Here is a 113819-nt window from a genome sequence, read left to right on the forward strand (position 1 = left end):
CCGCCCCACACCATGGTCGGGACGCCGGGCGTGGTCATCGGCGGTTCGTAGTCCATCGGCTGACCCATCCCGACCAGGTAACGCACCGAATCCGGCTGGTCGTAGGTGGAGTAGTCGAAGATCTCCTGACAGCGGATCGTGTCCACCCGGTGCCCCAGCCCGCTCACGAGCAACGGCAGTACGTCGTTACCCCACCCGGGGTCGATACCGGAGACGAACAGCGAACCGCCGCCCGCCGCGATCGCCGCCCGCACCGGCTCGCGTACTTCGGCGGGGGCGTTGCGGGGATCGTAGAGCGCGTACAGCGCGGGCGTGACGACCACCGCGCCGGCCCGGATCGCGGTGACGATATCGCGCAGTGCGTCGTCGGGCCGGATATCGCCGGACGCGGCGTACACGACCGCTCGGGGATGGCGCGCCAGCAGGGCGTCGACATCGGCCGAGGCCGTGACGCCGAGGTCGTGGTCGAGTCCGGCCAGCCGGCCCGCATCGCGCCCGACCTTGGCCGGATCGTGCACCAGCACCCCGGACAATTCCAGTTCGGGGTGTGCGTGCACGGCGCGGATCGCGGCACGGCCGACATTGCCCGTACCCCAGACGATCGTCGAGATCATCCCACCGACACTAGCAAGCGCTTGGTTCGCTGTGGGCGTTTTGCGTGGGTCGGTCCGCGGGTCACGCATCCGGACATGAGGTCGTCGGCTGAGCTCGGCGGGCGTGGACGTTCGGTACCCTGATCGGCATGGTGATGAGGATCCGTTCGACGGCGCTGATGCTGTGCGCCGTCATGCTGTCCATCGTCGCCGCCACGGTTGTGCCTGCGGGCGAACCGAATTCGCTGCTGGCGGTCGGAGCCGCGGCGATCCTCGCATTGGCGGTGGTCGCGGCCTGTTCCGGCCGGATGCGGCCGGCGCCGGTCGCGGTCCACAGCGGACCTCCCGGCTCCGCGCAGCAGCGGCGACGGGGATCCTTTCTCCGACAGAGCAATCCGGATACGGCGGGCCGGGTGCGGCCCAGGGCACCGGGTCACGGGAGCTGATCGCGCGTCGCCACGCCGGTGCTTTCGCCGGCCGAAGTGAACGCGCGGCCGCTCGGCCGGCCCTGTTCACTCGCCCGTACCTCCACGGGTGCCTCGAAGTGAGGTGATATCCCATGCTCGATTTCGTGTACTACCCGGTCGCCGCCGTTCTCTGGTTGTGGCACACCGGATTCGCCGTTCCGTTCGGCGCCGCGAGCGGCCTGTCCTGGGCCCTGGCGATCGTCATGCTGGTGGTGACGCTGCGCGCCGTCCTGTACAGGCCGTTCCTGCTCAGGTCCGCTTCTCACGCACCATGGCCGTGCTGCAACCGAAGATGCGGCAGTTGCGCGCCGAATGCGGCGACGACCGCGAGCGGCTGGCCGTCGAGACCCGGAAACTGCAGCAGCAGCACAACTTCAACGTGCTCAGCGGTTGCCTGCCGGTGCTCGTGCAGTTGCTGATGTTCCTGGGACTGCTGCACGTGCTGCATTCCTTCGACCGCACCGCGGTCTCGCACGTGCCGTTCCTCGGCAGTTCCACCGCGATGACGGCGGCACAGAACGCCGACACCGCGAATTACGTGTTCGCACCGGAACAGGTGCGCTCGTTCCTGCACGCCGATCTGTTCGGCGCGCCGCTGTCGGCCACGCTCACCTCCACCGATTCGGTCGCCTCGGTGGCCGTGGTGGCGGTCCCGCTGGTGCTGATCGCGGCCGTCGCGACCCACTGCACCGCACGGGCGTCGATCGCCCGCCAGCTCGAGACGACGCCGCAGATGCGGCTGATCAACGCGATGACGCTGTGGCTGTTCCCGCTCGGCACACTGGTCGCCGGACTGGTGATGCCGATCGGCATTCTGGTCTACTTCGCGACCAGCAACACCTGGACCTTCGTGCAGCAGCATGTGGTCCATCGCAGGCTCGGCCCTATGGAACCCCTACCGCCACCGGCGGTCCCGATGATCTAGGTCCGTTCCGGCTCGGCCGCCGCGGTCTCGTGCACGTCCGTATGCGGGGCGCCCCAGCCGATATGCGATTCGGCGCGCAGGCGATCGATCATGTGCGGATAGTGCAACTCGAATGCCGGTCGCTCCGAACGGATCCGGGGTAGTTCGTAGAAGTTGTGCCGCGGCGGCGGGCAGGTCGTGGCCCATTCCAGCGAATTGCCGTACCCCCACGGATCGTCCACCGTGACCACCTCGCCGTAGCGGTAGCTGCGGAACACATTCCAGACGAAGGTGACCATCGAGAAGCCGAGGATGAACGCGCCGATGGTGGAAATGGTGTTGAGCGTGGTGAATCCGTCGGAGGGCAGATAGTCGGCGTAGCGGCGCGGCATCCCCTCCGCCCCCAGCCAGTGCTGTACCAGGAAGGTGGTGTGGAAGCCCAGGAAGGTGGTCCAGAAGTGGATCTTGCCGAGCCGCTCGTCGAGCAGCCGGCCCGTCATCTTCGGGAACCAGAAGTAGATGCCGCCGAACGTCGCGAACACGATGGTTCCGAACAGCACGTAATGGAAGTGCGCGACAACGAAATACGAGTCGGTGACATGGAAGTCCAGCGGCGGGCTGGCCAGGATGACACCCGAGAGGCCACCGAACAGGAAGGTGACCAGGAATCCGAGCGCCCAGAGCATCGGGGTTTCGAAGGTCAGCTGCCCCTTCCACATCGTGCCGATCCAGTTGAAGAACTTCACACCGGTCGGCACGGCGATCATGAAGGTCATGAACGAGAAGTACGGCAGCAGTACCGCTCCGGTGGCGAACATGTGGTGCGCCCACACCGCCACCGACAGCGCCCCGATACTCATCGTCGCGTAGACCAGCGCGGTGTAGCCGAAGACCGGCTTGCGGCTGAACACCGGGAAGATCTCGGTGACGATGCCGAAGAACGGCAGCGCGATGATGTACACCTCGGGATGGCCGAAGTACCAGAACAGATGCTGGTAGAGCAGGTTACCGCCGGTGGCCGGGTCGTAGATGTGGCCACCGAGGTGCCGGTCGACCATCAGGGCCATGAGCGCCGCGGTGAGGATCGGGAAGGCCAGCAGGACCAGCACGCTGGTGACCACGATGTTCCAGGTGAACAGGGGCATCCGGAACAGGGTCATCCCCGGTGCGCGCAGGACGACGACGGTGGTGAGCATGTTGACCCCGCCGAGGATGGTGCCCAGACCGGAGACGGCCAGGCCCATGATCCACAGATCGCAGCCCACCCCGGGGGAGTGCACGATATCCGACAGCGGGGTGTAGGCGGTCCACCCGAAGTCGGCGGCGCCGCCGGGGGTGATGAATCCGGCGGTGGCCATGGAGGCGCCGAGGAGATAGAGCCAGTAGCTGAGCGCGTTCAGCCGCGGGAAGGCCACATCGGGTGCGCCGATCTGCAGCGGCAGGATGCAGTTGGCGAAACCGAACACGATGGGGGTGGCGTAGAACAGCAGCATCAGCGTGCCGTGCATGGTGAACAGCTGGTTGAACTGCTCCGGCGAGAGGAACTGCAGACCCGGGCGCGCGAGCTCGGCGCGCATCAGCAGCGCCATCAGCCCCCCGATGAGGAAGAACGCCATCGAGCTGACGATGTACATGATCCCGAGCAACTTCGGATCGGTCGTCGTGACGATCGACCAGATCTGAGAACCCTTCGGGGCTATCCGCCGGGGATAAGGCCTTACGGCTTCGATCTCGGCGGCGCCGCGAGACGGTGCTGTGGTCACAGTTCCTCCTCGAGCCCAACCATCTTCGAGTGTGGCACCGCGGCAAGATCAACGTGTTCGAATCCCGCCGGACATCGGTGTGCGATCGGTGGTGATCTTCGAGACGCGCCCATGCTCCCATCGATACCCACTGGGCGGCGGAGGGATCGCCGGAAACGTACACGTGGATCGCTGGAAAGTAACGGATGCGTCGGCGGCCTCCACCGAAGGGTGGTCGAGGGTACGGTGGGACCCGACCGTTTCGGAGTGGTTCTGCGAGTGAGTGCGGCGATGCGGACCGTAGCTGTCCGTTCGCTCGCCGCTGCGACGACGAGATTCCGAGATACGAGGTGTGGACATGACCGCTGCTTGGCCCAGTTCGTTCAATTCCTTCGACGACCTCTTCAACCGCTTCTTCGGCCCCGGTATGGCCGCGCAGCCGCCGGTGCAGCGCATCGATCTGGGGCGGCTGCTCAGCGACAGCGCCAAGGAGCTGATCGCGATCGCCCGGTCGGCCGCGCAGGATTGGGGCAATCCGGAGGTCACCGCCGAACATCTGCTCTACGCCGCCACGCAGGTCGAGCCGTCGCGCGGGATCATCGGCCAGCTGGGCCTGGATCCGGACAAGGTCGCCGCGCAGATGCGGGGTGCGGCCGGCAGCGGAGAGGCCACCGCGACCGCGGGCGGTCAGGTGGTGCTCGGGCCCGGCGCCAAACTGGCCCTGCGCACCGCGCAACGCAACGCCGCCGAGGCGGGATCCAGCTACATCGGCCCGGAACATATCCTGCTCGGCATCGCCGACAGTCCGGAAAATCCTGCCGCACAGTCTCTTTCGGGTGCGAAACTGCCGGCCGCCGAGGGGCAGAAGAAGCCCACCGACACTCCGACGCTCGACGAATACGGCCGGGACCTGACCGCCGAGGCCCGCGCGGGCAAGGTCGACCCGGTCGTCGGCCGCGCCGAGGAGATCGAGCAGACTGTGGAAATCCTGTCCCGGCGGCGGAAGAACAATCCGGTGCTCATCGGCGATCCCGGAGTCGGCAAGACCGCGATCGTCGAGGGTCTGGCGCAGCGCATCGTCAACGGCGATGTGCCCAGCACGCTGGCCGATCGGCGGGTGGTGGCCCTCGATGTGGGCTCGCTGGTGGCGGGCAGCAAATATCGCGGCGAATTCGAGGAGCGGCTGACGAAGATTCTCGACGAGGTCCGCGAGCACTCCGACGAACTGGTGTTGTTCATCGACGAGTTGCACACCATCGTGGGCGCCGGTACCGGCGGCGAGGGTTCGATGGACGCCGGCAACCTGCTCAAGCCCGCGCTCGCCCGCGGCGAACTCCATGCCATCGGCGCCACCACCGTCGACGAATACCGGCGCTACATCGAGAAGGACGCCGCCCTGGAGCGCCGCTTCCAGCCGGTGCTGGTTCCCGAACCGTCGGTCGCCGACACCATCGAAATCCTGCGCGGACTCAGCGACGTCTACGAGGAACACCATCAGGTGCGCTACGACGACGAGGCGTTGGTCGCCGCGGCGGAGCTCTCGGACCGCTACATCACCGACCGCTTCATGCCCGACAAGGCGATCGATCTGGTCGACCAGGCCGGTGCCCGGGTCCGATTGCGCACCCGCATGCCGGGCCCGGATCTGCGTGCGGCGCGGGAGGAATTGTCGCGCCTCGAACGGGAGAAGGATGCGGCGGTCGCGGGCGAGGACTACGCCCGCGCGGACGAACTCAAGGGCGAGATCTCCGTCGCCGAGGAGCGGATCGGCCACATCACCGCCGACGAGGTGCCGACGGTCACCCTCGACGACATCGCCGAGGTGGTGTCCAAGCAGACCGGAATTCCGGTGTCGGAGTTGACCGTCGAGGAACGGCAGCGCTTGCTTCGGCTGGAGGACGTGCTGCACAAGCGGGTGATCGGGCAGGACGAGGCGATCGTGGCGGTCGCCGAGGCGGTGCGCCGCGCCCGGGCGGGGATGAAGGATCCGAACCGCCCGATCGGCTCGTTCCTGTTCCTCGGCCCGACGGGTGTGGGCAAGACCGAATTGGCGAAGGCCTTGGCGGAGGCGGTATTCGGCGACGAGGACCGGCTGATCCGATTCGACATGAGCGAATTCCAGGAGAAGCACACGGTGTCCCGGCTGGTCGGCGCACCGCCCGGATATGTGGGCTACGAGGATGCCGCACAGCTCACCGACAAGGTTCGCCGCCAGCCGTATTCGGTGATCCTGTTCGACGAGGTGGAGAAGGCTCATCCGGACGTGTTCAACGTGCTGCTGCAGTTGCTCGACGACGGCCGCGTCACCGACGCCAAGGGCCGCACGGTCGACTTCAAGAACACCATCGTGATCATGACCAGCAATATCGGTTCGGATCTGATTCTGAAGGCCACCTCGGCGGAGCTCGACGCGATCACCCCGCGGCTGATGGAACGGCTGCAACAGCACTTCCGGCCGGAATTCCTCAACCGCATCGACGAGACCATCGTGTTCCACCGGCTCGACCAGGAACAGTTGCGCCGCATCGTCGATCTGGTTCTCGACGGCCCCCGCCGTCGCCTGCGCGCTCAGGGCATCGAGCTCGACGTCACCGACGCGGCACGGGATTGGCTGTCCGAGAACGGATATCAACCCGAATTCGGTGCCCGCCCGCTACGCCGGACGGTACAGAAGCAGCTGGAGAATCAGGTGTCCCGGTTGGTGCTCGGTGGTGAACTGAACCCGGGCGACACCGTGCGCGTGGACGCCGACGAGTCCGGACTGATCGTCGCCGCGGTGGCCGGCTCCGGAGCCGAACGTTCCCTCGACGCCGCCGCGAACGGCCAGAAGCCGAAGGGAAAGAAGGCGAACGGCAAGGCGGAAGCCAAGTCGGAGAACAAATCCGAGAAGAAGTCCGGAGCGAAATCCGGGAAGAGCTGATCCGGGAGAGGCCGGTGGTGAGCTACGGGGCCGACCCGCGCGTCGACGCCTACATCGACGCGCTACCGGCCTGGCAGCGCGACATCTGCCGCGAGGTGCGCGAACTCGTCCACGCCGCCGACCCGCAGGTGACGGAGACCGTAAAGCGCAGGGTACGACCGTATTTCGTGCTCGACGGCAACATCTGCGCGCTGCTGGCGACGAAGACGCACGTCGACGTCTTCCTCTACGACGGTGCGATCGTGCCCGATCCGGCGAGCATCATCACCGGCGGTCACGACAACACGACGGCACGTACCGTGGCGATTCGCGAGGGCGAGAAGGTCAACGCCCCCGCACTGTCGGCGATGCTGCGGCAGATCATCGCGAACAATCGCGCGGGCGGTTGGCGCACGCTGAAACGCGATGCGGCACCGGCAGATTGACCGGGCGGACTGCGGCAGAAGGCGGTCAGTCCGGTACGCGTTCGGCGATCGTGAGCCGGAAGCGGAAGTCGCTCATCGCGCCGTCGACCACGACCACCCAGCCCTCGGCGGTGCGGTAGCGCGTCCGTCGGCGCGGGCTGAGCGGGTGGTGGGGGCGGTAGGTGCGCGAGAGCTCCTCGGCGAGCCGCTCGGCATCGGCCCGATCCGTCCCCGCCGGGTGGATCGAGGACAGCTCCCACTGCCGGTAATCCTTCGAGGCGCCGACTTGTTCTTCCACCAGCACATGCCAATTCCCGGTGTTCATGGACCCATCATGCGGCAGTTCGGTGTGGCCCCGCGGCGACTGTCAGCCCGCCGCGGTCGTGTCCGCCGGGACTTGCGCGTAGACGCCGGCGGTGAGTTCGCGCATACATCTGACCACGAGGGGAGCCGGTCCGCCCGATCGTGTCGCGGTCGGGGATATTTCATCGATTTCGCCGGCCTGTGCCGACGGGTGTGCCGGGCCGTCGTCGTCGGCCCATTGCTCCAGTCCGATCCGGATCGCGCCGGCGGCCGCGGCGGCCAGTGTGCGCAGGCGCAGTGGATCGGTGTCCGGGGACAGTGTCGTCAGCAGGTCCAGCAGGGCGTGCTCGCCGGTGAGGTTGACCCGGAACCAGACCGCGCGCAGGGCCGTATCGCCGGCCATCGCGCGCAACAGGCCGCGGGTGATGTCGAGTTCGTCGCGGTCCACCACGGTCAGGGCGCGGATCGCGGCGGCCTCCAGTTCCGCGACGGTAGGCAACCCGTCCGGTCCGTCGCCGAGGATGTCCAGCCAGCGAGACGCGCCGGCCGACAGCATCGGTTCCACGGCATCCTCTTTGGTACGGCAATAGCGATAGAAGGTGCGCAGGCCGACGCCGGAGGCGGCGGCGATCTGCTCGGCGGTGACCGCCGCGGTGCCACGTTCGGCGAACAGGCGGGCGGCGGTGTGGGCGATCTCCATCCGGGTCGCCGACTTGCGCCGCTGGGCCAGGTTCGGCCGCGTCGACGCGGGGGCGGACGGGACGGTTCTCGACTCGGGCATGAGTCACCTCCTGTCCGCACAGTCTAAGCGCGATTTGTCAGTCTGGCACAACGTGCCACTCAGGCGTAGTGTGTCAATCGAACGAGAAAATCGCAGTTGAGGAGAGTTTCGCAATGGAGCGTTTCGCAGATCGCCGGGTTCTGATCACCGGCGCCGGATCCGGTATCGGCCGCGCCACCGTGCATCGCATCCTGTCCGAGGGCGGCACCGTGGTGGCCGCCGACGTCAGCGAGGCGGGCCTGGCCGAAACCGCGAAACAGGCGGCCGAGAAGGGCAGCGCCGATCGGCTGACCACCGTCACGATCGACATCTCCGACGAGTCCTCGGTGCAGGCCGGGGTCGCCAAGGCCGTGGAAACCCTGGGCGGGCTGGACGCGCTGGTCAACGCCGCCGGCATTCTCCGCTCGGCGCACACCCACGAGATGCCGCTGGCCGACTGGAACCGCATCATCACCACCAACCTCACGGGCACCTTCCTGATGATTCGCGAATCGCTGCCGGCGCTGCTGGACAGCGGCCGCGGCGTCATCGTGAACTTCGCCTCCACCTCCACCTACTTCGCGCACCCGTACATGGCCGCCTATGCCGCGTCGAAGGGCGGCATCATGTCCATGACCCACGCGCTGGCCTCGGAATATTCCAAGCAGAACCTGCGCGCGGTGGCCGTGGCGCCCGGCTCGATCTCGAGCGATATGACCGACGGCCGCGGCCCGGGCCTGCCCGAGGATGCCGATTTCTCGCTGTTCGGCAAGCTGATGCCGATGCTCGGCCAGGGCTTCGCCTCGCCCGACACGGTCGCCGGCGTGGTGGCCATGCTCGCCTCCGACGACGGCGCCTTCATCACCGGCACCGAGGTGCGCATCGACGGCGGCACCCACGCCTGACCCGCCCGAATCGGTCCGGGCCGTCCCGGTCAACGGGAAAGCCCGGACCGAAACAGAAACCTGTTCTATTGTGCTGGCGGGGCCGATACCAGGAGGTGACCGCGATGGATCTGGTTGCGTTGGAAGAGATTCGTGCGTTGAAATACCGCTATCTGCGGACGCTGGATCTGCGGGAGTGGGACGAGTTCGCCGACACCCTCGCCGCGGACGCGGTGGCCGACTACGGCTCGCCCTCGGGCGGTAAACCGCTGCAGTTCGAGGGACGCGACGCCATCGTCGGTTATCTCAGCGGCGCGATGACCGGGACCATGATCACCTCGCACGTCTGCAGTCACCCCGAGATCGCGGTGGACGGCGATTCCGCCTCCGGCAGTTGGTGTCTGGAGGATACGGTCATCGTTCCCGAGCACGGGATCATGATTCGCGGCGCCGCGTACTACCGCGACACCTATCGCCGTGAATCCGACGGCCGCTGGCGCATCACGAAGACCGGCTATCAGCGCAACTACGAGGCGATGATGCCGCTGTCCTCGATCCAGGGATTCACGATCACCGCCAGCCGCTGGGACCCCAGCGTCACGCACTGATCCGGCCGGCCGCTCAGGCCCGGGCGGTGCGCCGGATCGCGGTGGGAGTGCTGTCCCACCAGCGGCGCGCACAGCGGGTCAGGGTCGCCTGTTCCGCGAGGCCGAGCAGTGAGGCGATCTGGCTCATCGGCAGATCCGTCGTGGTCAGATAACGCCGCGCCTCACTGCGGCGCACATCGTCGACGATGGCGGCGAACGTCGTGTGCTCGGCCGCCAGGCGGCGCTGCAGGGTGCGCGGATGGATCGTCAGAAGTCTTGCCACCGAATCGATCTGCGGGGCGGTCGTACCCAGCAGTTGCTGCACGGCCGCCCGCACCCCCGGCACCGTGGAGGCGCCGGTGTCGCCGGCCTGTTCGGCCAGGAACGCCACCGCCAGCCGGCGCAGATTCGCATCGCCGCCCGCGATGGCCCGGCTCGTGAGGTTGCTCGGCAGCCGCAGCATGGCCGCCGGTCGCTCGAAGCGCACCGGGACGCCGAAGAAGCTCTCATAGGTCGCGCGCGAACCCGGCGGGCGGTACGGCAGCTCCACCGAGCGCAACCCGTACGGGCCTTCCACCAGCCGGATCAGTGTGCGGTGCAGGAATCCCAGGCCCAGGTCGGTGCCCTGGACGGGTTGCGGAAATCCTGGTTCGACGCCGTAGCGCAGGGCCGTCACGCCGCGGTCGCCGTAGGGATCCGGTTCGATGGTCAGGCTCAGAGAGCGGGCGTGCACGAACAAGTAGCGCGAGGTGCATTCCAGCGCATCGGCCAGGGTGGGGGAGCTGCGGATGGCCAGCGCGAGCGGTCCCAGCATGCCGAGGTCCTGCCGGGCGGCGATCCGCAGGCCCAGATCGGGACACCGCAGCCGGTCGGCGGCGATCTCCAGCACCAGTGCCATCGCCTCGTCGGAGACCAGCAGGTCGTCGGCGTCGAGGGCGGCGATCGGGTATCCGGCGGCCGCCGCGTATTCCTCCGCATTTCCTCCGAGTTCGGCCACGGTCGCGCGGAAACCGCGTAAACCGGCCGAGCGGATCACCGACATGTCGTCCAGAATCAAATACTTGTCGTGCAAAGTCAAGAATGCAGAGGAAGGAACCAGCACACTGGAACCATGACCGCAGCTGGTGAATATGTCGATGTCGTCATCGTGGGCGCCGGTCTGTCCGGAATCGGCGCCGGTTACCGCGTGCAGACGGAATTGCCCGGGAAGTCCTACGCGATTCTCGAGGCGCGCGAGACGCTCGGCGGCACCTGGGACCTGTTCCGCTACCCCGGCATCCGTTCCGATTCGGATATGTTCACCCTCGGCTACCCGTTCGAGCCCTGGCGCGACGCGAAATCGATCGCCGACGGTCCCTCGATTCTGCGCTACATCACCGAGACCGCCCGCCGCTACGGGATCGACAAGCACATTCGCTACGGCACCAAAGTCGTTGCGGCACATTGGTCGAGCGCCGAATCACGCTGGACGCTGACGCTGCGGCAGGGCGACGCGGAGCGCACCCTGAGCTGCCGCTTCCTTTACTCGTGCTCCGGCTACTACGACTACGACCAGGGGCACGCGCCCGAATTCCCGGGCGTGGAAACGTTTTCCGGCACCATGGTGCATCCGCAGTTCTGGCCGGAGGATCTCGACTACGCCGGAAAGAAGGTGGTGGTCATCGGCAGCGGCGCCACCGCCGTGACGCTGGTTCCGGCGATGGCCGAACAGGCCGAGCTGGTGACCATGCTGCAGCGTTCGCCGACCTGGATCTCCGCGGTCCCCGGCCGGGACAAGCAGGCCGACAAGATTCGGGAACTGCTGCCGGCGGGCTTGGCGCACCGGGTGATCCGCACCAAGAACATCCTGTTCAACGTCGGTTTCTATCAGTACTGCCGGCGTCGCCCGCAGTCCGCGCGCAAGCTGCTGACCGGGCTGACCACTCGCATTCTCAAGGACGAGAAACTGGTCGCCGAACACTTCACCCCGGAGTACAACCCGTGGGATCAGCGGCTGTGCGCGGTACCGGACGCCGACTTCTTCAAGGCGATGCGCAAGGGCAAGGCCGAGGTGGTCACCGATCACATCGACACCTTCGTGCCCGAGGGGATCCGCCTGAAGTCGGGCCGGGTGCTGCCCGCCGACATCGTCATCTCGGCGACCGGTCTGAAGCTGCTCGCCTTCGGCGGCATCACGCTGGAGGTCGACGGTGAGCCGGTTAACCTGTCCGACCGGTTCGTCTGGCAGGGAACGATGCTCACCGGCGTCCCCAACTTCGCGGTCTGTATCGGCTACACGAACGCGTCCTGGACGCTGCGCGCCGACCTGACCTCACGGCTGGTGTGCAGGGTGATCGCCCATATGGACCGGCGCGGATACGAGGCGGTGGTGCCACAGCCGCAGGCCGAGCTTACCGAACATCCGCTGCTCGACCTCGCCTCGGGCTATATCCAGCGGTCCATCGGCGACTTCCCGCGGCAGGGCGACCGGCATCCGTGGAAGGTGCGCCAGAACTACCTGCTGGATTCGGCCACCACCATGCGCACGAATCTGGACAAGACCCTGCAGCCGGTCCGGCGCACAGCGGTGCTGTCGAACGCCTGAACGCAGCGCCGGCCCGTGCGCGCCGCCGGCCCGGGCAGGCGCGCTGATCCGCTCAGTTCGTCCAGGGACCGATCCCGCCGATCCGGTCGATCCGGATGCGGGTCAGCAGGCCCGGCGGTGCGTCGGCGGGCGGGAATTTCGATGTGGGCGAGGACAATACCGCGGCCAATTCCCGCAACAACTCCGGCGCGCCGCCCTCGACGATGCGCGCGGTGCCGGTGACCGAGAGGTACGGCCGCATGAGTTCACTGGGCTGGTCGGACACGATGGTCAGCGCCACCCGCGGGTCGCGGCGCACGTTGCGCACCTTCAGATACTCGCCGAGGTGTGCGCTGACCAGCTCGTCGCCGTCGGGTGTGGACTGCAACGCCACCCACACGACGGAGACCTGCGGGCTGCCGTCGGCGTTCAGGGTGACCAGGGTCGCGTTGGCGCCGGCGCCGACGAATTCGCGCGCGGAATCGGGAAGTCGCATCTCCGCTCCGACGCCTGCGCGAACCGTTTCATTCCCGCCATACCCGCAGGCGCCGCGCGGCCGGGACGCGATGTCTGATTTCCGCCGGTATTCGCTCCGGGGCTCCGGCAGATTGGGGAGCGTACGGATCGAATACCGAAAGGATCAGCAATGACGGTCTACACGACGACGGCGAGTCCGCTCGGTGAGCTGATGCTCGTCGGCGAGCCGCGCCCGGGTGGTGTCGCCCTCACCGCCCTGTCCATCGCGGGCGGGAAAGGTGGTGTAGCGCAACCTGATCGGATCGAGGATCGCGCACCGTTCGCCTCGGTGATCGACCAGCTCGACGGCTACTTCGCCGGGCAGCGCACTCGTTTCGAACTCGACTACGCAGTCGAGGGCAGTGAGTTCCGGCGTCGGGTGTGGCAGGCGCTCGACGACATCCCCTACGGCCGCACGGTGACCTACGGCGACATCGCCGCCCGGGTCGGTGCGCCGCGGGCGGCGGTGCGGGCCGTCGGGGCCGCGATCGGCGCCAATCCGGTTCTGATCGTGCGGCCCTGCCATCGGGTGATCGGCGCGAACGGCCGCCTGACCGGCTATGCGGGCGGGATCGACCGCAAGCGGCAACTGCTGGAGCTCGAACATGCCGCGTGAAACGTGCCCGGCGCCGACCGGTGCGGAGCTCACCGCGACGCCGTTCGGCGCCCGGGTGCAGGCGCAGGACTGGACGCGGATAGCGGACGAACTCGACGAGCACGGATACGCGCTCAGCGGATGCCTGCTGAGCGCCGAGGAGTGCCGTGCGCTCGCGAAGCTGTACACCGAGGACGACCGCTTCCGCTCCACCATCGAGATGTCGCGCCACCGTTTCGGGTCCGGCGAGTACCGGTACTTCACCCACGATCTGCCCGCGGTGGTGTCCGAGTTGCGTGCCGCGCTGTATCCGAAACTGTTACCCATCGCGCGGAACTGGGCGCAACGACTGGGCCGTCCCGGTTCGTGGCCGGACCGCCTCGACGACTGGATCTCCCAGTGTCACCGGGCCGGGCAGAATCGCTCGGCGCAGATCCTGCTGCGTTACGGACCCGGCGATTGGAACGCGCTCCATCGAGACCTCTTCGGTGACATGATCTTTCCGCTGCAGGTGGTGATCGGACTGGATGCCGCCGGCTCGGATTACACCGGCGGCGAATTCCTGATGGTCGAACAACGCCCGCGCGCCCAATCCCGCGGCGCGGCAGTCGCTCTGCCGCAGGGGCACGGGCTGGTCTTCACCACCCGGGAACGCCCCGTACGGTCCACGCGCGGCTGGTCGGCCGCGCCCATGCGTCACGGCGTGAGCGTGGTGCGCAGCGGGCATCGCCATACTCTGGGCCTGGTTTTCCACGATGCGTGAGGACCGCGGCGATGGGTGGTGAGGACGGTATCGCGGCGCGGGATTACGTACTGCTCGACTCGGACGCCGTGCCGTACCGCAGCCCGACCGCGGGCACAGTCGGCGGTCATCGGCGTCAGCGCATCTACGGACGGCTGGACTGCCCGGCGGCACTGCGCGCCCTGCGTCGCGGCAATTACGCCGCATACCGGGTGTTCTTCGCCGACGAGGCCACCGCCGTCGCCGCCGGATACCGACCGTGCGCGCGGTGTCTGCCGGAGGCGTACCGGCGCTGGAAGTCCGGCCGTTCAGATGCTGCGCTGCCGCCGCCGGATCGGCGGCCGGGGCGGACCGATGTGCCGGTGCACCAACTGCAGGGCGGCCAGCAGGATCAGCGAGAATCCGGTGGACAGATAGTCCTCGGTCAGCACGCCGAGGACCGCCAGGCCGCCGAAGACCGGTAGTTCCAGCCACGAGCACCAGGCCAGTAGTCGTAGCCGGGAGGCGTGGGAATCGAGCCAGGCCAGTCCGTCGTCGACGATGTCGGCGGCCGTGTCGAACTCGACCAACCCGTCGCCCACCTGCACGAACCGATGTACCGCCTGCTCGCGACTGATCCGCCCCAGCCACACCTCGTCGATGAGCCGCTTACCTTCGACCGCAACTTCCGTGACGACCGCGTCCATTCTGCGCCAGTCCCTTTCCAGTTGGTCTCACAAAGTGTAAGCGGCGAGAGCCGCAATCACCCCGCAATCCGGCCCTCCCAACGCTGGATGGCGCGACACGGGCGGGACGGGACCGTGCGGGTGCCATGGCCGATCGACGCGAATCGGACAGTGCGGCAGCTCACATCGGTCTCGGGCGACGGCGGTACCGAAAGTCTTGGCGACGAACGGAATTCGGTACCGCCGACGTCGATCGAGTGAGCGTTCCCGCTTTTCGAAATAAGGTATGGAATACCTTCCTGTGCAATGGTTTACCTAAATTCGGGCAGCCTTTCTTTGCTGGCGGAGAAAAGGCGGGCGAGTTATTTTTGTCCGGTGCAAGCAGATACGGCGGTAATCGAGAGTGTGGTCCGGCCGGAAACTCACGGTCCGGGTTTGTCGGTGCGACTGAATTGGCTGCGAGCCGGGGTGCTGGGTGCCAACGACGGAATCGTCTCCGTCGCAGGGATTGTCGTGGGTGTGGCGGCGGCCACCACGTCGACGTCGGCGATCGTCACCGCGGGCGTCGCCGGACTCGCCGCGGGCGCGGTGTCGATGGCGCTGGGGGAGTACGTGTCGGTGAGCACCCAGCGCGACAGCGAGCGCGCGGTGCTGGCCGTGGAACGGCGCGAACTCGCCGAGGACCCGGCGGGTGAACTCGCCGAACTGGCCGCCATCTACGAGGGCAAGGGGCTGACGCCGGCCACCGCGTGGAAGGTCGCCGAGGAGTTGACGGCCAAGGACGCGTTCGCCGCGCACGCCGAGGCCGAATTGGGAATCGACCCGAGCGAGCTGACCAACCCGTGGCATGCCGCGCTGTCGTCGGCGACGGCGTTCACCGTCGGCGCCCTGCTGCCGCTGCTGGCCATGCTGGTACCTGCCGCGATCCGGGTTCCGGTCACCGCGGCGGCGGTTCTGGTGGCCTTGGCCGCGACCGGCGCCGTCGGTGCCCGTCTGGGGCAGGCGCCGGTGCGGCGCGCGACGATTCGCGTGCTGGCGGGCGGTGCGCTGGCGATGGCGACGACCTACGCGGTCGGCCATCTGGTCGGTATCGCGGTCTAGCGGGCGGTCGGCGAGTCGGGCGAAATCAGCGGTTCCGGAACCGGTTTCCCACGCGCAGCCGGTCCATGACCGCGCGCATCTTGGCTTGCCGGTGCGGATCGCCGATCCGGAATTCGACGTGCACGACGGGATGGGATGCGTCGATCAGCGCCACGGTTTCGCGGTCCGTGGAGTGAGCAGCGCGGGGTGAAGCGGTCATAACTCCCAGTGTGCACCCGCGGCTATTTTCTGGCAATGTGTTCTGCCGCTCTGTCGCTATCGAAACCCAATCGAAATGCTCGGGGATGCAGTCGCTTACACCGCCGCCCCGCCGCCGCTCACGACCGGGAGCCCACCAGGTCTCGTTTGCGGGCATCCCGGGCCAGCGCCCGGTCACGCTGTTCTTCGAAACGCGCACAATCGTTTCGCAGTTTCTCCAGGAATTCCCCGAGGGTATTGCGCGCCCGGTCGCCGCGTGCGGTGAAATCGTTGCGATCGAACACATTCCACTTGCGCAACACCGGCATCACCACTTCCTCCAAATGCTGGCGGAGGTCGTAGATTCCGTGCTTGGCCATCAGCACGCCGTTGCGCCGCCAATCCGGCATCCCGGCGCCCGGCATCTGGAAATTGCACACGATATCGGTAATCGCTTCCAGCGCCTGGTCGGGCGCCAGATCCAAAGCCGCCGCGCACAAATTGCGGTAGAAGATCATGTGCAGGTTCTCGTCCGCGGAGACGCGCGCCAGCATGCGGTCGGCGACCGGATCCTCGCAGACCTTCCCGGTGTTGCGGTGCGACACCCGGGTCGCCAGTTCCTGGAACGTCACGTACGCGACCGAGTGCAGGAATCCGGTGTCGGCCCGGTCGACCACGGCGGCCTTGCCGCTCTCGCGCACGAGTTTCATCGCGTCGTAGCCGTTGGTCATGTGGACCATCCGGGCCTGTTCCAGGGCCACGGGGTCGACCGCGCGGGTGACGACCAGGTAGTCGCGAATCACGATGCCGTGCCGGTTCTCCTCGGCCGTCCACCGGCCCACCCAGGTGCCCCAGGCGCCGTCGGCGGAGAAGTTCTCGGCGATCTCGCGATGGTAGGACGGCAGATTGTCCTCGGTGAGCAGATTCGTGACCATCGCGGCGCGGGCGACCTCGCTCAGGCGTGACTGGGCGGGGTCCCAATCGGTTCCGCCGAGGGCGGCGAAATTGCGTCCCGCATCCCACGGGACGTAGTCGTGCGGATGCCACGTCTTCGCCATCGACAGATGCCGATGCACGTTGCTCTCCGCCACGGGCTCGAGTTCCAGCAGCAACTCGAGTTGGGTGAGATTCCTGACCACGGTGTTGCCCTTCCTCGTTGTGGATCGCCGTGCGGCGCTGCGGGAAGAAACCGGTACAGTGCAGTCACGACCGGGTCGCCGGGTGGCACTGAGGGCTACGCCGGTCGTGTTCGCCTCGCTAATGTAGCCGCTCCACCGCCACCGTTGTCGCTCCAGCTTGTATTCGCCGCAGTGTTGCCCCTGTTTCGCAGTGTCGCCTGTCGAAAGTGAGCCGAGAATGACGGTTTCCAGCCGTACGCGCTACCGCGACGTCGTCGTCACCAGCCTGGCCGCGACCACGTCCATCGCCGGTGATGTCGATTCCACGTGGAAGGGACTGTTGAACGGTGAGAGCGGAATCGACGTACTCGACGACGGTTTCATCGACCAGTTCGAACTTCCGGTTCGCATCGGCGGTCACCTCAAGGTCGTTCCGTCCACCGTACTGAGCCGCGAGGAGACCCGCCGGCTGTCCTACGTCGAGCAGATGGCGCTGGTGCTGGGGCGCGAGGTATGGCGCAACGCCGGTGCGCCCGAGGTCGATCCGGAGCGGCTCGGCGTCTCCATCGGCACCGGGCTGGGCGGTGCGGAAGCGCTCATCGACGTCAAGGACAAGATGGCCAACGGCGGATATCGCCGGGTCAGCCCGCTCGCGGTGCAGATGATCATGCCCAACGGCGCGGCCGCGGTGGTCGGGCTGGAATTGGGTGCCAAAGCCGGTATCGCGACACCCGTTTCGGCGTGCTCGTCGGGGTCGGAGGCCATCGCCAACGCGTGGAAGATGATCGTGATGGGCGATGCCGATGTGGTGGTCACCGGCGGCGTGGAGGGGTCGATCCAGGCGGTGGCGATCGCCGCCTTCACCATGATGCGCGCGATGAGCACGCGCAACGACGATCCGAAACGCGCCTCGCGTCCGTTCGACACCGATCGCGACGGGTTCGTCTTCGGTGAGGCCGGCGCGATGATGGTGCTCGAATCCGAGGAACACGCCCGGGCCCGCGGCGCCACCGTGCACGCCCGCCTGCTCGGCGCCGGTCTCACCTCCGACGGTTTCCACCTGGTGGCACCGGATCCGGACGGTAAGGGCGCGGCACGGGCCATCACCCGCGCGTTGCAGACCGCCGGATTGTCGAAAACCGATGTGGCACATGTGAACGCGCATGCCACGGCGACGCCGATCGGCGATACCGCGGAGGCCCGTGCCATCGCCGCGGCGGTCGGTAGCCACGCCTCGGTCTACGCGCCGAAATCGGCGCTGGGACATTCCATCGGCGCCGTCGGGGCGCTGGAATCGGTGCTCACGGTGCTGTCGATCCGCGACAGCCTCGTCCCGCCCACGCTCAACCTGGAAAACCAGGATCCGGAGGTCGATCTGGACATCGTCAAGGGCCAGGCCCGGCCCGGGCGGATCGACTACGCGGTCAACAATTCCTTCGGATTCGGCGGCCACAACGTGTCGTTGACCTTCGGTCGGTACTGAGTTGCCCGGCCGGAGCCCCGCCGAGGGCAGGCTCCGGGCTTTCGTTCCTGCGTGACTGTTCGTGCGTGCCGTACGTGCGTGAAAAGGATGAGGGAATGATCGGCGAGACCTTCGATGACTATCTGGACGAAGACGGCAATATCACCATCCTGGGCGATGCGACCCTGATCGATTTCGTCGACAAGCACAGTGCGGCGAACGGGGACGAGCTGGCCTACCGCTACATCGACTATTCGCGCGAGCGCGACGGTGAGTACCACGAGCTCACCTGGCGCCAGTTCGGTGCGCGGTTGCGGGCGGTGGCGGCCCGGTTGCAGCAGGTGACCCGGCCGCGGGACCGGGTGGCCGTGCTGGCTCCGCAGGGTCTGGACTACGTGGTGGCGATGTTCGCGGCGGTGTACGCGGGCAATATCGCTGTGCCGCTGTTCGACCCGGAGGAACCAGGACACACCGACCGGCTGCACGCCGTCCTCGGCGACTGCCGGCCGACCGCGATTCTGACCGCGAGTTCCGCGGCGGGCGGGGTCCGGGAATTCTTCCGCGGTATGCTGGCGAGCCAGCGTCCGCGCATCATCGCGGTCGACGCGATACCCGACAGCGTCGGCGCGGGCTGGACCCAACCGGACATCACCATCGACAGCGTCGCGTATCTGCAGTACACCTCCGGCTCCACTCGCACGCCCGCCGGTGTGGAGATCACGCACCGCTCGGTCGGCACCAATCTGCTGCAGATGATCGACGCGCTCGGAATCGACGAAACCGCCCGCGGCGTCACCTGGTTGCCGCTGTTCCACGATATGGGCCTGCTGTGTGTGATCCTGCCGGCGATCGGCGGCAAGTTCATCACCATCATGTCGCCGAGCGCGTTCGTCCGGCGGCCCTATCGCTGGATCAAGGAGCTGGCCGCGGCCTCCGACGGCGCCGCGACCTATGCCGCCGCACCGAATTTCGCGTTCGAGCACGCCGCCGCGCGGGGGCGGCCGAAGGCGGGGGAGCACCTCGATCTGTCGAATGTGATCGGTCTGATCAACGGCAGTGAGCCGGTGTCGGTGTCGTCGATGGCGAAATTCAACGATGCCTTCATGCCCTACGGATTGCCGAAGACGGCGATCAAACCGTGTTACGGGATGGCGGAGGCCACTCTGTTCGTATCGGCCACCCGGCGCGAGGACGCCGCGCGGGTCGTCCACGCCGACCGCACCCGGCTCAACGCCGGGCATCTGGTCGAGGTCGACCCGAATGCGGAAAACGCCGTGGCCCAGGTGTCCTGCGGATATGTGGCGCGCTCGCAGTGGGCGGTGATCGTGGACGACAACGGCGCCGAACTGCCGGACGGCCGGGTCGGGGAGATCTGGTTGCACGGGGAGAATATGGGCATCGGCTACTGGGGCCGTCCCGAGGAGACCGAGGCGACCTTCCACAACCGGCTCAGCGCCCGGCAGGCTGCCGGCAGCCACGCCGAAGGTACTGCGCCGCAGGCATATTGGATGAGCACCGGGGACTACGGCGTGTATCACGACGGCGAGTTGTACATCACCGGCCGCGTCAAGGATCTGGTGATCGTCGACGGGCGCAACCACTATCCGCAGGATCTGGAGATGTCGGCACAGGAGTCGTCGACCGCACTGCGGCCGGGTTTCGTGGCCGCCTTCTCGGTACGCGGGGACGAGCTGCCCGCCGACCTCGCCGCCTCCGGGGCGGGAGGCGAACACCTGGTGATCGTGGCCGAACGGCGAAGTGGCGCAGCCAAACTCGACGCGGGTCCGGTGGCCGAGGTGGTGCGGGCGGCGATTTCGGCGCGCCACGGGGTGACGGTGCGCGAACTGCTCCTGGTGCCGGCCGGGTCGATTCCGCGCACGTCGAGCGGCAAGATCGCCCGACGCGCTTGTAAGGCCGCGTATCTGACGGGAACCCTGCGTGGCGGCCACCGCCAGCAGGCGTTCCCGGATGTCTCCGACGAGTAGCCGAGGCGGATCGGGGCGAGCGGATTAGGTGAGGCAATCCTCGTGTGCCCGTTGAGATGTCCTCTGGGCACCGGATTGTCCGGTACTTGTCCGTCGGCAGCGGCCCACTATGGAGTTACCGTGTAGCTACATCAACATGTAGAACCGGATATGGGGCAATGTCATGGAGTTGTCTACCGATTATCTCATTGTGGTGATGGCACATTCGGCGCCCACCCGGCCGTTGACCGTGGAACGTGCACACCAGGTGATGCAGTTGCACACCGATTGTTCGACCGACGGCTGTGGCATCAAGCAGGCGGCGTTCGACGCGCTGGTAACCGCCGGGCATATTGTGCCCGACAGCTGCCGGCACCGCGGGTAGCGTGCGTCGGTCGGCGTCGGGGACGCCGACCGGCACACGTGATCCGATCGGCCTCAGAGTCGTTCGATGACGGTGGCGTTGGCGAGACCACCGGCCTCGCACATCGTCATCAGGCCGTAGCGGCCGCCCGATTGTTCGAGGTGGTTGACGAGCGTCGCGAGGATGCGGACACCGGAGGCGCCGAGCGGATGCCCCAGCGCGATGGCGCCGCCGCGAGGGTTCAGCTTGGCCGGGTCGGCGTTCAGCTCGCGGGCCCACACCAGCGGAACCGGCGCGAAGGCCTCGTTCACCTCGTAGGCGTCGATGTCGTCGATCGACAGTCCGCCGCGGGCCAGCACCTTCTCGGTCGCGGGGATGACCGCGGTCAGCATCAGGAGCGGGTCGTCGCCGGTGACGGCGAAGGAGTGGAAGCGGGCGCGCGGGCGCAGGCCGAGGGCGGCGGCCTTCTCCTCGCTCATGATCAGTGCCGCGGAAGCGCCGTCGGTGAGCGGGGAGGAGTTGCCCGGCGTGATGGACCACTCGATCTCCGGGAAGCGGGCCAGGTACCGGTCGTCGGCGAAGGCGGGACGCAGACCGGCCAGCCCCTCGACGGTGGTGGTCGGGCGAATGGTCTCGTCGGCCTGCAAGTCTCCGGCCGCGACGATCTCGCGATCGAATCCGCCCGCCGCGGCGGTTTCGGCGGCCAGCCGATGCGACCGAGCCGCGAATTCGTCCAGGGCGGCGCGGTCGAACTTCCAGCGGGCGGCGATCACCTCGGCCGAAATACCCTGCTGCACAAGGCCTTCGGGGTAGCGGTGGGCGATCGGGCCGCGATTGGCATCAGCGCCCTGGCCGTTGGAGAACATCGGTACCCGCGACATCGACTCCACGCCGCAGGCGATGGCGATGTCGTAGGCGCCGGCGATCACGCCCTGCGCGGCGAAGTGCGCGGCCTGCTGGCTGGAGCCGCACTGGCGGTCCACGGTGGTGGCGGGAACGGACTCCGGGAATCCGGCCGCGAGCACCGCCGTGCGGGCGATGTTGAACGCCTGTTCCCCGCTCTGTGTCACACAGCCGGCGATCACGTCGTCGACCAGCGCCGGATCCAGGTCGTTCCGTGCGACCAGGTCGGACAGCACTCCGGCCAGGAGGGTGGCCGGGTGGACCTGGGACAGGCCGCCACCGGTTTTTCCCTTACCGGACGGGGTCCGGACGACGTCGACGACGACTGCCGTGGTCATAGCCACTCCGATCGATCAAGTTACTCGAGGTTCTTCTATAAGTTAACACCGATTCGCTTCTTTTCCGAGAGTGGGCCCGGTTTGCCGGCGCTCTGCGGCGCGGCTCGCGGACGTCGTCGGCTGCTGCGCGGTGCCCGGATGTGGCAGACTCGGCACGGCACGATGCGGCCGGTCGACGACCGTATGCGGAAGGTGATGCGGGAGTTGGGATGGCGAGTGCGCTGAGCGCGATCGAACAGCAGGTGGCCGACCACAGACGGGCCGCCGCCCAGGAACGATCGGCCGAGGCCGAACTGCGCCTGGCGACGTCGCTGTGCGAGTTGGCCAGGGCCTGCCTGGACACCAAGGCCGAGGGCGCCGACCGCGACCGCGCGCCCGCCGCGCTGGAACCCGCCCAGGAGGCGGTGCTGATCCGGCTGCACTGGCTGACCGCCGGTCATGTGACCGCGCAATTCGCCGGGCAGGTCACCGAGGCGTTGCGACTGTTCGAACAGGCCGCCCGCACGATCGGCCATCGGGAACTGGCCACCTCGACCATCCGCCAGGCCTGCGACGCGTATCACCAAGTGGCACAGAACTATCCGATGGCGGCGGGAGTGTGCGCCGACGGTCTGTCCAAATGCGGGGTGTGGCTGTGCCGGCTGGATCCGGAGTCGGCGGTGGCGGCCAGTGCCGAGGCGGTGCGCATCCGCGCGGGCCTGTTCGCCGCCAATCCCGATCAGGCCGGGCGCTATTTGGCCAGCCTGAACATGCTGCTGCGCACGCTGATGATCGGTCGCGGCCGCAAACAGGCGCTGGCGACGTATCGCGAACGGTATTCCGCGTGGACCACGCCGGAGATGACGACCCGGCTGCGGGAGACCTCGATCGACGAACTCGAGTTCACCAGCAAAACCCATGCCGCCCTGGTGAAATTGGAATGTCCGACGCTCGAGCGGGCCGGATATCTCACCCAGCAGCAGATCCTTTACCAGACCGCCGGTGATCTGACCACGATCGAGGAGATCAACTGGAAGCTCGGGCTGGTCGGGCTCAAACCCCTCGCCGCCGGTGCGCTGGCGGACCCGCCGTCCAAGCCGATGGAGATCGCCACCTCCTACGGTGCGTTGAGTGTGCGCTGCGCCGCCGCCGACGCCGTGGCCCTGGTGCGCGCGGCCGTCATCGAGGCCTACGCCGCCGACGGCGCGCATCCGGTGGACAGCAGCGCCTTCGCCGGAGTCGGCGAAACCCATTGGCATATGCCCGATCCCGCCCTCAATGCCGCCGCGAACCTCGGTGACGACGTGGTGCTGCTGCAGCGCGCGGGCAGCTGGGTGCATGTGCTCAGCCTGTTCTGGGAACTCGCTCCCACCGGTAAAAATCCTCTGGCACTGCGGCTTTCGCGGCAGTGGCCGGTGCTCGCGGTCAATACCATCGAGAATCTGACCTACGAATTGTGCTGGTATGCCGACGGTGCCGCCCGGCAGTTCGCCGCACTCGGGCGACCGGCCGGTCAGGAGCCGCTGGACGAACCACTGGCGCCGTTGGATTTCGCGATGCTCGCCGACTACGGCGCCGACTACGCCTCCGAAACCCAGGTTCGCGCGGCGTTCGGCAACTCCGGCATGTTCGCCAAACTGACCAACCTGCCCGCCAGTGGTATCCGGCAGGCCGGCCAAGCGCGTGCCCTGGCCGACTACGGCGATCAGATCCTGTTCTTCCGCGGCGGCGCACCGCAGAGTTGAACCGCCGCGCGGTGTTGTCACCGCCGGCGGATACCGTCGACACATGACACTCTCGGTCGGATGCGCGCAGTGGACGCACGAGGCGTGGCGCGCGTATCAGCCGGATTCGCGGCGGCGCCTGGGCGGGTATGCCCGGTACTGCACCGCGGTGGAGGGCAACACCACCTTCTACGCGACGCCGAACCCGGCCACCGTGCGGTCGTGGGTGGATCAGACGCCCGAGGACTTCCGCTTCGTGCTGAAGCTGCCCAAAACCATCACACACGAGCGCAGGATGCGCGGTGCGGAAACGGAATTGGCGGAATTCCTGCGCGCGGTCGAACCGCTCGGGCCGCGCATTCACGCGCTGTGGGCGCAATTGCCGGCCTCGTTCGGGCCGGACGATCTCGGCGTGCTCGCCGGACTGCTGCACCACCTGCCGCGCCGGTATCGCTGCGCGGTCGAGGTGCGCCACCGCGCCTTCTTCGCCGACCCCGAGGCCGCCGGCCGGTTGGAGTATGTGCTGGAACGTGTCGGCGCCGAATGGATTCCGTTCGACACCACCACCCTGTTCGCCGCGCCGCCGCGCAGCCCCGGCGAATACGAGGCGAGTGCGAAGAAGCCGCGGCTGCCGCGCCGCCTACGGGCGCTGACCGAATATCCGATCGTGCGGTATCACGGCAACGACGATATCGAGGCGACCGTCGCCGGCTGGCGGCCGTGGCGCGATCTCGTCGTCGAGTGGTTGCGCGAGGGACGGTCGCCGACGGTCTTCGTTCACACTCCGGACAATGCGGATTCGTTACTGCTGGCCCGGCGGTTCTACGATGACGTGCGGTCCGCCGGCGCGGAGCTCCCGGCCCTCGTGGACCCGGCGCCGATCGAGCCGATGACCTTGTTCTGAGGAAATGAACGACCGCCGTACGCCCTCTGTATAGTTGGCGCCGGCAACTATTTGTACGCGCTAAGCAAGTCTGCGGATCTGGGAAAAGGGGACACCCGATGACCGCTGCCGGCCTTGACCGCACCGTCACTGCCACAGCGCTCGACGACGCCGATCGACTCGGCGCTCAATTGATCCGGTTCGTTCGCGCGGTGAATCGTGCGAAAACACAGTTGTCCAAGGCGGGTCCGGACGGACTGGAGAAACTCGCCTACGCGATGCTGTTCTGCCTGGTTCACGACGGACCGCAGCGGACCGGGAAGCTGGCCGAGCAACTGCACGCCGAGATCTCCACCATCAGCCGGCAGACCAGATCGCTCGTGGCGCACGGCCTGGTCGAGCGTCGGGCGGACCCGATCGACGGCCGGGCATGTGTTCTGGCCGCGACCGACGAGGGTAGTCGGGTGTTCGCCGAGAATCGACGCTTGCGCAACCTCTGGATCGCCGAGGTGATGGCCGATTGGCCTGCCGCGGACCGGTCCACTCTGATCGCTTTGCTCGACCGGCTCAACTGCGGTATCGAATCAACTCCACCATCGACGGCCGAACCGAAACAGGGCTTGGAAATATGACCACTTCGACCACCCGGGAGCCTGCGGCGCAGCCGGCCCCGGGCCCCGCGCCGGGCACCCTCTCGCATCGGCAGATTTTGACTATTTTGTCTGGTTTGTTGCTGGGGATGTTCTTGGCGGCGCTGGATCAGAATATTGTGAGTGTGGCGATTGTCCGGATCGCGAATAGTTTGCATGGTTTCGATCAGCAGGCGTGGGCGACGACGGCGTATTTGATTACGGCGACGATTTCGACGCCGTTGTACGGCAAGTTGGCCGATATCTATGGTCGGAAGCCGTTCTATCTGTTGGCGATCGGTATTTTCGTGGTGGGTTCGGCGGCGTGTACGTTCGCGACGTCGATGTATGAGCTGGCGGCCTTCCGCGCATTCCAGGGTCTCGGCGCGGGTGGCCTGATGTCCTTGGCGTTCACCATCATCGGGGATATCGTGCCCGCTCGCGAACGCGTGCGGTACCAAGGCTATTTCATGATGGTGTTCGGCACCGCGACGGTCGCCGGCCCGGTGCTCGGCGGCTTCTTCTCCGATTACGACACGCTGTGGGGTATCGACGGCTGGCGTTGGGTGTTCCTGGTGAACGTCCCGATCGGTGTGCTCGCGCTGGCCGTGGTCGCGAAGGTGCTCAACGTGCCGCACGAGCGGCAGCGGCATCGTGTGGACTGGTTCGGTGCGATCGCGCTGGCGATCTGTGTGGTGCCGTTGCTGATCGTGGCCGAGCAGGGCCGCGGCTGGGGCTGGGAGTCACCGCGCGCGCTGCTCTGCTACGGCATCGGTGCGGCGGGGCTCGTGCTGTTCGTCCTCGTCGAATTTCTGATGAAGGACGCCGCGCTGATCCCACTGCGGCTGTTCCGGAATTCGACGTTCTCCATCACCATCCTGGGCGGCTTCATCGTCGGTATCGCGATGTTCGGCGCGATCAGCATGGTGCCGCTGTATCTGCAGGTCGTGCGGGGCTATTCGCCCACCAAGGCCGGTCTGCTGATGCTGCCGCTGGTGCTGGGCATCATGATCGGCTCGCTGATCGCGGGGCAGGTCACCAAACTGACCGGCCGCTACAAGATCCTGCCCGTACTGGGCACATTCGTCATCGCGTGCGGGGCGGCGTTATACGCGCAGGTGCACTACGACAGCCCGCTGTGGCAGCCGCTGGTGTACAGCGCGGTCATCGGCTTCGGCCTCGGCGGCTGTATGCAGACGTTGATCATCGCGGCGCAGAATGCCGGTCCGCGGTCGGATATGGGTGTGTCGACGGCGTCGGCGACCTTCTTCCGGCAGATGGGCGGCACGCTGGGTGTCGCGGTCTTCCTGACGATTCTGTTCAATCTGTTGCCGCACAAGATCATCGACGCGTTCGGCGGTGTGCTGCCGCCCGGCTTCGACACCGGGAAGCTCGACCAATTGCAGGCCAACACCAGCGGGATCGCGGCACTGCCGGCGCAGGTGCGCGAGCCCATCCTGGTCGGCTTCACCGATTCCCTGCACGGCGTGTTCTACGCCGCCGCCGGCGTGGCGCTGCTGGCCTGTGTGGTGCTGCTGTTCATGAAAGAGATTCCGCTGCAGGACAGTTCGGCACCACCGGCGCAGCCGCAGCGCGCCGAACCGTCGCAGGACGTGCCGACCGTGGCCGACGTCGAAGCCGCCGAGTCTGCGCTCGAACCCGAGCGAGAGCCGTTGTGGGACGCGGAAGGCGAAGCCGCCCGGTCGGAATCGGAGCCCGCCCTCGCCGAACCGGCCGCACACACCGCGTTCCCGGAGGTCGTCGGCGACGTGCAGGGCGACGCGCGTCTGTCCGGACGCATCCACCGCGACGACGGGCAATCCGTCCCCGGTGCGGCGCTGACACTGATCGACCAACGGGGACACCAGGTTTCCCGCGCGACGACCGACGAGGCGGGCGGCTACCGCCTGAGCGTGCCGGACGCCGGCGGCTATGTGCTGATCGCTTCCGCCGAGGGGCATCAGCCCGCCGCGGTGAACGTCACGATCGGTTCCGAACCTCAGACGGTCGATCTCACGTTGCTGGGGTCGGGGGAGCTGTCCGGCATCGTCACCGAGGGGCCGGGCCGGCCACTGGCGGGCGTGACGGTCACCCTGACCGATCGGCGCGGCGAGGTCGTCGGTGCTGCGGTGACCGGAGCCGACGGCGCCTACGCCTGTCACGGCATCGTCGCCGGCACCTACACCCTGGTCGCGGTCGCCGGACATCGGAGGCCGGATGCCACCACGCTGACCGTTCCCGAAACCGGCATGTTGCGTTACGACATCGAACTCGCGCCGATGGCGGTGCTGTCGGGCCGGGTGCGCTCGGAGCGTGGTCCGGTCGCTCACGCCCACGTGGCGGTGCTGGATTCGGGCGGCGCGGTGGTGGCCGCCGCGTGGACGGACGGCGACGGCCGCTATCGGATCGACGATCTTCCCGCCGGGGACTACACGGTGGTGGGACGCGGCTATCCGCCGGCCAGTGCGCGGGTGGCGGTCGACGGCGAACGGATCGCCCACGACCTGCGGCTCTGCTATGAGGGCGCGGCCGACAGATCGTGATCGGTATGCCGCGGCCGGTGCAGCGACACCGGGGTGCGGTGGGCATGCGGGAGGTGCGGGTGGCCTCGGACCGGGCCGTATTCGGTGGTACGCGCCCCCCTGTCACCCGGCCCGATATCCCCGGGCTCGATATCCCCGGGCTCGATATCGCCGGGTTCGGTGTCGTCCGGCCCGATATCGCCGGATCGCAGGGCTGTGCGTTCGAGGACCCGGGCGCACAGCCGGATCACCGCCTCGTCCAGGGTGATGCCGAGTTCGGCGGCGTGCAGGGTAGCCATCTCGACGACCCCCAGGTCGTCCACGAAAGCCGGATCGGACAGGATCTCGTCCAGGATCATGCCGCTCAGCGCCTGTTCCTGGGTCAGCAGCTCGCCGGGCAGCCAGCTCAGCAACCATCGTCCGGGAAGTGACGGCAGGCGCTGGGCAGATTCCGGGGTGACATCGCTGGTCATCAACCAGTCGGTGATATGAAGCGTCATGGCATTCCCCTTCCACCAAGCCGGCCGCTGCGGCGGTCGTTGCCGCTCCGATGAACGGAGAGCCGGTGGCTATAGCTAAATGCTAAGGACGGCTTTCCGGGGCTGTCAACTAAGCATCAGTGCTTATCTGCGATATCTTCGGGACCTCAATGCTCATCTTCAATCAGATATGCCCAGCGAATATCTGAATTGATTACCGGAGAGGGTTGCGACGGCGTGAAAGTTGGCTCTGCGGAACGCTTTCGAGCGTCGTGTGGCAGAATCCGCAGCGGGCCGGGCGTATTCGAGTTATCGGCGAGCTGCGTTCGCCGCGCGTTCACCGGAGTAATGAAAAATTGATGTTTAGCTGATGATGCGATGGGCCACATGTGATTAGAATTCCGCATCGTGACACAATCTGACCCAGACGGTGGCGAACGGATCGGCGAACTGGTGCGCCGGCTCCGTATCGAGTCCGGTCTCACCCAGGCCGCGCTGGCCAAACAGGCGGACTGTTCACGCAGCCTCGTTCAGCAGATCGAGAACGGCACCCGCGTGCCGCCGCTGCCGCTGCGGGAACGACTGAGTTCGGCGCTGGGGCAGGAACTTCCGATGGACGGCGTCGCCGGCTCGTCCGAACCCGGCGGGCATTACGACCTGCGGATGCGCTTCAACGTGCTCCTCGGCAAGGACCCCGGGGTCGTGGATCGGGTGCTGACGATCGCGCAGACCGTGCTCGACGCCCGCGGTGCGCGCGAGGAGGTGGAGCCGTTGCGCCTCATCGCCGCTCGCCAGCTCGAGCGCGCGGAAGAGCTACTGGCGCAGATACCTTCGCGCAGCGCAACGGTGTGGGAGTGGAATACGGTCAACGACTGGCTGACCATCCTGGAACAGGCCGAACAGTCCGTGCGCGCCATTCACACCGCCGACCTGGGCACCATCGGCGGCGACGTCGGCGACGACTACCATGCCGCGATCGTGCGCCTCGCCGACGCGGTGCACGAGCCGCGAGTCACGGTGCGGCGCATGTACGTTCTGGACCGCATCGAAGATGTGTGGCCCTACGACGACAAACTGTGGTGGCAGGCGCGTTCCGGTGTCGAGAGTGTGCTGGTCAAGCGGGAGCACGCGCGCAACGCGCAGAGCATGCTGGTCGTCGACGACCGGTATGTCTGTGTCGGGGAATACGACTACTCCCGCCAGACCCGGGTCGCGACGCGCTTTTCGGTGCTCAAACACGATGTGGCGTTCGCGGTCCGGCGCTTCGAGAAGCTCTACGACCTGCGGCGCATCGGTTCGGCGATCGTGGTCAACGATCTGCTGGCCGATCCGCGGCTGGCCCGATTCGACCGCCTGGGCGACGGTGAGGGGCGGGACCTGTTCCGCGAGACGCTCGTTCGCGCCTGGGACGACATCCCGGCACCCGGTCAGGCGTCGCTGGAAACAGGGCGGCTGTGACGAGCGGCCCCCGGCACGCCGAGCGGGCCGCCGCCGCGATGATCCTGCGTTCGGAGGAGCGCAAGAAGCAACTGCGCCGGCAGCTGTCGGAGACCGCGCCGTTTCCTGGCCGATCGGGCCGCCGGTATGACGGTGTCCTGGACGCGTACCACGGCGAGACCGGATTCGAGATCGATCCGGCGGCGTCGCGCGCCCTGCGGCGGGCGTGGAACGACTTGGCGCCGCATCGGATCCGGCGCAGAGGTCTGCCGGACTACGACAAGCGGCAACCGCTCGAGTTGCGGGAGTCGGCCGCCGCCCGCCTGTTCGACCGGCTGCACCGCCCCGCCGACGGAGTGACCGGCGTCCGGGTTCGTGCCGACGAGGTTGTCGTCTGCCCGTATTCGAGCATGCTGATGCTCGAGGAGGTGATCGCGACCGTCGTGCGTCCCGGCGCGGTGATCGTCTGTCCCGAGGGCTTCTACAAGAACTTCGCCACGCACATCGCGAAATTCGATGTGCGCGTGGTGGTTCCGGAGGCCACAGCGGACGATTCGTTCCGCATCGACCCGATCGCACTGGCCCGGGAACTGGCACGGCACGGTGATGCCGTCTGTGCCGTACTGCTGACGCTGCCGGGCAATCCGGTCGTCACGCGGTACTCGTCGGACGAATTGCGGGAACTCGCAGAGGTGCTCGTCGCGGCCGAGGTTCCGGTGGTCTGCGATATGGCCTTCGACCGGCTCGTCGGCGGGCATATCCCGCTCGCCGCGCTGGAGGTGCCGACCGCGCAGGGCTCGGTCCGGTTGTACGACCGGATGGTGACCGTGACCGGTAATTCGAAGGGCTACAACGCTTTCGGACCGTGCAAACTGGGCGCGGCGTGCACCGGCGACACGCAGTGGCTGGAGCGCATCCGGGCGCGACTCACCATCGCTTTTCAGCGTGAGAGTACACATCTGGTGCGCGCGGTGCTGGACCATACGCCCGACGCCTATTTCGAGCACAACCGGAAGCTGGTGCGCGAACAGTTCGATACCGCTCTGGACCGGATCGCCGCGATCAATGCCGAATTCGGCTCGAATGTTCTGCGGCCGTTGGGCTCCGGCGCGAGCATGTTCCTGTCCGTGGTCGCCGACTCGGCCCTTTTGGATGCGGCGGGCGTGTGCGACAGCGCCGATCTCGAGGATCTCTTGCTGGCCGGTGCGGGAATCGACAGTGTCGCGCTGGGGCGTACCGGTTCACCACGGACGGGTGTGCGGCTCAACGTCCTCGCGCCCCGGCACGGACCCGGCACCGAGTCGCGAGAGTTGATCGACGAACTGTTCGACCGGCTCGGCGGGCTGGTCGCCGAGCTGAGCGGTGGCGCCACCTACCGCGACATCCTGCGGCGGCGCGGAATCGCGGAGCCACCGGCGTGATCGTCGGCGTGCTGCGCGAGACCGCCGCCCGGGAACGGCGGGTGGCGTTGACGCCGGACGGAGTCCGACGCCTGATCACGGCCGGCATGCGGGTCGTGCTCGAGGTCGGCGCCGGGCGGGCGGCCGGATTCGACGACGCCGCCTACCGGTTCGCGGGGGCGGCCCTCGTGGACGATCCGGGCGCGGTGGTCGCGGCGTGCGATGTGCTGGCCTGGGTCAAGCCGACCACCCACGACCTGCGCGCGATGCCGCGGCGGCCGCATCTCACGCTGATCGGCTTCCAGGACCCGCTGCGGCGAGCGCCGGACATCGCCGAACTGCGGGATGTGGGCGTGGAATCGATTGCGTTCGAGCTGTTTTCCCACGAAGCCGGTGCCCTGGACGCGCTTTCGGCGATGAGCCGGATCGCCGGCAGTGTGGCCTATCTCGCGGGCCGGCGGCTGGTGCCGCGCACCGTGCGCAGGCCGATCCGTTCCCTGATTCTGGGATGCGGGCCGGCCGGACTGTCGGCCGTCGCGGCGGCAGCCGCGTGCGGGGCCGAACCGCCGGTGGTGCTGGGACGTCGGCCCGAACTGCGACAGGCGCTGAACGCGCAGGGCCCCAACGTCTTTCACTGGTCCCGCGACATCGACACCGCCTGCGTCCTGGAGCGGATCCGCGCGGACGAACCGGATCTGGTCTTCTGCGCCGCGGTGCGGCGTGGACAACGGGCTCCGCTGCTGGTCGACGGGACTGCGCTCGACGCGCTGGGAGACGGCGCGGTCGTGGTCGACCTGACCGCCAAGGCGGGTGGCAACTGCGCGGCGACCGTCACCGACGCGACCGTGGTGCTGCGCAACGGCGTCGTGGTGACCCACCGCTCGAACTATCCGGCGCGCCGACCGGCCCCGGCCAGCCGGGCCTACAGTGCGGCGGTAACCGCCGCGATACTGCGACTGGCGGAATCCGGTCTGCCGTGTGATCAGACGGTGTCGGAGGCTTCCGCTTCGAATGCTTCCGCCACGATCGGACGAACCTGATCCATTCCGGCACCCGGTTGTTCGCGCCGCACCGACGTCATATCCACGTCGGGCAGTCCGCACGCGACGGCCCACTGCCACGGTTCCAGGTCGCCGTCGACATTCACGGCGAAGCCGTGGCTGGTGACGCCGCGGCTCTGCCGCATGCCGATGGAGACGATCTTGCGGCCCGTCTCGACGGTCCACACGCCGGTGAGCAGTTCCGAGCCCGGCGGAGTATCGCGGCGTTGCGCCCGGATGCCCAGCCGGCCGAGCGCGGCGACCAGGCGGTATTCGACCTCGCGGATGTAGTCCACGACGCCTTCGCCCGCACCGAGTTTCACGACGAGGTATCCGACGAGCTGCCCCGGGCCGTGATAGGTGAGCTGTCCGCCGCGGGTGGTCTCGACCACCGGAATCCCGTGGTCCGGATCGGGGAGATGCGCACTCGGCGTCCGGCGCCCGATCGTATAGACCTGCGGATGGCTGAGCAGCCACAACGTATCCGGCCGTTCGTCGCGCTGGCGCTGTTCCACCAGTTCGGTCATGCGTTCCATGGCCTTGTCGTAGTCGACGAGTTCGTCCTGGATCAGTGTCAGCGGCCGCGCCCTCATGATCCGAGAATACGACCGGTGCCGACGGCGACGTCGCGCAGCGCGCGGTACGCCATTTCTCAGTACGCCTCGGTGTTGAGTTTGTCCCGCGCCGGCAGTGCGTCGCCGCGCACCGTGACCCGATCGATGGGCAAGCCGCCGTCGAGGCTGGACAGCGTGCCGGCATCGCCGCGCAGCGTCAGCTCGTCACCGCCGAGGGACAGATGTTCCAGCTCGGTCTCGGTGACAGCGGACGTACGGTGACGCCGGTTGTGCACGATGCTGCTGAGGTAGGCCGCGGCGATGATCCCCACTCCCAGCAGGCCGGTGACAACCTCGTTCAGGTGATGGCCGGTGGAGACCAGCAGGATCGCCGCGAGCGCGCCGATCGCCCAGTGCGCACCGTGTTCGAGATAGATGTACTCGGCCAGCGTGCCGCGCCGGACCAGGTAGACGGTGATCGAACGGACGAACATCGCGCCGATCAGCCCCAGCCCGAGTGCGATGACGATCGGATCCGCGCTGATGGCGAAGGCGCCGATCACGCCGTCGAAGGAGAACGAGGCGTCCAGCACTTCGAGGTAGACGAAGCCGAAGAAGGCGGCGCGCCCGGTCAGCAGAGCGGCGCGCGAGGGGCCCTGTCCGGGCTGCTCGTTCTCGAAATGGGCGCCGAGACCGTCGACGAGAAAATAGGTGGCCATGCCGAGAGCGCCGGAGACCATGACGACGTCGGCCTTGTTGTTCGGCGCGAGCACTCCGGCGGTGAGCACCAGCGCGATGAGCGCGATCACCACGGTGAACATCGAGAACCGCCCGATCCGCGCCAGCGGGCGCTCGAGCCAGCTCAGCCAGGTGACCTCACGCTGGGCGCAGATGTAGTTCAGGAACAGCAGCAGCAGGAACATCCCGCCGAAGGCCGCGATCTTCGGATTGGCGTCGTTGAGCAGTGTCTCGTAGCTCGGCCGGCCGTCCGGGAAGAAGGGCGCGCCGCCGGCGGGCGGGTTCATCGCCAGCCGCAGCGCCTCGATCGGGTCCAGATGCGCACCGATCGCGACCACCACCAGTGGGAAGACCAGGCGCATCCCGAAGACCGCGATCACCATTCCCACGGTGAGGAAGATGCGCTGCCAGAACGCGCTCATGCGTTGCAGGACACTGGCATTGACCACCGCGTTGTCGAACGACAGCGATACCTCGAGAACGCCGAGGGCTGCGACCAGCACCACGGCCTCCGGCCCGCCGTACAGCACCGCGACGACCAGGGACGCCGCGGCAACCAGGAACGACAGGGCGAAAACTCGCACGAACATGCCGATGCCTTTCGTCAATTCGACACCCGCGGGGGGTATGACCTCGCGGGTCACAGCATTCAGAGTGCTCGCAACCCTGCCTCGATTGTGACAGTTGAAGTGGTCCGGCGACAATCGGCAGCTAGTACCAGTGGTGGGACTGCCAGAATGCCCACGCCCCGTCGGGGCTGCCGTACCGCTCGACCATGTAGTCGTAGGTCCAGCGGATCTGGGTCACGGGGTTGATCATCCAGTCCACGCCGTGGGAGGCCATCCGCTCCGGCGGCAACGCCTGCCCGAGGCCGTAGGCGCCCGATTCCGGATTGACGGCGAACGGATTCCAGCTGCTCTCATGCGTGATCACGTTGTCGAACGAGGGGAACTGGGGGGCCGGAACGATCGTGAGGGCGACCGTCTTCATCGGCAGGCCCAGCAGCAGACCCGCCGTGGCCGACCCGGAGGATCCCGCCGAGCCCGAGGCCGAACCGGATGCCGATCCGGAGGTGTCGGCGCAGGCGGGGCCGCAGTCGGCGTCGGCCGTCGTCGCCAGGGCCGCCAGTGCTCCGACCAGCCACAGTGCGCAGAACGCGGCGAGGGCGGCGCGGCGCAGGGGGAACTTCGGTGTCGTCTCGGTCACAATTTCGACGGCGGCCGAGGCGGGTGCCGAAGATGGCGGCAAGGTTGCCGGGCCGATCGGCGATGCGGAAGTGACCGGAAAATGCGTTGCCGAATCGGTGGGCTTCGCGGTCTGATTTGTCGGCTGGGCCGGAATTCGGGCGGGCTCGATTGGCGCAGACATGGTCAGCTCGGTCCTTCCGTGTCGACTTGCCGATCGATCAGAGTCGGAAATGCGACAGGTCGAGCAAACCATCGGTAATCCCGGGATGTCCGGATTGGGATCGGCGTGTCCGGCACGGGCTTCCCAGGTGTGAGCCGGGGTACGTGCGAGCGGGATCCGAACGTATGTATAGTTGGCCTCAGCAACTAGTTGTACATGCTAATCAAATGCGTCGCGGGGAGTAAGGAAACTCGATCATGGTCGTCGATGCCCGTGATTCCCGTGTGAGCACGCGGGCCGAAGGCGGTAGCTTGCGTAACCACGTAGGCCCTGGCGAACACGGCATCGAACACAGCGCCGGCGTCACCGAACAGGATGTGGCCGATCGACTCGGCGGCCAGCTGATCCGGTTGATGCGGGCGATCGGCAGAACCAAATCGCACATAGCCAAATACGGTCCGGACGGTCTGGAGCGATTGGCCTATTCTGTGCTGTTCTGCCTGGTCCACGACGGTCCGCAGCGGACGGGGAAGCTGGCGGACACCTTGCATACCGAAACGTCGACCATCAGCAGGCAGACCAGATCGCTGGTGGCACACGGTCTGGTGGAACGCCGGGCCGACCCTGTGGACGGACGGGCCTGCGTGCTGGCGCCCACCGCCGAAGGGGTGCGGGTCTTCGAGGAGAACCGCCGAAACCGCAACCGCTGGCTGGCCGAGGTGATGGCCGAGTGGCCCGCCGACGAACGGGCCAGATTGACCGATCTCCTCGAGCTGCTCGTCTGCGGCATCGAAGAATCCACAGCTGAAAAATCCACCGCAACAGCCGAACCGAATTAGGGCTTACATACACATGACGACTTCGACCAGTGAGGCTCCGCCGGCGCAGCCGAACGCTCCGACCGTCGCGCCGGCGGCGGATGTGCGACCGTCTCTGTCGCATCGGCAGATTTTGACTATTTTGTCTGGTTTGTTGCTGGGGATGTTCTTGGCGGCGCTGGATCAGAATATTGTGAGTGTGGCGATTGTCCGGATCGCGAATAGTTTGCATGGTTTCGATCAGCAGGCGTGGGCGACGACGGCGTATTTGATTACGGCGACGATTTCGACGCCGTTGTACGGCAAGTTGGCCGATATCTATGGTCGGAAGCCGTTCTATCTGTTGGCGATCGGTATTTTCGTGGTGGGTTCGGCGGCGTGTACGTTCGCGACGTCGATGTATGAGCTGGCGGCCTTCCGCGCATTCCAGGGCTTGGGTGCCGGTGGCCTCATGTCGCTGGCCATGACCATCGTCGGCGATATCGTCCCGCCGCGTGAACGGGCCCGCTACCAGGGCTATTTCATGATGGTCTTCGGCACCTCGACCGTGCTCGGCCCGGTGCTCGGCGGCCTGTTCTCCGATTACGACACGCTGTGGGGTATCGACGGCTGGCGTTGGGTGTTCCTGGTGAACGTCCCGATCGGCGTCGTCGCGCTCGGGGTCGTGGCCAAGGTGCTCAACGTCCCGCATCAGCGGCAGAAGTTGAACGTCGACTGGTGGGGCGCGATCGCGCTGGCGATCTGTGTGGTGCCGTTGCTGATCGTGGCCGAACAAGGCCGCACCTGGGGCTGGGGTTCCGGCGATTCGGTGATCTGCTACGTCATCGGCGCGGTGGGCCTGGTGTTGTTCATCGGGGTGGAATACCTGATGAAGGATTCCGCGCTCATTCCGCTGCGGCTGTTCAAGAACTCCACGTTCTCGGTCGTGATGATCGGTGGTTTCATCGTCGGTATCGCGATGTTCGGCGCGATCAGCATGGTGCCGCTGTATCTGCAGGTCGTGCGCGGCTATTCGCCGACCGAGGCGGGTCTGTTGATGCTGCCGCTGGTGCTGGGCATCATGATCGGGTCGATGATCTCCGGTCAGGTCGTCAAGCGCACCGGCCGCTACAAGATTCTGCCGGTGGTCGGCACCTTCCTGGTGACCGTCGGCGCGCTGCTCTACGCCCAGTTGCACTTCGACAGCGCGATGTGGCAGGTGCTCGCGATCGGCGCGCTGGTCGGTCTGGGCCTGGGCTGCTGTATGCAGACGTTGATCATCGCGGCGCAGAATGCCGGTCCGCGTTCGGATATGGGTGTGTCGACGGCGTCGGCGACCTTCTTCCGCCAGGTCGGTGGCACGCTGGGTGTCGCGGTCTTCCTGACGATTCTGTTCAATCTGTTGCCGCACAAGATCACCGACGCCTTCGGCGGTCACCTGCCGCCCGGACTCGACGCCGGCAAGCTGAACCAGTTGCAGGCCAACACCGCCGGAATCGGGGCGCTGCCACAGCAGATCAAGGATCCGATCCTGATCGGGTTCACCAACTCGATGCACGGCGTCTTCTACGCCGCGGCGGGCGTGGCCCTGCTGGCCTGCATCGTCATGATGTTCATGAAAGAGATTCCGCTGCAGGATGCGTCGGCGCCCGCACCGGCGCCGAAGGATCCGGTCGAGGCGGCCGAAGCCGAATGGGCCGAGAACCAGGTGTGGGAGGGCGCCGCCCAGGCGCTCTCCGAGCCAGAACCGGTTCTCGCCGCCGCGGCCGCAGGTCGGCACGCCGCGGCCAACGGGCACGAATCACATCGAATTGCGGAGGTTTCGGCGATGACCAACACTCCTGTCGTCAACTCCCACGGCAGCGGCCACGCCATCGGCGGGCAGGTGCAGCGGGCCGACGGCCGACCGGTCGCGGGCGCCGCGCTGACACTGATCGACCAACGCGGACACCAAGTTTCGCGTTCGACCGGCGACAGCGGCGGCCGCTATTCGATCGAGCCGCCCGGCGCGGGTAGCTACGTGCTGATCGTCTCGGCGAACGGTCACCAGCCGGCCGCGGTGAATGTCACCGCCGACGGGCGCACCCAGCGCCTCGATCTGACCCTGCAGGGTTCGGGTGAGCTGTCGGGTACGGTCCGCACCGCCGTCGCCGGACAGCCGCTGGCCGGTGCGACCGTCACCCTCACCGATCTGCGTGGTGAGGTGGTCGGCGCGGCCGTCACCGACGCGTCCGGCAACTACCTCTGCCACGGTGTGGTCTCGGGGACCTACACCCTGGTGGCGGTCGCCGAACATATGCGACCGAGCGCGACCGCGCTGGTCGTGCCCGACAGTGGCCTGCTGCACCACGACATCGAGCTCTCGCCGATGGCGGTGCTGACCGGAACCGTGCTCGCCGACGGCGGTGCGGTGCCGGACGCGGAGGTCACGGTGCTGGATCGCTCCGGAACCCCGATCGGGACCACTCGCACCGACGAGAACGGCCAGTACGTCCTGACCGACCTCAGCGAGGGCGAGTACACGGTGGTCGCGCGCGGTTATCCGCCGGTGACCAGCCGGGTCACCGTCGGCGGCGGCGAGGTCGAGCACGATGTCCGGCTGGGTTACGACGACGGTGACGAGGGCGATCGCCCGGCCGCCGAGCCCACCGGAGTCGCCGGCACGAACGGTGTCGCGACGAACGGAGAACGGAACGGGGTGCGGCACAATGGTGTCGAACCCAGTGGTGTCGATCAGAACACGGAGCTGTCATGAGCGGTTTGACCGCACAGGTTCGCAATTCCGATGGCTGGCCGGTGCCGGGCGCGCTGCTGACCGTGACCGATCTGACCGGTCGCCAGCTCGCCCGGGCGGTGGCCGACGAGACCGGGGCGGCGGCCACCGAGCCGCTGCCCGCCGGTATGCACACCGCGGTGGTGACCGCCCCCGGCTATCAGCCGGTGGCGCAGATCGCGCGGATATCCGCTTCCGGCAGTGGGCAATTGGGTGCGGTGGCGTTGCAGTCGGAGGCGAGCTCCGTCGGCACGCCGGCGCCCGGCCCGTGGACCATCGACCCGGTGCATTCCACGGTAGTGGCCACCGCCCGCCACCTCGGCATCGCGAGTATCAAGGCGCGGTTCGCCGAGGTGGGCGGCCGGCTGGACGTGGCCCGGAACTTCGAGCAGACAACCGGATTCGCCGAGATCAAGGCGGCCAGCATCGATACCGGAATCGGGATGCGTGACGACCATCTGCGCTCGGCCGACTTCCTCGATGTCGAGAGCTACCCGCTGATCGGCTTCACCGGAACCGGATTGCGTCGCACCGGCGCCGATACCTGGGTGATGCCCGGTGAATTGGAGTTGCACGGACAGCGCCGCCCGGTGGAGCTGGACCTGACCTACGGCGGTTCGGGACCCGACCCGTGGGGCGGGGTCCGCGCCGCCTTCCATGCCGAAACCCATCTGCACCGTAACGATTTCGCGATCGACTACAACGCCGTCGTACGCGCGGGCGTCGCCGCGGTGGGCACCACGGTGAAGGTCGAGCTGGATATCGAACTGGTGCAGGGCGATTCGCTGCCGCAGATGTAGCGGGCGGGCCGGCCGGGAGAACCGGTCAGCTCGCGTGGCGTTCCGGGACGACCCAGATGCGCTGCACCACGGGGAATTCCGTGGTGTCGGCGCTGGGGTCGACCTCGATCTCGGGATCGAACTCCGGATACCAACGCGCCATGCCCGCAAGGGAATTCGCCGAACTGGGAATGTCGAGTTGCAACTCGATGGTGTCGGTGAACGGGTCGATCACCGCGGCGTGGCGGGCCGGCTCCGGCGCGGCGTGGCGCGGGCGAAACCGTAGTCGATCGATGAAGTCATCGACGGAGGTGTATCCGGCCTCGTAGATCTCGGCCAGCAATCGTTCGGCGGGCGACGGGGCGTGGGATCCGCGCATACTGTCCCTCGATTTATCGATGTTTCACACTACGGTGTTGTTCAGGGGCGATGGGGGCTGTCGGGGACGCAGCCCCCATCTGACCTGATGTTGCGACAGCGGGACGCTGTGGGCATGGCGACCCGCTCTGCAAGCCTCGAGCTATCGAGGCAGTCCGAGCCTAAGCCACTTCGTGGCAACCGCACGGCATTTCGGGGGAAACTTCACTAATTCGCAGACGCGAAATTCGTTGTGCCAGGCCGTACCAGACGGTCGTATTGGATCGCCCACCACACCTGTGCGCCGGTGTGGGCCCGGCGCAGATCGCACCCGGTCAGCTCCTCGAAACGAGCGATGCGATAGCGGACCGTATTGGGGTGCACGATCAGTCGCTGGGCGGTCGCCTCGACGCGCATACCGGTATCGAGATATGCGGTGACGGTATCGATCAGCGTCGTCGCCGAGCCGCTGCTGCCCAAGGGCGCGAGATAGCGGCGCACGAGTTCGGCGCCCAGTTCGGGATCGGCCGCGACCCCGGGCAGCAGGCCGAGACCGTCGAATTCGCAGGTGCCGGTGCGGCCGAGAGCGGCCGCGGTGGCCAGGGCGCGGCCCGCCAGCCGAAACGACCGTGGGGCCTCGGCGAGCGGGCGCGGCGGGCCGAACGCCAGCAGTGCCGAACCCGGGATGTGGATCGTGCGATCGGTGAACCCGGCGTAATCCCCGTCGATCACGGTGCGGAAGGCGTCATCGGCGCCCTGGGGTCGCAGCAGGCGGTCGAATTCGGTCGGCGGCGCGGCGTCGGCGCGGGCGCGGAAGGCCCGGTAGTCGGCGTCGGCGCGCAGGCCGTAGCGCTGGATTCCCAACGTCAGTTCGGTGGCCGAGATCGTGCCCGCCAGCACCGCCCGCGTGAATTCCGCGCGCTGGATGCGGTCGTGACCGGCCCGGGTGCGCTCGACCTCGTGGTGGGCGTCGGAGAACGAGGTCGCGGCCTCGTCGACCAGGCGCAGCAGGTCCCTGGTGATCTCGAACAGCACCGCGTCGTCGGCGCCGCATTCGGCCGCCACCGCGCTCAAGGTCTCGAGATGCAGCCGTTCGGCCAGGCGCCAGGCTCGCAGCAGCGCTTCCATCGACACGTCCTGAGTGGCGCGGATGCGGCCGTAGTCGGTCAGCCGGGCACCCTCGGGCGGCTCGATATCGGCCGTACCGGCGAGGGAGGCGAACAACCGGTCCATGATCGCCGTCGTCGTCGGGAGCAGATCGGCCGCCTCGATCGTGCGGTAGTCCGGAATCTCGGCGCGGGCCCGGTCGACGATGCGGGCCGCGAGGGCGTCGCGCTCGGCCCGCATCCGCACCAGCAAGCGCTGCCGCGGAGAACTCGGGACCTCGGACGATTCGCTCATGACAGGCCCGAGGATACGACGCGCCTTTGGAGAAACCAACAAAACGCGGCCCCCGAACTTCGACACGGACTCCATGGCCGCCCAGCCTGTGGCGTACGACACTCAACGGTGTTCTTCTGAGACCCCGCCTGAGCGAAGCGAAGGCAGAAAGCAGAGACCATGTATCTCACTCAGGGCCTGCACCGGGCCGTCCAGCAGAACCCCGACGGGGTCATGTCGATCTGCGGCGATCGCACCCGCACCTTCGCCGAGGGCGCCGACCGGGTGGCGCGGCTCGCCGCGGCGTTGCGGCAGCTGGGCGTCGGCGAGGGCGACCGGGTCGCGATCCTGGCGCTCAACGGTGACCGATATCTGGAATACGTGCTGGCGGTGCCGTGGGCCGGGGCAGCGCTGAATCCGGTCAACATTCGCTGGAGTCCGGCCGAAATCGCCTATTCGCTGGAGGATTCCGAGACCGCGGTCCTGCTGGTCGACGATGTCTTCGCCGCGATGGTGCCCGCACTGCGGGCGGCCGCGCCGGTGCTGCGCACCGTGATCCACTGCGGTGACGGTCCCGCGCCCGACGGCATGCTGTCGTACGAGGAACTGATCGCCGGCGCGGATCCTGTCGAAGACGCGCGCCGCGGTGGTGAGGCCCCGGCCGGAATCTTCTATACCGGCGGTACCACCGGTCACCCCAAGGGCGTGGTGCTCAGCCATGCCGGATTGCAGATTTCGGGCCTGGGCAGCCTGTCGACCGGATATCTGGCGCAGCCCGGCGCCCGCTATCTGCATGCCGCGCCGATGTTCCATCTGGCCGATCTGGCCGGCTGTGTCACCCAGATCATGATGGGTGGCGCCCAGGTGATGGTCCCGGCGTTCGATCCCGTCGCGGTGATGAAAGCGATTGCCGATCACCAGGTTACGGATACGCTGCTGGTGCCGGTGATGATCCAGATGATCGTCGACCACCCGCAGGTGAGCGAGTTCGATCTGTCCAGTGTGCGCGGCATCGTGTACGGGGCCTCGCCGATCGCGCAGGCCGTGCTCGAGCGCGCCATGCGAGCGTTCCCGCAGGCGCGTTTCGCTCAGGCCTACGGGATGACCGAATTGTCGCCCGTGGCAACGCTGCTCGGCCCCGACGACCACCTGGCCGGACGGTTGCGTTCGGCGGGCCGCGCGGCTCCGCACGCCGAGGTGCGCATCGCCGATGCCGAGGACAACGAGGTGCCGCGTGGGACCGTCGGCGAGATCCTGGTGCGCGGCGGCCATGTGATGCTCGGGTACTGGAACCGGCCCGAGGAGACGTCGGCGGCGCTACGGGGCGGCTGGATGCACACCGGCGACGGCGGCTACATGGACGACGAGGGGTACGTCTACATCGTCGACCGGATGAAGGACATGATCGTCAGCGGTGGCGAGAACGTGTATTCCGCCGAGGTGGAGAACGCGGTCTCCGCACATCCGTCGGTGGCGGCGTGCGCGGTGATCGGTGTCCCGGACGAGGAGTGGGGCGAGCGGGTGCACGCGGTGATCGTGTGCCATGCCGGCGCCACCGTCACCGTCGAGGAGATCCGCGACCACGCCAAGCAGTTGATCGCCGGATACAAGGCCCCGCGCACCATCGAGCTGGTCGACGCGCTGCCGGTTTCCGGTGCGGGCAAGATCCTCAAACGTGAACTGCGCAAACAGTATTGGGGTGATGCGGAGCGGCAGGTGCACTGATCGCGTCAGCGCAGCAAGCCGGCCAGGCGTGGTAGCGCCTCGACGGGATGAGCGGCGGTGATTCCCGCGGCGATCTCGCGGAATTCCCAGCCGCGGCGTTCGCGGCGGAACACTCCCACCACCATGCCGGTGTCGCCGCCGACGCCGAGTTCGCGATCGGCGAGCACGGTCCCGTCGGCGCCGGTGACGCGGCAGCGCGCGTTGTCGATATCGGCGAAGGTCTGTCCGCTGTAGCAGGTGACGACCACGGCCACGGCGGTGATCTCGGGGCGCACCCGGGTCAGGTCGAGGGTGATGATCTCGTCGTCGCCCTCGTCCTCGCCGGTGACGCTGTCGCCGAGCAGCCGCACCGCGCCGTCGGCGGAGATCAGTTGCTGGTGATACACCACCTCGACGGGGTGGTCGCCGGCCAGGAGGACGGCGGCGGCGTTGAGGTCGATCGCGGTGCGGCGGGCACCGAACCAGCGCCGGCCGTGGGCGGGGTCCCACCCCAGGCCGACGGTCGCGAATTCCACCGGCCCCGTAGCGCCTCGTGGTTGTTCTCCGGACATCAGCCGCACCTCCCCGCCGAGCGGTGCGACGTCGGCGCGCACCGGCTTCTCGCGGTAATTATGGACCGCCGAGTGCGACCGTGACCGGCGGCCGGTCCCGTAATTCAGCCGAGGGGCCGATCGGTGGGCAGGTTGACGTAACTCGGCGCGTTCGGATCCAGGCGCAGATGCTGGGGCTTGAGTTCGGAATCGTTGAGCATCGGACGGAACGGCATGGCCTTGGGCGCGTTGGCCGCGAACAGATCGATACGCAGCCGATGTCCGATCTGGAGCCGCGCCTGGGTCGGGATCACCGCGATGTCGAGGCCCACCGGTTCGCCGGGCGTCACCGGCTGCCGCGCCGCGGCGGTGAGGAGATGGAACGGAACGGTGTAGTCGCCGTTGGCGGATCGGGAGCTGCGGGCATCGTCGACGGCGCGCATGGAGACGGTGAGCTGACCGGTGGTCAGGGCCGTGGAGGTGCCGTCGGGCGCGACGTCGTTGACGGTGGCGCTCCAGAATCCGTCGGTGGCGTCCTGCACCGTCTCGAGGTGGATGTCGATCGGCCCGGAGATGGCGGTCGGCGCGGACACCGGGGCGCTGGTGAAGGTCAGCGCATCGTGTTCTGCCACTCGGGAGTCCTTGGCGCAGGTGTCGAGCATCGCGGCCGAACCGGCCGACCCCTGGGCCGCGTCCCGAGAACAGAGGGTCGCCAGCCCCGGCGCGACGGTGAGTGCGGAGACCTCGGCCGGCGGCTGGGCGCTCAACGAGCCGTCGTGCACCGCCGCATCGGTGGTTCCGCTGGGCGCGGCCGTCAGGTAGATCCGGCGGTGGTCGGCTCCGGGCTGCGGATACTGCGGCAGTGTCACCCAGCCGCCGCCCTGTTCCTTCAGCACGATGGGGCCGTAGCCGTCGATACCGTTGTCGATGTCCTTGAGCCACTTGTCGAACCACGCTCGCTGCAGCACCTCGAGCCGCGGCGGGGCGCCGGGTACGCCGGTACCGGCGCCGGGATTGGCGTGATAGGTGTCGCCGACCACGAGTTGCTTGCGCCCGGCCGGCAGCGGGATGGCCTGATAGATCTTGGTGGCGCTGTTGGCGAAGATGTCGTGCCAGCCGCCGTAGACGAAGGTGGGCACGGTGACTCGTTCCGGATGGCCGGTGAGGGCTTGGCGGAAATCGCTGCCGGAGTCGAGCGCGTCCGACAGGGCGGGCGGCATATCGTCCATCGACGGCGTCAGCAGGGCCTGGGCGAGCAGGTCGACATTGGTGGCCGGATCCGCCACCCGGGCGGCGAGCCATTTCCAGTCGAAGGTTCCGTCGAAGATCGACTTCACGTCGGGGATCAGCTTGAGCTGATTGACCGTCTGGAGCCACATCGGCAGGAAGGTGGTGCCGACGCCCCCGCCCGGCGCCACCACATCGCGCATGAGATCGCTGCCGGGGACGACCGGGAAGATGGCGCGCAGCGCCGCCGGGGCGTCCTCCGCCGCGCGCAGCTGGTTGATGGCCGCGTACGAGCCGCCGCTCATCGCCACCTTGCCGTTCGAGAACTGTTGTGCCGCAGCCCAATCGATCACCTCGCGGGTATCGAGCTGTTCCCGCGCGCCCAGGGTCTCCCATTTGCCCTGGGACTGTCCGGTGCCGCGCACGTCGGCGACCACCAGCGTGTAACCACTGCGGATCAGGTTGCGGTCCAGGCCGAGGACGGTCGGCACGGTGCCGCCGTCGAGGGCGTGCAGCAGATCGCCGAAGCTGCTGATCGGGGTGCCGGAGAGGTTGATCTGCCGCACCAGCGACATCACCAGCGGCTGCAGTTCCGGATTCTCCACCGCCGAACCGATCAGATCGGTCATCAGCTTGGTGTAGGGCGTGAGGTTGACGATGGTCGGCAGTGGCTGGGCGACCACGGCGCCGGATGCGTCGACCGGCCGGTAGACGTCGGCCTTCAGCACCACCCCGTCGCTCATCGGGATCGCCACATCGGAATCCACGTGGACGTCCGGATATTGCTGCGGGCCGTCGTGCACGGCGGTCCACTGGTCCTCCCGGCCGGTGAGGCTGGGGGCGCCGGAGTGCGGTAGGCCACCGAAGAGCGCGGTGGCGGTCGCGGAAATCCCCACTGCCGCAACGGCAATCAGGGTTCGGACGGGCACGACGGGTTTGCGCGATCGCAGCTGCCCGAACATCACGCCCCTTCTCGGTTGAGTTTTCGCGCACGACTGGGCCGGTCATCGACGATAGCAATGCGCTACCGAGAAAGCCGGTAGCGCGGCCCTGGTGTCGCGCGCGGAACTCAGTCGCCGAGCCGGACCGGGAACTGCGCCAGATCGTTCTGCGTCAGCACGGGAAGGTTGTGAATCTCCTCCACGGGTACCGCCAAGGACAGCTGCGGGAATCGTTCGAACAGCGCGGGCAGCGCGATCGATGCTTCCAGCCGGGCGAGTGCGGCTCCGGGGCAGATGTGCGGGCCGTGACCGAAACTGATGTGCCGCTTGGCCGTCGGCCGGGTGATGTCGAATTCACCGGCATCGGCGCCGTGCACGGTGGTGTCGCGGCCGATGGCCCGATACGACATGACCACTCCCTCGCCGCGTTCGATGACGGTGTCGCCGACGGTGATGTCGGCGGTCGCGAACCGCATCAGCAGATGGGTTACCGGGCCGTCCCAGCGCAGGGTCTCCTCGATCGCGGTCTCCCAGTCGATCTGCCCCGACCGCACCAGCGCGAACTGTTCCGGATGGGTGAGCAGGGCGCGCACGGTGGTGAGGATCAGCGACACCGTGGTCTCGTGCCCGGCGGCGACCAGCGCCTGCAGATTGCCGACCACCTCGGCCTCGCTGAGCGGTTCGCCGCCGTCGGTGGCGAGGATCAGCGCGCTGGTCAGGTCGTCGGCCGGGTCGGCCGCCTTCTTGCGCACCATCTCGGTGAAGTATTCGCCCATCCGCTCGATCACCGCGAGCCGCTCGTCCTGCGGGGTGAGCAGGGAGAAGAACGCCTTGTACCAGTCGAGCAGCATCGGATGGTCGGCGTGGTCGACGCCCATCAGCTCGCTGATCACGCGCATCGGCAGCGGATAGGCGAAGACGGATTTCAGGTCGACCGCGCCGTCGTCGGAGGCGGCGGCCAGATCGTCGAGGAGTGCGGCGACCGTCGATTCGATGAACGGGCGCAGGGCGGTCAGGCGACGCGCGGTCAGCGCCTGGGTGGTCTTGATCCGCAGGCGGCGGTGTTCGGGGCCGTCGACGGTGAACATCGATACTCCGACATCGATCATGCCGATCAGCGGCCACTGTCGGGTGACCACGCCGTCGCGCCACAGCGACCAGGAGTTGATGTCCTTGACCAGTCGCGGGTCGATGAGCAGCTGCCGGGCCAGGGAGTGGCCGGTGACGGTCCACGCCGGGACGCCCAGCAGTTCGATGCGGGTCAGTTGACCGGCATCGCGTAATCGGGCGGTCTCACCGGCGAGGTCGCCGACCATCGGATCGATCACGAGTGGTGCGGCATGCGGGCAACTGGCAGTCACGGGGTACCTCCCACGGTACGAACGGGTGTGAAGGTGACCGGCAGCGACGTCATTCCGCGCAGGAACGGCGACGGCCGGCGGGTCAGTTCGGTGGCGTCGACGGCGAGGTCGAGATCCGGCAGCCGATCGAGCAGCACTTCGATCCCGGTGCGCGCGATGATCTCCGCGATCTGCTGCGCCGGGAAGGGACAGCGGTATTCGCCGTAGCTGAACGCGAAATGCGCGCTGTTGCCGCTGTGTGCGGGGGCGAGGGAATCGGAAAGGTCTTGGCGCACATGTGGATCGGCGTTCGCGCCGGCCAGGCCGAGTAGCAGCATATCGCCGCGCCGAATGATCTTGTCGGCCAGCCGGGTGTCGCGCGAGGCCCAGCGCCCGGCCAGGATCTGGGTGGGGGTGTCCTCCCACAGCACCTCGTTCATCGCTTGGCCGATGCTGTGGCGGCCGCCGCCGAGTGCGGCGGCGAAACGGTCGTCGGTGAGCATCAGCCGCACCGAATTTCCCAGCCAGTCGCTGGTCGGCAGCTGGCCCGCGGCGGTGACGGCCATCAGGTCCAGGGCGTATTCCTCGTCGCTGAACCGTTGGGGCGAATGCAGCATCCGCGAGGTCAGATCGTTGCCCGGGCGCGACTTCTTCATCGCGACGAGCCGTTGCATATGGTCGGCGAACCGGCCGTAGGCCGCCTGGGCCTCGGCGCCGCCGTCGGCCAGCGTTTTCATCGTCCAGGCCAGATCCGCGCCCTGGTCGTCGGGAAATCCGATCACCCACGCCAAGGCCAGTACCGGCAGGGGTTCGGCGTATTCCGCGATCAGATCGGCGTGGCCGCGGCCGCAGAACTGGTCGATCAGCCGATCCGCCAGATCCTCGCAGGCCCTGCGCAATCCGAACGGGTCGACCTGTTCGAGCGCGGGTTCGACCATGGCCAGATGTCGCAGATGTTCGGCTCCGGCGGTGAAATAGATCGAGGGCATCGGACGGCCGACCATCGGCAGCAGCGGCCAGTCCTCCGGTATGTTCGGCCACTGGTTCCAGCACGCCACGTCGCGCGGGAACAGTTCCGCATCGCTGGTGACCTGGTGCACTTCGCGATAGCCGATCACCAGCCAGGCCGGAATCCCGCCGGGCAGTTCCACCGAGACCACCGGGCCGTGGGCTCGGCGCATCTCCCGGTACAACTGCTGCGGGTCGGTGTGGAAACGCGGTCCGCTCAAGGGCACCGGATCGGTGGGCGAGGCCGGGCAACCGCCGGTGGCGAGGCCGGGCTGCGGCGCGTTCATCGAGCGGATCCCCGGGCGGCGGCCCGTAGACCGGCGGCGTGCAGATGTTCGACGAGGGCGATCAGCACCCGCTTACCGGAATCCCGCGAGCGCGCATCGCATGCCACCATCGGCACGTGTGGATCCAGATCCAGTGCCGCGCGCAGTTGGGTGTCGTCGTGGCCCGTGGGCCCGAAGATGTTGCACGCCACCACGAACGGCGTCTGCTGATGTTCGAGCCGGTCGATCGCATACCAGGAATCGGTGATCCGGCGCGGGTCGACCAGCACGATCGCACCCAGGGCGCCGGTGAACAGCCGGTCCCACAGAAACCAGAAGCGCTCCTGTCCGGGAGCTCCGAACAGATACAGGACGTGTTCGGCGTCGATGGTGATGCGACCGAAGTCGAAGGCGACCGTGGTGGTGGATTTGGCCGGTGCGCCGGTGGGATCGTCGATGCCGATGCCGAGCGAGGTCATCGTCGCCTCGGTGTCGAGCGGCCGGATCTCACTGACCGCGCGGACCATGGTGGTCTTGCCGACGCCGAAACCGCCGACGATGACGACCTTGAGCCCGTGCCGGGCGGTATCGGCCAGCGGGGCCTGGGCCCGGGCGGGACGGTCGCCGAATCCGGTGCGGAGGGGATCAGAGGTTGCGGAGTCCAACGAGCACCTTCTCCAGTATTTCGGTGTCGGGCAAGGCTTTCCACGGCTCCCACGCGGCGGCGGAGCGCGGGTGGCGCACGGTGATCTTGCCGGCGTCGAGCAGGTCGGCCAGCAGGACCATCGTGATGCCGACCGGCAGCCGCAGTTCGGCGGCGATCTCGACCACGGCCGTCGGCGCCCGGCAGATCTCGAGGATCGCGACCTGTTCGGACTGCATACCGGAGACCGGCGCCGATTCGGCCACCACGAGCGTCACCAGATCGAAGGCGTCGGTATCGGGGTGGCTGCGGCCGCCGGTGAGGGTGTAGAGCCGGTCGGGGGTGTCGTCACGGCCCGGCCTGGTCATCGCGGCCGCCTCACGGGCGCGGGCCGCGCGGCGCGGCGGACAGGTGTTCGCCGAGCTGTTCGACCAGTTCGCTCATGTTGTGGCCGACCAGCCCGGCATCGGCCTCGGCATCGGCGACGACCGCGATGTGGGCTCCCAGCCCCGCTTCGACGATGAACAGGATGCCGCCGTAGAACTCCGTCATCGACTGCCGCACGCCGCTGCGCCCGTCGCCGAATTCGACCGAGGCGCCGTGCGAGAGGCTCTGGATGCCGGCCGCGATCGCGGCCAGTTGATCGGCTTTGTCCACCGACAGTTCCGGGGTGTGGCAGATCTTGAGACCGTCGCTGGACAGCAGCAGGGCGTGCCGGCTGTGCGGAGTGCGGGCCAGCAGTTGGTCGAGTAGCCAATCCAGGTGTGCCGGTACGGAAGTGGTCACCGATCGTTCTCCAGGGCAATCGAAGGGGAGGGGGAATCCGGGGCCGAGACCGCACGCTGGAAGGCGCCCAAGGCCGAGGGGCGCGCCGGCGGATAGGCGGAATTCTCGGCGGCGGTGGTGCGCAGGCCGCCCGGATGCACGGCGGCGAGGGTGCTGCCGCGGCGGCGCTTGGGTAGTGGCTCGGCCGCCCGTTCCAGGGGTGGAACCGATTGGGCAGCAGGCTGTTCCGTGCCCGGCGGGGACGGGTTCGGCGCGGACGGGTTCGGTTCACGGTCGCCGGTCAGGGGCGGTCCGAACGGACTCGCCGGAGGGGCGGCCGGGGTGACCGATCGTGCCGCGGGCGGCAGGTCGATCGTCGCGGTGGAGCCGGGGGAGCGGTCCAGACGCGTGGTCAGGTCGCGCGGAACGACCACGACGACCGCCGTACCGCCGATCGCCGACGGGCGGTACGACACGGTCAGCGCGTGTTTGCGGGCCAGATTGCCGACCACGGCGAGCCCGAGCCGGGTACCGGTCAGTGAGGACAGATCGGTATCGGTGCCGCGGCCCGCCACGATGCCCGAGACCGCCTGTTCGGCGCGGCGCAAGGCGGTTTCGCTCATCACGAGTCCGCTGTCCTCGATGGTGACGACCACGCCGGCCGGCACTTCGGCGGCATAGACGTGGACTTCGGTCGTGGGCGGGGAGAAGTTGCACGCGTTGTCGATCAGCTCGGCCAGCGCGTGCATGACTCCCTCGGCGGCATGACCGGCGATCGCGATCTCGGCGACCGCGCGCAGGCGCACCCGGCGGTAGCCCGCGACGCGGCCCATGGCGCCGCGCAGAATCGATTCCATCGCAATGGGTTTCGCCCACCGGCGGCCCGAGCGGGCGCCGCTGAGCACGGCGATACTGTCGGCCAGGCGTCCGGCCTGTGCGGTGCGGTGGTCGAGGGTCAGCAGATCGGCCAGCACCGACGGATCGGCGTGCCGATGTTCCATCTCGCGCAGTTCGGCCAGCATCGAGGTGGTCATGGCCTGCATGCGCCCGGCCGCGCCGGCGAACGCCGCCATCGCGGCCACCCGGCGGTTCTCGCTGCCGCTCGCCTCCCGCCCCGCCACGGACGCGGTGTCGTGCGCGGCGGCCAGGCGCGCCTCGCTCTCGGCGACATAGGTGGCGGCGGCGCGCTCGGCCCGGTCGTTCGCTTCGCGATAGCGAATCGCCTGGTCGCGGTAGTACGCGGCGCATCCCGCCGGTACAGCGAGGATCAGCCCCGCGGCGCCGGCGGCGATGGCGAATGCCACCCGTCCGGTATCGGGTGCGAACCGGAGTACGACGAGGCAGGCCACGGCGCCGGTGAGGACGCAGATCGTGGTGGGAAGGAGGAAAGCCGGTAACCGTCGCGGAGGCCGGGATGTGGCGCCGGAGGGAGGCTGCTGCGTATTCACTGAATAGATCACTATCGATACTTCCGGATCCACATCCACCCGTGCGGAGACGGCACAGTTCCCCCACCTTCCGCTGTGCACGGCTGGCTCGAATATGCGGACCGCCAGACGTTTTCGAAATTCGCGCACGAGCATAACGCCGACCTCGAGGGTGCGCTACCCGAAGTGTTCTTGCCGACCGGCGGCTTCGAAATGGAAGTTTCACGGCGAGTTTTCGAAATGAGGGAATGTGCTGCCGAGTGTTCCGTTTGCGCGAAAACGCTGCTCGGCGACCATGTTCGAAAATACTGGCGAATGCGCCGTGCGACCGATGGGCATGATCACGATCTGAAAACGTTGCGGCACACTATCTTTCGGCAATTTAGTGAACAGCGTTCATTTCACCCTGAACAGTGCCTTTTCTTCGCGAGGCCGGGTGTCCGGTGAGCGGGAGTGCGCGCCGGACCGAAACGTGTTTCAGTTACCGTCCCGGCATGGCCGCAGAACCGAACGACATCATCGATCCGCACCGCTACGGGCCGTGGGCAGTCATCGCCGGCGGTTCGGAGGGGGTCGGCGCGGAGTTCGCCGACCGGCTCGCCGCCGCGGGGATCAACATCGTGCTGCTGGCACGGCGGGAGGGCCCGCTGGCCGAGACCGCCGAACGAGTCGCCGCGCGTGGTGTCCAGGTGCGGACACTGGCGGTGGATCTCACCGCGACCGATGCCGCCGCCCGGGTCGCGACCGCCACCGCGGACGTGGAGGTCGGCCTGCTCGTCTACAACGCCGGGGCCAATACCCACAGCGCCGAATTCCTCGACGGCGACCTCGAGGCGTTCGCCGCCATGAACGCGCTCAACGTCACCGCGCCGCTGGCCCTGGTCCACCATTTCGGGCACGGTATGCGTGAGCGGGGCCGTGGCGGCATCGTGCTGGTCGGCTCGCTCACCGGATACTGCGGTTCGGCCCGTCACACCGTCTACGGCGGTTCCAAGGCGTATCTGCGGATCTTCGCCGAGAGCTTGTGGCTGGAACTGCGGGAGTACAACGTCGATGTGCTGCATCTGGTGCTCGGGGTGACCCGGACGCCGGCGATGGCACGGGCGGGATTGAATTTCGACATTCCTGGAATGCTCGTGGCCGAGCCCGCGGAGGTGGCGCGCGAAGGGCTCGAGCAGTTGGCGAACGGGCCGGTCTTCGTCGGGGGCGGCAATGCCGAGACGGCCGCGCGCAGCAGCGGTCCGGACCGGGCGGCGATCGTGCTGGGCGGGCATCGCCGGATGCGGAAGCTGATCGGCGCCGAACCGGATCCGCGATGACCGCGCCGTTGCGACTCGCCCTCTCGTCGCCGGTCGTGGTGCGGGTTCCCGGGCGGTATTCGCCGTGGGAGGCCGACGCCGGCATCGAGGAGCTCGCCCGCGTCGCCGAGGCCGCCGATCGGCTCGGGTTCGACCATCTCACCTGCAGTGAGCACACCGCGATACCCGCGGCGGTGGCCGCCACCCGTGGCGCCACCTACTGGGATCCGGTGGCCACGCTGTCGTATCTGGCCGCCCGCACCACCCGGATCCGGCTCGCCACCTCGGTGCTGGTGCTGCCGTATCACCACCCGCTCGAGATCGCCAAGCGCTACGGAACCCTGGACCGGATCAGTGGCGGGCGGGTCGTTCTCGGCGTCGGAGTGGGATCGCTCCGTGAAGAATTCGAGCTGCTCGGGGCGACGTGGGACGGTCGCGGAGAGCGCGCCGACGATGCGATAGCCGCCCTGCGGACCGCGTTCGGGGCGCGCGAACCGCACTATGCCGGAACGCATTACAGCTTCTCGGAGCTGATCGTCGAACCGGCCGGCGTGCAGGCCCGCGTTCCGATCTGGGTCGGCGGGCGAACCGTGCGCTCGCTGCGCCGCGCGGTCCGCTTCGGCGACGGATGGATGCCGTTCGGACTGCCGACGGCGGAGCTGAAGACGATGCTCGCACACGTCGATTCGCCACCCGGTTTCGAGGTCGTACTCCCCACCGGACCGCTCGACCCGCTGGGTGAGCCGGGCCGGGTGACGCGGCGGCTCGCGACCCTGGCGGATGCGGGTGCCACACTGGCCGGATGCGCCGTCGCCGCGAATTCGGCCGAACACTACTGCGACCAGCTGGCGGCACTGACCGAGCTGGCGAACCGATGAGCCCGAGGTCGCCGCGGACGGGCCTGCCGCCGGATGAGCCGACGGACGCCCCGCAGCCCGCAGAGGAGGACGAGATGGCCGAAATCGAACTCGCGGACATTCTCCGCCGATTGCGGAGGGTCGAGGACGAACTGGCGATCATGCGCGTCATCGCCTCCTACGGGCCGCTGGTGGATGCCGGACAGTCGGCGGCGACCGCCGAATTATGGTGTGCAGACGGCGAATACGACGTCGAAGGCTGGCAGATGCGAGGGCGGGACCAGGTGCGCGCGATGGTGGACTCGTCCGCACATCAGGCGCTCATCGCGGCCGGGTCGGCGCACTTCCAAGGCCCGGCGCGCATCGATATCGACGGCGACGAGGCGCTCGCGGTGTTCGAATCGCTACTGGTACACCGCGAATCGGAGAATTACCGGGTCCTGCGCGCGAGCGTGCACCGGCTCGAACTCCGCCGCGAATCCGACGGCTGGCGTATCGCTCGCCGCACCGCCCGGTTGCTCGACGGCGGTGACCGGGCACGTGAACTGTTGTCGACCTTCGCGAGCGGAAGCGGGGACCGGCCGCCGGCCGATCCCCGCGGCTGAGCACCCGACGAATGTGTCTGTGCCGTAACCGCTTACTCGTTGTAGCGGTAGAAGCCCTCACCGCTGGCCAGGCCGAGCTTGCCCTTGTCGATGTATTGCGACTTCAGCCACTGCGCCAGCTTCTGGCCGTCCTCGCCGCTGTTGACCAGGATGTTGTACGGCGTGGTGAGACCGACGATGTCGAGGATCTGGAACGGGCCCGCGGGTGCGCCGGTGCCGATGCGCCAGGTCTCGTCGACCGCCTTCGGTTCGGCGTAGCCGCCCGCGGCCAGCGCCATCGCCGAGTTGAGGAACGGCACGAGCAGCGAATTGAGGACGTAACCGGCCTTCTCCTTGTGCAATTCGATCGGGACCATGCCGATGGCCTCGGCGAAGTCGACCACGGCCTGATACACCTTCGGATCGGTGTCCTCGGTGCCCATGACCTCGGCGGTGTTGAACTGCCACACCTGATTCGCGAAGTGCAGGGCCAGGAAGCGGTCCGGGCGGCCGGTGGCGTCCTTCATATCGCTGGGCAGCAGCGTCGAGGAGTTGGTGGCGAAGATGGTGTGCTCGGGCGCGAGTTCGCCGAGCCGGCGATAGGTGTCCTGCTTGATCGACAGCACCTCCGGCACCGCCTCGATGATCAGATCCGCGTCCCGGGCGGCCTCGGCGAGATCGCTGGTGAGCGTGATCCCCGCCGCGGTGGTCTCGGCCTTGCCGTCGCCCGCGCCCTGCACCTGCTCACGGTAGGTGGCCGCGAGTTTGTCGAAGCGCTCGTGCGCGGCGGTCAGCGCTTCGTCGTCGATGTCGTAGGCGGTCACCTCGAAACCGTGGAAGGCGGTCTGGAAGGCGATCTGGGATCCCAGGACTCCGGTCCCGAGGACGCTCACCTTGCGAATCGTCGCGGACATGTCGACTCCGTTCTGCGGGCCGTGGCCCGCGCTGGTGTTTTCAGATGCCGGAGACCGCGACGCTGCGGAAACCGGCGACGAGCTGAGCGATCTGGGCGTGCAGATCGGCGATCGGATCGTGGTGGGGATGCACGCCGGTGGACGGGCGCACCAGCGCCATGTGCAGGACCGCGAAGAGACTGCGGCCTGCCACGCGCGCGGCCTCCCGCTGTGCGGCCGTGGGCTCGCCGGAGTCCGCGACCGCGGTCAGCAGGATCTCGGCGAGGACCGACTCGAGTTGTGCCACCAAGACCAGGCCCTGTTCGCGATAGGTCTCCTCGGGCGGGCCGAAGAGCAATTCGCGCTGGTAGGCGATGGTGTTCTCGGTATTGCGCGCGGCCGCGACCAGAATCGGCCGCAGCAGCGCCGTGATCGCGCCGACCGGATCGGCGATGTCGCGGGCGCGTCGAGTGCCCGTCTCGAATGCCGACCGGAAGTCCTCGTTGTAGACCATGAGCAGCAACTGCCCCTTGGACGAGGCGTAGCGGAAGAGGGTGCCCGCGGCGATATCGGCCCGATCCGAGATCTGCTGGGTGGTGACTGCGGCGAACCCGCGTTCGGCAAACAACTGCGCCGCTACCTCGAAGATCCGGCTCTGCTTCGCTCGCATATTGCGCGCACGCCGCCCTACCTGCTGGTTCTGCTGGTTATCTGCCACTCGACACCTCCCACCGGCCAACATTAATGAGTGTGCTCATTAATGAGCATACTCATAGCTACCAGAAGTGCAACATGTCCGGCATGACGTCGGACATGCTCGCCGGTCATCGCCTCGTCGCGCGCGTGGCCTGTTCGCGACGACCGGCACGGCCGCGACAATGGATCGACCGCGGTCGCGGCGACCGCGGCAGCGAAGGAGGGCCACGATGGCCGAATGGGTGACCACGGAGCGCGAGATCACCGCGAGCGTCGATCTGTGCACGCCGCGGGGCCGGCTGAACCCCGACGCGGTGGGCTGGACGCGCCGGCCGCTGCACCGGGCGAATCTGCGTGGCTGGGGTCGCACCAAGCGATGGGAGTACTGGGGCATCGTCACTCCCGATCACATCGTCGGAATCGTGCTGACGTCGCTGGATTACGCCGGGCTGCAAGGGATCTACCTGCTCGACCGGGTGAACGGCACCGAGATCGTCAAGGATGTGGTGACGCCGTTCGCGCGCGGTGTGCACCTTCCCGACCGCAGCGGCGCCGGCACCGCGTCCGGGCATGCCGGCGATCTGGTGATCGAATTGCGCAACGATCCGGGTGGCACCAGGATTCACGCCGCCACCCCGCGGATCGATATCGATCTGACGGCCGGGCTGCCGGCGGGACACGAATCGCTGGGGGTCGTGGTGCCCTGGAGTGCCGGGCGCTTCCAGTACACCGTGAAGGATCTCGGCCGCCCGGTCTCGGGCACCCTCACCGTGGACGGCGTCGCCTACGTGATCGACGACGGATTCGCCGTCCTCGACCACGGGCGCGGGAAGTGGCCGTACTCGATCGCGTGGAACTGGGCCGCCGGCTGCGGGGCGGAGGCGGCGATCCAGCTCGGCGGCACGTGGACCGACGGCACGGGTTCGACCGAGAACGCGCTGTTCGTGGGCGGGCGGTTGCACAAGATCGGCGACGAGCTGGAGTGGGTGTACGACCGCCGGGATTGGTTGCGGCCGTGGCAGATACGCGGTCCGCGCGTCGCCGTGGAGTTCACTCCCTTCCATGTGCGCGAATCCCGGACCGCACTGGGTGTGCTGGCCAACGACACTCATCAGTGCTTCGGGCACTTCACCGGCCGTGCCCGCACCGACGCGGGGAGCTGGGTGGAGTTCGACGGCCTCACCGGCTGGGCGGAAGAGGTGCGTAACCGCTGGTGATCCGAAACGCCACTCACTCGCAATAGCTATTGCGTTCTTGTCTTGCGGATGTAGCATTATCGAAACCGAGAATGCGATTTCCGTGAGGTTGTCGCGACGTAGCGGGGTTCCGGGAGGTGGCGGCATGGCGATAACTCTGCCGGGCTGGTCCCGGGGCATGTCCCGCCGTTCGGCGGGCGGGCTGCAGACCATCGGCGGGCTGTTCGCCATGTCCGCCGATGCCGTGAAATTCGCCTTCCGCCGTCCCTTTCAGACCCGCGAATTCCTGGAGCAATCCTGGTTCGTGGCACGGGTGTCACTGCTTCCGACCCTGCTCGTGGCGATTCCGTTCACCGTGCTGGTGAGCTTCACCCTCAACATCCTGCTGCGCGAGCTGGGTGCGGCCGATCTCAGCGGCGCGGGCGCGGCGTTCGGCGCGGTCACCCAGGTGGGTCCCATGGTGACCGTGCTGATCGTCGCCGGATCCGGCGCCACCGCGATGTGCGCGGATCTGGGCTCGCGGACCATCCGCGAGGAGATCGACGCCATGGAGGTCCTGGGCATCAATCCGGTGCAGCGGCTCGTCACGCCACGCATGCTCGCTTCGGGGCTGGTGGCGCTGCTGCTGAACAGTCTGGTCTGCATCATCGGCATCGCCGGTGGTTACGTCTTCTCGGTCTATGTGCAGAACGTCAACCCCGGTGCCTTCGCCAACGGCATCACCTTGCTGACCGGGCTGAACGAAGTCGTGATCTCGGCGGTCAAGGCGCTGCTGTTCGGCCTCGTCGCCGGCCTCATCGCGTGTTATCGCGGGCTGATCGTCTCCGGTGGCGCCAAGGCCGTGGGCAATGCGGTGAACGAAACCGTGGTCTACGCCTTCATGGCGCTGTTCGTGATCAATGTCGTCGTGACCGCGATCGGCATCCAGATGACGGCCGGATGAGGGGAACGGCTGTGGTACTGGAAGCGAGATATCCGCGTGCCGTGCGGCGGGCCCGCCGGCCGGTGAAAAGCCTCGGCAGCATCGGCGATCACACCCTCTTCTATGTGCGGGCGCTGTTCGGCGCGCCGTTCGCCGCCTGGCGCTACAAGAAGGAAACCATCCGGCTCATCGCCGAGTTCAGCATGGGCTCGGGCACTTTGGCCGTTTTCGGCGGCACGGTGGTGATCGTCGGATTCCTCACCCTGGCCACCGGGGGCACTCTGGCCGTGCAGGGCTACAGCTCGCTGGGCAATATCGGCATCGAGGCGCTGACCGGATTCCTGTCGGCCTTCATCAACGTGCGCATCTCGGCACCGGTGGTGGCCGGCATCGGACTGGCGGCGACGTTCGGCGCGGGAGCGACCGCGCAGTTGGGCGCCATGCGGATCAACGAGGAGATCGACGCGCTGGAATCCATTGCGATCGAACCGATCGCCTATCTGGTGGGCACCCGCATCGTGGCCGGAATGATCGCGATCACCCCGCTGTACTCACTGGCTGTGGTGGCGTCCTTCCTCGCCAGCCGGGTCACCACCGTCTTCCTGCTCGGCCAGTCCCCGGGGCTGTACGACCACTACTTCACCACCTTCCTCAATCCGCTCGATCTGGTGTGGTCGTTCGTGCAGGCGATCCTCATGGCGCTCACGATTCTGTTGATACACAGCTATTTCGGGTTCTTCGCCGCCGGTGGGCCCTCCGGCGTGGGTATCGCGGTCGGCAACGCGGTGCGGACCTCGCTGATCGCGGTCGTCTCGGTCACCCTGCTGGTCTCGTTGGCCATCTACGGCTCCAACGGCAACTTCAACCTGTCGGGCTAGGGGAGAAGCCTTGGTGCGCAACATTTTACGTCCGATAGTGGGGCTGCTGTCGATCGCCGCGATCGCCGGGGTGGTCGGCCTGGCGGTGGTCATGTTCCGCGGCGGATTCGCCGATACCGTGCGGGTCACCGTCCTCTCACCGCGCGCCGGCCTGGTCATGTACCCCGACGCGAAGGTGAAGATGCGCGGCGTGACCGTGGGCAAGGTGGCCGCGGTGGACGAGCGGCCCGACGGACTCGCCGCGATCCAGTTGGCGATCGACGCCGATCAGGTGCGACGGATCCCGTCGAATGTGACCGTGGACATCGCCTCCACCACGGTGTTCGGTGCCAAATTCGTCGAATTCCTGCCGCCCGCGCGCAAATCCGCGTCCTCGATCCGTGCCGGCCAGATCTTCGACTCCGAGCATGTGACGGTCGAGATCAACACCATCTTCGAGCGATTGACCGCGGTGCTGGGCCAGATCGAACCGGAGAAGTTGAACGAGACGCTGGGGGCGATCGCGGGTGCGACCAACGGTCGTGGCGAACAGGTCGGGCAGATGCTCACCGATCTCGACTCGTTCCTGGCGAAGATCCAGCCGGCCCTGCCCGCCCTGAGCCGCGAGATCGCCGCCGGGCCGAATGTGGCCGCCTCCTACGGCGACGCCGCGCCGGATCTGCTGTCCACCGCGCGCAACGCCGCCACGATCAGCCGGACCGTGGTGGACGAACAGGTGAATCTCGACGCACTGCTGGTCAATGCGATCGGCTTGGCCGATGTCGGCAATCAGGTGCTCGGCGACAACGGCGCGCCACTGGCGTCGATGCTGCACCTGCTGGTGCCCACCACCGATCTGGCCGCCGAATACGCACCGGCGCTGAAGTGTTCGATCGAGGGCCTGGACTATATGGACAATGTGAAACCGGTGCAGGTTCCGGGGATGGGCCTCACGGTCAACTTCCTGTGGGGCGCGGAACCGTATCGGTATCCGCGTGATCTGCCGAAGGTCGGCGCGTCCGGTGGTCCGCAGTGTTCGGTGCTGCCGGTGCCCTACAACGGCAAGCCCCAGTTCGTGGTGGTCGACGACGGCGCCGTGCCCTTCCCGAATACCAACCGCACCCTGCGCGTGAATCCGGATCTGCTGCAGAGCGTGCTGTTCGGGGCCGTCGATCCCACCGCCGGAGGTCCGCGATGAGACAACGGGATACACCGCTGCTGAAATTCGGCGCCTTCGCGCTGGTGATGGTGGTTCTCTCCGGGTTCCTGGTGCTGGTCTTCGGCCAGTACCGCACCGGTTCGACCAACGGCTATTCGGCGGAATTCACCGACTCCTCGGGACTGCGCTCCGGAGACAGTGTGCGGGTCGCCGGTGTCGAGGTGGGACGAGTGCGGGGGGTGACGCTGCGCCCGGATCAGCGGGTGGTGGTGACCTTCGACGCGGACCGCGACATCGTGCTCACCGGAGGCATCAGGGCCGCCGTCCGCTATCTGAATCTGGTCGGCGACCGCTATCTCGAATTGACCGACGGTCCGGGCTCGACCGCGACCCTGCGACCCGGCGCGCGCATTCCGCTCGAACGGACCACGCCCGCACTGGATCTCGACCTCCTGCTCGGCGGCCTGAAGCCCGTGCTGCAGGGCCTGAACGCGCAGGAGGTCAACTCGCTCACCTGGTCGCTGGTGCAGATCGTGCAGGGCCAGGAGGACACGGTCGATTCGTTGCTGACCAGGACCGCCTCCTTCTCCTCGCGGCTCGCCGACACCAGCGATGTGGTGGGCAAGCTGATCGACAACCTGAACCAGGTGATGGAGACTCTGGCGGGCAACGGCACCCAGTTCTCCGACGCCATCGACCGCCTCGAGCAACTGGTGACCCAGCTGTCGCAGGATCGCGATCCGATCGGCTCCGCGATCGACGCGCTCGACCGCGGAACCGCGTCCGTCGCAGACCTTCTCACGCAGACCCGGGCTCCCCTGGCCGACACCGTCGACCAGCTCGCGCGGCTGGCACCCGCCGTGGACGACGGTAAGGACAAGGTCGACTACGCATTGCGGCGGGCGCCGGAGAACTTCCGGAAGATGGTGCGAACCGGCTCCTACGGCAACTTCATCCAATACTTCGTGTGCGCGTTGACCATTCGAGTCAGCGATCAGTCCGGGCAGGTGGTCCAGCTGCCCTGGATCAAAACCGAGACGGGGAGGTGTGCACCGTAATGCTGCATTATCGCGGCGCTCATCTGTTGCGTCCCGGACTGGTCGGGATCGTGATGATGGTCTGCGTCATCCTGATCGGCCTGCAGTCGCAGAAGTTCATGGCATGGGGCACCACCGTGCGCTACCAGGCGCTGTTCGGCGAGGCGGCCGGACTCGCGGTCGGCGACGACGTGATCGTCTCGGGCGTGCGGGTCGGCACCGTGCAGAAGGTGGTGCTGCACAACGGGGATGCGCTGGTGGTGTTCTCGGTGAACTCGACCATCCGGCTCGGCGCCGACAGTTCGGCCCACATCAAGACCGGTTCGCTGCTGGGTAGACGCGATCTCACGGTCGTCTCCGCGGGATCCGGCCGGATGCGCTCCCTCGACACCATTCCGTCGTCGCGGACCTCCTCGCCGTATTCGCTGACCGATGCCGTCGGTGATCTGAGCACCAAGACCTCGGCGATCGACATCGATTCACTCAATCGCTCCCTCGACATGTTGTCGGCGACGTTGAACCACATCGCACCGCAGGTGGGCCCGGCATTCGACGGGCTCACCCAGTTGTCGAAGACGATCAACAGCCGCAACGAATCGCTGCGGCAGTTGCTGACCAGCGCGGGTACGGTCACCTCGGTGCTCGCCCAGCGCGGTCAGCAGGTGAATACGCTGATCCTCAACGCGAATGCGCTGGTCGACGTGCTCGCGCAACGCCGGCAGGAGATCGTCGATCTGCTCGCCAACACCTCGGCGGTGGCGAAGCAACTGTCGGGCCTGGTCGCCGACAACGAAGCCGCGCTCGGACCGACTCTGGACCGGCTGAACTCGATCGCCGCGATGCTCGAGAAGAATCGCGACAATATCGGCAAGGCCATACCCGGCTACGCGAAAGTCGCACTGACACAGGGGGAAGCCGTCTCGGGCGGCCGCTTCTACAACGCCTACGTCGCGAATCTCATCGACGGCCAGGATATTCAGCCCTTCATCGACCGGGCGTTCGGCGTGAATCCGCCGGCCCAGTTCCCGCTACCGCATCCGGAGCCGCCGCGATGAGTACGAGATGGATCGTCCGGATCGCCGGTGCCGCGGTCGTCGTCGCGGTCGTGGTGACCGGAGGCGTGATCGGCTACCGAGAACTGTTGGGGCCCAGACACTTCACCGCGATATTCGCCACCGCCACCGCGATCTATCCCGGCGACGACGTACGCGTCGCGGGGGTGAAGGTGGGGCATATCCGATCGATCACCCCGCGGGGAACGACCACCGAGATGGTGCTCGCCGTCGACCGGGATATCCGCGTGCCCACCGACGCGCGGGCGGTAATCGTGGCGCAGAGCCTGGTCGCGGCCCGCTACGTCCAATTGACGCCCGCGTATCGGACCAGCGGCCCGACGCTCGCCGACGGTGCGGTGATCCCGGTCGAACGCACCGCGGTGCCGGTGGAGTGGGACGAGATCAAGACGCAATTGACAAAGCTGGCAACGGGTTTGGGTCCCAATGGCGACGCCGCCGGCAGTTCGATGGGCCGGTTCGTCGACAGCACCGCCGCCGCACTGAGCGACGGTAACGGGGAGAGGTTGCGGCAGATGCTGGCTCAGCTGTCCGCGGTGGGGCGCATCCTGGCCGACGGCAGCGGCAATATCGTCGACATCCTGCGGAATCTGCAGACCTTCGTGGACGCGTTGAAGGGCAGCGGTACCCAGATCGTCCAGTTCGAGAATCGGCTCGCGACGTTGTCCAGTGTGGTCGACGACAGCACATCCGATCTGGACGCCGCGCTGCGCGAGCTGTCGGTCGCGGTGGGCGAGGTCCAGCGCTTCGTCTCCGAGAACCGCGCGAAGGCCGGCGAACAGGTGCGGCGGCTGGCGAACGTGACCCAGAATCTGGTGGATCATCGCGCGGATCTGGAGAATCTGCTGCATATCGCGCCGAACAGCATCGCCAACTTCTATCACATCTACAACCCCGACACCGGCACGGAGGCAGGGGTTTTCGAACTCAACAACTTCTCCAACCCGATGCAGTTCATCTGCGCCGGCGTGGCCAGTATCGAGAACGCCACGGCCGCCGAATCGGGGGAGAAGTGCCGCCGGTATCTGGGTCCGATCCTGCCCCTGCTCAGTTTCAACTATCTGCCGTTCCCGGTGAGCCCGGCGACCGGGCCGGCGCCGGATCCGAACAACGTGATCTACAGCGAACCCGATCTGGTGCCGAAGATCGTCGGACAGCAACCCGGCCCGTCGGCGCCGACGTCGCTCACCGAACTGCTCCAGCCCTGGGGGAGGCCACCGTCATGATCGCGCGGCTGTTGGTTCTGTGCGCGTGCGCACTGGTCACCGTCACCGGATGTGGCTGGCGCGGCGTGGATTCGCTGCCGTTGCCCGGCGCCCCAGGCCGCGGTGCGGATGCCGCGATCTACCACGTCGAAATGGCGAATGTCGGTACGCTGGTGTCGAATTCGCCGGTCATGATCGACGACGTGGTGGTGGGCAGCGTCGGGTCGATCACCGTGCGCGGCTGGCACGCCGTCGTGGACGTGTCGGTGAAACCGGATGTGGTCGTGCCCGCGAATGTGGCGGCGACCATCGGGCAGACCAGCCTGCTCGGCTCGACCCATCTGGCATTGAATCCGCCGGCCGGACAGGCGCCGAGCGGGCGCCTGCAGCCCGGGGCGACCGTGCCGCTGAACCGGACCTCGACCTATCCGTCGACCGAACAGACCCTCGCGTCGCTGTCGGTGGTGCTCAACGGCGGCGGGATGGGTCAGATCAACGACATCATCCACAATCTCGACGCCGCGTTCTCCGGTCGCGAGGGCGCCATCCACGACCTGATTCCGCGCTTGGACGCGTTCATGACCGTGCTGGATCAGCAGCGCGACAATCTGCTCGCCACCGTGACCGGGTTGAATCGGATGGCGGAAACCTTTGCCCAGCAACGGGATACGGTCAGCGACACGTTGCGTCGGGTCGGGCCCGCGCTCGAGGTGCTGCTCACCGAGCGGCCCACCATCACCACCGCACTGGACAAATTGCGCACGTTCAGCGACACCGCGACCGAGGTGATCTCGCAGGCGCAGGCGGATCTGCTGACGAATCTGCACAACCTCGAACCGACCCTGCGGGAACTGGCCGACGTGGGGTCGAAGATCGACGGTGCGGTCTCCTTCCTCACCGTGTTCCCGTACGGGCAGTACGGCATCGACCACGGTATCCGCGGCGACTACGTCAATCTGTTCGCCACCATCGACCTCACGGTGCCGCGGTTGCGGCGCGAACTGCTGCTCGGCACGCCACTGGGAGATCCGAATGCCGTGCTGCAGGCAATGGTCGGCGACCCGGGCTACGGCAAGCAGACCGACGACCCGCTCGGTGCACCGGTGAACCCGTCCGATCCGAACGGAGGCGGCCGATGATTCTCACCCGATTCGTCCGAGCGCAGCTGGTGATCTTCTCGATCCTGGCCGTGATCGGCATGGTGTCGATGGCCGTGCAGTACATGCGGCTGCCGACCCTCGCCGGCATCGGCACCATGAAGGTGACGCTGGAACTTCCCACCTCCGGCGGGCTGTACCGATTCGGCAATGTCACCTATCGCGGGGTCCAGATCGGCAAGGTCACCTCCGTCGATCTGACCGACGACGCGGTGTTGGCGACCCTGTCGATCGACGGCGGGCCCAAGATCCCCGCCGACCTGCGCGCGCAGGTGCGCAGTGTGTCGGCGGTCGGTGAGCAGTACGTCGACCTGCAACCGCGCACCGACACACCGCCGTATCTGCACGACGGGTCCGTCATCGACGTACGCGACAGCACCGTTCCGCAGCCGGTGGGACCGATGCTCGACGAACTCGACCACCTCGTAGGCAGCATTCCGAAAGACGGACTGCACGACATGCTCGACGAGGTGTTCACCGGGGTGAACGGCGCCCGCTACGACCTGCAGTCGCTGCTGAGCTCGGCCGCGACCGTGGCCGCCGATGCGAACCGGACCGGCGACACCACCCGTGAGCTGCTGGCGAAGGTCGAGCCGCTGGTGGATTCGCAGGACCGCTCGGCCGATGCGATCCGGATCTGGGCGCGCAGCCTCGCCGGGGTGTCGGGACAGATCGCCACCGACGACGAGCAGGTGCGGACGCTGCTGAACACCGGGCCCGGCGCCGCGCGGGAGGCGACGAAACTGCTGGATTCGGTGAAACTCACGCTGCCCGTGCTGTTGTCGAATCTGACCTCCGTCGCGCAGCTGGGTGTCACCTATCACGCCGGGCTGGAACAGGTGCTGGTGTTGCTGCCGCCCGAGGTCTCGATCGTGCAGGCGGTGCAACCCACCAAGAACGCACAGGGGTTGGGGCCCGGCGACTTCCGCATCAGCGGGATCTCGGATCCGCCGGCCTGTACGGTCGGATTCCTGCCGCCGTCGGCATGGCGGCCGCCGTCGGACACCACCACGATCGACACCCCGGACGGACTGTACTGCAAGCTGCCACAGGATTCGCCCGTCGCGGTCCGCGGTGCGCGCAACTTCCCGTGCGCCGGCAAACCGGGTAAGCGGGCGCCGACGGCGGAGATCTGCAACAGCGACCAGGAGTACGAACCGGTGGCGCCGGACCAGCCGGTGGTGGGGCCGTATCCGCGCGATCCGAGTCTGGAATCGCAAGGTATTCCGCCGGATTCGCGGTGGAATCCGGCCCCGCCCGCGCCGGCGGTGCCGTTGCCGCAGCTACCGCAGATCGAGCTGCCCAGGATTCCCGGGCTGAACGCACCCGCGGCGTCGCGCACCGGGACCGAACCGTCGGTGGGATTCGCGCACTACGACCCGCACACCGGGAACTACCTGGCGCCGGACGGAAAGATGTATCGGCAGGACGATCTGGTCGGCGCCCGGCCGGCGAGTTGGAAAGATATGGTGGCGCACTGATCTCGGTATCGTGCGCCGGGCGATCAGACCGGATCGAACGAGGAGATCAACCACTTCCCGTCGATGTGCGACAGCGACACCTTCACGCTGCTCGAGGTCATCGACGGATCGGGTTTGTCGGAGGTGGTGGTGGTCTGGTTGATGAACACCAGCACCACGGCCGATTCCGGACGGATCTGCTCGACCGCCGAACGAACCACCGCCGCAGCGGTTTTCACCGACTTCTGCTTCGCGGCCGGTGCCACCACCTGCTGGGTGAACTGCCCGTAGTAGGTGAGGAAATCTCCGGTCAGGAAGGACTTCGCGGTGGTGAGGTCGTGGTCCAGGGTGTCCGGGGCGTAGGAGAGAATGGCGACCGAGCCGTTGGTGGCAGCCGCCGTGGCCGCCCGCCGGGCAGCGTCGTCGGTCTGCTGGTCGGGGCGGTGCTGTGTGAAATACAAGCTGGTCGCGGCCACCACGGAGGCCGCAGCGAGCCCGCCGAGCAGCGCCGTCCCCACGCCGCCACGGCGGACGCCTATCCATGACAGCGCTGCGTGTGTACGCGTGAATGTTCGCGCACGCCGCTCGGAAAGCTCAGAGGGCGACGATTTTTCGGCATCGATGCCGTCGGCTCGGGTGTCTGCGTGTGCGGCGCTCTCGGGCCCGGATTCGGATGCTGTGCTCATGGGACGAACTCCACTTTCGACATCTTGAGTCGGCCGTCCACGCGCTCCACGGTGACGCTCAACCGCCAGGCGCGCGGTTCCTGTGCGGCGCCTGCGGAATTGGTGACCTCCGAGGTCGCGGCGACCAGGACCACGGCGGAGTCATCGGTCATCGATTGCACCGCGGCGGCGTTGACCCTGCCCTGGGTGGCGACTTTGGACTGCTGGATCACCTTGGCGAAATCGTCGGCGCGCGATTGGAAGTCGTTGCGGAAAGCGCCTGTGGAATCATCGAGCACGCGCTTCACGTCATCGGCGGCATGATTGAAATCCAGTGAGGTCAGCGTGGTCACGCCCTGTCGCGCCGCCGCCACGAACTCCGCCTCGCGATGCTGCTTCGCGGTCACATCGTGATGGCGCCACATCATGTATCCGCTGCTGCCCAGTCCGGCGCACAAGACGACTGCCGCGACCGCCACGGCGACCGTGCGCCGCCGGATATGCCGAACGGCGCCCAGTCGCGGTCGCTTGCGTCGACGGCTGTCCACGGTCTTCGCGCCGGCATCGGCCTCTGCTGGAGCGGCAGTGTCGTCTTCTGTGTCGGTGCCAGGGCCCCCGCTGCCCGGCGTCTCGTTCGCGCTGGAGGGTTCGTTCGGCTGTGCGGCGGCTCCGGCGCGGCGGCGCAGCGTGGCCGCGCGGGCTCGGGCGCGGGCAGCGGCTGCCACCGCTTCCGCGGCTTCGGCCACCGCTTCCGCGGCTTCGGCCTCCGCCTCGGCTTCCGCGGCGGCCAGCAGCAGATCACGATCGGTGATGTCCCCGGTCTCCGGCGGTGTGGGATGTTTTCCGGACGTCACTGCGTGCTCCGTTCGTCGGCGGTGCCGGGCAGCTCGGCGAGAACAATATTTTCACGATACGAGAACTGAACTCTACCTACGCTGACGGACGAAGGCTGTAGTTATTGCCGGATTCGCATGTGACCTGAGGGATTGTCATGGTCGGTCCCCTGTGGCCGGGAAAGTCTCCCGGCACTCGATCCCGTTGTCGCGCACGGCGGATCGCGACGGTCCGCCCGGCACCTCGCCGGAGGCGTGTTCGTCTCCTGGATGCAATGATCGGACTCGCATACGTTTCTGATCGGAGTCGAGGAGACAGCAGATGAGCTTTCCGCAGCGGTACGGGCCGTGGGCGTTGGTGGTCGGTGCCGCGCTGGGACTGGGGGCCGAATTCTGCCGTCAGCTCGCCGAGCGCGGCCTGAACCTCGTCATGGTGGCGCTGGAGAAGGACGAACTCGACACGCTGGCAACGGATCTGGCCGATCGCTACGGCATTCGCACCCAGACGGTGACCGGAGACGTCACCGCGCCCGAGGTGCTGGAGTCGGTAGCGCTGCTGGTCGACGACGTCGAACTGGGGCTGGTCGTCTACAACGCCGGGCTCTCGGTCTGCGGCATGTGGCTGGACACACCGCTCGAACGGCATCTGAAGACGATCGATATCAACGTGACCACGATGATGACCGTGCTGCACCGCTTCGTCCCGCCGATGATCGACCGCGGCCGCGGCGGGGTGGTCCTGCTCAGCTCCATGTCCGGGCTGCTCGGCACCCCCATGTACGCCTCCTACGCGGGCACCAAGGCGCTGACACTGAATCTGGCCGAATCACTGTGGGACGAATGGCGTCCGCACGGCGTCGACGTCGTCGCGGTCGTACCCGGCCCCACCGACACCCCCGGCTACCGCGCCGACCAACCGCGCACGATCCGCAACTCCCCGAAGGTGATGCCGGTAGCCCCGGTGGTCGCCGCCGGCCTGGCCGCACTCGGCAGACAACCCTCGGTGATCCCCGGCCGGGCCAACCGCTTCAACGGCACGCTGCTGTCGCGAATACTGCCCCGCAAGAAAGCCGTCGCCCTCATGGGCAAGAGCATGCGCGAGATGTACGCGGGGGAGTAGACCACCGACGCCAGCCGGCTCGGTTGGCGCCCGAATACCATGGAGCCGAGCCGAATTCGCGTCGGGACGGTCAGGAGGTGAAGCGCGCGCCGACCCAGACGAGGGCGTCGGGGAGCGAGGCCCGCAGGACGCCGCGATGGTCCGCGCCGGGGTAGGTGCGGTAGGTGACCTGCTGATCGGCCAGGCGCAGACGAGCGACCATCGCGTCGGTCGCCCGCGGGGGCACCGTCGTATCGGCGCTGCCCTGCAACACCAGCAGCGGCGCGTCGACGCGCAGCGTGCTGGGATCGTTGTCGGTCAGTACCCGGAGAAAGGGCGCGGCGTCGCCCAGCGGGCTGAACGCGGCATCGGCGGGGAGGCCGCCCCAGCTGTCCGGTGCGCGCAGGGCGCCGATGCATCCGGTGTCGGCCTCGGGCAGCAGGCTCAGCGCGCGCGGCGTCAGGAAGCGGGCCGGATCGATATTCTCGGCGGTCTGTGCGCCGCGAATCAGCAACGGCAGGAACGCATTCGAGTTGCCGAGCGTGCCGGCCAAGGCCTCGCCCGCGCCGACCGTACTCGCCACGCGCTGCGCCCCGATGCCGAATTCCACCTGCGATGCCGGTGCGAGTGCCACCACGGCGCGCAGGTCCAGTCCGGGCGCCCAGGCGCCGGCCTGCGCATCGGTGAAGATCGCCGCCTGGCCGCCCTGCGAGTGGCCGATCGCCGCCCATCGCGTACCGATCGATGCGTCGAGTTCCCGCGCGGCCAGAGCCATATCGGCGACGGCGCGCGCCTCGGCGGCGCCGATCAGGTATCCGTGCGGGCCCGGCGTGCCGAGGCCCTGGTAATCGGTCTGCGCCACCGCGTATCCGGCCGCGAGCCAGCGCTGCTGCACATCGCGCACCTGCGCGGTGTAGTCGTGGGCGGGATAGTCGGGGCCGGTATCGCGCGAGGGCGCGCAGATATCGGCCACACCGGTGGTGCCGTGTGCCCACGAGATGAGCGGCCAGCCGTCCGGCGGCGGTGTGCCGTCGGGTACCGCCAGTGTTCCCGAGACCGCCACCGGATGCCCCCGCAGATCTACCGAGCGGTACAGGACGAGCAGATTCCGCGCCCCGGGCAGCCCCGGATCGCCGGTGATACTGCGGGCCCGGATCACCGAGCCGTGTGGTCCGGCGATCGCCTCGGCGGGTGCGTCGTAGAAGGCCTGCCCCTCCGGGACGGCCGTCGTGCCGGTGGGGTCCGCCGCCGTGGTGGCCGTGGTGGCCGCGATCGAGACCAATGCCGCGGCGACGACCAGCGGACCACGGGCTGCCCGGCGATTGCGGGCGATCTTGGCCGGTGTCGACGCGCGAGGCATGAATCCAACATAACCGGGCCGTGTGAAGCCCGGCCATCGCGCTGGAATCATTGTGGCTCAAGTTGTCTGCATATCGATACCTCCGCGCAACCAGCCGGTTCGGCGCTCGTGCCCCGCTGTCGAGACACCGTGCGCTGAAAGATTGCTGACGTGGCAGTACTCGCCGTCCCCCGGATGTGACCACCGTCGGCCGTACCGGACCGGAATCCGCGACTCATCCGGAACGAGCGATGCCGCATTCCGCTTCCCCCGGTAATCTCGGCGCGGAGACCGCTCGCCGAGACGAAGTGGAGCCAACTGTGACCGAATCAGCCGAGGCGTACCTGGCGGACGAACCCGACCGGCCCATCGTGGTCGGCGTCGACGGCTCGGAGATCTCCTATCAGGCGGTCGCCTGGGCCGCGGTCGACGCCGTCCTGCACGGTCGGCGACTGGACATCGTCACCTCGGCCACGCTGCCGACCGGTTTCGGCTCCGAGGTGTGGACGGGCGGCGCGGATTGGGTGCGCGAGGACGGTGAGCGCATCGTCGCCGAGGCGCGCCGGGTCGCCGGGTTGGTGAAGGGGCCGCTGGAGATCAATGCCGAGCTGGTGTTCGACCCGATCATCCCGACCCTGATCACACGGTCGGAACGGGCGTACCGCCTGGTCGTCGGCAGTCGCGGGCGCGGCGCCGTCCGGCGGGCGCTGCTCGGTTCGGTGAGTTCGGCGGTGGTGCAGCGGGCGCACTGCCCGGTCGCCGTGATCCCGAGGAATTCCGCGACCGACATGGTGACCGCGGCGAAGCCGGTGGTGGTCGGCGTCGACGGTACCGAGAACAGCGAACCCGCGATCGGCGTCGCCTTCGACGAGGCCTCGCGGCGGAAGGTGCCGCTGATCGCCGTGCACACGTGGAGCGATATCAGCCTGCCCGAGATCGCGGTGGCCGGTTGGGACACGCTGCGCGAATCCGAGCGTGCCGCGCTCTCGGAGAGTCTGGCCGGATGGCGGGAACAGTATCCGGATGTCGATGTGCGGCCGGTGGTGTGGGCCGACCGGCCGGCCCGTGCGCTGCTCGCCGAATCCGAACATTCCCAGCTGGTGGTGGTCGGCAGCCACGGGCGGGGCGGGTTCACCGGCATGCTGCTCGGGTCGACCGGTCATGCCCTGTTGCAGTCGTCCGAATGCCCGGTGATCGTGGTGCGCCGGCGGTGAGACGTCCGCCGGGCGGTCGATGCGGTGCCGTGGGGCGGCCGACGGCATGCGGGGTCGACACGGCGTAACGGCCTGGCAAACCCAGGGCGACGATGCGGCTGGGGACAGCGGTCGGCCGGGGAGCCATCGGTGCGGGGCGAGCGTCGGCACTCGGTCTGTTGATCAGGAAAAGTGTTCGGAGAGAACAACTTCGCTCGCCGCGACGAGGAATCGGCTGACCGTCCGGGCCGTTCGACAAGATCATCGCTCACCGTCCGCGCGGCCAGGATCACCGGTCTCGAGCGGGGTTGTGCGCCCGATTCCCGGGGTGTGTCGGGTCTGCGGCGGGCTTCGAAAAAAAATTTCCTAGCAAAACGAAGGGTCTCGGGGGGTCGTCGAGACCGTCGAGCGGTGTCGTGCGTGCACCACCCGGTGCCCGGTTCCGCGAAAGCCGAAACTTCCGATCGGAATTGAAACGCGTTGTCGAGCAAGGCAACTCGCCGAGTGGGGTGCGGTGCCCGTGGCGGACTCCGGTCCGGTTGCGGAGAACCGATTCCGCCCGGAAGTTGCTAGAAAATAGCTACATGGCGGTAGGGAAGCGGGTTCCGGTTTTAGAGGAGGTACTTGCTTGAAAAGTGGACGCTTGATATGTTGCCTCGGTCACTAACCGGTACCGGCCGTGACCGATAACTCTCAGGCGTGATTCCGGCGACTGAGAGGCGATTGAACACGCTCACAAAGGAGATTCATCGATGGGTTCGATGGGCGACTTGCTCACCGCGTTGATTCCGGCCCTGGGTTCCGCGGTTGCGGGCGACGGGCTGTGGGAAACCTTCCTCGGTTCGCTCGGAAGCATCGTCAAGTAATTCGACGCAACCGCTCGTATTCATCGAGTTGCGCGCGGTAACTCGATGCACGGATATTTAGGAGAAAAAGTATGGGATCGCTCATCGATATTCTGGGAATGGGCACGCAGAGCGCCGGTTCGGTCGGAACCACCATCGTGAATGCGCTCATCACCCTCAGCGGTGGCACTCCGGCCGCCGGAAAATAATCCAGTCGTCGATGGTGGGGGCTCACTCGAACCGGGTGCGCCCCCACAGCGCTGTGTAGAGGTGGTAGTGGTGTCGAGCGGTAAGAGGCCCCGCGCGGGGCGCGGGATCGCGTGGCTGATGGCATATCTCGGTGCGGCCGCCCTGTTGTGGACGTCGGCCGCGCCGATCGGCTCGGCCGCCCCGGCGGCGCATATCGTCGGTGAAACCCCGGGCCCCGGGCGGGTACTCCAGATCAGCGTCCATTCGCCGGCGATGGATCGCGACATCCCCCTGCACGTGTTGCCCGCGAAGGACTCCCGTACCCCGGCGCCCACGCTGTATCTGCTCAACGGCGCCGGCGGCGGCGAGGACGCCGCGACCTGGCTGGCGCAGACCGACGCGGCGGACTTCTTCGCCGACAAACACGTCAACGTGGTGATCCCGATGGAGGGCGCGTTCAGTTACTACACCGACTGGGAGCGCGACGACCCGGGCCTGGCGAAGAAACTGAAGAACAACGGCCGGAACAAGTGGGCCACCTTCCTCACCGAAGAGCTTCCGCCCGTGATCGATTCGGCCTTCGGCACCACCGGCGCCAACGCGCTGGCCGGCATCTCGATGGCCGGTACCTCGGTGCTGGATCTGGCGATCGAGGCCCCGGCGCTCTATCGGAGCGTCTCCGCATACAGCGGTTGCGCGATGACCAGCGATCCGCTCGGCCAATCGTTCGTAAGCCTGGTGATCAGCCTGGGCAAGGGCGATGCGACGAATATGTGGGGACCGGTCGGAGGTGAGGGCTGGAAGGCGCACGACCCGTATCTGCACGCCGACCGGCTGCCGCGGATTCCGATGTACATCTCCAGCGCGAGCGGACTCCCCGGCCGCCACGACAGTCTCGCCGACCCGAGCGTGCGCGCGAACACCGAGGTGCTGGCCAATCAGGTCCTGCTCGGTGGCGGCATCGAATCGGCGGCGAACTACTGCACGACCGCACTCGCCGAGCGCACCCGGGAACTCGGACGCACGGACATCACCTACAACTTCCATCCGGCGGGCACCCACTCGTGGGGCTATTGGCAGGACGACCTGCACAAATCCTGGCCGATGATGGCGGCGGCGATCGGCGCGAACTGAGCCGCCCCGCCCGCCGCCGCGCGGTTCTCACCGTTGTGCGGCGAGCCGTTCACTCAGCTCCCGGAACGAGCGCAGCAACAGTTCGCCGTACCGCGCCGAGTCCGGAAGCATATCGGTATCGGAGCTGACCGCGATCACCACCTGATCGCCCTGAGAAGTGATCAGATGCCGCAGCCCGTCGCCGTCCATGATCGGGAGTACACCGAAGACGCTGACCACCGGTGCGCCGAGAAATTCCAGACGGTCCGCGACCGGAGGCACATTGCTGACGGTGGTGTTGGACAGCGGCACCGTGTCGACCTCATCGAAAACCCGCTGCGCGCGAGCCCATCCGGCCAGGCGCAACAGCCAGGCGGGTGAGGTCTGCATACGGCTCTCGCGGGCGATGACCGCCGGGTCGGCCCAGCGCTGCTTCTCCTCGCGCGCGGAGTTCCGGATGGCGTACAGGCGTTCCAGCGGATCGGCGAGATCGGTGTGCAGGTCCACCGACATCTGGCACAGCTGATTCGCCGAATTCCACTGCGCGAGACCGCGCATCGAGATCGGCACCATCGCGCCCAGCGATGCGGACGGCGTTTCGCCCTGCTCGGCGAGATAGGCCGACACAGCGCCCGAGACGACGGACAGCAGCAGGTCGTTGACCGTCATGCGCTCGGCGGAGGCCGCTTTCGCCGCCCTGACCTGTGCGAGCGGGAGGGTGACCAGATCGAAGACGGGTGTCGCGCCGATGCGGCGATTGAAGCGCGTGGCGGGCCGCAGCGGAATCGGTTCGCGGAGCAGGTTTTCCGCGGCCTTCGCTGCAACCGTGCGTGCCGCCGCGCGCGTGCGGGCCACGCCGGAGACGAAACTTGTGAACCGGTACGGGGTGACGGCGGCGGCACGCAGCAGCGCGGCCGGCTGCGACCAGCGGCGATCGGTCGTGGGAAGCGGAGGATGTATGTCCCCGGCGCCGAACAGTTTCCGTTCGAGTTCACGGGTGGCCACACCGTCGCCGACGCTGTGATGGAACTTCAGCACCACGATCGTCACCGGATCGGTGGTCCCGGGAAAACCGCGCACGCCGTCGAAGAGGTGCAGCGCCCACGGCGGACGGGCGAGATCCATTCGGGCCGCGGCGATCTCGGCCAGGCGACTGCGCGCCTCGTCCCAGGACCACGACGCGCGATCCTCGAACGTCACGTGACGATCGAGGTCGAAGCCGGGGTCGGGAACCCAGTACGGCAGGTCGACATCGCCCGGGACGCGTTCCAAGCGGCGGTGGAACAGCGATGCGTAACCGAGCCGCTCCCGCATCCAGGCCCGCACCTGGGCCCGGCTCACCGACCGGCCGTCCGGTTCCGCCGCACCGGCGAAGACATAGGCGGCGACGATATTCGACGGATGCCGCTCGAACTCGTCGTAGACGAATACCGCATCGCGCGGAGCCAGCTGTTCGGCGGTCATGTGAAGACCGCTACTCGCATCGCGGACCGTTTTCGTCGTCATGATTACTCCTGACCGGACATTGTGCGGGTGGGAGAGAATATGTCCGCACAATTCTTTCCGCGGCGAAGTCTACAGTCGCGGCGACCGATGTGGCGATGTCGGTAGGGAAAGCTGATGCGGAGATGCGCGACGGTCGAAAAATGCATAAATCTGCTGCAATGAATGTGGGAAATTCGGAGCGCGCGGGAGGGGGCGGTCACGCCGGGCCGACGGCTATAAAGCATCGATTCCAGACAGTAATAGCTAATATGCATTACTTCGGTTGCGGACGATGCGTTCTCCGCATGATTGCCGAAAGCGCACCCGGCGACTGCCCGTAGCCAAATGCGCGCGTGAATGGCAAGGAGCACCTCCCAGTGCTGGGAGCGGCTTCCGGTTGTGCGCCGGGACAAGTACTGGCATCGTCTTCCCCGCGGGACAGCAGCGGGCGTGAGGGATGTGATGAGTTCTGAATCCAACCGGCCGCCCGGACCCGTGCCGCAACCGTTCGGCCCGCCGGTCGGCTCGGCCGATTGGTTCACGCCGCCCCGTCCGCCGCAGCCGCCCCCGCTGCGCGATTCGCGTCCCGCGGCATCGCCACCGCGAATAGTGCGGCGGCCGCCGGAGTCGCCGGAATGGGCGATCGATCCCGATGCCATCCAGCTCGCGCTGGGTCCGTCCACTCGGCCGCCGCGCCGGCCCCGCCGGCGCGCCTGGTGGAAGGCCGCCGCGGCCGCCGTCGTCGTGCTCGCGCTGGCCGGTGGCGCAATCGCGCTGGCGGTGACGGTCGCGCGCAAGGAACCGGGTACCGCCGCCGCGGTCGCGACCGCGACGACCGCGACGACCTCGGCCCCGGCCGGATCCGCCGAAACATCCGCCCCGGCCCCCGCGCCGCAGACTCCGCCGTGCCCGGCCGAGTCGCACGACGGCATCGTCGTCGGCAACGGCGCCGGCGGCGTCACCGACGGGCCGAATTCGATTCTGGGATTCGAGTATTCGTATTACACCGAGCGCAGCGGTGAGCGGGCCCAGGCCTTCGTCGCCCCCGACACCGTCAACGTCGCCGCCGCCGCTGGTCTGCAGCAGGCGATCGACACCGTGATCCCGCCCGGGACCACATACTGCGTTCACATCACCACGCGCGAGCCGGATCTGTTCGATGTGGATATCGAGGAGCATCGGCCCGACGGCGGCCACACCACCTACCGGCAGTCCGTGCGTACGGTCGTCCGCGACGGCCGCACCCTGCTCTACGAAATCCGCGGACGGTAACGCCGATCCACGGGGGCTGTACCGAGGCCGCGAGCGCCGGTACGCTGCGAGATGTCCCGCGCGTGAGAGGATGTGCCATGGATACTCGCATTGTTTCTCGGCAGTGCACCCTGTGTGAGGCGCACTGCGGAATCCGGGTCACCGTCGAAGGCGACCAAGTCGTCCGGATCGAGGGAAATCCCGACGATGTGCTGTCCGAGGGATATATCTGCCCCAAGGCCACGGCGATGGGAGCACTGCACCACGACCCGGATCGGCTCCGCACGCCGGTACGCCGGGTCGGCGATCGGTTCGAGCCGATCGGCTGGGACGAAGCCTTCCGCGAGATCGGGCAGCGGCTGCGTCGCATCCGCGCCGAGCACGGTCCGAGCGCGATCGGCATGTATCTGGGAAACCCTGCGGCACACAGTTCTTCGGTGTTGTACGGCGCGCTGTTGCGGGTCGCGCTGCTGACCCGCAACTTCTTCTCCGCCTCCTCGATCGATCAACTCCCGCAGGAGTTCGCGGCCTGGCGGATGTTCGGATCCAATGTCCTGATGCCGGTCGCCGATATCGACCGCACCGACCGGCTGGTGATCCTGGGCGCGAACCCGGCGGTGTCGAACGGGTCGGTGACGACCATGCCGAATGCCAAGCAGCGCATCAAGCGGGTGCGCGAGCGCGGCGGCACGGTCGTGGTGATCGACCCGCGCCGCACCGAAACCGCGCGACTGGCCGATCAGCACATCGCGGTGGTCCCGGGTGGTGACGTCTATCTGCTGCTCGCTGTGCTCAATGTGCTGATAGAGGAGAAGCTGTGCGACGAGCGGGCCGTGCGTGCGCGCTGTTCGGGCTGGGACGAACTGCGCGAGACCGTCGCCCAGTGCACGCCCGAACTGGCGGCCCCGCATGCCGGTGTCGACGCCGAGACCATTCGCGGTTTCGCCCGCGACCATGCCGCGGCCCGCTCGGCCGTGCTCTACGCGCGGATCGGCGTATGCCAGCAGGTGACCGGAACGCTCACACACTGGCTGGTGAACACGATCAACGCGGTGACCGGCAATCTGGACCGGGCGGGCGGGCAGATGTTCGCGACCGCGCCGGTCGACGCGGCCCGGTACGGCAAATATCTGCCGATGGGCCACGGCGCGTGGACCGACCGCTCGGGCCGCTACAAGTCCTTCCGTTCCGAACTGCCGGTGGCGGCGCTGGCCGACGAGATTCTCACCGAGGGCCGCGGTCAGATCCGGGCGATGGTCACCTATGCCGGCAATCCGGTGCTGTCGACGCCGCAGCGCGGGCGCCTGGGCGCGGCGCTGGAATCGCTGGATTTCTTTGTGGCTGTGGACATGTACGTCACCGAGACCACCCGGCACGCCGACATCATCCTGCCGCCGGTGTCCCAGCTCGAGCGGGAGGACGTCAACCTGCTGTTCCCGGTGTTCAGCGTGCGCAACAATCTGCGCTACGACGCCAAGGTGTTCGAGCCGCCGGCCGCCGGCCTCGAGGACTGGGAGATCATGGCGCGGCTGGTCACCGAGGTGGTGCCGCTGCCCGCGCGACGTCTCACCGGCAGGATGCTGAACGCGATGTTCGAACGACTCTCGCCGGTGCGGCTGGCCGCTGCGGGCATCGCGGCCGGTCCGTACGGCGTGCTGCGCCGCGGTCGGGCGGGCCTGACCATCACCAAGTTGCGCGCCTCCGCGGGCGGGATAGATCTCGGACCGCTGCGCCCGCGCCTGCGCACGCTGATCGGCACCCGCGACCGCAAGGTCCGGTTGGCGCCGCCGGACTTCCGTGCCGAGGTGGCGAAACTGCTCGCCGACCTGCCGGCGACGCCGCCCGCCGGAGCCGACGGATTCGATCTGCGCCTGATCGGCCGTCGCCATCTGCGCAGCAACAACTCGTGGCTGCACAACGTCCCGGCCATGGTCAAAGGCCGCGATCGCTGCACCGTCCTCATGCATCCGGCCGACGCGGGTGCACGCGGGCTGGCCGACGGTGAACCGGTCACGGTCTCCTCGGCGAGCGGTTCGATCGTGGTGACCCTGGAGGTCGGCGACGATATCCGCCCCGGCACGGTCGCGATCCCGCACGGCTGGGGCCACCGCGAACCCGGCGTCGGCTGGCGGGTCGCCGCCTCCCTCCCCGGCGCCAACGTCAACCTCCTCCACGACCCGGGGCTGGTCGACCCGCTGTCGGGCACCGCCGCGGTCAACAACACCTGGGTCAAGGTGAGCACCACCGCATAACCGGCGCGACAGCGCCTACGGCGCGGTATCTTTCGAGCGATCGAACGCTCTCGGCACGGATGTGGTTGGCTGTACCGTCAGCGGATACGGGCCGATCGACCGGAAGGGTGTCATGGCGGAGGAAGTGCTCGCGGAGATGGTGTCCACCGTCTTCCAGATCGTCGCGCACGAGGGCGCGGCGGTGCGCGAAGGTGACACCCTGGTGCTGCTGGAATCGATGAAGATGGAGATCCCGGTGGTGGCCGAGGCGGACGGTACTGTCGCCTCGATCAATGTGAAACCCGGCGACGTCCTGCAGAAGGGCGATCTGATCGCCGTCATCTCCTAGCTTCCGCCGCGACACGACTTCGGCCCGCGGCCGGGTGCCGTAGCCTTTGTTCCCGTGTCCACTCTTAGTGATCTGCTCGCCGAACACACCGATCTCCCCGGTGCGGCGGTGGATCATCTGCAGCGCGTGGTGGGGGATTGGCAGCTGCTGGCCGACCTGTCGTTCGCCGATCTGCAACTGTGGGTCGGGATCGGCCCGGTGACCGACGGGGCCGACGTGGTCTGCGTCGCCCAATGCCGGCCCACGACCGCCCCGACGGTCCAGCCCGACGATCTGGTCGGATCGCTGGCCTCGCGCCAGGAACATCCGCAGATCTTCCAGGCCCTGAGTTCGGGGGAGATCGTGCGGGTCGAGGGCGACGGTGAATCCACCGGTGTCTATCACCCCAGCCCCGCGCGGGTCATTCGCGAGGGGATTCCCGTGCGCTGCGGCACCGACGTCATCGCGGTGCTCGGGCGCGATACCGATATGCAGCGCTCGAAGGTCCGCGGCAGCCTCGAGCACGCCTATATGAGCTGCGCCGACGATCTGTGCCAGATGATCGCCGACGGCACCTTCCCCACCCTGGAGGACCGCACCGGCTCACATTCCAGCCCGCGCGCCGGGGACGGCTTCATCCGCCTCGACACCGCCGGCCTGGTCGTCTACGCCAGCCCGAACGCGTTGTCGGCGTATCACCGCATGGGCTTGCAGAGCGAGTTGGCCGGACAGGATCTGGCCCAGTCGACCCGCTCGCTGATCACCGATCCGTTCGACGCGCAGGAGGTCGTCACCGACATCCAGGCCGCGCTGGCCGGCAAATCGGGTCGCCGGATGGAGGTGGAGGCGCGCGGCGCGACGGTGCTGCTGCGCACGCTGGTGCTGCGCCCCCACGGTGAACTGGCGGGGGCCGCGGTGCTGGTCCGCGACGTCACGGAGGTCAAGCGCCGCGACCGGGCGCTGCTGTCCAAGGACGCCACCATCCGCGAGATCCATCATCGGGTGAAGAACAACCTGCAGACCGTCGCCGCCCTGCTGCGCCTGCAGGCCCGCCGCACCGAGAACGAAGAGGCCCGGGTGGCGCTCACCGAATCGGTGCGCCGCGTCACCTCCATCGCTTCCGTGCACGAAATGCTGTCGATGTCGGTGGACGAGGAGGTCGACCTCGACGAGGTGGTCGATCGCCTGCTGCCGATCATGGCCGATGTGGCGACCGTGCACACCGCGCGCATCAAGGTCCGCCGTGACGGTTCGCTGGGAGTTTTCTCGGCCGAACGCGCGACCCCGCTGGTGATGGTGCTGACCGAATTGGTGCAGAACGCCATCGAGCACGCCTTCGACGCGGGCGAAAACGGCACTGTCACAATACGTTCCGAGCGTTCGGCGCGGTGGCTGGATGTCATCATCAGCGACGACGGACGCGGGTTGCCGGAGGGATTCAGCCTCGAGGGTTCCGATCGGCTGGGATTGCAGATCGTGCGCACTCTGGTGACCGCGGAACTCGGGGGCTCGATCGGTTTGCATCCCGGCGCGGATATCGGCACCGACGCCGTGCTGCGGGTGCCGCTGGGTCGCCGCAACGCGCGCTGAAACGGCGCCTCGCGCACACGCGAGTCGCGGAAATCGGATAAGTCCGAATCGCCGCCGAACGGTTATGCGAAATAGCGCGGGAAAACAATCCGGCAACAAAAACAGTGAAGCCCGGCACCTTTCCGGTGCCGGGCCGAAATGCGTTACCGGTCGGGGCTGTGCGGTTACTACAGGCCGGTAACGCCGCGCGTCTCAGACGACGCTGCGAGTGCGGGTGCGGGCGTTGCGCCGCTTCAGCGCCCGGCGCTCGTCTTCGCTCATACCACCCCACACGCCGGCATCCTGCCCGGAGGACAGGGCCCAGGACAGGCAGTCGGCGGTCACGGGGCAGCGGGCGCAGACCAGCTTGGCATCGGCAATCTGTGCGAGCGCCGGACCACTGTTACCCACCGGGAAGAACAGCTCGGGGTCCTCGTCGCGACAGATGGCCTTGTGGCGCCAGTCCATTCCTCTGCTCCTTTGCATGGGCGCCGTAAGGCGCCGCTGGTTTGTGGTCCGTTCACTTGTGCGTCTCGAATGTTTCCGCACGGTTGCTTGTGAATGCTTTCACGAACACCGTAGATGTCAATAGCCTTCGGGTGCACCGTGGGGAAGCTCACGCTCTAAAGCCCTGAAAAGCCGGGCCTGCGGAGTCCTTTGTACTCGCTTGTGCCGGTTTCCGCAGCGCAACTGCGAGGTTTCTCAGTTGTGTCGGCGGGAATCCGGCTCGGGAGCGACGACTTCGAGCACTTCCGGCACCGAGGTGAAATCCACCACGTTGCGGCGGCCGATGAAGTCGCCATCGATTTGCAGACCGACCTCGTCGTCGGCCTCGATTCGCACCGAAGATACGTCGTCGACGCGAAACAAATTGCGGGCCTTCGGATCTCCGTCGGACGCCAGGAGTTGCCTGGCGACCGACAGTGTCGGCAATACCCCCATCGTCCGCATCGCAAACACGCCGAGCCCGCGTTCGAAGGTCGTCCCGGGATTGGTCCGCACCGGAGTGCTGTCCAGATACGTCCACGGACTGGTGTTCGTCACGAAGGCGTAATGCACGCCTGGCACCGGATCGTGGCCGGGAACACGCACGGTGATCGCGGGCTCGCGGCGCTTGGCCCGGAAGAATTGCCGGACCGTGGTGCGCAGATACCGGGCCGGCGTCGCGGCATGACCCGCGGCGCGGCTGCGATCGATCGCCTCGCACACGTCGGCGTCCAACCCGACGCCCGCGCTGAACGCGCACCAACGGCCGTCGGCGACCATCAGGCCGATCCGGCGATCGCCGGCGTGCGCGTCGCCGCCGTCGAGCGAGAGCAGGTCGATGAGCTGATTGGTCGCGGCCACCGGATCCGCTTCGATACCCAGCGAACGCGCGAACACGTTCGCCGAACCGCCCGGGATCACGCCCAACCGCGGGATCCAGGTGCCCGCTCGGTGCGCGGCCGATTCCGCGGCGCCGGCGGGGTCCGATGCGGACGCACCCGGTTGCGGCAGCGGGAGGAATCCGTTGACGGTCTCGTTGACCGTGCCGTCGCCGCCGTGCACCACGATCAGGTCCATCTCGGCATCGGTCGCCCACTGCGCCAATTCGGCCGCGTGTCCACGATGCTGGGTATGCGCCACGATGAGCTGGGTGCGGCTCTCCAGCGCGTGGGCGAGCAGATCCCGCGTGGCCGGAGTGGTCGAGGTGGCATTCGGATTCACGATCAACAGCGTCCGCACCCTGAGCAGCCTACTGAGCGATCGCCGCCGAATCCCGCCGCGGAGGTGACCACGCGTGCGAGGCCCGGTTCGCGCGGTTCTACGCTGGGCGGGTGGCGAAGCAGAACGCGGACAGTGAGAGCACCGGCGGCACCACCGGCGGCGCGGCCGACCCGACTCCGGGCACGGTGCGCGGGGCGGGCGCGCTGGCCACGCTCGAGGGCCTGATCGGGGTGATCATCGCGATCGTGCTCCTGGTGCAGGGCATCACGTCGGCCGACACCTCCGCGAAATCGGCCTACGGCACCGCCGCCTGGTTCGTCATCCTGGCCGGCGCGGTGCTGGCCGCCGGGATCGGTCTGCTGCGCGGAAAGCGCTGGGGCCGGGCCATTGTGGTGATCGCGCAGGTCCTGCTGCTGCCCGCCGCCTGGTACATGCTCAGCTCGCATCGGTTGGAACTGGGCATTCCGGTCGGGCTGCTCGCTCTCGTCACGCTCGGCCTGATCTTCTCGCCGCCGTCGGTGCGCTGGATGGCCCAGGCCTACGACGTCGCGGACTGACGCCACATCGGCCACAGCAGCGGTCCGCCGCCGGTAGCGTCGAGCTCGCCGCGCAGATCGAAGCCGAAGCGCTCGTAATAGGCGATATTGGCGAACTTGCTGGATTCCAGATACGCGGGCGCGCCGGTTTCGTCACAGTGCGCCAGCCGCGGCGCCAGCAATGCGTGCCCGTACCCCTTGCCGCGAACCGCCGGATCGGTGCCGACGATGGCGAGATACCAGTGCGGTTCGTGCGGATGCGCCTTGCTCATCCGATCCGACATCCGCCCTGCGGCGAGCAGCCGCAGCCGGAACGCACGCGCCAGCGCGGGCAGCATCCGCAGCTGATCGGCGTCCGAGGAATCCCACTGCCCGGGCGGCGACCACACCGCGCCCCCGACGATCCGGCCCGACGCGTCGAAGGCCGCGTCGACCGCCCCGTGCCGCAGGTACAGATGCCGGATCAGCGCGCCGAACATGGTCGCCGCGCGGGCGGGGCGGGTGCGTTCGGCGGGTATGCACCACCGCACGATCGGATCGTCGTCGAACGCCAGACCGAGCACGCGGGCCAGTTCGGGCACTTCCGATTCCGTCACGGGACGAACGGTCACATCCATCGGTCCACCCTATGCCCGCGCTCGCGCGAAACGCCGCCTCAGCGGCCGTTGTGGCGGCCGGACGCGCGCCGGTCGAGCTCGGCCAGGCGACGGTCGAGAAAATCGCGCTCGGCGGCGTTCTCGGTCAGCAGCAGCGCCTCGGAGTAGGCGAGCCGGGCCTCGTCGAAGCGCCCGAGCTCGGTGAGGAAGTGGGCGCGCGCGGCGGGCAGGTAGCTGTACGCGGCCAGCTGCGGTTCGGTGGCGAGGGCGTCGAGCTCGGCGTATCCGGCGGCCGGATCGCCCGCCATCCCGATCGCGACGGCTCGATTGAGCGCCACCACCGGCGACGGCCAGATCCGGATCAGCACGTCGTAGAGCCCACGGATCTCCTGCCAGTCGGTGGCGGCGTAGCTGGGCGCCTCGGCATGCACGGCGGCGATCGCGGCCTGCAGCGCATAGCGGCCCGGACGCCGTTCCAGCGCGAAGCGCACCAGCGCGATGCCCTGGGTGATCTCCTCGCGATCCCAGCGCGCGCGATCCTGATCGGCCAGTGCGACCATGGCGCCCCCGGACGTCACCCGCGCCGCGCGGCGGGCGTCGGTGAGCAGCAGCAGCGCGAGCAGGCCCGCGATCTCCGGGTCCTCGGGCAGCAGACTGTGCAGCATCCGCGCCAGATCGAGGGCGCGTTCGGTCAGATCGCGGCGGATGAGATCGTCGCCCGACGGTGCGGTGTGCCCGGTGGTGAACAGCAGATGCACCACCGCCAGCACGGCCTCGACGCGCTCGGGCAGTTCGGCCGGCCCCGGTACCCGATAGGGAATCCGGGCGGCGGTGATCTTCTTCTTGGCGCGGGTGATCCGCGCGGCCATCGTCGGCTCGGCCACCAGGAAGGCGCGCGCCACCTCGGCCGTGGTGAGCCCGCAGACCAGACGCAGGGTGAGCGCGACCTGGGTCTGCGGCGCCAGCGCCGGATGGCAACAGGTACAGATCAGTCGCAGGCGGTCGTCGGGGAACTGCGGATCGTATGGGTCGATGGCATCGAAATCGGTTGTACCGGTGGTGTTCTCGTCCGCGATCAGCAGTGGTAGCGCCCGGCGCGCGGTGGACTGGCGGCGCAGCAGATCCAGTGCGCGATTGCGCGCCACCGTGGTCAGCCAGGCGGCGGGCCGGGACGGAATTCCGTCCGCGGCCCATCGCACCAGCGCCTGCGCGTACGCGTCCTGAACGCATTCCTCGGCGAGTTCGAGATCGTGGGTCACCCGCACGGTCGCCGCCAGTACGAACGCCCACTCCCGGCGATGCGCGTCGGCCACCGCCGCGGCGACCCGGTCGGTGGAGCGGTCGATGCGGGCGGGGTCGGGGGAGTGGTCGTCGAGCACGGTGCGGCTCAGCTCAATTCGAGGACCGGGCGCACTTCCACGCCCCCGGAGCCCATCGGCACGCGGCGGGCGATGGCGATCGCGGCGTCGAGGTCCTCGGCCTCGATCAGGTAGTAGCCGCCGAGCTGCTCCTTGGTCTCGGCGAACGGTCCGTCGGTGATCACGAAGTCACCGGCGCCGTCCGGCCGCACACTGGTGGCGGTGTGACTGTGGTGCAGAGCGTTTCCGCCGCGCAGCGCCGCCGCGTGGGCCTCGCCGAACTGCCGGTGACTGTCCGCCATCGCGCCGCCGGACTCCGGTTCGGCCACGGCACGCTCGTCCTGGTAGATGAGGATCAGATATTGCGACATGGTTTCGTCCTCCGAGTGGGTGGCCCGCCTTTCGAGCCATTCAACTCTTCGACGCGCACCCCGCCGCGGAATCGACACCGCCGCGCGGAATTCTCAGAATTTTCCGGAATCGGCGAGCCGCGCCAGCGCGTCACCCGCGAGCCGGAACCCGGTCCACTCGTCCTGGGCTACCGCGCCCAGTACACGGTAGAACTCGATCGAGGGCGTATTCCAGTCCAGCACCGACCAATCCACCCGGGTGTACCCGTTGGCCACGGCCTCGCGGGCCAGTTCGGCGAGCAGCGCCTTGCCCAGCCCGCGACCGCGCGCCTCCGGCCTGACGTACAGATCTTCCAGGTAGATGCCGTGCTTACCGGTCCAGGTCGAATAGTTCAGAAACCAGATCGCGCATCCGGCGACCCGCCCATCGGCGGTGGCGACATGGGCGAACAGCGCCGGCGCCGGACCGAACAGGGCGGAGTGCAGGTCGGTGGCCGTCAAGGCGCACTGGTCGCGCGCCTTCTCGTAGTCGGCGAGGTCGTAGACGAGTTCGACGAGGGCGGGCACATCCTCGGGCGTGGCGCGACGAATCATCGGCCCGCCTCGGTATCGGATTCTCGGCCTGCCTCGGTATCGGATTCTCGGCCCGCCTCGGTATCGGATTCTCGGCCCGCCTCGGGCGGCACGATGTTGTGCGCCAGGATCGTCGCAGCCTGGTGATCGTGCCCCAGCACGCTGATCGCCGCGGTGGACAGGAAGAATCGCCGTCCCTCCCGGGCCGGGAACCCCGCCCAGCGCGCGATCAGCACCCGGGAGAAATGTCCGTGCCCGACCAGCACCACATCGCGTAGCCGCAGTGCGGGCGCCACCGATTCCAGCACCCGATCGGCCCGCGCGCCGACCGCATCGGCGGATTCACCGCCCGGGACGTCGCCGGTGAAGACCGTCCAGCCGGGCGCGGTTTCGCGGATCTGCGGGGTGGTCAGGCCCTCGTAGTCGCCGTAATCCCATTCGACCAGGTCGTCATCGATTCGCGGATCGGACAGCCCGGCAAGTTCGGCGCTGTGCACGGCGCGTCGCTTCGGGCTGGTCAGTACCAGCGGATCGCTCAGGCCGAGGCCCGCCACGACCTTCCCGGCGGCCCGGGCCTGCGCTTCGCCGCGTTCGGTGAGCGCGATATCGGTGCGCCCGGTGTGTTTGCGCGCCGCCGACCACGCGGTCTCGCCGTGCCGCAGCAGCACCAGCCGATAGTCCCTGTCCGATGCACTCATGATTTCGATCATGCCGCACCGCGCGGGCGGCCGGGCGGACGGACCGAGGCGCGGGCTCAGCTGGTCCCGTAGAGCCGGCCGCCCCGCAACTCCAGCACCACCGGACCGCTCACGGCCAGCGAAATCGGCTCCCCGTGATAGTCGCTGCGACGCAACGGGATCCGCTTCTGCTGGGCGCCGCTGCCCGGATCGAGCGCCGCGATACCGTCGGCGACCGGAACCAACACGTCGCCCGCCATCATCGCCGGTGCGCCCAGGGCGTCCGGTGCGGTCCACAGCGGTTCGAAGGTGCTCGCGCTCAAGGCGATCACGCTGTTGCCGGTGAACACGAAGTATGCGGAACCGATCCGGGTGACCGTGCTGTTGTCGGCGATCGGGGCGGTGAGACGGTGTATTGCAAGCGAATTCGCGTTGGCGTCGTAGATCGCGAATTCCGGTGGGGCGGCGTCGGTTCCGGGAAGATACAGCGCGATCCGGTTGTCCGAGACCGCGACGACGCGGGCGTTGGCGGCCGCGGCGCCGGGTTCGGTCAGGACGTGCGAGCCGTACTCCTCCGGAGCGGAGGCGTCCTTCGGCGCCGGATTCAGCACCGTCAGCCGGTCCGCGGCGTCATCGGGGCAGCGTTCGAGCACCGCCAGGCGGCTGCCGCCCGAGGCCGCCGACAGCAGCGTGCAGTCGTGCCGGGGCTGGGTGTGCGGGTTCACCTGCGCGTCGACGTAGCCGTATTCGAGCGTGCGGACCAGATCCGACCGCCACACCTCCAGCCGCCGCGGCCCCTGGGCCAGCACGTAGGTGCCGTCGGTGGACATTCGGATCTGCGAGTCCATATAGCTGCTGCGCGCGGTGCGCCGGCGCCCGTCCTCCGCGCCGAGCATGGTGGTCTGGCTGCAACCGCGCGGATCGCGATAGGTGGCGATCACCGTGGCGAATTGGCTCTCCAGCGCGCACAGCGGCAGATCGCGCTGATACTTCCAGAGCTCGCGCCCGGTGGCGGCGTCGAGGCCGCGGACGGTGCCGCCGTCACCGGTGATGGCGACGCCGCTCGAGGTCAGTGCCCGCGCGGCGACCCCGTCGGGGGCGTGCCATCGCTCGGTGAGGGCGTCCGGCAGCCGATCGGCCGCCGGCGCCACCGAGGACGGATGTGCCGCGGGATCGGATTCGGTGCCGCGGGCGTCGCTCGTCGACCACACGACAACCGCCGCGATCGCCACGACAACGGCGATCGCGACTGCGGCATAGAGGTCGGCGCGCGTCCGCCGCTCGGGTGCGAGCACGTCAGCGAGACTAACCGATCCGGCAACTAGGCCGATGCGGCAGTGTGATCGCCACCCGTTGCCGCACTACCGGACTCGGCTGCCGAGTCGTCACCGCCGGTGGTCTCGCCGCCCTCCGCGGCGGGCTTACGACGCCGGCGGCGACGACGCCGCGCCGGCTTGTCGCCCTCGGCCGCGTCGCTCGCGGGCTGTTCGTCCGGAACCGATTGCGCCCCAGTGCCTTCCGTGGTCTCCGCTGCGGGCTCGGCCGACTCGGCCGTGGTGCCCTCGGCCGCGTCGACCGCCTTGCCGCCACGGGTGCGGCGGCGGTTGCGCTTGCGCGGCTGGCGTGCCTCCCGCTCTTCAACGACCGCATCCGGTTCGCGCGCGGGCGCGCGCCGCACGGTGCCGGTCGCGTTCTCCGGAATACCGAGGTCGCTGCGCAGGTGCTCGGAGCGCGAGTACGTTTCCACCGGCTCGGGAATGCCCAGGCCCAGCGCGGAATTGATGCTCTCCCAGCGATGCAGCTCGTCCCAGTCGACCAGCGTGACCGCGACACCGGTGCGCCCGGCCCGGCCGGTGCGGCCGATGCGGTGCACGTAGGTCTTCTCGTCCTCGGGGCACTGATAGTTCACGACGTGGGTGACGTCGTCGATATCGATACCGCGGGCGGCGACATCGGTCGCGACCAGCACGTCGATCTTGCCCTTACGGAATTTGTCCAGCGCCTTCTCACGCGCGATCTGGCCGAGATCGCCGTGTACCGCGCCGACGGCGAAACCGCGGTCGGCCAGGTCGTCGGCGACCTTCTGGGCGGTGCGCTTGGTGCGGGTGAAGATCATGGTCGCGCCGCGGCTCTCGGCCTGCAGAATCCGCGCGACCAATTCGCTCTTGTCCAGCGCGTGCGCGCGGTAGACGAATTGCGCGGTGCGATCGTGCACCGCGGAATCGGAGGGTTCCTCGGCCCGGATATGGGTGGGCTTGTGCAGGAATGTGCGAGCCAGCGTGATGATCGGTCCCGGCATGGTCGCCGAGAACAGCATGGTCTGGCGCTGTTCGGGAACCATCGACAGAATGCGCTCGATATCGGGCAGGAAGCCGAGGTCGAGCATTTCGTCGGCCTCGTCGAGCACGAGGACGCCGACCTTGCCGAGAATCAGATGCTGCTGTTCGGCCAGATCCAGCAGGCGGCCCGGGGTGCCGACGACGACGTCGACGCCCTCGCGCAGCGCCGCGATCTGCGCGTCGTAGGGACGGCCGCCGTAGATGGAGGTGACGCGCAGGCGTCCCTTCTGATTGCTCAGATATTTACCGGCATTCTCCAGATCCTGGGTGACCTGGACGCACAGTTCTCGCGTCGGCACGATGACCAGTGCGCGGGGAGTGCCGTCCAATGCCGTGGTGCCGGAATCGGCGGTGGAAATTCGGTGCAGCAGCGGTACGCCGAATCCGAAGGTCTTGCCCATACCGGTGCGGGCCTGGCCGATCAGATCGTCGCCGGCCAGCGCGAGCGGGAGGGTCAGCTCCTGGATGGCGAAAGTGTGTTCGATTCCGATCTCGCCGAGGGCGCGCACGATTTCGGGGCGAACGCCCAATTCGGCGAATGTCGGAGTGGTGTGGGTGGAGTCGAGTTCCGCTGTCAGCAGCGTCTCCGCCAACCCGGGTTCTTGTTCGACGGTGATCTTGCTCAGGATTCGTGCCTTCCTCGTGTTTGTCGCATCCAGCGCGCACGAGGGTGGATTGGGACCGGATTTCCGGGCCACCACATTTCCGGCGGGTTCCACCTGCACTCTCGCCACCCGGATCGCTGTCCGAGCGCGGCGCAAAGGGGTCGCGGATCTGGTGCGCGCACATTTTCGGCGGGCCCCGGTTACCCCTTGTCGCACTGCCTCGACCACCGGTCCCGATTAGCCGGCCGGGATATGGCGGTGCGAGCGAAAATTTCCGTTGCCCATAGAGATTGTAGCGTGATAACTTTCTTCGCCTCGCTCCCGCTGTCGCCGTCCGCCGCTCGGTGTCCGGTCCGTATGCGGCACACCGCAATTCATCGTGACCCGCGAAATTGCCGGTCGTCCGGGACGGCGATTTCGCGCAAGTATGCGGACGGGTGCCGAGGTGCCGATATGTCTGCTTTTGCTCGCGGGGTGCGCGAACGGTCGGGCACGGCGTGGTCCAGCCCACATATGTGAGACGGTGTGTCACACGATAAATTGGTCGCTGTGAGCTTGGCAGAGACCGCGGGCGTCGCGGCCCGCAACGCATGGGCGCTGACCTTCGGCGACGGCATCGAAGCGCCCGTCCCCACCCCCTCGACGGTGCTCTGGGACGCACCGCACCGGCTGCTGCGCCGCTACGACGTCGATCCCGCCGGACCGCCGCCCGCCGACGACACGGCGGTGCTGATGGTGCCGCCGCTGGCGGCCCCGGCGGTGTGCTTCGATCTGCGCCCGGACCAGAGTATGGCCCGCTTCCTGCTGGAGATCGGCCGCCGCCCCTACCTCGTCGACTACGGCGAGATCGGCTTCGCCGACCGCCGCATGGGATTCGAGGACTGGGTCGACGACATCCTGCCCGAGGCGGTGCGGCGCGTTTCGGCCGATCGCGACGGAGCTCCGGTCGATCTGGTCGGCTGGTCCCTCGGCGGCGTGCTGTCGCTGCTCACCGCCGCGGCCGACGCCACCCTGCCGATCCGCTCCGTCACCGCGGTCGGCGCACCGCTGGACTACAACCGCGTCAACGGTGTTCCGCAGGTCCGTGCGCTGGCCCGGATCGATGGGGGTCGCACCGTCTCGACGCTGATCCGCGCGGCCGGCGGGGTCCCGGCGCCGCTGACCCGCATCGCCTACCGGGCCGCGGCCTGGGATCGCGAATTGCGCCGGCCGATGTTTCTGGCGAGCAATCTGACCGATGCCGCGACGCTGGCCCGGATGGAGACCATCGACCGGTTCCAGTCGCAGCTGCCCGGCTATCCCGGCCGGTTCTACAACCAGCTGTGGAGCCGGTTCATGCTGGCCAACGACATCGGCGAGGGCGTGGTGCACGTCGGCGAGCGGCCGATCGCGCTTTCGGAGATCACCGCGCCGGTACTGCTCGTGGGCGGGACCGACGATGTCATCACCCCCGCGGCGGCGGTGGCGCACGGGCAGCGGACGCTGACCGGCGCCCGCGAGGTGCGCTACGAGACCTCGCCAGGCAGCCATCTGGGCATCCTGATCGCCCGCGACACCACGTGGAGCTACCTGGAGAAATTTCTGGGCGACCAGGCATGAGGCGGCGATGGAGGGCAAGCAGCTACTCGACGGCGCGGACGTGCCGGTGTGAAGCGTGGCCGGCGGGGGAACTCTTTCCGGCGCCGCGCCGCCGCCCCCTGCGGGCGCCGACCTATTAGGGTGGTGGCCATGGGTGCAAACACATCTGGCGCGCTGGGTGTTTCGACCGAATCCGATCATCGAATCCCCGCCGACCATCTCGGTGTCACCGACCTGTTCGCGGTGCTCGCCTACGGTGAGATCTCCGCGTTCTACCGCTTGGCGGAAGAGGCGAAATTATCGCCCACGCTGCGGGGCAAGGTCGCGGTGGCGAAGATGGCCGCCGCCGAGATGGAGCATTTCGGCACGCTCGAGCGCGCGCTGCAGGCCCGCGGCGTCGACGTCTTCGACGCGATGGCGCCGTTCGTGCGGGCCCTGGACGACTACCACGCCTCGACCGATCCCTCGAACTGGCTCGAGTCGATGGTGAAGTTCTACGTCGGCGACGGTATCGCCGCCGACTTCTACGCGGTGCTCGCCGATGCGCTCGCGCCGGAAGTGGCCGCGGTCGTGCGCGATGTGCTGGCCGAAACCCATCACTCGGAATTCGTCATCGAGGAGGTGCGCCGGGCGGTCACCGTCAGCCGCTCCGAGCGCGACCGGCTCACGCTGTGGGGCCGCCGGCTGCTCGGTGAGGCCATCACCCAGGCGCAGTACGTCATGGCCCAGCGCGACGAGCTGACCGAACTGGTCCTCACCGCGACCGGCGACCTCAACGGGGTGGCGGCGCTGTTCGAGCGGATGCAGAACTCGCATGCCGAGCGGATGCGGGTACTGAGCCTGGGATGAGCGGCCCGTGACGGCCGCCCGGACCGGCGGCTGTTCGCTGACAGCACAGGCGGGCGCGTCGTCGCCGACCCCCTCGCTGCACTAGCCTGGGCAGCGACACCATCTGGACTCTAGGAGGTTGGCCGTGGAGGTCAAGATCGGCATTTCGGATAGCCCGCGGGAACTGGTGATCGCCAGCTCGCAGACCCCCGAGGAGGTCGAGGCGCTGGTTTCCGGCGCGCTGAGCGGTTCGGGTGGTGTGCTGACCCTCGAGGACGAGAAGGGGCGCAAGTACCTGATCCAGGCCTCGAGGGTGGCCTATGTCGAAATCGGCACCTCCACCAGCGGCCGCGTGGGTTTCGCCGCGGTGTGATTCTCCGGCGGCGAGGAGGACTCGTCGCCGCTGTAGGAACTCGAAAGGCCCGGATCCGCGGTGGCGGATCCGGGCCTTGTCGTCGGCTCAGCGGGTGTGCGCTCTCAACGCTGCGACAGCGGCACGCGGGACAGGCCGCCCCAGCAGAGCTGGACGGTGGTGTCGACGGCCTCTTCCTTCGGGATCGGCCGGTCCGCCTCGAGCCAGTAGCGCGCGGTGATCTGGCTGGCGCCCACGAGGCCCACGGCCAGGATGCGGGCGCGGTAAGGGTCCAGTCCGGAATCGTGGGCGACGAGGTCGAAGACGGCGTCCACACAGGCCTCGGTGGCCTGTTCGACGCGCCGCTGCACCTGCGGTTCGCTGGTCAGATCGGATTCGAAAACCAGTCGGAAACCCTGGGTTTCGTGATCGACGAAGTCGAAGTACGCCGCGACGGCGGCCCGGACGCGCTGCCGGTTGTCGGTGGTCGACCGCAATGCCTGGCGGACGCTCGACACCAAGGCGTCGATATAGTTCTGCAGGACCGCCAGATACAGTTCGAGCTTACTTGAAAAGTGCTGATACAGAACGGGTTTGGAGACGCCGGCGCATTGCGAGATCTCGTCCATGCCGGCGGCGTGGTAGCCGCGGAGCACGAAAACCTCGCTGGCCGCGGCGAGCAGCTGGGCACGGCGGGCCTCCCGGGGTAGGCGGGTTCCGCGCTTGCTCGGTGCCATGGCCTCGGACGACAGTCGCGAGGACGTCATCCGGTCCACGAGGTCAGTCATTTCGGTTCTCCCAGTCGATTCCCGGCGGGAACGTGGATGTGCACGGTATTCAACGAACGATACTCGTTCGTGATGCAGCCCGCTGCGGGTCGGGTGCACTGGCTGGGAAGCCGATCCCGTTCCTGCCGTTGTGGTATTCGAATAACCTTCCACACCTATTGGCAACCTGTCAGTAACTGGCCGCCGTGAGAAATCTCGCACAGTCGTGAGATTTCTCGCAACCCCGGCCGGTCAACGGCAGGTATGTAGGTGTCGCAGAACGGCCTGTGAGAATCTGTTCGGGTGAGCGATCAACGGGGCAGACCGACCGGCGGGCCCGATTCGCCTCGCCCCGCAGGCGTGCTGGCCGCGCGCGCGGAATCGGTCGGCGCCGGTCGGCGTGACCGGCAGCAACCTACGGAAATCCCCGAATTCTACGATCCGCTCGGCCTCTATCGCGGCAACGGCCACGGCGATCGTTCCCATCAGCCGCTGCGCGCGAAATGGGATCCGACCGGTGCCCACGATGCGGCGAATCGGCCACGGCCGGAACGGGATACGAAGAAGCAGAGCGCGCTGGGACGGTTCGTCTCCACCTACGGCTGGCGAGCCTACGCACTGCCGGTGCTGGTGATCATCACCGTGCTGGTCGTCGTGGACGCCGTCAAGGGGGGTACCGACACCTCCGGCGGTTCCACTCCCGCCCTGGGCCGGCTCAGCCAGCACACCAGCAAGGCCGGCATCATCGGCGCACCGCCGAAGGGCGACGGTAAGTTCGCCGGCGATCCGCCCTCCGGCGCACTCCCCGCGGGCGGGGCGTTCACGGAGACCGCGGCGGGCACCTGGCATATCGTTCCCGGGGCGTCGGCGCAGATCGGGGCCGGGCAGGAGCATCAGTTCACCTACACCGTCGAGGTCGAGAACGGTGTCGACACCACCTCGCTCGGCGGGGACGATTCGGTCGCCAAGATGGTGGAGGCGACTCTGGCCAATCCCAAGAGCTGGACCCACGATCCGCGCTTCGGTTTCCGGCGCATCGACACCGGTGAACCGGACTTCCGGGTCTCGCTGACCTCCCGGCAGACCACCAAATCGGCCTGCGGTTTCGAGATTCCGATCGATTCCTCGTGCTACAACTCCGATCTCGGCCGCGTCGTGCTCTCGGAGGTGCGCTGGGTGCGCGGCGCCACCGCCTTCGAGGGCGATATCGGCTCCTACCGCCAGTACCAGATCAATCACGAGGTCGGCCACGCCATCGGCTACCACGAACACCAGCCGTGCGAGATCGACGGCGGTTTGGCGCCGGTGATGATGCAGCAGACCTTCGGCACCCGCAACAACGACATCGCGACCCTGGACCCGCAGGGCGTGGTGCCGATGGACGGGAAGAAATGCCGCTTCAATCCCTGGCCGTATCCGCGGGGCTGAATTCGGCCGGCACCGCTCACCCACCCGCGCCCCGGGGTGACGGATGCGGCACCATGGAAGGGAAGAACGGCCCGATTCGCCGCGTTGCACCGATCAGCCCTATCGGCGAATTCGATTCGAGGAGTCTGCGACGTGTCATCACCACAGTCCCTGCCGCCACTGGTCGAACCGGCCGCGGAGCTGACCAGGGATGAGGTCGCCCGCTACAGCCGGCATCTGATCATTCCCGATGTCGGGATGGACGGGCAGAAACGTCTGAAGAATGCCAAGGTGCTGGTGATCGGTGCCGGTGGTCTCGGCTCGCCGGCGCTGCTGTATCTGGCCGCCGCCGGTGTCGGCACGCTCGGCATCGTGGAGTTCGACGAGGTGGACGCGTCGAATCTGCAGCGGCAGATCATTCACGGTGAATCCGATATCGGCCGCAGCAAGGCCGACAGTGCGCGCGATTCGATTCTGGAGATCAATTCCGGGGTCGAGGTGGTGCTGCACAAGATCCGGCTGGAGCCGGAGAACGCGGTCGACCTGTTCGCGCAGTACGACCTGATCGTCGACGGCACCGACAACTTCGCCACGCGCTATCTGGTCAACGACGCCGCCGTGCTGGCCGGCAAGCCCTATGTGTGGGGGTCGATCTACCGGTTCGAGGGTCAGGTATCGGTCTTCTGGGAGGACGCCCCCGACGGTCCGAACGGCGAGAAGCGCGGCATCAACTACCGCGATCTGTACCCCGAGGCGCCGCCGCCGGGCATGGTCCCGTCCTGCGCCGAGGGCGGTGTGCTGGGTGTGCTGTGCGCGTCCATCGGTTCGATCATGGTCACCGAGGCCATCAAGCTGATCACCGGTATCGGGGAGACCCTGCTCGGCCGGCTGATGGTCTACGACGCACTGGACATGAACTACCGCACCATCAAGCTGCGGCGCGATCCGGAGCGTCAGCCCATCACCGAGCTCATCGACTACGAGGCGTTCTGCGGTGTGGTCTCCGAGGAGGGCCAGGCCGCCGCGATCGGTTCCACGGTGACCGCCCGCGAACTCAAGGACATGCTCGACGCGGGCAAGGACGTCGCCATCATCGACGTCCGCGAACCGGTGGAATGGGACATCGTCCGCATCGACGGCGCGACCCTGATCCCCAAGGACCGCATCCTGTCCGGCGAGGCTCTCGCCGAACTCCCGCAGAACACCCCGATCGTCCTGCACTGCAAGACCGGCATCCGCTCCGCGGAAGCGTTGGCCGCCCTCAAGCGCGCCGGATTCTCCGACGCCACCCACCTCCAGGGCGGAATCGTCGCCTGGGCCAACCAGATCGACCCGAGCCTGCCCGTCTACTGACACGAAAATTCGGTCGATGCTGTCCCGTGGCTCCGCTACGGGACAGGCCCACTGATTTCGCGAGAACATGGGTAACTCGCCGGGTACGCCCAAGGCTTTTTCGGCTCCCGACCTGGGGCCGGGCTGGTACTCGCGTGGCACTTACCGGTACGCGGAGGCTCGGGGTGGCGGCACAGTAAAAGTTCCGGGGAGGCGGCTCAGCGCGTTGTCTCGAGTGGACAAGTTCCCGGGGTTACGGTACGGCCGTGACATCTGTCGAACCTCCGGAGCATGTGCGCGCCACTTTCGGGCTGCGCGAAGTGTCCCCGGTCGCGCTGGGCGACTGGGACGGTGGGTGGCGGTGCGGAGAGGTGGTGCTCAGCCCGGTGGCCGATCACGCCCGGGCGGCGTGGTCGGCGAAGGTTCGGGAAACACTGCAGGTGGACGGGGTGCGGCTGGCGCGGCCGGTGCGTGCCACCGACGGTCGCTACGTGGTGTCCGGCTGGCGTGCCGATACCTATATGGACGGCACTCCGGAACCGCGCCACGACGAGGTGGTGTCGGTGTCGTTGCGCCTGCACTACGCCACCGCGCGGCTGGAGCGGCCGCGCTTTCTGGCCCAGCAGCCGATCGCACCGTGGGTCGATGTCGATGTCTTCGTCGCCGCCGACCGGGCCGCCTGGGAGACGGTGCCGCTGCGCAGCCTGAAAGCCGGCGGCATGCTGCCGGTGACCACGCCGGACGGCCGCCACAGCATCGATATGCTGGCGCAACTGGCGACGCTGCGGAAACAGGTGCAGATACCGTCGCAGCTCGTGCACGGCGATCTGTTCGGCACGGTGCTGTTCACGACCGGCCAGGCTCCGGGGCTCACCGACATCACCCCGTACTGGCGGCCCGCGTCCTGGGCGGCCGCGGTGATCGTGGTCGACGCGCTGTCCTGGGGTGGTGCCGATCCGGGCCTGCTCGAGCGGTGGTCGGATCTGCCGGAGTGGCCGCAGATGTTGTTGCGTGCGGTCATGTTCCGGCTCGCGGTCCACGCGTTGCATCCGCGGTCGACGGCGGAGGCGTTTCCCGGCTTGGCACACACCGCCGACATGATCCGGTTGATGCTGTAGCGGGCCCGCCGATCGGAACCGACCGGCGAGCCCGCACTGTCGTGGGCCCAGCCCTCAGACGCCCGCGTGGGCCAGTGACGGCACCCGCTCGACAGCGAACGACGAGCGCAGATAGAACCACCAGGTGAGTCCGCCCATCACCAGGAAGGCGACGGCGTAAGCCCAGAAGGCCGGCGCCATTCCGCCGAAGTGGATATTGGATTCCCGCAGCGCCTGCTGCAGCACCCACCCGCCGGCCGCGCCCACCGCGCCGACCACGCCGATCGCGGCACCCGCCTGCCGTTTGGCCGCGGCCAGAGCGGTCGCCGGGTCCTGGCCGTATTCGGCGGCGCGGCGTTTGGCTTCGGCGCCGAAGATCGAGGGGATCATCCGGTAGGTGGAACCGTTGCCGATGCCCGACAGCACGAACAGCAGCAGGAACGAGATCAGGTACAGCGGAAAGTTCTTCACCGTGAGCGCGGCCACGATCAGCGCGGTGGCGCCGGCCATACCGGTGAAGACGTAGACGGTGATCCGGGCGCCGGTGAACCGGTCCGCGATCCACCCGCCGAAGGGCCGGCTCAGCGATCCGACGAAGGCGCCGAGGAAGGCGAGGTTGCCGATCGTGGACATCCAGCCGATCTTCGCCAGCTCCGGGAACGTGGATTTGAGCAGGGTGGGGAAGGCGAACGAGAAGCCGATGAACGATCCGAAGGTGCCGATGTAGAGCACCGCCATGATCCAGGTGTGCCGGTTGGTCAGTGCAAGCCGGTAGGAACTGCCGTCGGATTTCGCGCCGGTGATCGAATCCATGTACCGCAGCGCGCCGAACATGGCGACGAGGATGAACGGAATCCACACCAGCACCGCGAGGGTGATGCCGAACCGGTAACCGGCCGGATCCTTCGCCATGAGATGGGTGCCGAGGGTGATGATCAACGGCACCAGCAGCTGAGTCTGCGCGACGCCCATATTGCCGCCCGCGGCGTTGATGCCCAGCGCGGCGCCCTTCTTCCCCTCGGGAAAGAAGAAATTGATATTCGCCATCGACGAGGAGAAATTGCCGCCACCGACGCCGGCGAGCGCGGCCAGCAGCATGAACACCCAGAACGGCGTGCCGGGCTGATTGACGAAATAGGCCAGCCCCAGCGTCGGCAGCAGCAACATGCCGGCGCTGAAGACGGTGAACGCGCGGCCGCCGAATTTCGGAATGGCGAAGGTGTAGGGCACGCGCAGCGCGGCGCCGACGAGGGTGGGTGTGGAGGTGAGCAGCAGCGAATTGGCCACGGCGTCCGGGCCGCTCAGATAATGAAAGCCCGCCGAACCCATGGCGGTGACCACGCTGGCCCACAGCACCCAGATACTGAATCCCAGGTTTTCGGAGAAGACCGAGAAGGCGAGATTCTTACGGGCGGTGCGCTTTCCGCCGTTCTCCCAGAAGGTTTCGTTGTCCGGCTCCCAGTGCTCGAGCCAGCGGCCGCGGGCCTGATGGTGGAACTCGGGAGCGGCAGTGGCCGATATCGCGGCGTCGGTGGTAGTCATCGGCGCGTTCCTCTCGAAGGGATACGACCGCCCTCATCTCGGGGACCCGGAGGTCGGGGTCCGGCGGTCGTATCCACGGTAGGAACGTGAAATTACGGCCGATTCACGCTCCGTGACGTTCGCAGCAACACTCGCTCACCCCGCTCCCGGCACGACGGTGACGAATCGTTTACCTACCGGCGGCGACCGTCACCGTTCGGGGTATTCGGCGATGAGCGAGCCGAGGAAGCAGTTGGCGGCGCGAGCGGCCCGATCGGAGTCGCCGTCGATCACGGCATGTACCAGCTCGGCGTGTTCGTCGTGATACTGGTTGCCGTATTTGGTTGTGCGAGAACGAATCACGTCCTCGATCACGGGTAGCAGCGAATCGTAGAACTCGAGGTAGACCGTGTTGTGGCTGGCGGCGACGATGGCGCGGTGCAGCGCCACGTCCGCGTCGACCGCGGCTGTGCTGTCGATATCCCAGACCTGGCTGCGCCGGTCGAGCAGGCGCAGCAGGGTCTGCACGTCGTTGTCGTCGCGGCGCAGCGCGGCCAGCCGGGCGGCCTGCACGTCGAGGGCCTGGCGCAGTTCGAGCACATCGCGTTCGACGGCGTCGGCGAAGTATTTGGTGAGGGTGCCGCCGAGATCGGAGGCGGCGATGACGTAGGTGCCCGACCCCTGCCGGCGTTCGAGCATGCCGGCGTGCACGAGCGCCTGCACCGCTTCGCGCACGGTGTTGCGGCCGGTGCCGGTCAATTCGGTGAGTTCCGGTTCGGTCGGTATGCGGGAGCCGATCGGCCAACGCCCCGAACGGATTTCAGCGCGCAGCTGTTCGGTGACCTGAGCGATGAGGCTGGTGCGCCGGACTGGTTGCACGGCCAATAGAGTACCCCTCCTCACATTTGTTGCCCGCTTTCATCCAATCATCCTATGATTTCGCGGTGACGGTTACCAATCTGCAGTCGACCACCGACATCCGGCGCCGAGGTCTGGCCGAGGGCCGGATCCTCGTCCTCGTCGCGATCGTCGTCTCGGCGCTGACACTGCGCGTGGCGGTCACCGCCTTCACCCCGCTCGCCGAGCGGATCGGCGCCGATATCGGCTATTCCACCGCCGTCGTCGGTGTCTTCGGCATGATCCCGACCGCCATGTTCGCGCTGGCCGGGCTGATCACCCCGATCTTCGTGCGGCGGCTGGGCCTGGAACGCACCGCATTGGTCGCCATGTGCATGGCCGGGGCCGGGCAGCTCACCCGGGCGCTGGTGCCCGACACCTGGGAGCTGCTGAGTCTGTCCGCGCTGGCGCTGGCCGGTATGGGCATCGGCAATGTCGTGATTCCACCCCTGGTGAAGCGGTATTTCGCCGATCGCCTGGCAGTGCTGAGTTCGGTGTACATCACGATGGTGCAGATCGGCACCGTGGTGCCGGCGCTGATCGCGGTCCCGGTCGCCGATGCGGCCGGCTGGCGGGTCTCGCTCGGGCTGTGGGCGCTGCTCGGGTTCGTGGCCGCGGTGCCGTGGCTGGGTGTGCTGCGGGGGCGGCGTGGTCACGACCGCGCGGACACCACCGCGCTGGCCGAGGTGCCGGGCGAACAGCCCGCGCGCGCGGGCAATATCCGGCGGTCGCCGCTGGCGTGGGGGATGGCCGCCATGTTCGGCATGACCTCGTTGGTCACCTACTCGATGTTCACCTGGCTGCCCAAACTCTTCGCCGACGCGGGCGCCGACGCGAGCTTCGGCGGCACGATGGTCGCCTTCTTCTCCTTCATGGGCTTGGCGGCCGCGTTGACCGCACCGTCGTTCACCGCCCGTATCCGTAATCCGTTCCCCGTCGTGATCGGCTGCGCGATAGCGTTTTTCGCGGCCTTCGCCGGCCTGCTGATCGCACCGATGAGCGCACCGTGGCTGTGGGTGCTGCTGCTCGGCCTGGGCCCGAGCACCTTCCCGATGGCGCTCACGCTGATCAATCTGCGCACCCGCACGCAGGCCGGTTCGGCGGCACTGTCGGGCTTCACGCAGGGCGTCGGTTACACCGTCGCCTGCGTCGGCCCCCTGCTGTTCGGTGTGTTGCACAGCGTGGTCGGCGGCTGGGGCGCTCCCTTCGCCCTGCTGGCGGTTGCCGTACTGGTGCTGGTGGCCGGTGCCTGGCAGGCGTGCAAGCCGCGCATGCTCGAGGACACCTGGCACTGACCGGCTTCCGCGGCGCGACCTCTCGGCTATTTCACCGCTCGGGTTGCGCCGCGGTGAGCTTGTGGCCATGATGTGAGCCGACGGCCGCGTACTGTGGCCCGGACCACTCGCCGGCATCGACCTCACCGACTCGCGGTGGGAGCGTCGGCACTTTGTGACGCACGGAAACCGTTGTGTCATATGGGCGAAACAAAGTCCCGGTTCTCACCGGGAAATCGCCGACTTCGTGAGCAACCGTTGATTTGCGCGTCATGCGGCGCAGCATCGCGGCAATACCCGTTTTCTACCTTGGGGCCAACCGGATTTCAGGAGGCCCTGTTGAGCACGCTGACGCGTAACCACGACATCGAGCAGTGGGATGCCGAAGATGTCGCGGCCTGGGAGGCCGGCGGCAAGAAGATCGCCCGCCGCAATCTGATCTGGTCGGTCGTCGCCGAACATGTCGGATTCTCGGTGTGGTCGATCTGGTCGGTGATGGTGCTGTTCATGCCGACGGACAAGTTCGGCATCGACGCCGCCGGGAAGTTCTTCCTGGTCGCCATGCCGACCCTGGTCGGCGGCATCCTGCGCATTCCCTACACCGTCGCCACCGCACGCTTCGGCGGACGCAACTGGACGATCTTCAGCGCCCTGATGCTGCTGATCCCGACGCTGCTGACGCTGTACTTCATCAACCAGCCGGGCACCTCCTACACCACGTTCATGGTGGTGGCGGCGTTCGCGGGCCTGGGCGGCGGCAACTTCGCCTCCTCGATGACCAATATCAACGCCTTCTACCCGCAGCGGCTCAAGGGCTGGGCGCTGGGCATGAACGCCGGCGGCGGCAATATCGGCGTCCCGGTGATCCAGCTGATCGGCCTGCTGGTGATCGCGACGCTCGGCAACTCCTACGCGTCGGTCGTCTGCCTGGTGTACCTGGCGTTCATCGCGGTCGCCGGTCTCGGCGCCGCGCTCTACATGGACAATCTGCGCAACCAGAAGGCCGATCTGTCCTACATGCTGGAGTCGCTGAAGGTTCCGCAGTCCTGGGCGATCGCCTTCCTCTACATCGGTACGTTCGGCTCGTTCATCGGCTTCAGTTTCGCCTTCGGCCAGATTCTGCAGATCGGCTTCAAGGCCGGCGGTGATTCGGCCGCCCAGGCGAGTCTGCACGCCGCGCAGATCGCCTTCATCGGCCCGCTGCTGGGTTCGCTGGCCCGCCCCTTCGGCGGCAAGATGGCCGACCGCTTCGGCGGCAGCCGCGTCACGCTGGCCGGGTTCGCCGGAATGATGGTCGCGGCGGTCGTCGTCGCGGTGTCCAGTGTGGCCGCCGACCACAACGGCGGCGTGGCCTCGGGTGCGACCATGGTCGCCCTGGTCTGCGGATTCATCGCCCTGTTCGTGCTCTCGGGCATCGGCAACGGGTCGGTCACCAAGATCATCCCGTCGGTCTTCGACGCGAAGTCCAAGAGCCTTCCGGTGAGCGCCGGGGAGCAGGCTGCCTGGTCGCGCAACACCTCGGGCGCGCTGATCGGCTTCGTCGGCGCGATCGGCGCCCTGGGTGGTGTGGCCATCAACCTGGTGCTGCGCTCCTCCTACGCCTCCACCAATTCCGCGACCACGGCCTTCTGGGTGTTCCTCGGCTTCTACGTAGTGTGCGCGACCGTCGTCTGGTCGGTCTTCCTGCGGCGGCCCGGAATGCGTACGGCGCGTACCGAATCCGGTGTCATCGCCGAGGCGGAAGCCTTGGTGCTCGAGGCCGAACGGTCACCCGAATCCGATTCCACCCGGTCCACCACCTCGGCTCGCGCCTGACCATCACGACAAGCATCGGAGGACAGCCATGTTCACGACAGACGAATCCGCGCAGCGCAAGACCGTGGTGGTCGTCGGCCACGGCATGGTCGGGCACCGGTTCGTGGAGGCCCTGCGCTCCCGGGACGAGACCGGCCGATGGCAGATCGTCGTGCTGAGCGAGGAGTCGCAGGCCGCCTACGACCGCGTCGGCCTGTCGTCCTACGTCGGCGCCTGGGACAAGAGCGCGCTCGCCCTGCCCGGTAACGAGTACGCCGGCGACACGCTGGTGGATCTGCGCCTCGGCGTGCGCGCCGACGAGATCGACCGCGCCGCCCGCAAGGTGACCACCTCTTCCGGCGACGTGATCGGTTACGACGCAATGGTTCTCGCGACCGGATCGTATGCCTTCGTGCCGCCGGTGCCCGGCCACGACCGTCCCGAATGTTTCGTCTACCGCACCCTCGAGGACCTCGACGGCATCCGGGTCGCCGCGCAGAACGCGGGCCCCGGAGCGGTCGGTGTGGTCGTCGGCGGTGGACTCCTCGGTCTGGAAGCGGCGAATGCCCTGCGGCTCATGGGAATGACGCCGCACGTCGTCGAGTTCGCGCCGCGGTTGATGCCGGTGCAGGTCGACGAGGGTGGTGGCGCGATCCTGGAGAAGCTCGTCACCGATCTGGGCCTGCACGTGCACACCGGCGTCGGCACCTCGGCCATCGAGCCCGCCGAAGACGGTGCGGGCCTGCGGGTTTCGCTGTCCGACGAGTCGGTGATCGACGCCTCGCTGGTGGTGTTCTCCGCCGGTGTGCGCCCGCGCGATCAGATCGCCCGCGACGCCGGACTCGAGATCGGGCCGCGCGGTGGCGCGCTCACCGACCTCGGCATGGTCACCTCCGATCCGCACATCTACGCCGTCGGCGAGGTCGCGGCCGTGGAGGGCACCTGCTACGGCCTGGTCGCGCCCGGCTACACCACCGCCGAGATCGTCGCGGACCGGCTGCTCGGCGGCGCCGGTGAATTCCCGGGCGCCGACCTGTCGACCAAGCTGAAGCTGCTCGGCGTGGACGTGGCCAGCTTCGGCGACGCACACGCCACCACCGAGGGCGCGCTGTCGGTGGTGCTGCACGACGCCGCCAAGGGCACCTACGCCAAGCTGGTGATCTCCGACGACGCGAAGACGCTGCTGGGCGGCATCCTGGTCGGCGACGCCTCGCAGTACGCGGCGCTGCGGCCACTGGTCGGCAGCGAACTGCCCGCCGAACCGGCCGCGCTGATCTCGCCCGCGGGCGCCGAACTGGGCGCGGACGCCCTGCCCGACGAGGCGCAGATCTGCTCCTGCAACAACGTGAGCAAGGGCGCCATCGTCGGAGCTATTCACGAAGGCGCCTGCGATATCGCCGGCGTCAAGAGCTGCACCGCCGCCGGAACCTCCTGCGGCGGTTGCGTTCCCATGATCAAGAAGCTGCTCGAGCAGTCCGGCGTGGAGATGTCGAAGGCGCTGTGCGAGCACTTCACCCAGTCCCGGTCCGAACTGTTCGAGATCGTGCGGGTGACCGGAATCCGCACCTTCTCGGAGCTGATCGCCAAGCACGGCACCGGAATCGGCTGCGATATCTGCAAGCCGACCGTCGCCTCCATTCTGGCCTCGACCTCGAGCGACCACATCCTCGACGGTGAGCAGTCCGCACTGCAGGACACCAACGACCACTTCCTGGCCAACCTGCAGAAGAACGGCACGTATTCGGTCGTGCCGCGGATGCCCGGCGGTGAGGTGACGCCCGAGCAGCTGATCGAAATCGGCCAGATCGCCAAGGATTTCGGCCTCTATGTCAAGGTCACCGGCGGCCAGCGCATCGACCTGTTCGGTGCGCGGGTCGAGCAGCTGCCGCAGATCTGGCAGCGACTGGTCGACAAGGGGATGGAATCCGGCCACGCCTACGGCAAATCGCTGCGCACCGTGAAGAGCTGTGTGGGCTCCACCTGGTGCCGCTACGGCCAGCAGGATTCGGTCGGCATGGCGGTGCTGCTGGAGAAGCGCTACCGGGGACTGCGCTCGCCGCACAAGCTGAAGCTGGCGGTCTCGGGGTGTGCCCGCGAATGCGCCGAAGCGCGCGGCAAGGACGTCGGCGTCATCGCCACCGAGAACGGCTGGAACCTCTACGTCGGCGGCAACGGCGGCCTGACTCCGAAGCATGCGGTGCTGCTGGCCGGTGACCTCGACGACGAGACGTTGATCCGCTACATCGACCGCTATCTGATGTTCTACATCCGCACCGCCGACCGGCTGCAGCGCACCGCGCCGTGGCAGGAAGCGCTCGAGGGTGGTATCGAACACCTCAAGCAGGTCGTCTGTGAGGACTCCCTCGGCATCGCCGCCGATCTGGAGGAGAGCATGGCCCGCCACGTCGCCGGCTACAAGGACGAATGGGCCGCCGTGCTGGAGGATCCCGCGAAGCTTTCGCGCTTCGTCACCTTCGTCAACGCGCCGGAGGAGGCCGATCCGACGATCGCCTTCGATGAGAGCGGGGAGCGCAAGACGCCGGTTCTGCTCGGCCTGCCCGAAATGCCGGCCATGCCGGCCGCAACTGCCACGCCCGGGAAATAGCCACGTAATCGTGCGGAAACAGGACGCCGGTACTTATTGGGTAAGGCGTTCGGAGGAGATTACCGATGACCGTTATCGACACACCCGGCTTCGCACCGGCGACCACCACCGGCTGGACCTCGGCCTGCCGGCTCGATTATCTGATTCCCGGCCGCGGCGTGGCGGTACTGCTCAGGGGCGGACGGCAGGCCGCGCTCTTCCTGCTGCCCGACGGCACGCTCTACGCCGTCGGCAATATCGATCCGTTCGGGCGGGCGGCGGTCATGTCGCGCGGCATCGTCGGTGACCGCGCCGGTGTGCCGGTCGTGGCCTCGCCGCTGCTGAAGCAGTCGTTCTCGCTGCTGGACGGCCACTGCCTGGACGACGACTCGGTCGCACTGCCCGTCTACGGCGTGCGCGTCGTCGACGGGGTCGTCGCGGTGACCAACGAACCGGTGCAGTACGGCGGTACACCGTGAGCGAAGCGCGACCCACCGAATTGAAACCCCTGGACGGCTTCACCATCGGTGTGACAGCCGCCCGCCGGGCCGACGAACTGGCCACGCTGTTGAGTCGCCGCGGCGCGAATATCGTGTCCGCCCCGGCGATTCGCATCATTCCCCTGTCCGACGACACCGAGTTGGAGCGGGTGACCCGGCAGTTGGTCGCCGATCCGCCGCAGATCGCCGTCGCCACCACCGGCATCGGCTTCCGCGGCTGGATGGAAGCGGCCGAGGGGTGGGGCCTGGCCGAAAACCTCCGGGACACTTTGGCTTCCACGCGCATGCTGGCACGTGGCCCCAAGGCCAAGGGCGCCATCCGGGCCGCCGAACTGCGCGAGGAATGGTCGCCGGCCTCCGAATCGTCCGCCGAGGTGCTCGATCACCTGCTGGCGGCGGGTGTCGAAGGCGTGCGCATCGCGGTGCAGTTGCACGGTGCGACCACCGAATGGGAGCCGGTACCCGACTTCTGCGAGGTGTTGCGCTGCGCCGGCGCCGATGTCGTGCCGGTGCCGGTGTATCGCTGGGTGCCACCGGACGATCGTGTGCCGATGGACCGCCTGATCGAGGGTGTGGTCACCTCCGCACTGGACTGCGTCACGTTCACCAGCGCACCCGCGGTGGCCTCGATGTTGATGCGGGCGAAGGAAACCGGGCTGCTCGAGGGCGTCCTGCAGGCGATGCGTTCGCGGGTGCTGCCCGCGTGCGTCGGGCCGATCACCGCCGCACCGCTGGAGGAACTCGGGGTGCCGACGTCCATGCCGGGCCGCGCGCGACTCGGGGCGCTGGCCCGCCACGTCGCCGAGGAACTTCCGCGCCGCGCCAATCGGATTCACGCCGCCGGGCACGAACTGAGCGTGCGTGGCGGCTGTGTCGTGGTGGACGGTTCGGTGCGTCAGCTCGCTCCCGCGCCGATGGCGTTGATGCGGGCGCTGGCCCGCCAGCCCGGCCGGGTGGTGTCCCGGGAGGATCTGCTCGCGGCGCTGCCCGGTGGTGGGGACGACACCCATGCCGTAGAGACCGGAATCGCGCGGCTGCGTGCGGGTCTCGGTACCCCGAAGGCGATTCAGACCGTGGTCAAGCGCGGCTATCGGCTCGCTCTCGACCCCGCCGAATGCGTGGACAACACCTCCCGCCCGCCGGGCGGGTACGCCCCGTCGCTGCGTCCGCAGCGCCCCGCGCCCATGGCGGGGGTCTGGTGAGCGCCCCCGCGCTGGTGCTGGTGGCGCACGGCACCCGGAGTGCCACCGGGGTGCGGATGATCGCCGCGCTGGCCGATGCGGTGCGTGCGGAGATGGGACGTAACGGCGCCGACGTGCCGGTACGAACCGCTTTCGTCGACGTGCTCGGCCCCACCCCCGCCGAGGTGCTGCGCGAGCGCAACGGTGTTCCGGCCGTGGTGGTTCCGGCCTTTCTCGCCTCCGGTTACCACGTCTACCAGGATGTTCCGCGCGAAGTCCGCGACAGCGGGCATTCGGATGTGGTGGTGACCCCGGCGATGGGCCCGGACCCGATGCTGGCCCGGGTGATGCGGATGCGGTTGCACGAGGCCGGGATGCGTCCCGGCGACGCGGTGGTCGTCGCGGCGGCCGGATCCTCCGACGCGCGTGCGCGCCACGATGTGCGGCAGGCGACGGCCATGCTGGCGGAGGAGCTGGGCGTCGCGGTCCGCACGGCCTATATCGCGACCGGCGAGCCGCGAGTGCCGGATGTCGTTGCCGCCCTGCGGAAGACCGGAGCCGAGCGGGTGTTCGTCGCCTCGTATCTGCTGGCGCACGGGCTGTTCCATCAGCGCCTGCGCGAGGCCGGTGCCGACGGAATCGCCGAACCGCTCGGCGTGCATCCCGCGGTCGTGCGCCTGCTGGTCGACCGGTACCGCACCGCGGCAGCCGAATTCCTCACCACCGCAGCCTGATTCGACGGTATCCCGATACCTCTGCGGTAGTGGCGGCACGCGTGCGGGCCGGCGTCCTGGTCCCCGGCGAAGCGCTACTGCCGGTGAGTCCCGCCGCGTACTCGACGGGCCACCGGCGTGACCCCTGCGGCCGTGTGGTGACCGGTCGCAGGGGTCACGAGTCGTTCAGGATCGCGGGACGACCGTCAGGTCCCCGTTGATCACGGTATCGGTCATCTCGCGAGCGAGCATATTGTGCGGGAATCCGGGTTCGACGGCACTGGCCGCGTCCAGCCGATCCAGTTGCGCCGCATCGAATTCCACATCCAGGGCGCCCAGATTGTCGGCGAGTTGAGCCGGGGTGCGCGCCCCGATGATGGGAGCGGTCACCGCCGGATTCCGCAGCGTCCACGCGAGTGCCGTCTGGGCCGGTGTCCGGTCCAGTTCCGCCGCGACCTCCTTCACCACCTCGGCGATCGCGAGGCCCCGCTCGGTCAGCGAACCGTTGGCCAGCGCGACGTTCTTACGACTGCCCTCCGGCGATCCCGCCGCCGAGGCGTCCAGATCGGCGGCGGTGTATTTGCCGGTCAGCACGCCGCTGCCGAGCGGCGACCACGGGATCACCCCGAGCCCGAGTTCCCTCGCCATCGGGAACAGGTCGTGTTCCACGGTGCGCTCGATCAGGCTGTATTCCACCTGCAGCGCCACCAGCGGAGACCACCCGCGCAGGTCGGCGATGGTCTGCATGCGCGCCACCTGCCAGGCCGGGGTGTCGGAGATGGCGACGTAGAGCACCTTGCCCTGCCGGACCAGATCGTCCATGCCGCGCAGCACCTCCTCGACCGGCGTGGTGAAGTCCCAGGCGTGCAGGTACAGCAGATCGATGTAGTCGGTGTTCAGGTTGCGCAGGCTGGCCTCCACCGAGGCGAACATCGACTTGCGGTTGTTGCCGCCGGAATTCGGGTCGCCGGGCCGCCGCAACATCGTGTACTTCGTTGCCAGCACCAGGCTTTCACGATTGTCGCGGGTGAATTCGCCGAGCAGCCGCTCGGAACTGCCGTTGGTGTAGACGCTGGCGGTATCGATGAAGTTGCCACCGCGCGAGACGTAGTCGTCGAACAGTTTGCGCGCCTCGTCCCGTTCGGCGCCCCAGCCCCAGTCGGCGCCGAAGGTCATGGTGCCCAGTGCGAGCGGTGAGACCCGCAGTCCGGACCGGCCGAGCAGCAGATAGGTGTCGAGAGTGAGCGCCATATCTTCCTCCTGTGTGGATTCGATCTCGACGGCAAGTCTGCGCGGCCGGGGCGAACGCGGTAAGGGAAGGTTTTTCCTGGGATCGCCGGTACCAGCCTCGTCGTAGGATCGACAGCGATGACCGGCACCGTGGAAGTGACACAGGAACTGGGGGCCTTTCTGCGCACCCGGCGCGAACGACTGGATCCGGGTGATTTCGGGCTGCCGCTGCGCCGCCGGTCCCGCCGTACCCCGGGACTGCGCCGCGAGGAGGTCGCCGAACTGGCCGGCGTGAGCACCGACTACATCGTGCGGCTGGAACAGGGACGTGGTTTGCGCCCCTCGCCGGAGGTTCTCGACGCGCTCGCGCAGGCCTTGCGCCTCGCGCCGGACGAGCGCATCTACCTGTTCGACCTGGCCCGGCAGCGGCCCCCGGACGACGGCAAACCGGCGACCACGGCCTCACCGGAGCTGGCCCGGCTGGTCGCGGATCTGGCGCCCATACCGGCGATGGTGCTCAACCACCGCTACGACATCCTGGCCTGGAATCGCGAGATGTCGCGGCTGCTGCTGGATTTCGACACGCTGCCGCCCCGGCATCGCAACTCCATGTGGCTGTGCCTGCTCTATCCGGGGATGGGCAACTTCTACGCCGATCGCGAACGGACCGTGCGGGAGGGGATCGCCGGTCTGCGCGCCGCCTGGGCCGCCCATCCCGATGACCGGGTCCTGGCCGAGCTGATCGACGAATTTCGCACGGGCAGTGCCGAATTCGCCGAATTGTGGGAGCGCAGAGATGTGCGGGTGCAGGGCCGCGGGCGCAAGACGATGCATCATCCGCGGGTGGGTGCGGTCACCGTCGCCTACGAAGCGCTGATGCCGCTGCAGGACCCCGATCAGCGGCTGATCATCTACCGCGCCGCCGACGAAGCGAGCCGGGCGGCACTGGATCGTCTCGCCGCCGAATAGGTCCGGCGAAAAAAAATCTCGAGGAAATTCGCGAACTGTGTCGAATGTGCGAGATCGGCCTCGACCAGGGGGTGACAGCGAGTCGGAAACACACCTCAGGAGCGATCATGACCGACATCAGCACCTTCCTCTGGTTCGACAGTGCCGCCGAGGAAGCCGCCCGGTTCTACACCGAGCACATTCCCGGAGCCCGCATCACGGGCATCACCCGTAACCCCGACGGCTCGGCCTTCATCGTGCAGGTCGATCTGGCCGGACACGCGCTCACGCTGATGAACGGCGGTCCCGGCCATCCCTTCACCGATGCCGCCTCCGTTCAGCTGGTGGTCGACGGGCAGGACGAGGTGGACCGGTTGTGGGCGGCGCTGACCGCGGGCGGCAAGCCGGGGCCGTGCGGCTGGCTGACCGATCGCTACGGCCTGTCCTGGCAGGTCGTACCGGCCGAATTGGCGGCGTTGATGGGCGGCGAGCACGCGGCGGTCGCCGGCGCCGCGCTGCAGACCATGTCGAAGATCGATATCGCCGCGATCCGGGCCGCCGTCGCCGCGCACTGAGCCGCCTCCGTGGACGTCACCACCGGACCCCGCGGTGGTGACGTCGGCGTGGCCGGAGTGTGGCAGCTGCGCGGACGGATAGCCCGGAGGATGCGGACCGCCGGCGCCGGGCCCGCGGAGGTCGCCGCCTGCGGGCCCGGGCTCCCGGTGGACACGCCCTGCCGAGAGTGCTGCGGGGACCGCGACACGGTGGAATACTCCGCGTATGCACCGGCTCCCACGCTGTTTTGCTGTCCTGTTCGCCGCCTTCGCCTCGATTGCCGCGATTGTGCCCGCGGTAGCCTCGGCAGATCCCGGCGGGCCCGCCATCGTCGACGTCCATCCGCTGGGCGGTCGCCAATATTCGGTGGTGGTCTATTCCCCGGCGATGAACAAGCAGATCACCGTCTGGATGTCGCATCCGGATTTCGCGGCGCCGGCGCTGTATCTGCTCAACGCCGTCGACGGCGGTGAGGACGGCGGCCCGTGGACCAACCGCACCGACGTCGCGCAATTCTTCGCCGACAAACCGGTGAACGTGATCGTCCCGATGGGCGGGAGGGCCAGCTACTACACCGACTGGAAGTCCGACGATCCGGTGCTGGGCCGCAACGAGTGGACCACGTTCCTGACCCAGGAGCTGCCGCCGCTGCTCAACTCACGGTTCCAGATGACGGGCCGCAATGCCGTCGCGGGCACCTCGATGTCGGCGACCTCGGCACTCGATCTGGCGATCGGCTCGCCGGGCCTGTACCAGGCGGTCGGCGCCTACAGCGGTTGCCCGCTGACCAACGGCCCGATTCCGCAGGCGTACGTGTATTCGCAGCTCGGCGTCTTCGGGGCGAATGCCGGGAATATGTGGGGGGTACCGGGTGATCCGGACTGGGCCGCTCACGATCCGGTGGTGAACGCCGATCGGTTGCGCGGAACAGCCCTCTACATCTCCTCGGGCAACGGGGTGCCCGGTGTGCACGACACCCTCGCCGATCCCTCCATCGGCGGCAACGCGGGCGCGCTGGCCAACCGGGTCGCGGTCGGCGGCGTGATGGAGAGCGTCGTCGACTCCTGCACCGGACAGCTGACCGGCCGCCTTGCCGCCCTGGGCATTCCGGCGACCGTCGTGCGCCGCAACGGCACCCACGCGTGGGTGTACTGGCAGGACGATCTGCACGACTCGTGGTCGGTCTTCGCCCCGGCGCTGGGAGTGTAGGCCGGATTCGGTCAGCCGGCCGTATCCGGCTCGGACGGGGTGCGGCGAGCCCGGTCGAGTTCCCAATACGCGCGCAGGGCGGCGATGCGGCCGTCGGCGTCCACCCGGTAGGTGAACACCCCGTCGACCTCGACGGTCATCTCCCGCCGGACGCTGGTGATGGTCCCGACGAAAGCGACCTCGGCGCCGCAGGCGTAGGAGTCGCGCATCCGGAACGCGATATCGCTCTCGGCGATGGCGGTATCCCAGAACGCGGCGATCGCGTCCCGGCCGCGGTGGCCGTTCCCGGTGGGGTCGTACGGCGATCGGCCGATCGGATCCTCCACCACCGCGTCCGGGGCGAACAGATTCAGCCAGGTGGCTCGGTCCTTGGTGCGGACGGCGTGCTGGGACGCCAGTCCCGCCGCCCGAGCCGGATGGTCGGCCATGATTCTCCTATCGGTGCGCGGCGATGACGGTCTCGCCGTAGCGGGTGAGCGCATCGACCTTCTCGGCGAGGCCGCGGATATCCGGCGTGGCGTCGTAGACGCTGCGGAATCCGACGATCACATCGGTGACACCCGAGGCGGCCAACTGTGCGATGCCCGCGGTGTCGAAGGGGTCGCGCGCCACCACGTGGATCTGGAATTCGGTGGTTCGCGCCGACGCGGAAGTCTCGTATTCCGAACGCAATTCGGCCAGGCGACCCAGGAGTGCGGCCAGCTCGCCGGGGTCGCCGCCCGCGTGCATCCACCCGTCGCCACGCCGGACCGCACGCCGCAGCGCGGCCTCGCTGTGCCCGCCGACGAGGATCGGAATCGGTGTGGTGGGGACCGGAGTGATCTCCACGGCGGGCAGGTCGTAGATCTGTCCGCGATAGGCGAATTCACCGCCGCCGCACAGGCCGCGCACGATGTCGATACCTTCGTCCAGGCGTGCGCCGCGCCGCTCGAACGGCACGCCCATCATGGTGAAATCCTGTGGCCACGGACTGATTCCGACGCCCAGCGACAGCCGGTTGCCGCTCAGCACCGCCAGCGTCGCGGCCTGTTTGGCCACCAGGACGGGCGGGCGCACCGGCAATTTCAGCACGAACGGTGTGACCCGCAGTGTGGTCGTGGCCGTGGTGATCGCGGTGGCGGCGATCATCGGCTCGGCAAAGGGCTTGCCGCGCAGGAACTCTCGCCGGCCGTCGGCGGTGTAGGGGTAACGCGGGTCGCCGTCGCGCGGATAGGCCAGGCTGTCCGCCAGGCAGATACCGGTGAAACCGGCCCGCTCCGCGGCCCGCGCGAGGTCCACCCAGTGCGCGGGGTCCCCGCCCGCCTCGGCGAAATGGAAACGCATGACCGCCATGGTGGCCGCCGGTCGCGGTGTGGTGGGCCGGCGGCCCGGTCAGCGGCTCCGCGGGACGACTCAGCGGGCCAACGGGTTGACCCGGCCCGCGCCGCGGGTCAGCGGCCCACCTGCCGGCGATAGGTCACCTTGTCGAATTCGCGGCCGTACTCGTCGACGGCCACCACATCCATCTCGCTGGCGAAGAATCCCGGCCGCACATCGACCCGGATGAAGGAGTAGTTGCGGAACCGCACCCGCGACCAGGGCGCGGCCTCGTCCTGTTTGGTGCCCGCCGGCGTCCACACATAGCTGTTGGGCACCGCGGTGTCGGGCACCTCGTGGCCGCGGTAGGTCTCCGGGGAGCCGGGCTGGAAGCCGTAGCGGGGACGGCCGCCGCCGCCCACCGTGTAGTAGACGGTGCCGTCCGCGTCCGGGTAGACGATCGCGTTGTCGCCCGCCGCCTTGGTCGGGCGGCCGCCGCGGATCGGGTCGGTGCGCTCGAAGATGTGGTTGTGTCCCTGTAGCACCAGATCGACCTGGTAGCGATCGAACAGCGCACACCAGGCATCACGCAGACCGCCGTCGCTGGCGTGGGAATCGGTGGTCGAATACGCGCAGTGGTGGAAGAAGCAGACGATGAAGTCGATATTCGGATTCGCGCGGTACTCCGCGAGAGTCCGCTCCACCCAACTGGTCTGGGCGCCGCCCGAATAGCCGGTGTTGGCCTTGATCTCATAGGAGACGTCGTTGGCGTCCAGCGACAGCACCGCCACATTGCCGTAGGTGAACGAGTACGCCGACGGGCAGCCCGCGGGCCCGTTGGCCGGAAGGTCCAGGCGGGCCAGGTGGCCGCCGTACCCGTGGGTGTCGTAGGCGGCCTCCATGTCGTGGTTGCCGGTGGCGAACATCCACGGTGTGGTCGAGGCGCTGGCTTCGATGGCGCCGAAATACACGTCCCACACGTACGGGTTGAACTTGTCGAATCCGTCGGGCAGCTTGTCGCCGGCGGCGACGTACCGTGGCTTCTTCCCCGCGCCCGAGGGATCCGCGTAGGCGATATCGCCCGCCAGCACATGGAAATCCGGCTCGCAGGCCACGATCTGCCGCATCACGTTGTCCGCGTGCGGGACCGCCGGGTCGTTGTCGGGTTTGTAGTACTTGTCGTCGTAGTCGCCGGGGGCGACGCCCGCCGGCTGGGCGGGGGTGTCGTCGGTGCCCTGATCGCCCATCATGGTGAACCGGAAGGGCAATACCGCGTTGCGCACACTCGGCATCGCGGTCGACGCGGCGCGGATGTCGCCGACGAATCCGTCGGAGGTGCGCCAGCGGTAGAAATGCGGCAGCCGTCCGGGCAGGCCGTCGACCGGTGCGTGCACATAGAACTGTTCGGCGGCGAGGACGCCGCTGTCGCTCGTGGGGATCTGGGTCACCAGATCGCGCACCTCCGCCTCGACGCTCGCGCCGAGCGCCGGGGTAGGTCCATGGTCGAGAAAGACCTTGGCGCCGCTGGGATTACGCGACAGCTGCGCGGCGAAGCGCAGTTGGCTGGCGGCGTCCGGGCCGAAGCCGACGTGGCGGCCGCCCACCGCGAGCTGCGCCTGATCGGCATAGGCCCGCCCCGCGAACGGTGAGGTGCCGACGGCGGCCACCGCGGCGGCCGCGGCCGAACCGCGCAGGAAGTTCCGCCGCGAGACCGCATGCCGCCGCAGATATCCCCGGTGCCATTCGTGCTGTTCGGCCATCGTCATGGTGGCGGCCAGTTGCTCGGGGATTCCGGTATCGGGGATGTCACCGGCAGGATTCAAGCGATTCCGCATGAGGTTGGATGCTGGTCCAACCACCGCACCGGAGCAACCGCTGCGGGTTCCCAAGGGCGCGAATTCTCGGTGAATTCTTCGAACCGCCCACCGCGGGATCGATCGGAATCTGTCGGTACCCGGTGTGAGAATGCCGTATGGCCTATGACGAAGAGTTGGCGGACCGGATCCGGGACCTGCTCGGGCCCGCCGTGACCGAGACGGTCGAAAAGCGCATGTTCGGCGGGCTGGCCTTCCTGGTCGGCGGCAATATGGCGGTGGCGGCCAGCGGTCAGGGCGGACTGCTGGTCCGGGTCGATCCGGCGCAGGCCGAGGAGCTCATCGACGGCTCCGCGGTGGCGCCGATGGTGATGGGCGGGCGGGAGATGCGGAACTGGCTGCGGGTGGCGCCGGAACATCTCGACGACGACGAGGTGCTGCACACCTGGCTGGATCGCGGGCTCGGATACGCTCGTACGCTCCCGCGGAAATAATTGGAAGACGTTGTACCGCAGTGTTATTCGGGTGCCTGCAGGGCGGGGAACCAGATATCGGTGAGCACTTCGGCGGCGGCGGCCGCGGTGACCTCGATGGTGCCCTGCATCGCCCATCGGGTGAAGAAGCGTTCCAGCTGCGCCACGAGTAGTTCGATGCGCAGGCGCGCTTCGTCGCGGCGGCCCTCGGGCCAGCGCGCCAGATAGTCCGGCATCCCGTCGGCGAGCTGCATGATGCCCTCCCGCGCGAGGTCGCGGAATTCCGGTTCCAGGGCGGTCGCCTCGTCCCAGGCGGGAAGCAGATCCTTGTTGTCGAAGAACCACTCGATGGCCCGGCGCATCCACGTGGTGAACTCCGCGCGGGAGCCGGTGGCCAGTACGCGGTCCAGATCCCGGTAGAAGAACTGGACG

107 protein-coding genes and 1 pseudogene (2 of these 108 running past the window's edge) are annotated in these 113819 nt (G+C 67.9%); 62 read left to right on the top strand and 46 right to left on the bottom strand.

All coding sequences use genetic code 11. The annotated features are described in order from the left end of the window. Positions 1–614 carry the 5' portion of an NAD(P)H-dependent amine dehydrogenase family protein gene (locus tag NMI01S_RS26120; RefSeq protein WP_063001361.1) on the bottom strand. The gene continues 481 nt to the left of window position 1, outside the view, so only the first 614 of its 1095 coding nucleotides appear in the window; the start codon lies at positions 612–614; the stop codon falls past the left edge of the window. Between the two features lie 128 nt (positions 615–742). On the opposite strand from NMI01S_RS26120, the gene NMI01S_RS26125 reads away from it, so the two are divergent. Then, positions 743–1039, top strand: coding sequence for a DUF6412 domain-containing protein (locus tag NMI01S_RS26125; RefSeq protein ID WP_063001362.1), 297 nt, complete (start codon positions 743–745; stop codon positions 1037–1039). Between the two features lie 292 nt (positions 1040–1331). Further along, positions 1332–1985, top strand: coding sequence for a membrane protein insertase YidC (yidC, locus tag NMI01S_RS26130; protein WP_063001363.1), 654 nt, complete (start codon positions 1332–1334; stop codon positions 1983–1985). On the opposite strand, the gene ctaD is transcribed toward yidC, so the two are convergent. Continuing rightward, positions 1982–3727 (bottom strand): aa3-type cytochrome oxidase subunit I, encoded by a 1746-nt coding sequence (ctaD, locus tag NMI01S_RS26135; protein ID WP_084513278.1) that lies wholly within the window; start codon positions 3725–3727, stop codon positions 1982–1984. The two genes, yidC and ctaD, sit on opposite strands and share 4 nt — an antisense overlap. Before the next feature lie 337 nt (positions 3728–4064). Between ctaD and NMI01S_RS26140 the strand changes: the two genes are divergently transcribed. Next, positions 4065–6626, top strand: a complete 2562-nt coding sequence (locus tag NMI01S_RS26140; protein ID WP_084513279.1) for an ATP-dependent Clp protease ATP-binding subunit — start codon at positions 4065–4067, stop codon at positions 6624–6626. Positions 6627–6640: 14 nt separating this feature from the next. Further along, positions 6641–7051: a DUF1801 domain-containing protein gene (locus NMI01S_RS26145; protein WP_218021118.1), complete on the top strand. Its 411-nt coding sequence runs from the start codon at positions 6641–6643 to the stop codon at positions 7049–7051. Positions 7052–7076: 25 nt separating this feature from the next. Here NMI01S_RS26145 and NMI01S_RS26150 read toward each other — a convergent pair whose 3' ends face one another. Further along, positions 7077–7355, bottom strand: coding sequence for a hypothetical protein (locus NMI01S_RS26150; RefSeq protein WP_063001364.1), 279 nt, complete (start codon positions 7353–7355; stop codon positions 7077–7079). A gap of 42 nt (positions 7356–7397) precedes the next feature. Then, positions 7398–8114, bottom strand: a complete 717-nt coding sequence (locus NMI01S_RS26155; protein WP_063001365.1) for a TetR/AcrR family transcriptional regulator — start codon at positions 8112–8114, stop codon at positions 7398–7400. A gap of 113 nt (positions 8115–8227) precedes the next feature. On the opposite strand from NMI01S_RS26155, the gene NMI01S_RS26160 reads away from it, so the two are divergent. Together NMI01S_RS26160 and NMI01S_RS26165 are read left to right on the top strand one after the other, a co-directional pair. Next, the gene (locus NMI01S_RS26160) at positions 8228–8998 is read left to right on the top strand and encodes an SDR family NAD(P)-dependent oxidoreductase (RefSeq protein WP_063001366.1); all 771 of its coding nucleotides are present in this window, start codon (positions 8228–8230) and stop codon (positions 8996–8998) included. A 104-nt stretch (positions 8999–9102) separates the two neighbouring features. After that, positions 9103–9585, top strand: coding sequence for a nuclear transport factor 2 family protein (locus tag NMI01S_RS26165; RefSeq protein ID WP_030516069.1), 483 nt, complete (start codon positions 9103–9105; stop codon positions 9583–9585). 13 nt (positions 9586–9598) lie between these two features. Here the strand turns inward: NMI01S_RS26165 and NMI01S_RS26170 are convergent, their stop codons facing one another. After that, entirely contained in the window at positions 9599–10642 is a 1044-nt protein-coding gene (locus NMI01S_RS26170; RefSeq protein ID WP_245717028.1) for an AraC family transcriptional regulator, read from the bottom strand. Positions 10643–10675: 33 nt separating this feature from the next. Here NMI01S_RS26170 and NMI01S_RS26175 point away from each other — a divergent pair, with 33 nt between their 5' ends. Further along, a complete protein-coding gene (locus tag NMI01S_RS26175) occupies positions 10676–12148 on the top strand; it encodes a flavin-containing monooxygenase (RefSeq protein ID WP_063001367.1) in 1473 nt (490 codons plus the stop codon). A 52-nt stretch (positions 12149–12200) separates the two neighbouring features. On the opposite strand, the gene NMI01S_RS26180 is transcribed toward NMI01S_RS26175, so the two are convergent. Continuing rightward, positions 12201–12623: a PPOX class F420-dependent oxidoreductase gene (locus tag NMI01S_RS26180; RefSeq protein WP_063001368.1), complete on the bottom strand. Its 423-nt coding sequence runs from the start codon at positions 12621–12623 to the stop codon at positions 12201–12203. A gap of 150 nt (positions 12624–12773) precedes the next feature. Between NMI01S_RS26180 and NMI01S_RS26185 the strand changes: the two genes are divergently transcribed. The 5 genes and pseudogenes from NMI01S_RS26185 (at position 12774) to NMI01S_RS26200 (ending at position 15746) form a co-directional block, all read left to right on the top strand. Next, entirely contained in the window at positions 12774–13259 is a 486-nt protein-coding gene (locus NMI01S_RS26185; protein ID WP_063001369.1) for a methylated-DNA--[protein]-cysteine S-methyltransferase, read from the top strand. Then, positions 13249–14001 (top strand): 2OG-Fe(II) oxygenase, encoded by a 753-nt coding sequence (locus NMI01S_RS26190; protein ID WP_063001370.1) that lies wholly within the window; start codon positions 13249–13251, stop codon positions 13999–14001. The genes NMI01S_RS26185 and NMI01S_RS26190 overlap by 11 nt, the downstream gene beginning before the upstream one ends. Before the next feature lie 11 nt (positions 14002–14012). After that, positions 14013–14285, top strand: a pseudogene (locus NMI01S_RS36055) (Ada metal-binding domain-containing protein); the annotation flags it as partial. 201 nt (positions 14286–14486) lie between these two features. Continuing rightward, positions 14487–14906 (top strand): hypothetical protein, encoded by a 420-nt coding sequence (locus NMI01S_RS34370; RefSeq protein ID WP_084513281.1) that lies wholly within the window; start codon positions 14487–14489, stop codon positions 14904–14906. Positions 14907–15080: 174 nt separating this feature from the next. After that, positions 15081–15746, top strand: a complete 666-nt coding sequence (locus NMI01S_RS26200) for a VIT1/CCC1 transporter family protein (RefSeq protein ID WP_369689931.1) — start codon at positions 15081–15083, stop codon at positions 15744–15746. Positions 15747–15771: 25 nt separating this feature from the next. Here NMI01S_RS26200 and NMI01S_RS35075 read toward each other — a convergent pair whose 3' ends face one another. After that, the gene (locus NMI01S_RS35075) at positions 15772–15945 is read right to left on the bottom strand and encodes a hypothetical protein (protein WP_156055668.1); all 174 of its coding nucleotides are present in this window, start codon (positions 15943–15945) and stop codon (positions 15772–15774) included. 118 nt (positions 15946–16063) lie between these two features. Then, complete coding sequence (locus NMI01S_RS26205; protein WP_063001371.1) at positions 16064–17062, bottom strand: acyl-ACP desaturase; 999 nt, start codon at positions 17060–17062, stop codon at positions 16064–16066. Between the two features lie 217 nt (positions 17063–17279). Between NMI01S_RS26205 and NMI01S_RS26210 the strand changes: the two genes are divergently transcribed. Together NMI01S_RS26210 and fadD32 are read left to right on the top strand one after the other, a co-directional pair. Next, positions 17280–18524: a KasA/KasB family beta-ketoacyl-ACP synthase gene (locus tag NMI01S_RS26210; protein ID WP_063001372.1), complete on the top strand. Its 1245-nt coding sequence runs from the start codon at positions 17280–17282 to the stop codon at positions 18522–18524. A gap of 95 nt (positions 18525–18619) precedes the next feature. Next, complete coding sequence (gene fadD32, locus NMI01S_RS26215; protein ID WP_063001373.1) at positions 18620–20488, top strand: long-chain-fatty-acid--AMP ligase FadD32; 1869 nt, start codon at positions 18620–18622, stop codon at positions 20486–20488. Between the two features lie 417 nt (positions 20489–20905). Here the strand turns inward: fadD32 and NMI01S_RS26225 are convergent, their stop codons facing one another. Next, positions 20906–22072, bottom strand: coding sequence for a thiolase family protein (locus NMI01S_RS26225; protein ID WP_063001374.1), 1167 nt, complete (start codon positions 22070–22072; stop codon positions 20906–20908). A gap of 209 nt (positions 22073–22281) precedes the next feature. Here NMI01S_RS26225 and NMI01S_RS26230 point away from each other — a divergent pair, with 209 nt between their 5' ends. From NMI01S_RS26230 to NMI01S_RS26245, 4 genes are all read left to right on the top strand, one after another. After that, positions 22282–23796, top strand: coding sequence for a hypothetical protein (locus NMI01S_RS26230; RefSeq protein ID WP_063001375.1), 1515 nt, complete (start codon positions 22282–22284; stop codon positions 23794–23796). A 43-nt stretch (positions 23797–23839) separates the two neighbouring features. Further along, positions 23840–24679, top strand: coding sequence for a DUF72 domain-containing protein (locus NMI01S_RS26235; protein ID WP_063001376.1), 840 nt, complete (start codon positions 23840–23842; stop codon positions 24677–24679). A gap of 98 nt (positions 24680–24777) precedes the next feature. Next, positions 24778–25290, top strand: coding sequence for a MarR family winged helix-turn-helix transcriptional regulator (locus NMI01S_RS26240; RefSeq protein WP_063001377.1), 513 nt, complete (start codon positions 24778–24780; stop codon positions 25288–25290). After that, positions 25287–27830 (top strand): MFS transporter, encoded by a 2544-nt coding sequence (locus NMI01S_RS26245; RefSeq protein ID WP_063001378.1) that lies wholly within the window; start codon positions 25287–25289, stop codon positions 27828–27830. Before NMI01S_RS26240 ends, NMI01S_RS26245 begins: the two co-directional genes overlap by 4 nt. Here NMI01S_RS26245 and NMI01S_RS26250 read toward each other — a convergent pair. Continuing rightward, entirely contained in the window at positions 27803–28309 is a 507-nt protein-coding gene (locus NMI01S_RS26250) for a hypothetical protein (protein ID WP_063001379.1), read from the bottom strand. The two genes, NMI01S_RS26245 and NMI01S_RS26250, sit on opposite strands and share 28 nt — an antisense overlap. 387 nt (positions 28310–28696) lie before the next feature. Here NMI01S_RS26250 and NMI01S_RS26255 point away from each other — a divergent pair, with 387 nt between their 5' ends. Genes NMI01S_RS26255 through NMI01S_RS26265 form a run of 3 tightly spaced genes read left to right on the top strand, consistent with a single transcriptional unit; the run spans position 28697 to position 32165 of the window. Further along, entirely contained in the window at positions 28697–29746 is a 1050-nt protein-coding gene (locus NMI01S_RS26255) for a helix-turn-helix domain-containing protein (RefSeq protein WP_063001380.1), read from the top strand. After that, positions 29743–31146, top strand: a complete 1404-nt coding sequence (locus NMI01S_RS26260) for a pyridoxal phosphate-dependent aminotransferase (RefSeq protein WP_063001381.1) — start codon at positions 29743–29745, stop codon at positions 31144–31146. Before NMI01S_RS26255 ends, NMI01S_RS26260 begins: the two co-directional genes overlap by 4 nt. Then, positions 31143–32165, top strand: coding sequence for a Rossmann-fold NAD(P)-binding domain-containing protein (locus NMI01S_RS26265; protein WP_063001382.1), 1023 nt, complete (start codon positions 31143–31145; stop codon positions 32163–32165). The genes NMI01S_RS26260 and NMI01S_RS26265 overlap by 4 nt, the downstream gene beginning before the upstream one ends. Here the strand turns inward: NMI01S_RS26265 and lipB are convergent. The 3 genes from lipB to NMI01S_RS36060 form a co-directional block, all read right to left on the bottom strand. Next, positions 32108–32758, bottom strand: coding sequence for a lipoyl(octanoyl) transferase LipB (gene lipB / locus NMI01S_RS26270; protein WP_063001383.1), 651 nt, complete (start codon positions 32756–32758; stop codon positions 32108–32110). The genes NMI01S_RS26265 and lipB overlap by 58 nt on opposite strands. A gap of 59 nt (positions 32759–32817) precedes the next feature. Beyond that, on the bottom strand, positions 32818–34047 hold the full coding sequence (locus NMI01S_RS26275; protein ID WP_084513309.1) for a DUF475 domain-containing protein: 1230 nt from the start codon (positions 34045–34047) through the stop codon (positions 32818–32820). A 121-nt stretch (positions 34048–34168) separates the two neighbouring features. Further along, a complete protein-coding gene (locus tag NMI01S_RS36060; RefSeq protein ID WP_245717029.1) occupies positions 34169–34663 on the bottom strand; it encodes an aggregation-promoting factor C-terminal-like domain-containing protein in 495 nt (164 codons plus the stop codon). Between the two features lie 452 nt (positions 34664–35115). On the opposite strand from NMI01S_RS36060, the gene NMI01S_RS26285 reads away from it, so the two are divergent. From NMI01S_RS26285 to NMI01S_RS26295, 3 genes are read left to right on the top strand one after another with little or no spacing between them, the layout of a single operon-like run. Beyond that, on the top strand, positions 35116–35643 hold the full coding sequence (locus tag NMI01S_RS26285) for a MarR family winged helix-turn-helix transcriptional regulator (RefSeq protein ID WP_245717030.1): 528 nt from the start codon (positions 35116–35118) through the stop codon (positions 35641–35643). Between the two features lie 13 nt (positions 35644–35656). Then, entirely contained in the window at positions 35657–38356 is a 2700-nt protein-coding gene (locus NMI01S_RS26290) for an MFS transporter (protein WP_084513285.1), read from the top strand. Beyond that, the gene (locus NMI01S_RS26295; RefSeq protein ID WP_036509014.1) at positions 38353–39174 is read left to right on the top strand and encodes a YceI family protein; all 822 of its coding nucleotides are present in this window, start codon (positions 38353–38355) and stop codon (positions 39172–39174) included. Before NMI01S_RS26290 ends, NMI01S_RS26295 begins: the two co-directional genes overlap by 4 nt. A 25-nt stretch (positions 39175–39199) precedes the next feature. Here the strand turns inward: NMI01S_RS26295 and NMI01S_RS26300 are convergent, their stop codons facing one another. Continuing rightward, positions 39200–39532 (bottom strand): hypothetical protein, encoded by a 333-nt coding sequence (locus NMI01S_RS26300; RefSeq protein ID WP_063001385.1) that lies wholly within the window; start codon positions 39530–39532, stop codon positions 39200–39202. Positions 39533–39738: 206 nt separating this feature from the next. Next, positions 39739–40911, bottom strand: a complete 1173-nt coding sequence (locus tag NMI01S_RS26305; RefSeq protein WP_063001386.1) for a PucR family transcriptional regulator — start codon at positions 40909–40911, stop codon at positions 39739–39741. Between the two features lie 159 nt (positions 40912–41070). Between NMI01S_RS26305 and NMI01S_RS26310 the strand changes: the two genes are divergently transcribed. After that, positions 41071–42615 carry a long-chain-fatty-acid--CoA ligase gene (locus NMI01S_RS26310; RefSeq protein WP_063001387.1) on the top strand — a complete coding sequence of 515 codons (1545 nt, stop codon included), beginning with the start codon at positions 41071–41073 and terminating at the stop codon, positions 42613–42615. Between the two features lie 5 nt (positions 42616–42620). On the opposite strand, the gene NMI01S_RS26315 is transcribed toward NMI01S_RS26310, so the two are convergent. The 8 genes from NMI01S_RS26315 to NMI01S_RS26350 form a co-directional block, all read right to left on the bottom strand. Further along, on the bottom strand, positions 42621–43166 hold the full coding sequence (locus tag NMI01S_RS26315) for a TerD family protein (RefSeq protein ID WP_063001478.1): 546 nt from the start codon (positions 43164–43166) through the stop codon (positions 42621–42623). A gap of 104 nt (positions 43167–43270) precedes the next feature. Then, positions 43271–45334, bottom strand: a complete 2064-nt coding sequence (locus NMI01S_RS26320) for a CocE/NonD family hydrolase (RefSeq protein ID WP_063001388.1) — start codon at positions 45332–45334, stop codon at positions 43271–43273. A gap of 107 nt (positions 45335–45441) precedes the next feature. Beyond that, positions 45442–46674 carry a cytochrome P450 family protein gene (locus tag NMI01S_RS26325; protein WP_063001389.1) on the bottom strand — a complete coding sequence of 411 codons (1233 nt, stop codon included), beginning with the start codon at positions 46672–46674 and terminating at the stop codon, positions 45442–45444. Then, complete coding sequence (locus NMI01S_RS26330) at positions 46671–47948, bottom strand: cytochrome P450 (RefSeq protein WP_063001390.1); 1278 nt, start codon at positions 47946–47948, stop codon at positions 46671–46673. Before NMI01S_RS26330 ends, NMI01S_RS26325 begins: the two co-directional genes overlap by 4 nt. Further along, positions 47945–48592 (bottom strand): GTP-binding protein, encoded by a 648-nt coding sequence (locus tag NMI01S_RS26335; protein ID WP_063001391.1) that lies wholly within the window; start codon positions 48590–48592, stop codon positions 47945–47947. The genes NMI01S_RS26330 and NMI01S_RS26335 overlap by 4 nt, the downstream gene beginning before the upstream one ends. Beyond that, on the bottom strand, positions 48573–48938 hold the full coding sequence (locus tag NMI01S_RS26340) for a DUF742 domain-containing protein (protein ID WP_063001392.1): 366 nt from the start codon (positions 48936–48938) through the stop codon (positions 48573–48575). The genes NMI01S_RS26335 and NMI01S_RS26340 overlap by 20 nt, the downstream gene beginning before the upstream one ends. Positions 48939–48948: 10 nt before the next feature. Continuing rightward, the gene (locus tag NMI01S_RS26345) at positions 48949–49356 is read right to left on the bottom strand and encodes a roadblock/LC7 domain-containing protein (RefSeq protein WP_036506268.1); all 408 of its coding nucleotides are present in this window, start codon (positions 49354–49356) and stop codon (positions 48949–48951) included. After that, positions 49353–50639, bottom strand: a complete 1287-nt coding sequence (locus NMI01S_RS26350) for a sensor histidine kinase (RefSeq protein ID WP_245717031.1) — start codon at positions 50637–50639, stop codon at positions 49353–49355. Before NMI01S_RS26350 ends, NMI01S_RS26345 begins: the two co-directional genes overlap by 4 nt. A 219-nt stretch (positions 50640–50858) precedes the next feature. On the opposite strand from NMI01S_RS26350, the gene NMI01S_RS35420 reads away from it, so the two are divergent. The 4 genes from NMI01S_RS35420 to NMI01S_RS26365 all read left to right on the top strand — a co-directional run bounded on the left by NMI01S_RS35420 (position 50859) and on the right by NMI01S_RS26365 (position 53522). Next, on the top strand, positions 50859–51209 hold the full coding sequence (locus NMI01S_RS35420) for a hypothetical protein (RefSeq protein ID WP_167669944.1): 351 nt from the start codon (positions 50859–50861) through the stop codon (positions 51207–51209). 68 nt (positions 51210–51277) lie between these two features. Beyond that, positions 51278–52081 (top strand): SDR family NAD(P)-dependent oxidoreductase, encoded by an 804-nt coding sequence (locus NMI01S_RS26355; RefSeq protein ID WP_063001480.1) that lies wholly within the window; start codon positions 51278–51280, stop codon positions 52079–52081. Positions 52082–52089: 8 nt separating this feature from the next. Further along, the gene (locus NMI01S_RS26360) at positions 52090–52938 is read left to right on the top strand and encodes a TIGR03619 family F420-dependent LLM class oxidoreductase (protein WP_063001481.1); all 849 of its coding nucleotides are present in this window, start codon (positions 52090–52092) and stop codon (positions 52936–52938) included. 74 nt (positions 52939–53012) lie between these two features. Beyond that, a complete protein-coding gene (locus tag NMI01S_RS26365) occupies positions 53013–53522 on the top strand; it encodes a nuclear transport factor 2 family protein (protein ID WP_063001393.1) in 510 nt (169 codons plus the stop codon). A gap of 32 nt (positions 53523–53554) precedes the next feature. Here NMI01S_RS26365 and NMI01S_RS26370 read toward each other — a convergent pair whose 3' ends face one another. After that, positions 53555–54415 (bottom strand): 3-hydroxyacyl-CoA dehydrogenase, encoded by an 861-nt coding sequence (locus tag NMI01S_RS26370; protein WP_063001394.1) that lies wholly within the window; start codon positions 54413–54415, stop codon positions 53555–53557. Between the two features lie 40 nt (positions 54416–54455). After that, positions 54456–55112 (bottom strand): TetR/AcrR family transcriptional regulator, encoded by a 657-nt coding sequence (locus tag NMI01S_RS26375; protein ID WP_245717032.1) that lies wholly within the window; start codon positions 55110–55112, stop codon positions 54456–54458. Positions 55113–55320: 208 nt separating this feature from the next. On the opposite strand from NMI01S_RS26375, the gene NMI01S_RS26380 reads away from it, so the two are divergent. From NMI01S_RS26380 to NMI01S_RS26420, 9 genes are all read left to right on the top strand, one after another. Then, positions 55321–56307: a DUF2804 domain-containing protein gene (locus NMI01S_RS26380; protein ID WP_218021119.1), complete on the top strand. Its 987-nt coding sequence runs from the start codon at positions 55321–55323 to the stop codon at positions 56305–56307. Between the two features lie 124 nt (positions 56308–56431). Further along, a complete protein-coding gene (locus NMI01S_RS26385; RefSeq protein WP_063001396.1) occupies positions 56432–57229 on the top strand; it encodes an MlaE family ABC transporter permease in 798 nt (265 codons plus the stop codon). Then, positions 57226–58086 (top strand): MlaE family ABC transporter permease, encoded by an 861-nt coding sequence (locus NMI01S_RS26390; RefSeq protein ID WP_063001397.1) that lies wholly within the window; start codon positions 57226–57228, stop codon positions 58084–58086. Before NMI01S_RS26385 ends, NMI01S_RS26390 begins: the two co-directional genes overlap by 4 nt. Before the next feature lie 13 nt (positions 58087–58099). Further along, a complete protein-coding gene (locus NMI01S_RS26395; RefSeq protein WP_369689933.1) occupies positions 58100–59263 on the top strand; it encodes an MCE family protein in 1164 nt (387 codons plus the stop codon). Beyond that, positions 59260–60282 carry an MCE family protein gene (locus tag NMI01S_RS26400; protein ID WP_063001398.1) on the top strand — a complete coding sequence of 341 codons (1023 nt, stop codon included), beginning with the start codon at positions 59260–59262 and terminating at the stop codon, positions 60280–60282. Before NMI01S_RS26395 ends, NMI01S_RS26400 begins: the two co-directional genes overlap by 4 nt. Further along, positions 60282–61316, top strand: a complete 1035-nt coding sequence (locus NMI01S_RS26405; RefSeq protein ID WP_063001399.1) for an MCE family protein — start codon at positions 60282–60284, stop codon at positions 61314–61316. The genes NMI01S_RS26400 and NMI01S_RS26405 overlap by 1 nt, the downstream gene beginning before the upstream one ends. Further along, positions 61313–62560, top strand: a complete 1248-nt coding sequence (locus NMI01S_RS26410; protein ID WP_063001400.1) for an MCE family protein — start codon at positions 61313–61315, stop codon at positions 62558–62560. Before NMI01S_RS26405 ends, NMI01S_RS26410 begins: the two co-directional genes overlap by 4 nt. After that, positions 62557–63678, top strand: a complete 1122-nt coding sequence (locus tag NMI01S_RS26415) for an MCE family protein (protein WP_063001401.1) — start codon at positions 62557–62559, stop codon at positions 63676–63678. Before NMI01S_RS26410 ends, NMI01S_RS26415 begins: the two co-directional genes overlap by 4 nt. Next, entirely contained in the window at positions 63678–65177 is a 1500-nt protein-coding gene (locus tag NMI01S_RS26420) for an MCE family protein (protein ID WP_063001484.1), read from the top strand. The genes NMI01S_RS26415 and NMI01S_RS26420 overlap by 1 nt, the downstream gene beginning before the upstream one ends. Before the next feature lie 23 nt (positions 65178–65200). Here the strand turns inward: NMI01S_RS26420 and NMI01S_RS36585 are convergent, their stop codons facing one another. Both NMI01S_RS36585 and NMI01S_RS26430 read right to left on the bottom strand, forming a co-directional pair. Beyond that, complete coding sequence (locus NMI01S_RS36585) at positions 65201–65842, bottom strand: hypothetical protein (RefSeq protein ID WP_063001402.1); 642 nt, start codon at positions 65840–65842, stop codon at positions 65201–65203. Next, entirely contained in the window at positions 65839–66675 is an 837-nt protein-coding gene (locus NMI01S_RS26430) for an Rv1363c family protein (RefSeq protein WP_245717033.1), read from the bottom strand. Before NMI01S_RS26430 ends, NMI01S_RS36585 begins: the two co-directional genes overlap by 4 nt. 301 nt (positions 66676–66976) lie before the next feature. On the opposite strand from NMI01S_RS26430, the gene NMI01S_RS26435 reads away from it, so the two are divergent. Continuing rightward, entirely contained in the window at positions 66977–67774 is a 798-nt protein-coding gene (locus NMI01S_RS26435; protein WP_063001403.1) for an SDR family NAD(P)-dependent oxidoreductase, read from the top strand. Between the two features lie 70 nt (positions 67775–67844). Here the strand turns inward: NMI01S_RS26435 and NMI01S_RS26440 are convergent, their stop codons facing one another. Continuing rightward, complete coding sequence (locus tag NMI01S_RS26440; RefSeq protein WP_157126377.1) at positions 67845–69113, bottom strand: alpha/beta hydrolase family protein; 1269 nt, start codon at positions 69111–69113, stop codon at positions 67845–67847. Between the two features lie 299 nt (positions 69114–69412). Here NMI01S_RS26440 and NMI01S_RS26445 point away from each other — a divergent pair, with 299 nt between their 5' ends. Then, entirely contained in the window at positions 69413–70306 is an 894-nt protein-coding gene (locus tag NMI01S_RS26445; RefSeq protein ID WP_063001487.1) for a universal stress protein, read from the top strand. Between the two features lie 1151 nt (positions 70307–71457). After that, complete coding sequence (locus NMI01S_RS26450) at positions 71458–72453, top strand: alpha/beta hydrolase (protein WP_084513290.1); 996 nt, start codon at positions 71458–71460, stop codon at positions 72451–72453. Positions 72454–72480: 27 nt separating this feature from the next. On the opposite strand, the gene NMI01S_RS26455 is transcribed toward NMI01S_RS26450, so the two are convergent. Beyond that, positions 72481–73938, bottom strand: coding sequence for a wax ester/triacylglycerol synthase family O-acyltransferase (locus NMI01S_RS26455; RefSeq protein ID WP_063001404.1), 1458 nt, complete (start codon positions 73936–73938; stop codon positions 72481–72483). A 441-nt stretch (positions 73939–74379) separates the two neighbouring features. Between NMI01S_RS26455 and NMI01S_RS26460 the strand changes: the two genes are divergently transcribed. The 4 genes from NMI01S_RS26460 to NMI01S_RS26475 all read left to right on the top strand — a co-directional run bounded on the left by NMI01S_RS26460 (position 74380) and on the right by NMI01S_RS26475 (position 79317). Further along, complete coding sequence (locus tag NMI01S_RS26460) at positions 74380–75189, top strand: DUF8176 domain-containing protein (protein ID WP_157126378.1); 810 nt, start codon at positions 74380–74382, stop codon at positions 75187–75189. Between the two features lie 77 nt (positions 75190–75266). Next, positions 75267–77420 carry a molybdopterin oxidoreductase family protein gene (locus NMI01S_RS26465; protein WP_063001406.1) on the top strand — a complete coding sequence of 718 codons (2154 nt, stop codon included), beginning with the start codon at positions 75267–75269 and terminating at the stop codon, positions 77418–77420. 112 nt (positions 77421–77532) lie between these two features. Next, a complete protein-coding gene (locus NMI01S_RS26470; RefSeq protein WP_036504493.1) occupies positions 77533–77748 on the top strand; it encodes a biotin/lipoyl-binding carrier protein in 216 nt (71 codons plus the stop codon). A gap of 54 nt (positions 77749–77802) precedes the next feature. Further along, on the top strand, positions 77803–79317 hold the full coding sequence (locus NMI01S_RS26475) for a sensor histidine kinase (protein ID WP_063001407.1): 1515 nt from the start codon (positions 77803–77805) through the stop codon (positions 79315–79317). 192 nt (positions 79318–79509) lie between these two features. Here the strand turns inward: NMI01S_RS26475 and NMI01S_RS26480 are convergent, their stop codons facing one another. Both NMI01S_RS26480 and NMI01S_RS26485 read right to left on the bottom strand, forming a co-directional pair. Continuing rightward, on the bottom strand, positions 79510–79764 hold the full coding sequence (locus NMI01S_RS26480) for a WhiB family transcriptional regulator (RefSeq protein WP_030516005.1): 255 nt from the start codon (positions 79762–79764) through the stop codon (positions 79510–79512). Positions 79765–79998: 234 nt separating this feature from the next. Further along, complete coding sequence (locus NMI01S_RS26485; protein WP_063001408.1) at positions 79999–81021, bottom strand: diacylglycerol/lipid kinase family protein; 1023 nt, start codon at positions 81019–81021, stop codon at positions 79999–80001. A 92-nt stretch (positions 81022–81113) separates the two neighbouring features. Here NMI01S_RS26485 and NMI01S_RS26490 point away from each other — a divergent pair, with 92 nt between their 5' ends. Beyond that, on the top strand, positions 81114–81560 hold the full coding sequence (locus NMI01S_RS26490; protein WP_245717034.1) for a hypothetical protein: 447 nt from the start codon (positions 81114–81116) through the stop codon (positions 81558–81560). On the opposite strand, the gene NMI01S_RS26495 is transcribed toward NMI01S_RS26490, so the two are convergent. From NMI01S_RS26495 to NMI01S_RS26525, 7 genes are all read right to left on the bottom strand, one after another. Continuing rightward, positions 81542–82135, bottom strand: coding sequence for a GNAT family N-acetyltransferase (locus NMI01S_RS26495; protein ID WP_245717035.1), 594 nt, complete (start codon positions 82133–82135; stop codon positions 81542–81544). The genes NMI01S_RS26490 and NMI01S_RS26495 overlap by 19 nt on opposite strands. Positions 82136–82194: 59 nt before the next feature. Beyond that, complete coding sequence (locus NMI01S_RS26500; protein ID WP_245717036.1) at positions 82195–83514, bottom strand: RNA polymerase sigma factor; 1320 nt, start codon at positions 83512–83514, stop codon at positions 82195–82197. Positions 83515–83522: 8 nt separating this feature from the next. Beyond that, on the bottom strand, positions 83523–83864 hold the full coding sequence (locus tag NMI01S_RS26505) for a YciI family protein (RefSeq protein ID WP_063001410.1): 342 nt from the start codon (positions 83862–83864) through the stop codon (positions 83523–83525). A gap of 93 nt (positions 83865–83957) precedes the next feature. Continuing rightward, entirely contained in the window at positions 83958–84437 is a 480-nt protein-coding gene (locus NMI01S_RS26510) for a GNAT family N-acetyltransferase (protein ID WP_063001411.1), read from the bottom strand. Beyond that, positions 84434–85114 (bottom strand): acid phosphatase, encoded by a 681-nt coding sequence (locus tag NMI01S_RS26515; RefSeq protein ID WP_245717037.1) that lies wholly within the window; start codon positions 85112–85114, stop codon positions 84434–84436. The genes NMI01S_RS26510 and NMI01S_RS26515 overlap by 4 nt, the downstream gene beginning before the upstream one ends. Positions 85115–85170: 56 nt before the next feature. Continuing rightward, positions 85171–86388 (bottom strand): Rv3212 family protein, encoded by a 1218-nt coding sequence (locus NMI01S_RS26520; RefSeq protein ID WP_063001412.1) that lies wholly within the window; start codon positions 86386–86388, stop codon positions 85171–85173. 26 nt (positions 86389–86414) lie between these two features. Continuing rightward, entirely contained in the window at positions 86415–88025 is a 1611-nt protein-coding gene (locus NMI01S_RS26525; RefSeq protein WP_174554576.1) for a DEAD/DEAH box helicase, read from the bottom strand. A 561-nt stretch (positions 88026–88586) separates the two neighbouring features. Between NMI01S_RS26525 and NMI01S_RS26530 the strand changes: the two genes are divergently transcribed. The 3 genes from NMI01S_RS26530 (at position 88587) to NMI01S_RS26540 (ending at position 90816) form a co-directional block, all read left to right on the top strand. After that, positions 88587–89636, top strand: coding sequence for an alpha/beta fold hydrolase (locus NMI01S_RS26530; protein WP_063001413.1), 1050 nt, complete (start codon positions 88587–88589; stop codon positions 89634–89636). 129 nt (positions 89637–89765) lie between these two features. Then, the gene (locus NMI01S_RS26535; protein ID WP_063001414.1) at positions 89766–90464 is read left to right on the top strand and encodes a ferritin-like fold-containing protein; all 699 of its coding nucleotides are present in this window, start codon (positions 89766–89768) and stop codon (positions 90462–90464) included. Positions 90465–90588: 124 nt separating this feature from the next. Continuing rightward, on the top strand, positions 90589–90816 hold the full coding sequence (locus tag NMI01S_RS26540) for a DUF3107 domain-containing protein (RefSeq protein ID WP_063001415.1): 228 nt from the start codon (positions 90589–90591) through the stop codon (positions 90814–90816). Between the two features lie 104 nt (positions 90817–90920). Here NMI01S_RS26540 and fasR read toward each other — a convergent pair whose 3' ends face one another. Further along, positions 90921–91583: an HTH-type transcriptional activator FasR gene (fasR, locus tag NMI01S_RS26545; RefSeq protein WP_030515992.1), complete on the bottom strand. Its 663-nt coding sequence runs from the start codon at positions 91581–91583 to the stop codon at positions 90921–90923. Between the two features lie 402 nt (positions 91584–91985). On the opposite strand from fasR, the gene NMI01S_RS26550 reads away from it, so the two are divergent. The 3 genes from NMI01S_RS26550 (at position 91986) to NMI01S_RS26560 (ending at position 95419) form a co-directional block, all read left to right on the top strand. Further along, positions 91986–92990 (top strand): DUF3152 domain-containing protein, encoded by a 1005-nt coding sequence (locus tag NMI01S_RS26550; RefSeq protein WP_063001492.1) that lies wholly within the window; start codon positions 91986–91988, stop codon positions 92988–92990. 132 nt (positions 92991–93122) lie between these two features. Further along, positions 93123–94322, top strand: a complete 1200-nt coding sequence (gene moeZ, locus NMI01S_RS26555) for an adenylyltransferase/sulfurtransferase MoeZ (protein ID WP_063001416.1) — start codon at positions 93123–93125, stop codon at positions 94320–94322. 245 nt (positions 94323–94567) lie between these two features. After that, complete coding sequence (locus NMI01S_RS26560) at positions 94568–95419, top strand: TIGR02569 family protein (RefSeq protein ID WP_063001417.1); 852 nt, start codon at positions 94568–94570, stop codon at positions 95417–95419. 54 nt (positions 95420–95473) lie between these two features. On the opposite strand, the gene NMI01S_RS26565 is transcribed toward NMI01S_RS26560, so the two are convergent. Then, positions 95474–96940: an MFS transporter gene (locus NMI01S_RS26565; RefSeq protein WP_063001418.1), complete on the bottom strand. Its 1467-nt coding sequence runs from the start codon at positions 96938–96940 to the stop codon at positions 95474–95476. Positions 96941–97129: 189 nt separating this feature from the next. Beyond that, positions 97130–97798, bottom strand: coding sequence for a FadR/GntR family transcriptional regulator (locus NMI01S_RS26570; RefSeq protein WP_063001419.1), 669 nt, complete (start codon positions 97796–97798; stop codon positions 97130–97132). A 65-nt stretch (positions 97799–97863) separates the two neighbouring features. Here NMI01S_RS26570 and NMI01S_RS26575 point away from each other — a divergent pair, with 65 nt between their 5' ends. The 6 genes from NMI01S_RS26575 (at position 97864) to NMI01S_RS26600 (ending at position 105883) form a co-directional block, all read left to right on the top strand. Further along, the gene (locus tag NMI01S_RS26575; protein WP_245717038.1) at positions 97864–99111 is read left to right on the top strand and encodes an MFS transporter; all 1248 of its coding nucleotides are present in this window, start codon (positions 97864–97866) and stop codon (positions 99109–99111) included. Between the two features lie 315 nt (positions 99112–99426). Next, positions 99427–100905 carry a nitrate/nitrite transporter gene (locus NMI01S_RS26580; RefSeq protein ID WP_245717047.1) on the top strand — a complete coding sequence of 493 codons (1479 nt, stop codon included), beginning with the start codon at positions 99427–99429 and terminating at the stop codon, positions 100903–100905. A 28-nt stretch (positions 100906–100933) separates the two neighbouring features. Next, the gene (gene nirB / locus NMI01S_RS26585; RefSeq protein ID WP_063001421.1) at positions 100934–103489 is read left to right on the top strand and encodes a nitrite reductase large subunit NirB; all 2556 of its coding nucleotides are present in this window, start codon (positions 100934–100936) and stop codon (positions 103487–103489) included. A 65-nt stretch (positions 103490–103554) separates the two neighbouring features. Beyond that, positions 103555–103947 carry a nitrite reductase small subunit NirD gene (nirD, locus tag NMI01S_RS26590; protein WP_063001422.1) on the top strand — a complete coding sequence of 131 codons (393 nt, stop codon included), beginning with the start codon at positions 103555–103557 and terminating at the stop codon, positions 103945–103947. Further along, positions 103944–105170: a uroporphyrinogen-III synthase gene (locus NMI01S_RS26595; protein WP_245717039.1), complete on the top strand. Its 1227-nt coding sequence runs from the start codon at positions 103944–103946 to the stop codon at positions 105168–105170. The genes nirD and NMI01S_RS26595 overlap by 4 nt, the downstream gene beginning before the upstream one ends. Beyond that, positions 105167–105883 carry a sirohydrochlorin chelatase gene (locus tag NMI01S_RS26600; RefSeq protein WP_063001423.1) on the top strand — a complete coding sequence of 239 codons (717 nt, stop codon included), beginning with the start codon at positions 105167–105169 and terminating at the stop codon, positions 105881–105883. Before NMI01S_RS26595 ends, NMI01S_RS26600 begins: the two co-directional genes overlap by 4 nt. A 165-nt stretch (positions 105884–106048) precedes the next feature. Here NMI01S_RS26600 and NMI01S_RS26605 read toward each other — a convergent pair whose 3' ends face one another. Continuing rightward, entirely contained in the window at positions 106049–107113 is a 1065-nt protein-coding gene (locus NMI01S_RS26605; RefSeq protein ID WP_063001424.1) for an aldo/keto reductase, read from the bottom strand. 117 nt (positions 107114–107230) lie between these two features. Between NMI01S_RS26605 and NMI01S_RS26610 the strand changes: the two genes are divergently transcribed. The 3 genes from NMI01S_RS26610 (at position 107231) to NMI01S_RS26620 (ending at position 109804) form a co-directional block, all read left to right on the top strand. Further along, on the top strand, positions 107231–108061 hold the full coding sequence (locus NMI01S_RS26610) for a helix-turn-helix domain-containing protein (RefSeq protein WP_063001425.1): 831 nt from the start codon (positions 107231–107233) through the stop codon (positions 108059–108061). 107 nt (positions 108062–108168) lie between these two features. Next, a complete protein-coding gene (locus NMI01S_RS26615; RefSeq protein WP_063001426.1) occupies positions 108169–108615 on the top strand; it encodes a VOC family protein in 447 nt (148 codons plus the stop codon). Positions 108616–108820: 205 nt separating this feature from the next. Next, positions 108821–109804 (top strand): alpha/beta hydrolase, encoded by a 984-nt coding sequence (locus tag NMI01S_RS26620; RefSeq protein ID WP_063001427.1) that lies wholly within the window; start codon positions 108821–108823, stop codon positions 109802–109804. An 11-nt stretch (positions 109805–109815) separates the two neighbouring features. Here the strand turns inward: NMI01S_RS26620 and NMI01S_RS26625 are convergent, their stop codons facing one another. The 3 genes from NMI01S_RS26625 to NMI01S_RS26635 all read right to left on the bottom strand — a co-directional run bounded on the left by NMI01S_RS26625 (position 109816) and on the right by NMI01S_RS26635 (position 112935). Then, positions 109816–110232: a nuclear transport factor 2 family protein gene (locus NMI01S_RS26625; RefSeq protein WP_063001428.1), complete on the bottom strand. Its 417-nt coding sequence runs from the start codon at positions 110230–110232 to the stop codon at positions 109816–109818. 7 nt (positions 110233–110239) lie between these two features. Beyond that, positions 110240–111127, bottom strand: coding sequence for a TIGR03619 family F420-dependent LLM class oxidoreductase (locus NMI01S_RS26630; protein WP_063001495.1), 888 nt, complete (start codon positions 111125–111127; stop codon positions 110240–110242). Between the two features lie 107 nt (positions 111128–111234). Beyond that, positions 111235–112935 (bottom strand): metallophosphoesterase family protein, encoded by a 1701-nt coding sequence (locus tag NMI01S_RS26635; protein WP_063001429.1) that lies wholly within the window; start codon positions 112933–112935, stop codon positions 111235–111237. Positions 112936–113072: 137 nt separating this feature from the next. On the opposite strand from NMI01S_RS26635, the gene NMI01S_RS26640 reads away from it, so the two are divergent. Next, on the top strand, positions 113073–113408 hold the full coding sequence (locus tag NMI01S_RS26640) for a TfoX/Sxy family protein (RefSeq protein ID WP_063001430.1): 336 nt from the start codon (positions 113073–113075) through the stop codon (positions 113406–113408). A gap of 23 nt (positions 113409–113431) precedes the next feature. On the opposite strand, the gene NMI01S_RS26645 is transcribed toward NMI01S_RS26640, so the two are convergent. After that, positions 113432–113819 carry the 3' portion of a TetR/AcrR family transcriptional regulator gene (locus NMI01S_RS26645; protein WP_063001431.1) on the bottom strand. It continues 233 nt past the right edge of the window, so 388 of the gene's 621 nt are visible here — the last part of the coding sequence; its start codon lies beyond the right edge, outside the window — the gene reads right to left on this strand; the stop codon is at positions 113432–113434.

It is taken from the genome of Nocardia mikamii NBRC 108933, assembly GCF_001613505.1.
GTDB classification, from domain to species: Bacteria; Actinomycetota; Actinomycetes; order Mycobacteriales; family Mycobacteriaceae; genus Nocardia; species Nocardia mikamii.

Coding starts and splice junctions, on each gene's coding strand:
- NMI01S_RS26125 (WP_063001362.1), top strand. CDS start 743: ATGGTGATGAGGATCCGTTCGACGGCGCTGATGCTGTGCGCCGTCATG.
- yidC (WP_063001363.1), top strand. CDS start 1,332: ATGGCCGTGCTGCAACCGAAGATGCGGCAGTTGCGCGCCGAATGCGGC.
- NMI01S_RS26140 (WP_084513279.1), top strand. CDS start 4,065: ATGACCGCTGCTTGGCCCAGTTCGTTCAATTCCTTCGACGACCTCTTC.
- NMI01S_RS26150 (WP_063001364.1), bottom strand. CDS start 7,355: ATGAACACCGGGAATTGGCATGTGCTGGTGGAAGAACAAGTCGGCGCC.
- NMI01S_RS26155 (WP_063001365.1), bottom strand. CDS start 8,114: ATGCCCGAGTCGAGAACCGTCCCGTCCGCCCCCGCGTCGACGCGGCCG.
- NMI01S_RS26160 (WP_063001366.1), top strand. CDS start 8,228: ATGGAGCGTTTCGCAGATCGCCGGGTTCTGATCACCGGCGCCGGATCC.
- NMI01S_RS26165 (WP_030516069.1), top strand. CDS start 9,103: ATGGATCTGGTTGCGTTGGAAGAGATTCGTGCGTTGAAATACCGCTAT.
- NMI01S_RS26175 (WP_063001367.1), top strand. CDS start 10,676: ATGACCGCAGCTGGTGAATATGTCGATGTCGTCATCGTGGGCGCCGGT.
- NMI01S_RS26180 (WP_063001368.1), bottom strand. CDS start 12,623: ATGCGACTTCCCGATTCCGCGCGCGAATTCGTCGGCGCCGGCGCCAAC.
- NMI01S_RS26185 (WP_063001369.1), top strand. CDS start 12,774: ATGACGGTCTACACGACGACGGCGAGTCCGCTCGGTGAGCTGATGCTC.
- NMI01S_RS26190 (WP_063001370.1), top strand. CDS start 13,249: ATGCCGCGTGAAACGTGCCCGGCGCCGACCGGTGCGGAGCTCACCGCG.
- NMI01S_RS35075 (WP_156055668.1), bottom strand. CDS start 15,945: ATGACCGCTTCACCCCGCGCTGCTCACTCCACGGACCGCGAAACCGTG.
- NMI01S_RS26210 (WP_063001372.1), top strand. CDS start 17,280: ATGACGGTTTCCAGCCGTACGCGCTACCGCGACGTCGTCGTCACCAGC.
- fadD32 (WP_063001373.1), top strand. CDS start 18,620: ATGATCGGCGAGACCTTCGATGACTATCTGGACGAAGACGGCAATATC.
- NMI01S_RS26225 (WP_063001374.1), bottom strand. CDS start 22,072: ATGACCACGGCAGTCGTCGTCGACGTCGTCCGGACCCCGTCCGGTAAG.
- NMI01S_RS26230 (WP_063001375.1), top strand. CDS start 22,282: ATGGCGAGTGCGCTGAGCGCGATCGAACAGCAGGTGGCCGACCACAGA.
- NMI01S_RS26235 (WP_063001376.1), top strand. CDS start 23,840: ATGACACTCTCGGTCGGATGCGCGCAGTGGACGCACGAGGCGTGGCGC.
- NMI01S_RS26240 (WP_063001377.1), top strand. CDS start 24,778: ATGACCGCTGCCGGCCTTGACCGCACCGTCACTGCCACAGCGCTCGAC.
- NMI01S_RS26245 (WP_063001378.1), top strand. CDS start 25,287: ATGACCACTTCGACCACCCGGGAGCCTGCGGCGCAGCCGGCCCCGGGC.
- NMI01S_RS26250 (WP_063001379.1), bottom strand. CDS start 28,309: ATGACGCTTCATATCACCGACTGGTTGATGACCAGCGATGTCACCCCG.
- lipB (WP_063001383.1), bottom strand. CDS start 32,758: ATGAGGGCGCGGCCGCTGACACTGATCCAGGACGAACTCGTCGACTAC.
- NMI01S_RS26275 (WP_084513309.1), bottom strand. CDS start 34,047: ATGTTCGTGCGAGTTTTCGCCCTGTCGTTCCTGGTTGCCGCGGCGTCC.
- NMI01S_RS26290 (WP_084513285.1), top strand. CDS start 35,657: ATGACGACTTCGACCAGTGAGGCTCCGCCGGCGCAGCCGAACGCTCCG.
- NMI01S_RS26295 (WP_036509014.1), top strand. CDS start 38,353: ATGAGCGGTTTGACCGCACAGGTTCGCAATTCCGATGGCTGGCCGGTG.
- NMI01S_RS26300 (WP_063001385.1), bottom strand. CDS start 39,532: ATGCGCGGATCCCACGCCCCGTCGCCCGCCGAACGATTGCTGGCCGAG.
- NMI01S_RS26305 (WP_063001386.1), bottom strand. CDS start 40,911: ATGAGCGAATCGTCCGAGGTCCCGAGTTCTCCGCGGCAGCGCTTGCTG.
- NMI01S_RS26310 (WP_063001387.1), top strand. CDS start 41,071: ATGTATCTCACTCAGGGCCTGCACCGGGCCGTCCAGCAGAACCCCGAC.
- NMI01S_RS26315 (WP_063001478.1), bottom strand. CDS start 43,166: ATGTCCGGAGAACAACCACGAGGCGCTACGGGGCCGGTGGAATTCGCG.
- NMI01S_RS26320 (WP_063001388.1), bottom strand. CDS start 45,334: ATGTTCGGGCAGCTGCGATCGCGCAAACCCGTCGTGCCCGTCCGAACC.
- NMI01S_RS26330 (WP_063001390.1), bottom strand. CDS start 47,948: ATGAACGCGCCGCAGCCCGGCCTCGCCACCGGCGGTTGCCCGGCCTCG.
- NMI01S_RS26340 (WP_063001392.1), bottom strand. CDS start 48,938: ATGACCAGGCCGGGCCGTGACGACACCCCCGACCGGCTCTACACCCTC.
- NMI01S_RS26365 (WP_063001393.1), top strand. CDS start 53,013: ATGGCCGAAATCGAACTCGCGGACATTCTCCGCCGATTGCGGAGGGTC.
- NMI01S_RS26370 (WP_063001394.1), bottom strand. CDS start 54,415: ATGTCCGCGACGATTCGCAAGGTGAGCGTCCTCGGGACCGGAGTCCTG.
- NMI01S_RS26380 (WP_218021119.1), top strand. CDS start 55,321: ATGGCCGAATGGGTGACCACGGAGCGCGAGATCACCGCGAGCGTCGAT.
- NMI01S_RS26385 (WP_063001396.1), top strand. CDS start 56,432: ATGGCGATAACTCTGCCGGGCTGGTCCCGGGGCATGTCCCGCCGTTCG.
- NMI01S_RS26390 (WP_063001397.1), top strand. CDS start 57,226: ATGAGGGGAACGGCTGTGGTACTGGAAGCGAGATATCCGCGTGCCGTG.
- NMI01S_RS26400 (WP_063001398.1), top strand. CDS start 59,260: ATGAGACAACGGGATACACCGCTGCTGAAATTCGGCGCCTTCGCGCTG.
- NMI01S_RS26405 (WP_063001399.1), top strand. CDS start 60,282: ATGCTGCATTATCGCGGCGCTCATCTGTTGCGTCCCGGACTGGTCGGG.
- NMI01S_RS26410 (WP_063001400.1), top strand. CDS start 61,313: ATGAGTACGAGATGGATCGTCCGGATCGCCGGTGCCGCGGTCGTCGTC.
- NMI01S_RS26415 (WP_063001401.1), top strand. CDS start 62,557: ATGATCGCGCGGCTGTTGGTTCTGTGCGCGTGCGCACTGGTCACCGTC.
- NMI01S_RS36585 (WP_063001402.1), bottom strand. CDS start 65,842: ATGAGCACAGCATCCGAATCCGGGCCCGAGAGCGCCGCACACGCAGAC.
- NMI01S_RS26435 (WP_063001403.1), top strand. CDS start 66,977: ATGAGCTTTCCGCAGCGGTACGGGCCGTGGGCGTTGGTGGTCGGTGCC.
- NMI01S_RS26440 (WP_157126377.1), bottom strand. CDS start 69,113: ATGCCTCGCGCGTCGACACCGGCCAAGATCGCCCGCAATCGCCGGGCA.
- NMI01S_RS26450 (WP_084513290.1), top strand. CDS start 71,458: ATGGCATATCTCGGTGCGGCCGCCCTGTTGTGGACGTCGGCCGCGCCG.
- NMI01S_RS26455 (WP_063001404.1), bottom strand. CDS start 73,938: ATGACGACGAAAACGGTCCGCGATGCGAGTAGCGGTCTTCACATGACC.
- NMI01S_RS26460 (WP_157126378.1), top strand. CDS start 74,380: ATGAGTTCTGAATCCAACCGGCCGCCCGGACCCGTGCCGCAACCGTTC.
- NMI01S_RS26465 (WP_063001406.1), top strand. CDS start 75,267: ATGGATACTCGCATTGTTTCTCGGCAGTGCACCCTGTGTGAGGCGCAC.
- NMI01S_RS26470 (WP_036504493.1), top strand. CDS start 77,533: ATGGCGGAGGAAGTGCTCGCGGAGATGGTGTCCACCGTCTTCCAGATC.
- NMI01S_RS26480 (WP_030516005.1), bottom strand. CDS start 79,764: ATGGACTGGCGCCACAAGGCCATCTGTCGCGACGAGGACCCCGAGCTG.
- NMI01S_RS26505 (WP_063001410.1), bottom strand. CDS start 83,864: ATGTCGCAATATCTGATCCTCATCTACCAGGACGAGCGTGCCGTGGCC.
- NMI01S_RS26510 (WP_063001411.1), bottom strand. CDS start 84,437: ATGATTCGTCGCGCCACGCCCGAGGATGTGCCCGCCCTCGTCGAACTC.
- NMI01S_RS26515 (WP_245717037.1), bottom strand. CDS start 85,114: ATGAGTGCATCGGACAGGGACTATCGGCTGGTGCTGCTGCGGCACGGC.
- NMI01S_RS26535 (WP_063001414.1), top strand. CDS start 89,766: ATGGGTGCAAACACATCTGGCGCGCTGGGTGTTTCGACCGAATCCGAT.
- fasR (WP_030515992.1), bottom strand. CDS start 91,583: ATGACTGACCTCGTGGACCGGATGACGTCCTCGCGACTGTCGTCCGAG.
- NMI01S_RS26565 (WP_063001418.1), bottom strand. CDS start 96,940: ATGACTACCACCGACGCCGCGATATCGGCCACTGCCGCTCCCGAGTTC.
- nirB (WP_063001421.1), top strand. CDS start 100,934: ATGTTCACGACAGACGAATCCGCGCAGCGCAAGACCGTGGTGGTCGTC.
- nirD (WP_063001422.1), top strand. CDS start 103,555: ATGACCGTTATCGACACACCCGGCTTCGCACCGGCGACCACCACCGGC.
- NMI01S_RS26605 (WP_063001424.1), bottom strand. CDS start 107,113: ATGGCGCTCACTCTCGACACCTATCTGCTGCTCGGCCGGTCCGGACTG.
- NMI01S_RS26610 (WP_063001425.1), top strand. CDS start 107,231: ATGACCGGCACCGTGGAAGTGACACAGGAACTGGGGGCCTTTCTGCGC.
- NMI01S_RS26615 (WP_063001426.1), top strand. CDS start 108,169: ATGACCGACATCAGCACCTTCCTCTGGTTCGACAGTGCCGCCGAGGAA.
- NMI01S_RS26620 (WP_063001427.1), top strand. CDS start 108,821: ATGCACCGGCTCCCACGCTGTTTTGCTGTCCTGTTCGCCGCCTTCGCC.
- NMI01S_RS26625 (WP_063001428.1), bottom strand. CDS start 110,232: ATGGCCGACCATCCGGCTCGGGCGGCGGGACTGGCGTCCCAGCACGCC.
- NMI01S_RS26630 (WP_063001495.1), bottom strand. CDS start 111,127: ATGCGTTTCCATTTCGCCGAGGCGGGCGGGGACCCCGCGCACTGGGTG.
- NMI01S_RS26635 (WP_063001429.1), bottom strand. CDS start 112,935: ATGCGGAATCGCTTGAATCCTGCCGGTGACATCCCCGATACCGGAATC.
- NMI01S_RS26640 (WP_063001430.1), top strand. CDS start 113,073: ATGGCCTATGACGAAGAGTTGGCGGACCGGATCCGGGACCTGCTCGGG.